The sequence below is a fragment of the Paenibacillus sp. FSL M7-0896 genome, assembly GCF_037975415.1.
GTDB classification, from domain to species: domain Bacteria; phylum Bacillota; class Bacilli; order Paenibacillales; family Paenibacillaceae; genus Paenibacillus_AQ; species Paenibacillus_AQ silagei.
Genome location: NZ_CP150250.1, coordinates 5,938,610 through 6,053,952, shown reverse-complemented (window position 1 = coordinate 6,053,952; position 115,343 = coordinate 5,938,610). Strand labels below are relative to the sequence as shown.

General features: G+C 53.6%; 103 protein-coding genes and 1 riboswitch (1 of these 104 cut by a window edge). Of the genes, 72 read left to right on the top strand and 31 right to left on the bottom strand.

From position 1 onward, the window contains the following. Nucleotides 1-86: 86 nt before the first annotated feature. The 3 genes from MKY12_RS26060 to MKY12_RS26050 all read right to left on the bottom strand — a co-directional run bounded on the left by MKY12_RS26060 (nt 87) and on the right by MKY12_RS26050 (nt 5,194). Nucleotides 87-2,144 carry a glycosyltransferase gene (locus tag MKY12_RS26060; RefSeq protein WP_339311494.1) on the bottom strand — a complete coding sequence of 686 codons (2,058 nt, stop codon included), beginning with the start codon at nt 2,142-2,144 and terminating at the stop codon, nt 87-89. Continuing rightward, nucleotides 2,144-4,213, bottom strand: coding sequence for a glycosyltransferase family 2 protein (locus tag MKY12_RS26055; protein ID WP_339311492.1), 2,070 nt, complete (start codon nt 4,211-4,213; stop codon nt 2,144-2,146). The genes MKY12_RS26060 and MKY12_RS26055 overlap by 1 nt, the downstream gene beginning before the upstream one ends. Nucleotides 4,214-4,375: 162 nt before the next feature. After that, on the bottom strand, nt 4,376-5,194 hold the full coding sequence (locus tag MKY12_RS26050) for a DUF6385 domain-containing protein (RefSeq protein ID WP_339311491.1): 819 nt from the start codon (nt 5,192-5,194) through the stop codon (nt 4,376-4,378). 475 nt (nt 5,195-5,669) lie between these two features. Here MKY12_RS26050 and MKY12_RS26045 point away from each other — a divergent pair, with 475 nt between their 5' ends. The 4 genes from MKY12_RS26045 (at nt 5,670) to MKY12_RS26030 (ending at nt 8,134) form a co-directional block, all read left to right on the top strand. After that, nucleotides 5,670-5,858, top strand: coding sequence for a hypothetical protein (locus tag MKY12_RS26045; protein ID WP_339311490.1), 189 nt, complete (start codon nt 5,670-5,672; stop codon nt 5,856-5,858). A gap of 292 nt (nt 5,859-6,150) precedes the next feature. Continuing rightward, the gene (locus MKY12_RS26040) at nt 6,151-6,687 is read left to right on the top strand and encodes a hypothetical protein (RefSeq protein WP_339250980.1); all 537 of its coding nucleotides are present in this window, start codon (nt 6,151-6,153) and stop codon (nt 6,685-6,687) included. Nucleotides 6,688-6,710: 23 nt separating this feature from the next. Continuing rightward, the gene (locus MKY12_RS26035; protein WP_339311488.1) at nt 6,711-7,289 is read left to right on the top strand and encodes a hypothetical protein; all 579 of its coding nucleotides are present in this window, start codon (nt 6,711-6,713) and stop codon (nt 7,287-7,289) included. Between the two features lie 173 nt (nt 7,290-7,462). Further along, on the top strand, nt 7,463-8,134 hold the full coding sequence (locus MKY12_RS26030) for an alpha/beta fold hydrolase (RefSeq protein WP_339311486.1): 672 nt from the start codon (nt 7,463-7,465) through the stop codon (nt 8,132-8,134). 170 nt (nt 8,135-8,304) lie between these two features. Here MKY12_RS26030 and MKY12_RS26025 read toward each other — a convergent pair whose 3' ends face one another. Next, nucleotides 8,305-9,333 carry a LacI family DNA-binding transcriptional regulator gene (locus tag MKY12_RS26025; RefSeq protein ID WP_339311484.1) on the bottom strand — a complete coding sequence of 343 codons (1,029 nt, stop codon included), beginning with the start codon at nt 9,331-9,333 and terminating at the stop codon, nt 8,305-8,307. Nucleotides 9,334-9,449: 116 nt separating this feature from the next. Here MKY12_RS26025 and MKY12_RS26020 point away from each other — a divergent pair, with 116 nt between their 5' ends. Next, the gene (locus MKY12_RS26020; protein ID WP_339311482.1) at nt 9,450-11,150 is read left to right on the top strand and encodes an alpha amylase N-terminal ig-like domain-containing protein; all 1,701 of its coding nucleotides are present in this window, start codon (nt 9,450-9,452) and stop codon (nt 11,148-11,150) included. Between the two features lie 60 nt (nt 11,151-11,210). Here the strand turns inward: MKY12_RS26020 and MKY12_RS26015 are convergent, their stop codons facing one another. Then, nucleotides 11,211-12,320: a M23 family metallopeptidase gene (locus tag MKY12_RS26015; RefSeq protein ID WP_036724874.1), complete on the bottom strand. Its 1,110-nt coding sequence runs from the start codon at nt 12,318-12,320 to the stop codon at nt 11,211-11,213. 233 nt (nt 12,321-12,553) lie between these two features. Here MKY12_RS26015 and lipA point away from each other — a divergent pair, with 233 nt between their 5' ends. Together lipA and MKY12_RS26005 are read left to right on the top strand one after the other, a co-directional pair. Further along, a complete protein-coding gene (lipA, locus tag MKY12_RS26010; protein WP_339311479.1) occupies nt 12,554-13,459 on the top strand; it encodes a lipoyl synthase in 906 nt (301 codons plus the stop codon). A gap of 460 nt (nt 13,460-13,919) precedes the next feature. Next, on the top strand, nt 13,920-14,597 hold the full coding sequence (locus MKY12_RS26005; protein ID WP_209875870.1) for a YutD family protein: 678 nt from the start codon (nt 13,920-13,922) through the stop codon (nt 14,595-14,597). A gap of 148 nt (nt 14,598-14,745) precedes the next feature. On the opposite strand, the gene MKY12_RS26000 is transcribed toward MKY12_RS26005, so the two are convergent. The 4 genes from MKY12_RS26000 to ylbJ form a co-directional block, all read right to left on the bottom strand. Then, the gene (locus MKY12_RS26000; protein WP_036722086.1) at nt 14,746-16,197 is read right to left on the bottom strand and encodes a S41 family peptidase; all 1,452 of its coding nucleotides are present in this window, start codon (nt 16,195-16,197) and stop codon (nt 14,746-14,748) included. 34 nt (nt 16,198-16,231) lie between these two features. Beyond that, complete coding sequence (locus MKY12_RS25995; RefSeq protein WP_339311477.1) at nt 16,232-17,410, bottom strand: stalk domain-containing protein; 1,179 nt, start codon at nt 17,408-17,410, stop codon at nt 16,232-16,234. Between the two features lie 172 nt (nt 17,411-17,582). Then, nucleotides 17,583-18,380, bottom strand: a complete 798-nt coding sequence (locus tag MKY12_RS25990; RefSeq protein WP_036722084.1) for an NAD kinase — start codon at nt 18,378-18,380, stop codon at nt 17,583-17,585. A gap of 132 nt (nt 18,381-18,512) precedes the next feature. After that, a complete protein-coding gene (gene ylbJ / locus MKY12_RS25985) occupies nt 18,513-19,784 on the bottom strand; it encodes a sporulation integral membrane protein YlbJ (RefSeq protein ID WP_339311475.1) in 1,272 nt (423 codons plus the stop codon). Between the two features lie 440 nt (nt 19,785-20,224). Here ylbJ and MKY12_RS25980 point away from each other — a divergent pair, with 440 nt between their 5' ends. Further along, on the top strand, nt 20,225-20,608 hold the full coding sequence (locus MKY12_RS25980) for a globin (RefSeq protein ID WP_036722077.1): 384 nt from the start codon (nt 20,225-20,227) through the stop codon (nt 20,606-20,608). A 29-nt stretch (nt 20,609-20,637) separates the two neighbouring features. Then, nucleotides 20,638-21,342, top strand: coding sequence for a DUF2225 domain-containing protein (locus tag MKY12_RS25975; protein ID WP_235191738.1), 705 nt, complete (start codon nt 20,638-20,640; stop codon nt 21,340-21,342). A gap of 120 nt (nt 21,343-21,462) precedes the next feature. On the opposite strand, the gene MKY12_RS25970 is transcribed toward MKY12_RS25975, so the two are convergent. Beyond that, the gene (locus MKY12_RS25970) at nt 21,463-21,693 is read right to left on the bottom strand and encodes a hypothetical protein (RefSeq protein ID WP_036722073.1); all 231 of its coding nucleotides are present in this window, start codon (nt 21,691-21,693) and stop codon (nt 21,463-21,465) included. Continuing rightward, complete coding sequence (locus tag MKY12_RS25965; protein WP_036722071.1) at nt 21,690-21,881, bottom strand: YycC family protein; 192 nt, start codon at nt 21,879-21,881, stop codon at nt 21,690-21,692. Before MKY12_RS25965 ends, MKY12_RS25970 begins: the two co-directional genes overlap by 4 nt. A 105-nt stretch (nt 21,882-21,986) precedes the next feature. On the opposite strand from MKY12_RS25965, the gene MKY12_RS25960 reads away from it, so the two are divergent. Further along, the gene (locus MKY12_RS25960; RefSeq protein WP_339311473.1) at nt 21,987-23,786 is read left to right on the top strand and encodes a M3 family oligoendopeptidase; all 1,800 of its coding nucleotides are present in this window, start codon (nt 21,987-21,989) and stop codon (nt 23,784-23,786) included. A 392-nt stretch (nt 23,787-24,178) separates the two neighbouring features. Beyond that, nucleotides 24,179-24,553 carry an O-methyltransferase gene (locus MKY12_RS25955; RefSeq protein WP_235191739.1) on the top strand — a complete coding sequence of 125 codons (375 nt, stop codon included), beginning with the start codon at nt 24,179-24,181 and terminating at the stop codon, nt 24,551-24,553. Nucleotides 24,554-24,667: 114 nt separating this feature from the next. Here the strand turns inward: MKY12_RS25955 and MKY12_RS25950 are convergent, their stop codons facing one another. Next, nucleotides 24,668-24,901, bottom strand: a complete 234-nt coding sequence (locus tag MKY12_RS25950) for an alpha/beta-type small acid-soluble spore protein (RefSeq protein ID WP_036701727.1) — start codon at nt 24,899-24,901, stop codon at nt 24,668-24,670. Between the two features lie 102 nt (nt 24,902-25,003). After that, on the bottom strand, nt 25,004-25,975 hold the full coding sequence (locus MKY12_RS25945; RefSeq protein WP_339250951.1) for an aldose 1-epimerase: 972 nt from the start codon (nt 25,973-25,975) through the stop codon (nt 25,004-25,006). A 447-nt stretch (nt 25,976-26,422) separates the two neighbouring features. Here MKY12_RS25945 and trpS point away from each other — a divergent pair, with 447 nt between their 5' ends. Then, nucleotides 26,423-27,412: a tryptophan--tRNA ligase gene (trpS, locus tag MKY12_RS25940; RefSeq protein ID WP_036722062.1), complete on the top strand. Its 990-nt coding sequence runs from the start codon at nt 26,423-26,425 to the stop codon at nt 27,410-27,412. A gap of 1 nt (nt 27,413) precedes the next feature. Here trpS and MKY12_RS25935 read toward each other — a convergent pair whose 3' ends face one another. Continuing rightward, nucleotides 27,414-27,605, bottom strand: a complete 192-nt coding sequence (locus tag MKY12_RS25935; protein WP_036701722.1) for a hypothetical protein — start codon at nt 27,603-27,605, stop codon at nt 27,414-27,416. Between the two features lie 611 nt (nt 27,606-28,216). Continuing rightward, nucleotides 28,217-29,221, bottom strand: a complete 1,005-nt coding sequence (locus MKY12_RS25930) for a metal-dependent hydrolase (RefSeq protein ID WP_339250948.1) — start codon at nt 29,219-29,221, stop codon at nt 28,217-28,219. Nucleotides 29,222-29,427: 206 nt separating this feature from the next. On the opposite strand from MKY12_RS25930, the gene cyoE reads away from it, so the two are divergent. Together cyoE and MKY12_RS25920 are read left to right on the top strand one after the other, a co-directional pair. Then, on the top strand, nt 29,428-30,360 hold the full coding sequence (cyoE, locus tag MKY12_RS25925) for a heme o synthase (RefSeq protein ID WP_036722057.1): 933 nt from the start codon (nt 29,428-29,430) through the stop codon (nt 30,358-30,360). 31 nt (nt 30,361-30,391) lie between these two features. Continuing rightward, a complete protein-coding gene (locus MKY12_RS25920; protein ID WP_036722056.1) occupies nt 30,392-31,009 on the top strand; it encodes an SCO family protein in 618 nt (205 codons plus the stop codon). 107 nt (nt 31,010-31,116) lie between these two features. Here MKY12_RS25920 and MKY12_RS25915 read toward each other — a convergent pair whose 3' ends face one another. Further along, entirely contained in the window at nt 31,117-31,476 is a 360-nt protein-coding gene (locus tag MKY12_RS25915; RefSeq protein WP_339311471.1) for a DNA primase, read from the bottom strand. Nucleotides 31,477-31,586: 110 nt separating this feature from the next. After that, nucleotides 31,587-32,765, bottom strand: coding sequence for an MFS transporter (locus tag MKY12_RS25910; RefSeq protein ID WP_339311470.1), 1,179 nt, complete (start codon nt 32,763-32,765; stop codon nt 31,587-31,589). 253 nt (nt 32,766-33,018) lie between these two features. On the opposite strand from MKY12_RS25910, the gene MKY12_RS25905 reads away from it, so the two are divergent. The 14 genes from MKY12_RS25905 to MKY12_RS25840 all read left to right on the top strand — a co-directional run bounded on the left by MKY12_RS25905 (nt 33,019) and on the right by MKY12_RS25840 (nt 49,072). Further along, nucleotides 33,019-33,462: a hypothetical protein gene (locus MKY12_RS25905; protein WP_339311468.1), complete on the top strand. Its 444-nt coding sequence runs from the start codon at nt 33,019-33,021 to the stop codon at nt 33,460-33,462. 51 nt (nt 33,463-33,513) lie between these two features. Continuing rightward, on the top strand, nt 33,514-34,653 hold the full coding sequence (locus MKY12_RS25900; protein ID WP_339311467.1) for a transglutaminase domain-containing protein: 1,140 nt from the start codon (nt 33,514-33,516) through the stop codon (nt 34,651-34,653). 150 nt (nt 34,654-34,803) lie between these two features. Then, nucleotides 34,804-36,870, top strand: a complete 2,067-nt coding sequence (locus tag MKY12_RS25895; protein ID WP_339250945.1) for a penicillin-binding protein 2 — start codon at nt 34,804-34,806, stop codon at nt 36,868-36,870. Nucleotides 36,871-36,903: 33 nt separating this feature from the next. Further along, complete coding sequence (locus tag MKY12_RS25890) at nt 36,904-39,018, top strand: penicillin-binding transpeptidase domain-containing protein (protein WP_209875887.1); 2,115 nt, start codon at nt 36,904-36,906, stop codon at nt 39,016-39,018. A gap of 93 nt (nt 39,019-39,111) precedes the next feature. Continuing rightward, nucleotides 39,112-39,891, top strand: a complete 780-nt coding sequence (locus MKY12_RS25885; RefSeq protein WP_339311463.1) for a Cof-type HAD-IIB family hydrolase — start codon at nt 39,112-39,114, stop codon at nt 39,889-39,891. A gap of 19 nt (nt 39,892-39,910) precedes the next feature. Continuing rightward, the gene (locus MKY12_RS25880) at nt 39,911-40,396 is read left to right on the top strand and encodes a DUF456 family protein (RefSeq protein ID WP_339250942.1); all 486 of its coding nucleotides are present in this window, start codon (nt 39,911-39,913) and stop codon (nt 40,394-40,396) included. 26 nt (nt 40,397-40,422) lie between these two features. Further along, nucleotides 40,423-42,051, top strand: a complete 1,629-nt coding sequence (locus tag MKY12_RS25875; RefSeq protein WP_209875896.1) for a polysaccharide biosynthesis protein — start codon at nt 40,423-40,425, stop codon at nt 42,049-42,051. 86 nt (nt 42,052-42,137) lie between these two features. Next, a complete protein-coding gene (locus MKY12_RS25870; protein ID WP_036722030.1) occupies nt 42,138-42,482 on the top strand; it encodes a thioredoxin family protein in 345 nt (114 codons plus the stop codon). Nucleotides 42,483-42,590: 108 nt separating this feature from the next. Then, a complete protein-coding gene (locus tag MKY12_RS25865; protein ID WP_339311461.1) occupies nt 42,591-43,526 on the top strand; it encodes a COX15/CtaA family protein in 936 nt (311 codons plus the stop codon). Between the two features lie 62 nt (nt 43,527-43,588). Next, nucleotides 43,589-45,361 (top strand): UbiD family decarboxylase, encoded by a 1,773-nt coding sequence (locus MKY12_RS25860; RefSeq protein WP_339311459.1) that lies wholly within the window; start codon nt 43,589-43,591, stop codon nt 45,359-45,361. A gap of 26 nt (nt 45,362-45,387) precedes the next feature. Continuing rightward, the gene (locus MKY12_RS25855) at nt 45,388-46,134 is read left to right on the top strand and encodes a Cthe_2314 family HEPN domain-containing protein (protein ID WP_036722024.1); all 747 of its coding nucleotides are present in this window, start codon (nt 45,388-45,390) and stop codon (nt 46,132-46,134) included. Nucleotides 46,135-46,226: 92 nt separating this feature from the next. Next, nucleotides 46,227-46,362, top strand: a riboswitch (SAM riboswitch). A 100-nt stretch (nt 46,363-46,462) separates the two neighbouring features. Beyond that, nucleotides 46,463-47,479 (top strand): methionine ABC transporter ATP-binding protein, encoded by a 1,017-nt coding sequence (locus MKY12_RS25850; RefSeq protein WP_209875902.1) that lies wholly within the window; start codon nt 46,463-46,465, stop codon nt 47,477-47,479. Then, nucleotides 47,479-48,138: a methionine ABC transporter permease gene (locus MKY12_RS25845; protein WP_339311457.1), complete on the top strand. Its 660-nt coding sequence runs from the start codon at nt 47,479-47,481 to the stop codon at nt 48,136-48,138. The genes MKY12_RS25850 and MKY12_RS25845 overlap by 1 nt, the downstream gene beginning before the upstream one ends. 58 nt (nt 48,139-48,196) lie before the next feature. Next, the gene (locus MKY12_RS25840; RefSeq protein WP_339311455.1) at nt 48,197-49,072 is read left to right on the top strand and encodes a MetQ/NlpA family ABC transporter substrate-binding protein; all 876 of its coding nucleotides are present in this window, start codon (nt 48,197-48,199) and stop codon (nt 49,070-49,072) included. Nucleotides 49,073-49,254: 182 nt separating this feature from the next. Here MKY12_RS25840 and MKY12_RS25835 read toward each other — a convergent pair whose 3' ends face one another. Then, nucleotides 49,255-49,503, bottom strand: a complete 249-nt coding sequence (locus MKY12_RS25835) for a NifU family protein (protein WP_036701687.1) — start codon at nt 49,501-49,503, stop codon at nt 49,255-49,257. Nucleotides 49,504-49,585: 82 nt separating this feature from the next. Here MKY12_RS25835 and MKY12_RS25830 point away from each other — a divergent pair, with 82 nt between their 5' ends. After that, a complete protein-coding gene (locus MKY12_RS25830) occupies nt 49,586-49,840 on the top strand; it encodes a YuzB family protein (protein ID WP_209875904.1) in 255 nt (84 codons plus the stop codon). A gap of 26 nt (nt 49,841-49,866) precedes the next feature. On the opposite strand, the gene MKY12_RS25825 is transcribed toward MKY12_RS25830, so the two are convergent. Both MKY12_RS25825 and mqnE read right to left on the bottom strand, forming a co-directional pair. Continuing rightward, nucleotides 49,867-50,928, bottom strand: a complete 1,062-nt coding sequence (locus tag MKY12_RS25825) for an NAD(P)/FAD-dependent oxidoreductase (protein ID WP_339311453.1) — start codon at nt 50,926-50,928, stop codon at nt 49,867-49,869. A gap of 78 nt (nt 50,929-51,006) precedes the next feature. Next, a complete protein-coding gene (mqnE, locus tag MKY12_RS25820; RefSeq protein WP_036722008.1) occupies nt 51,007-52,113 on the bottom strand; it encodes an aminofutalosine synthase MqnE in 1,107 nt (368 codons plus the stop codon). Between the two features lie 380 nt (nt 52,114-52,493). Here mqnE and MKY12_RS25815 point away from each other — a divergent pair, with 380 nt between their 5' ends. From MKY12_RS25815 to MKY12_RS25760, 12 genes are all read left to right on the top strand, one after another. Then, complete coding sequence (locus tag MKY12_RS25815; RefSeq protein WP_339311451.1) at nt 52,494-52,853, top strand: iron-sulfur cluster assembly accessory protein; 360 nt, start codon at nt 52,494-52,496, stop codon at nt 52,851-52,853. Nucleotides 52,854-53,025: 172 nt separating this feature from the next. Further along, a complete protein-coding gene (locus tag MKY12_RS25810) occupies nt 53,026-53,625 on the top strand; it encodes a hypothetical protein (protein ID WP_339311449.1) in 600 nt (199 codons plus the stop codon). Between the two features lie 260 nt (nt 53,626-53,885). Continuing rightward, nucleotides 53,886-54,548, top strand: a complete 663-nt coding sequence (locus MKY12_RS25805; protein ID WP_036722000.1) for a GntR family transcriptional regulator — start codon at nt 53,886-53,888, stop codon at nt 54,546-54,548. Nucleotides 54,549-54,569: 21 nt separating this feature from the next. After that, nucleotides 54,570-55,730, top strand: coding sequence for an amidohydrolase (locus MKY12_RS25800; protein ID WP_339311447.1), 1,161 nt, complete (start codon nt 54,570-54,572; stop codon nt 55,728-55,730). A 42-nt stretch (nt 55,731-55,772) separates the two neighbouring features. Beyond that, nucleotides 55,773-56,816 carry a methionine ABC transporter ATP-binding protein gene (locus tag MKY12_RS25795; RefSeq protein WP_339311445.1) on the top strand — a complete coding sequence of 348 codons (1,044 nt, stop codon included), beginning with the start codon at nt 55,773-55,775 and terminating at the stop codon, nt 56,814-56,816. Next, nucleotides 56,791-57,450 (top strand): methionine ABC transporter permease, encoded by a 660-nt coding sequence (locus MKY12_RS25790; protein ID WP_036721991.1) that lies wholly within the window; start codon nt 56,791-56,793, stop codon nt 57,448-57,450. The genes MKY12_RS25795 and MKY12_RS25790 overlap by 26 nt, the downstream gene beginning before the upstream one ends. Before the next feature lie 27 nt (nt 57,451-57,477). Continuing rightward, nucleotides 57,478-58,497 carry a uroporphyrinogen decarboxylase family protein gene (locus tag MKY12_RS25785; protein WP_036721988.1) on the top strand — a complete coding sequence of 340 codons (1,020 nt, stop codon included), beginning with the start codon at nt 57,478-57,480 and terminating at the stop codon, nt 58,495-58,497. 12 nt (nt 58,498-58,509) lie between these two features. Next, the gene (locus MKY12_RS25780) at nt 58,510-59,343 is read left to right on the top strand and encodes a MetQ/NlpA family ABC transporter substrate-binding protein (protein ID WP_036721985.1); all 834 of its coding nucleotides are present in this window, start codon (nt 58,510-58,512) and stop codon (nt 59,341-59,343) included. Between the two features lie 16 nt (nt 59,344-59,359). Next, nucleotides 59,360-60,175 (top strand): pyrroline-5-carboxylate reductase, encoded by an 816-nt coding sequence (gene proC / locus MKY12_RS25775; RefSeq protein WP_036721982.1) that lies wholly within the window; start codon nt 59,360-59,362, stop codon nt 60,173-60,175. Further along, nucleotides 60,175-60,948 (top strand): VOC family protein, encoded by a 774-nt coding sequence (locus MKY12_RS25770; RefSeq protein WP_036721979.1) that lies wholly within the window; start codon nt 60,175-60,177, stop codon nt 60,946-60,948. The genes proC and MKY12_RS25770 overlap by 1 nt, the downstream gene beginning before the upstream one ends. Before the next feature lie 122 nt (nt 60,949-61,070). Beyond that, entirely contained in the window at nt 61,071-61,550 is a 480-nt protein-coding gene (locus tag MKY12_RS25765; RefSeq protein WP_036721977.1) for a DinB family protein, read from the top strand. A 23-nt stretch (nt 61,551-61,573) separates the two neighbouring features. Then, nucleotides 61,574-62,125: a GNAT family N-acetyltransferase gene (locus tag MKY12_RS25760; RefSeq protein WP_036721974.1), complete on the top strand. Its 552-nt coding sequence runs from the start codon at nt 61,574-61,576 to the stop codon at nt 62,123-62,125. A gap of 439 nt (nt 62,126-62,564) precedes the next feature. On the opposite strand, the gene MKY12_RS25755 is transcribed toward MKY12_RS25760, so the two are convergent. Both MKY12_RS25755 and MKY12_RS25750 read right to left on the bottom strand, forming a co-directional pair. Next, on the bottom strand, nt 62,565-65,360 hold the full coding sequence (locus tag MKY12_RS25755; protein ID WP_339311441.1) for an O-antigen ligase family protein: 2,796 nt from the start codon (nt 65,358-65,360) through the stop codon (nt 62,565-62,567). A gap of 341 nt (nt 65,361-65,701) precedes the next feature. Further along, entirely contained in the window at nt 65,702-65,911 is a 210-nt protein-coding gene (locus MKY12_RS25750; RefSeq protein WP_036701644.1) for a hypothetical protein, read from the bottom strand. A gap of 199 nt (nt 65,912-66,110) precedes the next feature. On the opposite strand from MKY12_RS25750, the gene MKY12_RS25745 reads away from it, so the two are divergent. Together MKY12_RS25745 and sda are read left to right on the top strand one after the other, a co-directional pair. Next, the gene (locus MKY12_RS25745) at nt 66,111-66,773 is read left to right on the top strand and encodes a YheC/YheD family protein (RefSeq protein WP_036721970.1); all 663 of its coding nucleotides are present in this window, start codon (nt 66,111-66,113) and stop codon (nt 66,771-66,773) included. Between the two features lie 327 nt (nt 66,774-67,100). Beyond that, entirely contained in the window at nt 67,101-67,244 is a 144-nt protein-coding gene (sda, locus tag MKY12_RS25740) for a sporulation histidine kinase inhibitor Sda (protein WP_036721967.1), read from the top strand. Nucleotides 67,245-67,376: 132 nt separating this feature from the next. Here sda and MKY12_RS25735 read toward each other — a convergent pair whose 3' ends face one another. Further along, a complete protein-coding gene (locus tag MKY12_RS25735; protein ID WP_036721965.1) occupies nt 67,377-68,351 on the bottom strand; it encodes an NAD(P)/FAD-dependent oxidoreductase in 975 nt (324 codons plus the stop codon). Between the two features lie 325 nt (nt 68,352-68,676). On the opposite strand from MKY12_RS25735, the gene MKY12_RS25730 reads away from it, so the two are divergent. Both MKY12_RS25730 and MKY12_RS25725 read left to right on the top strand, forming a co-directional pair. Further along, the gene (locus MKY12_RS25730; protein WP_339311439.1) at nt 68,677-69,870 is read left to right on the top strand and encodes an NAD(P)/FAD-dependent oxidoreductase; all 1,194 of its coding nucleotides are present in this window, start codon (nt 68,677-68,679) and stop codon (nt 69,868-69,870) included. Nucleotide 69,871: 1 nt separating this feature from the next. Then, nucleotides 69,872-70,150 (top strand): hypothetical protein, encoded by a 279-nt coding sequence (locus MKY12_RS25725; RefSeq protein ID WP_209875925.1) that lies wholly within the window; start codon nt 69,872-69,874, stop codon nt 70,148-70,150. A gap of 158 nt (nt 70,151-70,308) precedes the next feature. On the opposite strand, the gene hemQ is transcribed toward MKY12_RS25725, so the two are convergent. Then, complete coding sequence (gene hemQ / locus MKY12_RS25720) at nt 70,309-71,067, bottom strand: hydrogen peroxide-dependent heme synthase (protein WP_036721960.1); 759 nt, start codon at nt 71,065-71,067, stop codon at nt 70,309-70,311. A 268-nt stretch (nt 71,068-71,335) separates the two neighbouring features. Here hemQ and MKY12_RS25715 point away from each other — a divergent pair, with 268 nt between their 5' ends. The 3 genes from MKY12_RS25715 (at nt 71,336) to dnaI (ending at nt 74,341) form a co-directional block, all read left to right on the top strand. Continuing rightward, the gene (locus MKY12_RS25715) at nt 71,336-71,632 is read left to right on the top strand and encodes a YuiB family protein (RefSeq protein ID WP_036721959.1); all 297 of its coding nucleotides are present in this window, start codon (nt 71,336-71,338) and stop codon (nt 71,630-71,632) included. Nucleotides 71,633-71,812: 180 nt separating this feature from the next. Next, entirely contained in the window at nt 71,813-73,363 is a 1,551-nt protein-coding gene (locus MKY12_RS25710) for a DnaD domain protein (RefSeq protein ID WP_076081645.1), read from the top strand. Between the two features lie 18 nt (nt 73,364-73,381). Continuing rightward, complete coding sequence (dnaI, locus tag MKY12_RS25705) at nt 73,382-74,341, top strand: primosomal protein DnaI (RefSeq protein WP_339311436.1); 960 nt, start codon at nt 73,382-73,384, stop codon at nt 74,339-74,341. 126 nt (nt 74,342-74,467) lie between these two features. Here dnaI and MKY12_RS25700 read toward each other — a convergent pair whose 3' ends face one another. Both MKY12_RS25700 and MKY12_RS25695 read right to left on the bottom strand, forming a co-directional pair. Beyond that, nucleotides 74,468-75,841 carry a glycoside hydrolase family 43 protein gene (locus MKY12_RS25700; RefSeq protein ID WP_339311434.1) on the bottom strand — a complete coding sequence of 458 codons (1,374 nt, stop codon included), beginning with the start codon at nt 75,839-75,841 and terminating at the stop codon, nt 74,468-74,470. Between the two features lie 208 nt (nt 75,842-76,049). Further along, nucleotides 76,050-76,211 (bottom strand): YqzM family protein, encoded by a 162-nt coding sequence (locus MKY12_RS25695; protein WP_155991192.1) that lies wholly within the window; start codon nt 76,209-76,211, stop codon nt 76,050-76,052. Nucleotides 76,212-76,350: 139 nt separating this feature from the next. On the opposite strand from MKY12_RS25695, the gene MKY12_RS25690 reads away from it, so the two are divergent. The 8 genes from MKY12_RS25690 (at nt 76,351) to MKY12_RS25655 (ending at nt 90,022) form a co-directional block, all read left to right on the top strand. Further along, on the top strand, nt 76,351-76,842 hold the full coding sequence (locus MKY12_RS25690) for a GNAT family N-acetyltransferase (RefSeq protein ID WP_339250892.1): 492 nt from the start codon (nt 76,351-76,353) through the stop codon (nt 76,840-76,842). Between the two features lie 240 nt (nt 76,843-77,082). Further along, the gene (trxA, locus tag MKY12_RS25685; RefSeq protein WP_036701616.1) at nt 77,083-77,400 is read left to right on the top strand and encodes a thioredoxin; all 318 of its coding nucleotides are present in this window, start codon (nt 77,083-77,085) and stop codon (nt 77,398-77,400) included. A 178-nt stretch (nt 77,401-77,578) separates the two neighbouring features. After that, on the top strand, nt 77,579-79,642 hold the full coding sequence (gene uvrC, locus MKY12_RS25680) for an excinuclease ABC subunit UvrC (protein WP_339250890.1): 2,064 nt from the start codon (nt 77,579-77,581) through the stop codon (nt 79,640-79,642). A 252-nt stretch (nt 79,643-79,894) separates the two neighbouring features. Further along, nucleotides 79,895-80,407 (top strand): hypothetical protein, encoded by a 513-nt coding sequence (locus MKY12_RS25675; protein WP_339311432.1) that lies wholly within the window; start codon nt 79,895-79,897, stop codon nt 80,405-80,407. Further along, nucleotides 80,386-84,960 (top strand): discoidin domain-containing protein, encoded by a 4,575-nt coding sequence (locus MKY12_RS25670; RefSeq protein ID WP_339311430.1) that lies wholly within the window; start codon nt 80,386-80,388, stop codon nt 84,958-84,960. The genes MKY12_RS25675 and MKY12_RS25670 overlap by 22 nt, the downstream gene beginning before the upstream one ends. Next, entirely contained in the window at nt 84,939-86,633 is a 1,695-nt protein-coding gene (locus MKY12_RS25665; protein WP_339311429.1) for an extracellular solute-binding protein, read from the top strand. Before MKY12_RS25670 ends, MKY12_RS25665 begins: the two co-directional genes overlap by 22 nt. Nucleotides 86,634-86,698: 65 nt before the next feature. Beyond that, nucleotides 86,699-88,255 (top strand): helix-turn-helix domain-containing protein, encoded by a 1,557-nt coding sequence (locus MKY12_RS25660; RefSeq protein ID WP_036721943.1) that lies wholly within the window; start codon nt 86,699-86,701, stop codon nt 88,253-88,255. 12 nt (nt 88,256-88,267) lie between these two features. Further along, on the top strand, nt 88,268-90,022 hold the full coding sequence (locus tag MKY12_RS25655) for a sensor histidine kinase (RefSeq protein WP_036722089.1): 1,755 nt from the start codon (nt 88,268-88,270) through the stop codon (nt 90,020-90,022). Between the two features lie 67 nt (nt 90,023-90,089). Here the strand turns inward: MKY12_RS25655 and MKY12_RS25650 are convergent, their stop codons facing one another. Further along, nucleotides 90,090-91,793, bottom strand: coding sequence for a CPBP family intramembrane glutamic endopeptidase (locus tag MKY12_RS25650; RefSeq protein ID WP_036721941.1), 1,704 nt, complete (start codon nt 91,791-91,793; stop codon nt 90,090-90,092). Between the two features lie 250 nt (nt 91,794-92,043). On the opposite strand from MKY12_RS25650, the gene MKY12_RS25645 reads away from it, so the two are divergent. The 3 genes from MKY12_RS25645 (at nt 92,044) to MKY12_RS25635 (ending at nt 96,598) form a co-directional block, all read left to right on the top strand. Further along, the gene (locus MKY12_RS25645) at nt 92,044-93,405 is read left to right on the top strand and encodes a TrkH family potassium uptake protein (RefSeq protein ID WP_235191735.1); all 1,362 of its coding nucleotides are present in this window, start codon (nt 92,044-92,046) and stop codon (nt 93,403-93,405) included. Between the two features lie 12 nt (nt 93,406-93,417). Continuing rightward, nucleotides 93,418-94,086 carry a TrkA family potassium uptake protein gene (locus MKY12_RS25640; protein WP_036721939.1) on the top strand — a complete coding sequence of 223 codons (669 nt, stop codon included), beginning with the start codon at nt 93,418-93,420 and terminating at the stop codon, nt 94,084-94,086. Between the two features lie 244 nt (nt 94,087-94,330). Then, on the top strand, nt 94,331-96,598 hold the full coding sequence (locus MKY12_RS25635; protein ID WP_339250875.1) for an AraC family transcriptional regulator: 2,268 nt from the start codon (nt 94,331-94,333) through the stop codon (nt 96,596-96,598). Nucleotides 96,599-97,421: 823 nt separating this feature from the next. On the opposite strand, the gene MKY12_RS25630 is transcribed toward MKY12_RS25635, so the two are convergent. Then, nucleotides 97,422-98,744: an IS4 family transposase gene (locus MKY12_RS25630; protein WP_339249709.1), complete on the bottom strand. Its 1,323-nt coding sequence runs from the start codon at nt 98,742-98,744 to the stop codon at nt 97,422-97,424. A gap of 672 nt (nt 98,745-99,416) precedes the next feature. Here MKY12_RS25630 and MKY12_RS25625 point away from each other — a divergent pair. The 3 genes from MKY12_RS25625 to MKY12_RS25615 all read left to right on the top strand — a co-directional run bounded on the left by MKY12_RS25625 (nt 99,417) and on the right by MKY12_RS25615 (nt 103,005). After that, nucleotides 99,417-100,376, top strand: coding sequence for an ABC transporter permease subunit (locus MKY12_RS25625; protein ID WP_209875949.1), 960 nt, complete (start codon nt 99,417-99,419; stop codon nt 100,374-100,376). A gap of 14 nt (nt 100,377-100,390) precedes the next feature. Then, nucleotides 100,391-101,290: a carbohydrate ABC transporter permease gene (locus MKY12_RS25620; protein WP_051478153.1), complete on the top strand. Its 900-nt coding sequence runs from the start codon at nt 100,391-100,393 to the stop codon at nt 101,288-101,290. Nucleotides 101,291-101,355: 65 nt separating this feature from the next. Continuing rightward, complete coding sequence (locus tag MKY12_RS25615) at nt 101,356-103,005, top strand: ABC transporter substrate-binding protein (RefSeq protein WP_339311428.1); 1,650 nt, start codon at nt 101,356-101,358, stop codon at nt 103,003-103,005. A gap of 115 nt (nt 103,006-103,120) precedes the next feature. Here the strand turns inward: MKY12_RS25615 and MKY12_RS25610 are convergent, their stop codons facing one another. Continuing rightward, complete coding sequence (locus MKY12_RS25610; protein ID WP_339311427.1) at nt 103,121-104,020, bottom strand: LysR family transcriptional regulator; 900 nt, start codon at nt 104,018-104,020, stop codon at nt 103,121-103,123. A gap of 417 nt (nt 104,021-104,437) precedes the next feature. Here MKY12_RS25610 and MKY12_RS25605 point away from each other — a divergent pair, with 417 nt between their 5' ends. The 8 genes from MKY12_RS25605 (at nt 104,438) to MKY12_RS25570 (ending at nt 112,479) form a co-directional block, all read left to right on the top strand. Further along, entirely contained in the window at nt 104,438-105,103 is a 666-nt protein-coding gene (locus tag MKY12_RS25605) for a succinate dehydrogenase cytochrome b558 subunit (RefSeq protein WP_036727089.1), read from the top strand. 42 nt (nt 105,104-105,145) lie between these two features. After that, nucleotides 105,146-106,888 (top strand): succinate dehydrogenase flavoprotein subunit, encoded by a 1,743-nt coding sequence (gene sdhA / locus MKY12_RS25600; protein ID WP_339250868.1) that lies wholly within the window; start codon nt 105,146-105,148, stop codon nt 106,886-106,888. A gap of 38 nt (nt 106,889-106,926) precedes the next feature. After that, nucleotides 106,927-107,691: a succinate dehydrogenase iron-sulfur subunit gene (sdhB, locus tag MKY12_RS25595; protein ID WP_036727090.1), complete on the top strand. Its 765-nt coding sequence runs from the start codon at nt 106,927-106,929 to the stop codon at nt 107,689-107,691. A gap of 275 nt (nt 107,692-107,966) precedes the next feature. Further along, nucleotides 107,967-108,800: a DUF3891 family protein gene (locus MKY12_RS25590; RefSeq protein ID WP_339250866.1), complete on the top strand. Its 834-nt coding sequence runs from the start codon at nt 107,967-107,969 to the stop codon at nt 108,798-108,800. A gap of 100 nt (nt 108,801-108,900) precedes the next feature. Further along, nucleotides 108,901-109,587 carry an ion channel gene (locus MKY12_RS25585; protein WP_339311426.1) on the top strand — a complete coding sequence of 229 codons (687 nt, stop codon included), beginning with the start codon at nt 108,901-108,903 and terminating at the stop codon, nt 109,585-109,587. 37 nt (nt 109,588-109,624) lie between these two features. Further along, nucleotides 109,625-110,557: a metallophosphoesterase gene (locus tag MKY12_RS25580; RefSeq protein ID WP_339311425.1), complete on the top strand. Its 933-nt coding sequence runs from the start codon at nt 109,625-109,627 to the stop codon at nt 110,555-110,557. Nucleotides 110,558-110,609: 52 nt separating this feature from the next. Continuing rightward, nucleotides 110,610-111,152: a GNAT family N-acetyltransferase gene (locus MKY12_RS25575; protein ID WP_339250861.1), complete on the top strand. Its 543-nt coding sequence runs from the start codon at nt 110,610-110,612 to the stop codon at nt 111,150-111,152. Between the two features lie 601 nt (nt 111,153-111,753). Continuing rightward, nucleotides 111,754-112,479 carry an NADPH-dependent oxidoreductase gene (locus MKY12_RS25570; protein ID WP_339311424.1) on the top strand — a complete coding sequence of 242 codons (726 nt, stop codon included), beginning with the start codon at nt 111,754-111,756 and terminating at the stop codon, nt 112,477-112,479. A 126-nt stretch (nt 112,480-112,605) separates the two neighbouring features. On the opposite strand, the gene MKY12_RS25565 is transcribed toward MKY12_RS25570, so the two are convergent. Next, the gene (locus tag MKY12_RS25565; protein ID WP_339311423.1) at nt 112,606-113,415 is read right to left on the bottom strand and encodes a histidinol-phosphatase; all 810 of its coding nucleotides are present in this window, start codon (nt 113,413-113,415) and stop codon (nt 112,606-112,608) included. Nucleotides 113,416-113,460: 45 nt separating this feature from the next. Next, complete coding sequence (locus MKY12_RS25560) at nt 113,461-114,363, bottom strand: LysR family transcriptional regulator (RefSeq protein ID WP_036701586.1); 903 nt, start codon at nt 114,361-114,363, stop codon at nt 113,461-113,463. Nucleotides 114,364-114,749: 386 nt separating this feature from the next. On the opposite strand from MKY12_RS25560, the gene MKY12_RS25555 reads away from it, so the two are divergent. Further along, nucleotides 114,750-115,205 carry a chemotaxis protein CheX gene (locus tag MKY12_RS25555; RefSeq protein WP_036727095.1) on the top strand — a complete coding sequence of 152 codons (456 nt, stop codon included), beginning with the start codon at nt 114,750-114,752 and terminating at the stop codon, nt 115,203-115,205. A 28-nt stretch (nt 115,206-115,233) separates the two neighbouring features. Then, nucleotides 115,234-115,343, top strand: partial view of an SDR family oxidoreductase gene (locus MKY12_RS25550; RefSeq protein WP_036727097.1) — the beginning only. Its footprint extends 667 nt past the window's final position; the window shows 110 of its 777 coding nt (coding positions 1-110); the start codon lies at nt 115,234-115,236; its stop codon lies beyond the right edge, outside the window.

The window sequence follows — 115,343 nt, the reverse complement described above, 5'->3', positions numbered from 1 at the left end:
AAACCGGAAATTGGCGAGCAATCAGGCGTTTTAGTTGTACCAAATACAATTAAGGCTTATCGCAACTCCGATCATCTGATGACATACTAATCGGTTGATCTGGGAAGCGGAAGTGTAAGACGGACTGCCGCAGCCGCTGGTGAATAGATTGCCGAGGTTGCGAGCGCAGCCAGAACCTTGTCAGCCAAAAGAATCAAGGGCTGCACAGCCGCAGCAATAGCAGATAAGGGGAGTGAGGTGTTCCCGTCCGCCGGGTTAACTGCAGGATGATTTAGCAGCCCGGTGATATCATCGTAGCTCAGCTCAGCTGCGGAAGCTGCTTCCGCCCGCTGCAACAGCTTCAACAAATCAGCGCTAGGCGGCACCTCAAGCGCTGCATCATCTACCGCTCCAGCACCTACCCCAGCATCGATCTCACCCGCACTCTGCGCCGCCGCATCCATCTCTCCCGCATCTTGCATCACGCCATCGATCTCACCCGCACTCTGCGCCGTAGCATCCACCACTCCCGAATCTTGCATCACGCCATCGATCTCACCCGCACTCTGCGCCGTAGCATCCACCGCTCCCGCATCTTGCATCACGCCATCGATCTCACCCGCACTCTGCGCCGTAGCATCCACCGCTCTCGCATCTTGCATCACGCCATCGATCTCACCCGCACTCTGCGCCGTAGCATCCACCACTCCCGCATCTTGCATCACGCTATCGATCTCACCCGCACTCTGCGCCGTAGCATTCACCGCTCCCGCATCTTGCAACACGCTATCGATCTCACCCGCACTCTGCGCCGCCGCATCCACCGCTCCCGCATCTTGCATCACGCCATCGATCTCATCCGCACTCTGTATCGCCGCATCCATCTCTCCCGCCGCCACACCAGACCCCACACCGCCCTCAAGCATATCAGCCGCCGCTGTGTAACAGCCATCCCTTACCAGCAGGCGCAGTAGCTCCTGGCGCTGCTCCGTCAGGATGCCGGGCAGCTGCCCGGCCAGCCAGCCGTGAAGCTCGGGCTCGCGGCCCGTGCATTTGAACAGGCGCGTGAGCCGGGGAATCAGCAGCCAGGGCTCCGGCTGGAGCTGGGCTGCCCTGGTGAAGCAGGCTGCCGCTTCATGGTCTTCGCCGATCTGCTGGCAGAGCTGCCCCAGTAGCGTGTGGGTGAGATATGTGCCTAACCCGGATTCTGTATGATAGAGGGGAGGGGAGGCTCCGATCTCCAGTGCCCGGCATAGCGCAGCCTTGGCTTCGGCTAAGGCTGCGACCTGCAGCAGCAGCGCACCTTTGAGATGGTGAAGATCGGGATAGTCCGGGAAGAGCGAGCTTCCCTGCCCGCAGGCTTCCAGCGCAGCCGGGTAATCACCGGTTACCGCCAGGCAGCGGACTTTGTATTTATAGAGCAGATGAATATAGCTAGTGCCCGGCTCGGCCAGGTTCAGCGAGGTGCCGATATGCTCCAGCGCCTGCCCGTAATCGCCAAGCCGCATATATTCAACCGCCAGATTGAAATGCTGAAAAGCATCTCCGGGACTCTCCTCCAGCTGCTGCTTCAGCAATCCGAGATTACGGCTGATTTTGTCTTTTCGCTCCACAACTCCGTCGGCATAGCCGTAGTGATGAACAATCACGGTGCTCATATGCATCGCGGCCGCCGGGGTCTCCTGCACAATGGAAGCCGCAATCTGCTCATGAATAATGCCGCTGAAGCGATACTTCGGGCGGTTCTTGAACATACGGAGGATCGGGTTAACCGTAAGGGTCTGCGAAGCGCGCTCCATCCCCTGATGATTATGAATCCGCACAAAAAAAGCCTCATACTCCGTATGCTTCGCGCACACCAGCAGCTCATCCCGGCTCCCAGGCTCCAGTTCCTCGTCTGCATCCAGCACCAGAATCCAGGTACCCTGTGCCAGGGCCAGCCCGGCATTGCGTGCGGCGGCAAAATCCCCGTTCCACGGGTAATCGATGATCCGGGCACCGAAGCTGCGGGCAATGGATCGGGTGGCGTCGGTGGAGCCGGTGTCCACAATGATGATTTCATCCGCAGCCCCGCGCGCACTCCGCAGACAGCGGGCCAGGTTGTCGGCTTCATTTTTGACAATCATGCATAAGGAAATCAGCGGTTGGTGTGGTTTCGTGGTCATTAGCTCAGACCTGCTCCTCTCTGCCGTTGGGTGTAATTCCACTTCGTATGCCAAGGGGTGCGGCGCAGCACCGCGATGGATTGAGCCACCGCTGCACTGTCCTCCTGAAGCGGACCATGAGGCGGTTGCCCCTTCCCCTGTAGTCGTTCTACAGCTTCTGCGAGACGCTGCTCCGCCAGATGAAGATAACAGAGCGCTAGTCCGGTGCTAACTGCATCGTCTGCAGGGGATTCCCCCAAGGCAAGCCGGTACCAGCTGGCAGCTTCCGCATAATGTCCTTTATCGATGAGCAGTTCTCCGAGATACCGTAGGGTTGCCCCTGAAGCTTCCTTGCTGCCTGCAAGGCCAATGAACAGTTCCCCCGCTTCTGCACGCCAGCCTTCCTCATAGAGCGCCTCTGCCAGAGTGCTTGTATGCGCTGGGAAGCGTTCAACGAGCCGCTTGCCCAGGGCGATGAACTGGTGCTTCACAGCAAGCCGGATGACCTCGGCAAGCAGAGGGGATTCCCCGAAGGCGGCGAACTCCGCTTGCTGCACGGCAGCATCGGACGACAACCTTGCATCGATCTCCAGCAATTCGGAACGCACTTCCGCAGGTGATTGCAGCCAGAGCTCCTCTTGCAGCTTCTCGCCCAGTTCCCATGTCACCATGGCTTCAAGGAGCCATAGCTGCCGCACCGTTTCTGTGTTCAATCCTCCGGCTGAGAGCTGTAGAGTGCCGGCCCGCAGCTTGTCGGCTGTCTTCCTGAACGAATGATATTTTCCGGTAATGATCCAGGAAGACAGCAGGAACAGCAAGGTGTCCTCCTCCAGCGGGCAGACCGCAGGCGGCAGCTCTGCAATTGCCTTATAAGCGCCCAGCCGATATAAAGTACCGATAATTGCGGTTCTGGCAGCACGCTGTGCTGTGCCGGTCAGCTGTATCAAGAGTGCGGCGATCTCTCCCTCCGGCACCTCCAGCTCCTGAAAAGCAGCAGCGATCCCCTCCAAAGCGGGGAGATACAGGGAGTGCTGCTGAAGCGCACGATGATACAACTGCGCGGCCTCCTTTTGCTTCCCGAGCTGCTGGAAAATGGCCCCCATCCGGTGCAGCGGGCGGAAGCTGTCCATGCCCTGTTCAGTGACGTATGCTCTGCGCGGAGTCGGGGCAGACGAGGTATCTATGGCGTGCTGGTAAGACTGGACGGCGCGCTCATAGAATCCTTGGTTCTCCCACGACTGGCCCTGCATGTAATGCAGGTCGGGATAATCTCCATAACGTGTCAGCTCGCGGGTCAGCAGGCTGTCGACCGCTTTCACATTACCGGCGGCCAGATCAATTTTGCACAGATCGCGAATGATCGAGGGACGGTAAGAAGCCTGAAGCGGAGCGAGGGTAAGACTCTGGCGCAGCAGTTCTCCGGCTTCCTCCAGCCGTCCGTCCTGACAGCAGGTGACTGCCAGATTATAACGGCTGAACACATCGTCAGGCTCTTCCGCAAGCGCAAGCCGCAGCAGGTGCTCGTTGCGGCTGATTTTATGCTTGGCGCTCATGACCGGGGGCAGGTAGCCGAAGTGAAGAATCTCTATTGGACTGGCCTCGATGGAGGCGGACCCATGTTTTGTGAGAATAGAGGACTCTACACTTTCGTGAATTCTCCCGCTGAAAAGATAGCCCTGCCCACCCCGGAACAGCCGCACAGGATGGTGATACAGACGATCCTCGGGCCTGCTTCCCAGCAGGTTCTCTATGCGCACCGTGTACGCTTCGGCTGTGCTGCCTCCGAGAATCTCCTTGATTGAATCTATGGAAGTCTGAAGGATTTCATCTGCATCCAGGACCAGTATCCAACTGCTGGCCGCATGGGAGAGACCGGTATTGCGTGCGTCTGAGAAATGGTGGTTCCACTGGGCTTCAATGACCGTTGCCCCGTATCTCCGGGCGATTTCCACGGACTGGTCCGTGGAGCCGGTATCGACCACGATGATTTCATCGGCGCCCTGCAGACTAGCTAGGCAACGTGGGAGCAGCTCGGCTTCATTGTTGACTATGAGCTGTACTCCTAGTGTAGGTTTGGCAGATTGATTCAAGATCGTTCCTCCTTCGCGGGCCTTAATTCCTCCGGGTATTTTGCAAAAATAAGAATGTATATGCGTTGCTGCCGTCTTATGTAGATGCGGAATAACGCACAGCCAAGAGTACATGGGTATCCATGCACTCTTGGCTCCTGCATCGTATGACGGAAATTATGCTTACGTTCCTTGTGCATCAAAAATAACATTAAGCGTAGAAGCCGCACCCGGCGTGGCGGATTGATAGGAGAGGCGGGTGTATTTCAGGAACCGGGCAGGCACAATAACGTCTACAGAACCTGCTGGCAGCGGATTGTCTCCGGTCGTATCGACGAAATAGTTGGTTCCGTCTGCACTGATCTCGACCCGTGTATTCACCGGATTGGCTCCGGTATTCACAATGAAGTAGGAATAGGTGCCAAGGACACTGGTATTGTTGGCCGGCAGCGGTGTATAGGTATCCGAGGTTGCAATTGCCGTTGTAGGCAGCTCAATGAAGCTGCGCTGGGAAATAGACGTTACGCTGCTCAGCGTACCAGCAGTGATAGTTGCGCCAAGCACGCTAGTAATCGTACCAGCGAGGATGTTCGTTATTGTACCAGCAGATGATAGAGTACCGGCAGTGATAGTCGCACCAAGCACGCTAGTAATCGTACCGTCTAAGAGGTTGGTCACTGTACCAGCAGATGTTAAAGTACCAGCAGTGATAGTCGCACCAAGCACGCTAGTAATCGTACCAGCGAGGATGTTGGTTACTGTACCAGCAGATGATAGAGTACCAGCAGTGATCGTCGCACCAAGCACGCTAGTAATCGTACCGTCTAAGAGGTTGGTCACCGTACCAGCAGATGATAGAGTACCGGCGGTGATAGTCGCGCCAAGCACGCTAGTAATCGTACCGTCTAAGAGGTTGGTCACCGTACCAGCGGATGTTAAAGTACCAGCAGTGATAGTCGCACCAAGCACGCTAGTAATCGTACCGTCTAAGAGGTTGGTCACCGTACCAGCGGATGTTAATGTACCAGCAGTGATAGTCGCACCAAGCACGCTAGTAATCGTACCGTCTAAGAGGTTGGTCACCGTACCAGCGGATGTTAATGTACCAGCAGTGATAGTTGCACCAAGCACGCTAGTAATCGTACCAGCGAGGATGTTCGTTACTGTACCAGCAGATGATAGAGTACCAGCAGTGATAGTTGCGCCAAGCACGCTAGTAATCGTACCGTCTAAGAGGTTGGTCACTGTACCAGCAGATGTTAAAGTACCAGCAGTGATAGTCGCGCCAAGCACGCTAGTAATCGTACCGTCTAAGAGGTTGGTCACCGTACCAGCGGATGTTAATGTACCAGCAGTGATAGTCGCGCCAAGCACGCTAGTAATCGTACCGTCTAAGAGGTTGGTTACTGTACCAGCGGATGTTAATGTACCAGCAGTGATCGTCGCACCAAGCACGCTAGTAATCGTACCGCCGAGGATGTTGGTTACTGTACCAGCCGATGTTAATGTACCGGCAGTGATCGTTGCGCCAAGTATACTAGAGATGGTGCCGTTCAAAATGACAGTGGTCAGGTTCCCGCTGGTATCCGTAGTTAGCGGCCGGTCGATCAGGGTCGAGGGGTCCCGGCCAAAAATAAGTGTGCGCAAATTATCCGGATTGGCCTGAAATGAACTGAAATTTGGCAAATGGAGTCATCCTTTCTGTGGGCGATTTCTGCCGTCAGCCTGCTCATGAAAAGACCCAAACCGTCGTCTGGGTCCATAAGCATGTATAAGCTGCCGGGTTAATAGAGAGAAGCATGAGTTGGACAGGACCATTCGAATGGTGTGATATTAGGATATGGAGCTTTTAAGAGAGTGACTGGGTTAGCCCTGCAAAAATACGCAGCCGCCAAACAACCTGCCGGACAGCTTCGCATACTATGAAAATATGCTAGACCGACAGAAGGAGTGAGAATATGCCGAATGAGACTGTATTTAATCAGAATAGCCAGCCGCTGTATACCGAGCAGGTTAACACCTATATTGCACCCGGGATCGATACTCTGCCTGAAGCGGGAGCCGCGATGTCAGGTTTATTGTTTGGGATTCCTTTTGCCTCCACGGTGGGTACTTCAACCCCGCTTGTCATGCAGATAGCTAATCCCGGCGGCAGCGGACGTACCTTGTATATCTCCCGCATCATCGCAAGCACGGGAACAGCGTCGGTCACCTTAACCTTGCTGCGTAATGCAACGGTGAGTGGATCAACGGTCACTCCGGTCAACTATAATTTCGGGAGCTCGGTCACAAGCGTCGGCACTGCCCGGACCGCAACGGCTGCGCCTACAGGTTCTCCGGCAACATTAATGTCGATGCTGCTGGCCATAGGTCCGGTCATCCTTAATATGGACGGCAGGATGATCCTGCCTCCCGGCAACTCTCTTACGATATCGGTAACCATTGCGTCAGGGAGTACTGCGGCAACAGGCAACATCAGCTGGTGGGAATTTTAGAACGGAAGAGGAGGAGAAGAACCATGCCCAACAACTATGTAATCAATGACAATGACCAGCCGGTCTATGTGGAAATGACGAACACCTTCCGTGCCCCGGATATCAGTGCCCCGCCAGAGATCAGCGCTTCGCAGGCCGCCGTATTATTCTCGGCGAATGCCTCGAATTCAGCAACGATCGTGCTGTCGCTTCTCTCGGCTGTTATTTCAGTCCGCATCAGTAATCCTGCGGGCAGCGGCCGGACCTTGTATCTGTCCCGGATCAGCGGCAGTATCGGCGGCACCTCGGTGCTGACCTCGATCTCTGGCAGCTTTACCATTGTCAAAGGAGGCACAATTTCTTCGCCGTCCACGGTGACGCCGGTAAATAATAATCTGGCCAGCGCGGCAGCAAGCAGCATGAGCGTCCAGTCCTCCACCGCAGCTATTTCCGGGGGTACTGTGCTGGCGAATGTTCAGATTGCGCCGGGAGTGTTCAACCCGGCTTTTACCGGCAGCATTATCGTCCCTCCGAACAATGTCATCAGCATCAGCGTAAGCTCCTCAAGCGCGGCAGTCGGGACGATTATATCTGCATTAAGTCTGAACTGGTGGGAGAGATAGCAGGCTGGTGCTTAAGCGCCTCTATAGATGTTTCAAGCTAGACATTATCCTTCTATCTCACTGAAACACTACCGCCGCTAAAAGGACGCCGACACCGTGCCTACTTGACTTCAGGGTGGCAAAGGTTTATTTTTCTATAAATGGATGAATTAGAGGATTGGGGAGGAGGAAGCATGGAGACTTGTCTGTTTATACACGGCTTCACCGGAGGTGAATACGAGATTTCTCCGCTTGCACAGTTTCTGGAGCGCAGTGGCTATGTGTCCAGAATGTTTACCCTGCATGGACATGGAGGCGGCAGAAGGGAACTGCTTGATTCAAGCCGGAGGGACTGGCAGCTAAGCGCCGAGGAGGAGCTGAAGCAGCTATTCTCAAGCTCCGACAAAGTACATCTGATCGGCTTCTCTACCGGAGCGCTGATTGCATCGCGGCTATCCGTTCAGTATGCTTCCAGGATTCAGTCGCTCACCTTGTTGTCAACCCCGGTGTATCCGCTCAACCCGGCCGAGATTCTGCGCACACTGGTCCGCCCGGAGATGCTCCGGAATTATCTCAGCAAATGGGGTTCTACACCCATGAGAGCCACGCGGGAGTTCCAGCGGCTGGTGCGTGAGAGCTTCGAGGTCTATCCGCAGCTGAAGGTGCCGACCTTGATTGTACAGGGCAGGCGGGATCATCTGGTGAAATTCAAAAGTGCGGACTATCTCCGGCAGACGATTCCCTCGGAACGCAGACAGGTGCTGATTATGGAGCAAAGCGGACATATGGTCTGCCATAGCGCGGAGAGTCCCGCCATGATGGATGAAGTGCTCCGGTTTATCCGCCGCGCCGGCGATTCCGGGTAGACGAAGAACCCTTCCAGGGCTGGAAAGGGTTCTTCGGTCTGCCGCTGCTTCTATGATTATACGTTGACATTGAGGAGGGGGCGTGGTATTTTCAGCTTAAGGAAACCGGTTTCCTATTGAAAAGGATGATTACCGTCCTCCGCTATTCTACTATTCCGTTATTTCGCTAGTTATTCTGCAGCAGCCCCGCCGCTTCGCTTGGAAGATAACCGGGGAATCAACTCCGGCTCCAGCAGTTGTCCGCTCACAGCAGCTTCTTTGTTATCCAGCTTGTCCATTAATAATCGTCCTGCGGATGCGCCGAGCTGGAAGGTATCCATATCGAGTGAAGTCAGCGGAGGAGTGGTGTAGGGGGACAAGGGATATTCATCGAACGTGGCAATGCCCAGCTGTGAAGGAATGGAGATATTCAATTCCCGGGCCGCCTGCAGCACGCCGTAAGCAGAGAAGTTACTCATGCAGACGATGGAGCCGGGGGGATTCGCACTTTGCAGGAGCTGCTTGGCTGCCTGATAGCCATCCTCCTCCACCGCCCGGCCATTGATGATCCAGCCGCTCTGCACAGCCATTCCCGCCTCGCTGAGTGCCCGCTGATAGCCGGCTGCACGGCGCAGGAAGAGCGGCTCATCCTTCTCGCCGCCGATGAAGGCCACAGACCGGTAGCCCTGGTCCAGCAGATGCCGGGTCAGCATGAATCCGCCCAGCTCATTGTCGCAATCGACCCAGATTCCCGGAGCGTTGATCTCACCGATGGAGATATAGGGGAACTCAAGCCGGTTCAGCTCCGCGCACAGCTCAGGAGTCAGCACCGAGGTGTTGGCAATAATGCCGTCCACCCGCTTATTCAGCACCAGCCTCTGCAGGAAATGCCCCTCCGCATGGTCATGCTGAATATTGGCAATGGTCAGCTCATATTTCAGAGGACCAATGATGCTCTCCACCCCGCCGATAATGTTATAAAAGAACTGATTGAGAAACTCGCTTTCCTTGGACATATCAATGAGGATAGCTATCGTATTGCTGCTCTGTCTGGCAAGTCCGGTGGCGATGCTGCTTGGGGTATAGTTCATCTGCTTGATGATGTCCCGGACCCGGGCCTTCGTTTCCTCGGATATTTTGGGAGAGTCGTTCATGACCTTGGATACAGTGGATTTGGCGACACCCGCTGCCTGGGCGATATCCTTAATAGTAACTTTCATAGCTTTCCCTCCCGTCCTTACGGTATGGTACGCCCTAATGGCGAACCTTGTTCTACCTGTCATAATAACACAGTTGCTGAGACTGCTCTATGCGGCATAAAAGGAGACTATACAGTATGCTTACCCGGTTATTCGTATATCACACAGCGGAGGACCCTTTTGCCTTCCCGGCAGGCCCCCGCCTGCTTAAACTCAGACTATTCGTGCAGAGCGGACAGTCCTTGTCCTGCACGGTTATCCACGCTGACCGTTATGATTCACCCGGCCATGAGCTTCCGCAAGAGATGGAGCGGATCGGCTGTGCCGGAGCGTATGACATTCATGAAGCCCTTATTCCTGCCGAGACTGGCAAATGCCGGTATCTGTTCCACATCGGGAATCCCGCAGGTGAATACCTATGGTATGGGGAGCGGGGAAGCTCGGAGAACAGGGACCAGGCGGGTGCCTTTCAATATGCCTATATTCACCGCCCGCAGGCTATTGCGCTGCCTGCCTGGAGTTCAGACACGGTGGTCTATCAGATTTACCCCGAGAGCTACCATCAGGGGACGCTTCAAGGCATTACAGACAAGCTTACATACTTGCAAGAGCTTGGCGTGACTGCTATTTATATGACGCCAATCTTTGAATCGCCTTCCGGGCATAAGTATAATACTTCCGATTACTATAAGGTAGACCCTGGATTCGGGACGCTTGAGGATCTGAAGATGCTGGTCGGGACTGCCCACCGGCTGGGAATGAAGGTTCTGCTGGATGCGGTCTTTAATCATTCCGGCGATACCTTTTTTGCCTTCCGGGATGTGCTGGAGCATGGGGAGGCTTCGCGCTACAAGGACTGGTTCTATATCCATTCCTTCCCGGTCAGCGGGGCGCCGGCTCCCGGCTATGAGACCTTCGCCAAGGCGGAGGCGAGTATGCCGAAGCTCAATATGGATCATCCCGAGGTAGCGGATTACATGATGGACGTAGCCAGGTATTGGGTGCGGGAAGCGGGGATCGACGGCTGGAGGCTGGATGTGGCCAACGAGGTGACTCCGGCCTTCTGGACAAGACTGCGGCGGGAGCTGAAGGCGGAATTCCCGGACCTTCTGCTGATCGGCGAGATTATGCATGCTTCCGGGCCCTGGCTGCGGGGAGACCAGTTCGACGGCGGGATGAATTACCTGCTGCGGGATGCGGTGCTGGAGTTTTTTGCAGCGCAGTCTGCGGGGCCGTCGCGGTTCATGGAGCAGCTGCTGCACCAGGAGGCCTTGTACAATGATCAGGCCAATTCGGCGATGTTCCAGCTGCTGGGCAGCCACGATACGCTGCGTTTCCTGACCGCCTGCAAGGAGGGGGGCCGGGGCTGGGACCGGGAAGCTACGGCAATGAGCCGGATGCGGCTGGCTGTCTTTTTCCAGATGACTTATATTGGGCTGCCGATGATCTATTACGGGGATGAGGTTGGAATGGAAGGCGCTACAGACCCGCATTGCCGACGGCCGATGCTCTGGGAGGAGCAGGCTCAGCATACCGGACTGCTGGACTGGTACAAGCGGCTGATCTCGCTGAGAACAGAGCATGAGGTGCTGCGCCGTGGGGCCTTCCGCCCCTGGTTCACAGATGAGACGCGGGGGATCCTTGGCTATGTCCGGCGCAGCGGGCAGGATCGGATGGGGCTAATTATCAATAACTCCCCCAACCGCTACCATCTGGAGCTGCCCGCCTACCGTTCGGACACCAAAGTGCTGACTGATCTGTTAAGCGGACTCACCCTCCGCAGCTCAAGCAAGCTTCTTGTGGAGATCGAGCCATTTGGCTGTCTGATGCTGCACTAACCTGTAACCTCTGTCCACGGTAAAAGAGTAACGGACTCTGAGGGGCGCAGCAAGCGGGTGTTATTTCTTCTTTTTGTTTTGTCTCAGCAGCCGGAATTCCTTGTTCTCCCATTGCTTGAGCAGCGGATAAGGATCGAAGGCCCACTCCGTAATGCCGCGGTCACGGTAGATGCCATAATGCAGGTGGGGCGGGAACTTGCCCTGTGTGCCCGGGCTGCCATAGCCGGAGCTGCCGACCCAGCCGATGGTCTGTCCCGGAGTGACAATATCCCCTCGCAGCAGGGACTTCTCATACCCCATCAGGTGGGCATAATAATGGTAGCGGTTCTCGATATCGCGGATACCGATGCGCCATCCGCCGTAGCGGTTCCAGCCCTTGGTCTCGACAATGCCGAAGCAGGTGCTGCGCACCGTCAAGCCATGCGGCGCGAACAGATCCGTGCCTTCGTGAATGCGCGCGCCGCCCCAGCTCCGCCCGGTGCCCCAGGTGCTGCGGTAGGCATAATTGGTCCCGATCGGCAGCGGAAATGCACTGCCGGACAGGTCCAGCCGTCCGAAATGCTCATATAGCTTGGCGAACTGGGAGACGCGCTGGGCGGCCCGCCCGTTATGATAGTACTCCCAGATTCCGATATTGAAGTCCGTAGCGGAATCCCCGTACTTGAGCAGGTGGCGGGCCATGCTGTAGAGCACATCGGCATCGCTCTCGGGATCGGCGATGCCGTCTCCTGAGCCGTCCACCCCGAAGCCGCCGAAGAAGCGGATGGAGTCCGGTTGCTTATCGTCCTGATCCGGGTTCAGCGGGCCGGACCATACAGGCGCCGGAATCATAATTCCGGTAAGCCTTGGCTTGGCCGCTGCAGAAGTGCTATCTGCGGCGGCTGTTTTTTTGCTTTTCCTGGCGATGGAACGTTCATACTGATCGATGGCAGCGAAGCGGTACCAGGGAATGCCCGTTGCCGCGCCCATCTGCTCAAAGAGCTGCTTGCGGTCAGCGGCGGCAGTCTCTTTGCTGTCTGCGGGAGCAGGACTGCCCGAGCTCAGTTCGGGAATTGTATGATAACGGGCAGCTTGGGTACTTTCGGCAGGACTACCGCTCCAGAGCAGGGCGGCGGCAGACATACACATCAAGGTTCTGCGGGTGTAGGGGCTCTTTATTAAGGCCAGCATGATCTCATCCTCCTGCGTTTGGGCGCATGAATTGCATATAGGTTTGCGGAAGCGGCACTCGGGCCAGGTGCTTTTCTTTAGATTGAAGCAAAAGGACTTTTTTTATCCATGACTGCTCCAAGGTTCACAAAAACAGGCAAAGGACTACTTCACATGCTATAATATGAGGCAGCAACTTTTGACTGTGAAATAAATTGACATGACATTCAGATCGAAAGCGGGGTCTCATCACTTTGACTAATCGAACAGCCAAACAGCCCAAGCCAGACTGGATCAAAATCAAGTTAACCACCGGTGAGGAATATCAGGAAATCAAGGGTATGATGCGCTCGAAGACGTTACATACCGTATGCGAGGAAGCACGCTGCCCGAATATTTATGAATGCTGGGCTAACCGCACGGCGACCTTCATGATTCTGGGGGATATCTGTACGCGCGCTTGCCGCTTCTGTGCGGTGAATACAGGCCTGCCGACCGAGCTGGACCTGCTGGAGCCGGAACGAGTGGCAGAGGCTGCCGAAGGCATGCAGCTTAAGCATTGTGTGGTTACGAGCGTGGCCCGCGATGATCTGGAGGATGGGGGTGCGGCGATTTTTGCCGAGACCGTGTCTGCGATCCGTAAGCGCCTTCCTCTATGCAGCATTGAAGTGCTGATTCCTGATTTCCTGGGGGACCGCGCGAGCCTGGAGACCGTGATGAACAGCAATCCGGATATCCTGAATCACAATATCGAGACTGTGGAGCGGATGTCGGACCGTGTCCGGGCCAGAGCCAAGTACCGTCGTTCCCTGGAGCTGCTGCGCCGGGCCAAGGAGATGAAGCCGGAGATTCCGACCAAATCGAGCATTATGCTTGGCGTCGGTGAGGAGTGGGATGAGATTCTGCAGGCGATGGATGACCTTAGAGCCGTAGATTGTGATATATTGACATTAGGACAATATCTTCAGCCTTCGCCGAAGCATCTGAATGTGGAGAAATACTATCCGCCGGAGGAGTTCGCGGTGCTGAAGGAAGAGGGCCTGAAGCGCGGCTTCAGCCATGTGGAGGCCGGCCCGCTGGTGCGCAGCTCTTATCGTGCCCATGAGCAGGTAAAGTCTGCTGCCGTGGCCCGTGAGGCGCGTTCCGTTTCACAGGCATAGGTATTTAGCGGCAACGCTGTATACGGTAACACTGTATTTCGTAGAGCAATTGATCTTTTGTTAGAATTTGCTGTGCAAATTCCCCCGCATGACGAAGTCACAGAATGTTTTTTGTTTTAGGTTTTTGTTTTTGAAGGTTTTTGCTTTTAAGCTTTAAGGTTCAAGCTTTAAGGTTTAAAGGCTTAGGTTTTAAAAGGGGTTTGAAAGGCTGAAAGAACCAATGCCGCAATTGCGGCGAGGTTCTTGGGTGGCGGTTGCACCCCCTTCGCGTTGATGGAGTCATGGAGAGAGATTTTGAAATTGTAGGAGCGTCAGCGTCCGCCTTTGTGGTCTGATTTCACCGCCCAGCGGTTAAATGGAAGAAATCAGACCACAACAGCGGCCGGAAATTCAAAATCCCGCGGAATGACGGCTTATCAACGCCCCCCCATTTCTCATTTGAAAGGCAGGCGACACACGCTTGATCGTTATAGGTGGAAAAGGTTACGAGCTGATGCTCGATCATAAGGATGGGTGGAACCCTGAGGCTTTTCGCGGAAGATACAGCGAAGTGCTGGACCGGTACGATTATATCATCGGTGACTGGGGCTACAGCCAATTGCGCCTCAAAGGCTTTTACCGGGATAATCACCCTAAAGTGAACCGGGACACGGCCATCTCAGGTATGGTGGATTATATTAACGAATACTGTAACTTTGGTTGTGCGTACTTTGTGCTGCATAAGCTGAAGGAGTCCCCGCAGGAGGGAAGCTTCAAGGATATTCTGATCAAGGAAATCCCGGAGCCGGAACTAGACGAGGATCTGGAGCAGGATGCTGAACAGGTGGTAACGGTAAAAGAACACCGGGAGCCGCAGACAAAGGGTGCAGTCCGGGAGCATGTTACCAAAGACAGACCGGTGCGTGAACACCAGAGCCGCAATCACCGCAACAAAGAAGGCCAGGGCAAGAAGAACCATAAAGAGTTCCAGGGCAGAGGCCAGCAAGGCCAACCGAATAATGCCCGGCAGAACAGAGAACACAAAGACAACCATTCCAACCGGTCTAACAAGCAGGCGAATCAGAATAAGCAGGATAGACCGGAGAAGCAGGACAACCAGAGCAGACAGGATAGTAACCAGAACAAGCAGGATAACTAGAACGATAGCCAAGGGGACAGCATGTCCCCCCGGTTTCTCAATGTAACTCAAAAAGCCTCTTCAGCACATTAGCTGAAGGGGCTTTTTCTAATTCTATGGGCGGGCGAGAGGGCACGGGCCAAAGGTATGCGAAAAACCTCTGACGATTCTATTTCACAGCTAATTTCAGCTGTTTCAGTGAAGCATTGTAGCTCCATACGAGCGCAGGGAACTTTTTCTTGAAGGCATTCAGCTCGATGAAGGACTCTCCGTCCTGGAACAGCGCCTCCTTGGAGGCCAGGGTGAACCCGAATACGTTACCGGCGCCGGTGGTCAGCATTACCTTTTTATTCTTGGCATCCCAGGAGACCTCATTCTCCACTAGTGCGGCGAGGACACGGGAGGCAGCATACACCTTATCGCCCTGCTTGATCAGACCTACATTTCCGGCAAAAGCAGTGCCGTTGATATCCAGGATATGATGGTCACCAGACGCGACAATCTCTTTCATGCCGGCAATTTGCAGAGCGGTAATCAACTGGGCAGTTTTGCCCTTGACCTCGATATCAGGCGCAAGCCCGATATGGTTGAAGTCCTCCTTGTTCGGAGTCAGATACTTCATGGTGGTCAGCTTCAGCTCGCCGCCGCCGGACATGGGAATCAGGCTCTGAATCCGGGCCTTCCCGTATGAGCGTGTGCCTACAACTGTAGCCAGCTTGTTGTCACGAAGTGCACCGGTTAAGGCTTCGGAGGCGCTGGCCGTATATTCATTGGTCAATACGACCACAGGCACGCCGATCTTGCTGCCGTTCGTAATTGCGACCGGCTTCAGTGTACCGGTCTGATCGGAGGTGTACATCATAATGCCGGAATCCATGAACTTTGAGACGATATTCTGGGCGCTGTCCATATATCCGCCCGTATTATCTCGCAGATCAAGAACCAGCGATTTCATGCCGCCTGAACGCATTTTGTCCAGCGCTGCGGAGAATTCCTCATCGGCAGTCTGGGTGAAGCCGTTGATGGAGATATAAGCAATTTTAGAGTTAAGCATCTTGCTGGTCACGGAGCTTGTAGCAATTTCACTGCGGGTTACCGTATAGGATTTGTTAGCTCCGTTTCTCTGAATCAGCAGAGAGACCTTCGTGCCCGCTTTGCCGCTCAGCTCATCGCCGTTCGTATCAGCCACCCGCACCCCGTTGATCTTGAGAATGGAGTCGCCGCGCTTTAGCCCCGCGGCCTCGGCCGGTGAACCGCTCATGACCTCTTCAATATATAGCTCTTTGGCCGTATACATCAGCCGGACACCGATGCCGACATACTCCAGATCGACCTGATGACCGAAGTCAGCAGCCTCCTCCTTCGTGAAGTATTGGCTATAAGGATCTTCCAATGTGCCTACCATACCGTCAATTGCACCGCGGATAAGTGTATCCTGGTCCACACCCTCAACGTTGTAATACTCCAGATATTGCATAATTTCATTGATGATCTCCGTCTTCGAGGCTTGCGCAGCTTCTGTAGAGGCAGCAGCATCTGCCGCTGAAGCAGCAGGGGCCCAGGCGATGGATAGTGCCAGACAGCCGCTTAAGAGTGCGGTAACGATTTTGGCTGATTTCATGAGTTCATTACATCCTTTAGATGAATTTTTGAATTTAGGACTGCGCGTCGAAGCCGATATGATAAGTAGTGTCGATCGTCCAGGCACCGCTCTCCGGCTTCGAGAGCAGGAGGATCAGAGACTGGGTATAGGTCTCCTTCGATTCACCGTCCGTAATCACCACTTCCGTATAGACTGCGGCTTCATAGTCAGTGTAATAGAAGACATTGGAGGAAGACACTGCATAGCTCAGATCGTAGGTTTTGAAATAATCACGCAGCTCCTCTTTGTAAGAGTCATCCTCTTCCTTATCGTACGAGGTCATCACGGCAAGGACTGCATCTGCATTGCGGGCATTCATACCCTGGTAGTATTTGCTCAGCGTATCCTTAATCCCGGTCTGATCGCCCTGTGGAAGCACAGCGGGCTTCATGCCTTGTTCGCGCGTCAGCAGCACAGAGGATTCCTGCAGCTCCATTTCGGAGATCTTCCACGCGCCGTCTTGACGGATCAGTGTATATAAATATTCGTACTGCTCATCCGGAGTATAATAACCGCCGGTTCGTACTGCTTTTTCGACAGTATAGACTGTAGCTTCATTACCTGTAACACTGAGGACTTTAAGACTCTCAATCGTGTTCTTGATGTCATATAGCTCGAACTGGGAATTCATATTGCTTACAGCTTCTGGTTTGTCTGCCCCTGCATCGACAAGCGAATAGAAGCTGCTGGCCTTCTCTTCATTATAATATTGGTTAGCTAATTGAATGATAGCCTTGATCTCCTGCTCACTGGAGGCGGAGGACGGCGATACGGTGATCTTCACGCTGCGGCTGGCTGCATCCCAGACCGCTGTGCCCCCGGTGGCTTCGGCAATGAAGCGTAAGGGTATGTAAGTGGTCCCGGCGTTCGATACAGGAGCGACTGTAAGCTGCTTGACGGTTCCATTGACGCTGGCCCGCTTGCTGCCTACCTTAAGGCTGATATCCAGCCCTGTTCCGGTGCCGGTTACCGTACCCGTCTTGGAGTCCCACAGCACCTGCAGGCCAAGCTTCTCAAAAACAACGCGGAAAGGCACGAGCACCGTATTATTCTTCAGATACGGAGTCCCTGCTGTGAAGGCAAGATTGCTGCCGTTAATATACACCTTAATGGGTTTGTCTGCGGCAAAAGCGGGAACCGCCAGCACAAGGGCCAGCAGGCTGATGCCTAGCAGGGATACTAATTTCTTCAATAGATTCGCTCCTTCAAATAGAAAACTTTGTAAAATAGAACCATTATACCATTTGGAAATTCCGTCTGTCTATTTATTCTACGGGATACTGTTAGGCTCAGTAGAGTTCCCGTCAGCCGGCATGATAAAGCCGGAGATAGGGGGCATCTCCGGCTTTATCGGCAAATACTAACTAGACCAAGAAGGCCTCCCGGACACGGTTCCAGAACGGGAAAGGGCGGTAACGGGCGAAGCTGATTTTTTTGTCAGCGACCTGAGCACGTACCGAAATCAGATCATCCACCGGAATATTATTATGGTCAATGGTCAGCAGCAGGCGCTGATCCTTGCGCGAGAAGATATCGCAGTGATGATGCTTAGGCAGCATTAGCGGCGAGCCCATGGTGCGGAATACCCGGTTATTAATGGAGGCAATTTCAGCAATCTGCAGCGCCTCGATCGAGGGGTGTACCATAGCGCCTCCCAGACTTTTGTTATAAGCGGTACTGCCGGAAGGTGTGGATACACACAGGCCGTCCCCGCGGAACATCTCAAAGGTCACATCATTAATATCCACCTGGATCACAACCGTCCCGTCCACGCCCTTAAGGGTGAATTCGTTCAGGGCAATGTGCTTGCTGGAGCCGGATTTCTTATGTATTTCCAGTTCGAGCAGCGGATACTGTACGATACGGGGTTTATGCGGCCCAACCTCTCCGCACATGTAATCAATTAAGGACGGCAGCTCTTCGGCCTGCCAGTCCGCATAGAAGCCCAAATGGCCGGTATGCACGCCAACAAATGCGAGGTTCGGGATCTGATCGATAAACGTATGAAAAGCGTGCAGCATCGTGCCGTCACCGCCAATCGAGATCACGATTTCCGGTGACTTGGCATCCAGCTCCAGATTCCGGCCTTGCGCCAGCTTGTGAAATTGCTCCGCTAGTTGGATGGATAATTCATCTCCGCGGTCCAGAACATAATATCTCAAGGTGTACAGGCTCCTTTGTGTAATTCAGTCATACACCGATCATAATCAATCTTGACCCGGAACACAATATTAGCGCTGTGAAAAGCCGGAATCCGCTTCAGTGCTGCATCAGCAGAGCCGTGACATATCGAATTAGCTGCGGTGCGCATAAGATTGCCGCCACAGCTTCCCGAGCACAAAGACTACCAGAGACAGGGCCAGCATGACTGCGAGCAGAAGGCAGAGCAGGCTGATGCTGCTGATTAGAGCGGCTTCTGGAGCGGCCAGCCCGGAGGCGGCGGGTAGTATGGACCACTGACCAGCCAGTCCCGAGCTGACTACCGGCTTCCAGAGCAGGAGAAGCAGAACCGCTGAGAGGAGGGCATGCACCAGGCGGGCGGCCATGAACGGGAGATAGCGCAGTCCGGTACCGTTCAGGATACTGGCGACCTGTGCATGAACCGACAAGCCGCCCCAGGAGAGGATGAACGCTGCCGCCGCAGCCTTGAATTGCAGCGGCACGCCTCCGGCAGCTTCACCAGCCGACCGGGCGCCGAGCGTCACCTCGAATAAGCCGCTGACCAAGGCGGCTGAGAGCTCAGGCGGGAAGCCGGCGAGCGACAGCAGTCGTCCGGTCATGCTGAACAGGGCGGACATTACGCCGGCACGCGCGAGCAGCTCCATCAGCACATTGAAGAAGACAACCAGGCCGCCGACAACAATAATAAGCTGGAGTGAGGAGGTAATGGCACTCTTCAGCAGCTCGCCGAGACTTCTGCCGTCTACCCGGCGCGCATTTTCCATCGCGTTCAGGGCAGTCCGCAGCCTGCCGGGGCCTTGTCCTTCCGGAGATGCAGAAGAGCTGCCTGAATGGGGGAGGGCGGTGTTCACAGCTGCTGCTTCCGGCCTGCCCCGGCCATGGAAGGACATCAGCAGACCTACGATGAGCCCTCCTCCGTAATGGGCAAGGGCAAGCACAAGCCCCAGAGAGGCATCGTGAAAGAATCCGACAGAGACCGCACCCAGCAGGAAAATCGGGTCCGAGGAGGTCGTGAAGGCGACGAGCCGCTCGCCTTCGATTCTGCTGATCATTCCCTGCTCGCGCAGCTTGGCGGTTAATTTCGCGCCGACAGGGTATCCTGATACATATCCCATTGCTAGGGCAAAGCCGCCGCTGCCGGGTATATTGAAGAGCGGGCGCATCAGCGGATCAAGCAGAGCGCCGAAGAGATGGACGATGCCGAAGCCTAGCATAATTTCAGAGATGACGAAGAACGGGAACAGCGAGGGAAACAGCACATCCCACCAGACGGCGAGCCCGCGCAGCGCCGCATCCAGGGAGCTGGCGGGATGGACCAGCATCAGCAGCATACAGCCCGCCAGCACGATCCCGAGCAGCGGGCTTGCGATTTTGTTCAGAGTCATCGGTTTCTCGCCTCCAGTTCTATGCTTAGTTGTATGCCGAAAGCTGGACAAACAGCACAAAAAAAACGAGGAAAACGGTTACATTTACCGGTGCTTTTTCATTGAAATTATGGTATTATAAACTTAATTAATGCACATCTTGTTGAGATAGATTTTCAGGGATGGAGTGATGGTGATGAGTGTAGTTGCCGGAGTGCTCGTTTGTGCTTTTGTATATGTGATCCGGGTCTCCCTTGTCCCGCCTGGTGATGAAGATTTTAGAACATACTGATTAGCTTACGAGCGCTGAACTCCGGTTTGGCGCCTTTTTTTGTTCAAATTTTTATTTTTATAGGCTTAGCGGGCATGTCTTAAGGCAGGGATAACTGTGCAGCCTGTTTTTTGGTATAATGATAAGCAACTGCTTATCAGATTAATATGGAAGAAGGCGAAACCTCCAAATGAATCCGAAAGAGAGCCTGTATGACAGCCTGGGAGGCGCTGAGGGAATTCACCGTCTGGTGACTGTGTTCTATGCCAAGGTGCAGCTTCACCCGCAGCTCAGCCCGTTATTCCCTGAAGATATTACTCCGGTGCTGGAGAAGCAATATCAGTTCTTGAGCCAATTCTTTGGAGGCCCTGCCCTGTTCTCCGAGCAGCACGGCCATCCCATGATGAGAGCCAGACATATGCATGTCCCCATCACTCCTGCTCTGGCGGAGGATTGGCTCGCCTGCATGAAGGCGGCGCTGGAGGAGATTGGTGTGGAGGAGTCCCTGCGTACGTTTGTCCTGAGCCGGCTGGCGGGTCCCGCCCATCATTTTGTCAATATGCCCCATGAATAAAGTGTAGTTGTGAAAGGATGAGGGCACCCGTGCCGGAATTAATACCGCTTTACTCGATCAAGGTTACCTGCTGTAACTGTGAACATGAATTTTCAACCTCAAGAGTACGTCCCAGCCTTAAGAAGGCCATCCGCCGCGATGCGGACTTCTGCTCCTATTACAAGGCGGAGAATCCCGATTATTATGTGGTTCGGGTCTGTCCAAAGTGCGGCTTTGCCTCCACGGAGAATTCTGCAGACAAGCTGGCTGACTGGCAGCGCAAGTCCTTCGATGCACAAGTAGGAAGACGGTGGCAAGCCCGCGACTTCGGAGAGAAGCGTAGCTGGGAGGAGGCGCTGGAGACGTACAAGCTGGCGCTGATCTGCGCGCAGAGCATTAAGGACAAGGAACGTATTATAGCCAGCCTGCTTCACCATATTGCCTGGCTGTACCGTTATCAAGGGGATTCGGTGCAGGAGCAGCGTTTCCTGGCCTATTCGCTGGATGAGTATGTGAAGGTGTTCGAGAATGATTCATCCGGTGGTAATGATGCGCGGCTGATGTATCTGATTGGTGAGTTGAACCGCCGGATCGGGGAGTTCGCCGCTGCTGTGCGGTGGTTCTCAAGGGTCATTAATGACCAGCGGATTACGGACGCGGCCATGATCCGGGCTTCGCGCGAGCAATGGGCCATTCTGCGTGAGCAGATGCGCGGGCTGGACGTTGATCCGGACGGGCTTCCCGCAGGTACATAGAAGGCGGAGTGAGGGTGTTAGAGTGTCTATCCGGTATACCGGAACGCAAAAAGGCGTAGAAGGGATGCCTCTTCTACGCCTCTGCCCGCTTAAACGGGGCGAACTGCCGGACAACCGCGTTTAGCGGACCGCCCGGTCAAACAACAGGTAGTCATTGTCATTATCAATGACGGTGGGACTTGCACTGCAGCAGGGAAAGACCAGCAGCTTTTTTTTGCCGTCACGCACGTGCTGCAGCTCCCGCGGCTTCATCGGCAGAAGCACATTCTCATGGTCGCAGAAGGGGCAGTATTGCACGTACATGTCGCCAAGAATAATGTCATAAGGCCAGGTATGGCTGAAGGGGATCATTGCTTGTCCTTCTCGTCAGAGGGAGCAGGCACGCTGCCTTCGGGGGTCTCGCTAGCAGCTTTCTTGGATAATTCAGCGATCTTTTGCAGCAGGATATGTTGGGGCATATGCATCAGGTGTTCCAGCGGAACGCCGAGTTGTTTCGATAAGGTGATGGCCGTCTCCGGCGATATTTGCAGTGGCTTCATCAGGATGCCCTCCTTACAATTAGTGGAGTATCATGATTCACTTTACCATGGCTGTACCGCAAATACAAAGAAAACTACTCTATAACGAAGGAATGGTGAGTATATATGAAACAACCGTTATCACTGACATGGGAGCTGGAATCGATTTTTCCGGGAGGCTCGGCCTCCCCGCAGTTTGAGAGCTTCCTGAGCCAGCTCGAATCCGATATTGAGCGCCTGCGCGCACAGGTGGCTGCCGCTGCCGCACCGGCTGATGCGGCTTCAACGAAGGGACTGGACCCGGTCATTGAGCTGCTGCAGAGCTGTGCCGGACGCCTTACACAGGCCTCGGAATTCGCCGGTTGTCTGGGTGCACAGAATCAGCTCGACAAAGGGGCGGTGAGACTGTCCTCCAAGGTAACGGGGCTGCGCGCCGGTTATGAGGGCATCAGCTCTGCTTTCGATAACGTGCTCCGGCAGACCTCTGACGCGGTATGGGCCGAGTGGATGGCCCGGCCGGAAATTGCCCCGCTGAACTTCGTGCTCAGTGAGAGCCGGAATCTGGCCCGTGAGAAGATGAGCCCGGAGCTGGAGAGCTTGGCACTTGAGCTTGCCGTTGACGGCTATCATGGCTGGAGCGAGCATTATGAGACGATTGTCGGACAGATCCAGATTCCTTATGAAGAAGACGGGGAAGAGAAGCTGCTCTCTGCCGGGCAAGCCTTCAACAAGCTGGCGGATGAGAATCCTGAGGTCCGCAGTACGATGTTCCGTAAATGGGAAGAAGCCTGGGGCGGCGCGGCCGACTATTGTGCAGATACCTTGAATCATCTGGCAGGCTTCCGCCTGAAGCTGTACAAGGGCCGCGGCTGGGAGGATGTGCTGAAGGAGCCACTGGGCATCAACCGTATGTCCCGTGAGACCCTGGATGTCATGTGGGATGTAATCACGAAGAGTAAGCCTGCCCTGGTATCTTATCTGAAGCGCAAGGCGGAGATTCTGGGTCTGGAGTCACTCGCCTGGGTCGATGTGGATGCGCCAGTCGGCAAGTCCTCCGGCAAAATTCCCTATGAACAGGCAGCCGCCGACATCGTGACCCAGTTCCGCAAATTCAGTCCGAAGCTGGCGGATTTCGCCGAACGCGCCTTCGACAAGGATTGGATCGAGGTCGAAGACCGGGCCGCGAAGCGTCCGGGGGGCTTCTGCGTCTCCTTCCCGGAGAGCAAGGAATCCCGCATCTTCATGACCTACAGCGGTACGCCGTCCAATGTATCCACACTTGCGCATGAGCTGGGCCATGCCTATCATTCCTTCCTGCTGGAGGACCAGCCGCTGTTCAACCAGAACTATGCGATGAACGTGGCGGAGACGGCTTCCACCTTCGCGGAGGTCATTGTGTCGGATGCGCAGGTGAAATCTGCGACGGACAGTGAGGAGAAGCTGGCGCTGCTTGAAGCGAAGATCCAGAACAGTGTGGCGTTCTTCATGAATATCCATGCCCGCTTCCTGTTCGAGACCCGCTTCTATGAGAAGCGCAAGGCAGGTCTGGTAAGCAGTGAGGAATTGTCCGCGCTGATGGAGGAAGCCCAGAAGGAAGCCTTCTGCGGGGTTCTTTCCGAATATCATCCTCATTTCTGGGCGTCCAAGCTTCATTTCTATATCACAGATGTGCCGTTCTACAACTTCCCGTATACGGTAGGGTATATGTTCAGCACCGGTCTATACCGGCTCGCGCTTGAGGAAGGGGCTTCCTTTGCCGGTAAATATGACAGCCTGCTGCAGGATACCGGAGTGATGACGCTGGAGGATCTGGTGTCGAAGCATCTGGGCGTTGATCTGTCCAAACCGGATTTCTGGCAGGGGGCTGCAGATTTAATCGTTGCCGATATTAATGAATTCCTGGAAATGACGGAACAACGCGGCTAAGAATTTGTCGAAAATGAGACGAATTGCTTTTTTACAGTAAAATGATGGCGGTTGAATATGGTGTGAATGTGCAAAGACCCCGGTTTAGGGGTCTTTTTATGCTGTTTATTTGTCGATAAATGGCGACAAAAGTTTGTATATTGCTATTAATACTAAATAATTTGCGCATTTATAGGGATTATAACCCAATTATGTTGAATAATGTTGTGCGTGTTTAATTAGTACCCTATAATGAGCCTAAAGCCTTATATAAGCGCTGCTAGACCCACGAAATTCAAACAACTGCTTACGAAGCAAGTGTTGTGTGAGGCAGAGCCATGAGGCTGCATCACCCACAAGACTTTTAGGAGGAAATGCATGTGAGGACGGAACAATTATCGCTTGCAAGACAGATGGATCTGGTATTTCATGAGCTGCAGGAGGAATTGTCAGGACTGAATTCAGGGACCGTATTTGTACAGATCAGGAATAATATCATCGGCAAGTTCGGGGTCCGCCACAATCCGCTCGCCGGACGCAGCGGAAGCTTCGCAGCCGGGCAGGAGGGGCTGACTTCAGGCCAGCAATCCTCATTCCGCGTCATGGCGCTGGAGAGCCTGAAATATAAGAAACGGTGGACACATGGAGAGATCAGCTATGAATTTGCTGTACGCCAGGGGATGGTGGTGGTGGATGCCACGCTGGAGTCCAATTACAATATGGCGAATCTGATGATCCGCTATCCGCGCAGCAGCCACGGCGATGTCTCGGATCAATCCTTCGGCTGATTCTATATACATATAGAAAAGCCCCCCTGCGCTTCGACGAGAAGCGCGGGAGGGCTGTGAAGCTGCTCGGTCTATGCCTCACGGCTTAGACGGTTTGTAAAGATAAGGTAGCGATTACGAACGACCGGACAGTTGTTGCTCTGCCAGTTGCACCAGACGTTTGGTGATATATCCTCCCAAAGAACCTGTTTCGCGGGAAGTATAGTTCCCATAATAACCGTCAGCCGGGATAGTTACTCCAAGCTCTTGTGCTGCTTCATATTTCAACTGCTGCAGCGCTGCATTCGCTTGAGGAACGACCAGGTTGTTAGAACGGCTACCACGACTTTGTTGACCTGCTTGACCCATGTGTGCTCACCTCCTTCGCCCGTTGTGAAGATAGTATGAGCGCGGGAGGGAGAATTCATGCACGGATGTTGAAGTTTTATAGGATGGTAATTATTATGAAATTTATCGTTCCGGGTAGATCATCTGCAGGGTGCCCCCCAGCACCAGCGTCTGTCCGGGTTCAAGCGTGATCAGCCCGGTAGCGGAGGCGTCCTGCTGGAGATTAGGTGCATCCGGGAGCCAGGTGAGCGGTTCAATGCACAGGAACTGGTCGGCCTCGCCTTTGGTATATAGAATCCAGTGGCGGAAGAAGTCAGTATCGGCTGAGTAACGCAGCCCGTATCCATCATCGCGCATCAGCACGGCCTCGGCAGGCTGGCCCTCTGCTATACGCAGGACGGTATCCAGGTCCGCACCTTGAAGATTCAGCCGGGTGTGCAGGCTCGTAAGCTCTCCGAGCGGCAATAGCTGTCCGGTAGGCAGGAGATCCTCACTCAGCTCGCAGACGGCTCCGGCAGGAAGGGTAACATTCCAGCGGGACGGGGTTCCGTCAAGCATGAACCAGGTATGGTAGCCTGCGCCAAAAGGAACACGCTTGCTGCCGAGATGAGTGACCTTGAGCGTCTGCTGCAGCCGGTCATCCTGAAGCCGGAAGGTCATTTCAAGCTTCAGCGGCTCAGGGAATTGTCTGATCCACTCCGGATCATCTGTGGTTATGAACTCAGTGGTGACCGCACAGCCGAACTCGTCCTCCTCAATATCACTGACACACCAAGCCTGGGTGCGGTGCAGCCCGTGAATATGATGTTCTCCCGCATTCCGGTCGAACTGGTAGCTTGTTCCGTCGAACAGGAAGCTTCCGCCGCGTATGCGGCCAGGCGGCACAAGAAGCGGAAGGCCGAAGTGATAAGGCTTCTGCATATATGATGCCAAGTCGCTTTCTTCAGGCTGACGGAGGATCTGCCGCTCCATGGTGCGGTCCCATAATGAAATTACGTTATTACCCAGCCTGGGCAGAAGCGTGACTTCCAGTTCCCGGCTATGCAAAATATACGTATCATAACCGTTCCATTGCCCTTTGGTCACCTGTTTCATAAGAGATATGCTCCTTTGATAAGCTGTAATCGGATTACATACACACGAATACCTTTATCATACCAGATTTATCCGGCGGAGGTTAGGGATTTGACAACTTCTCCGGGCCGATCTATGATGGAGGCATCAATTAACACAAGTAATGCGATGACAGGGACAAGTAAGCATGGACTGTACCTCCAGAAAGCCGGTGGCTGATGTGAACCGGTGGTGCACCTCTGACTGAATGGACCCTTGAGCGCCGCGCTCGAACAGGCTGCTGAAGCCCTAAGTAGACCGGCCGTCTCTTCCCCGTTAACGGAAGCCAAGGCTGTTTGCATAGATCCCTCCGGGGACTCCAGGCAGCGAATAAGGGTGGTACCACGGTCTCACGTCCCTTGCGGATGTGGGGCCTTTTTGCGTTCCTTGCACCAGCGGACAATCATAATGATGATGGAGGATAAGAGGATGGCTAAAAAAGTATTGTCGGGCATACAGCCCAGCGGTTCACTCACACTCGGTAATTATATCGGGGCAATCAAGAATTTCGTCAAGCTTCAAAAGGAATACGAATGTTACTTCATGGTGGTCGATCTGCATGCCATTACGGTAGCCCAGGACCCTGCAGCCCTGCGCGAGAATTCGGAATCGGTAGCCGCGCTGTATCTGGCAGCAGGCATTGATCCATCGATCGCGCATGTCTATATGCAGTCCCATGTGCCGCAGCATGCCGAGCTGGGCTGGATTCTGACTACGCTCACTGCCATGGGTGAGCTGGAACGGATGACACAGTTCAAGGATAAGTCGGCCGGCAAAGAATCCGTAGGCGCAGGTCTGTTCGTCTATCCGTCGCTGATGGCCGCCGACATTCTGGTCTACAATGCGGATCTGGTACCGGTAGGCGAAGACCAGAAGCAGCATCTGGAGCTGACACGTGACCTGGCGGGACGCTTCAATCACCGGTTCGGTGACTTCTTCACCGTACCTGAGCCTTACATTCCGGAGGTCGGGGCGCGGATCATGTCCCTGGATGACGGCACCAAGAAGATGAGCAAAAGCGATCCCAACCCCGGCAGCAGAATCGGACTCCTGGACCCGCCTGATGTAATTCGCAAAAAGATTAGCCGGGCCACAACGGATTCCGGCCGTGAGGTTATTTTCGACCCGGCGGCTAAGCCGGAGATCAGCAATCTGATGAGCATCTATGCCGAGTGCTCGGGAATGAGCCTGCAGCAGATTGCCGACAAATATGAAGGCCAAATGTACGGCGGCTTCAAAAAAGAGCTGGCTGAAGTGGTCGTAGCGCTGCTGGAGCCAATCCAGCAAAGATATCAGGACATCCGCAGCTCAGGGATGCTCAGCGATATTCTGGCTCAGGGTGCCGAAAGTGCACGTATAAGTGCCGCCCGTACCCTGGAGGGCGTGAAGGAACGGATGGGCTTCCTGCCTACCCGTTAAGTTAAGGGGTCGGCTGGTTGCTCTCCGCCTTGCGTCTCAGCCTGGCCTTGACGATGAAGCCCCAGCCGATGTTAAGCACGCACAGCGCGCCGAGCAGCAGCGCCAGCCAAATGTTATAGCTGATCGAGATGGAAGCTGCTGTGAGGAGTAGAATTGAAGAGCAGGCGAACCACAGTGACAGACCTTTACCCATATGTTCCAGCCTTCCTTTCTGCTTCAAATAATGTACAAGTGAATCCCGGTGTGCTCGCAGCATGCCGGGATTTCACGTAAAGTGAGCGTATAGGCTTTGAATTGTAACCGCTTTTGTTGTTGATTGTGCCTTATGCGGTCCCGTTACGTCAAGAGGGGGGCAAGAGAATAGATCCCCGTTAAATAAAGTCTATAACGTATTAGGTGAGCTGCATAATCCTGCACAAATTGCAACATCTCGATTAATAAATCGCTCCAAATCAAATAATGTTGCACAAAAGGCCACAATCTTCCTCCCCCAAACGGCGGAGCGGGGAAATTCCTGCATTTCATGCAACAATCCCTACAGCGACATCTTAATCCCTGTTCCAGAGTTGCAATATTTACAACATCTCGGCGTGAACTTTGACCGCACAGGTGGGCTTAACTCCATTCCCTGCAACAGCAGACTGTCCGTGATGAAGACACTTATATTACAAATAATTACTAAGTGTTGAAGGCTTGCTTGTCTGGAGCTGGTTGTAGTTTTAATTCGTTTATGCATTTTAGGTAGTTAATGTAATTAAAAAAGGCACCTGCCCCGGCAGATGCCACCTGTCTTCAAAAAACTTCCTACAGCTTGACGGTTCCCGGATCAACGGCGAAGCGCTCATCCAGCTTCTCGCTGCTCAGCCAGCCGACATAAGTATTCAGCGCTTTATACTCATGGTCCATTACCAGTACAGCCACGAACGGGAATTGCTTACGGTGTAAATAACGGACATCTCCCCAGCGTACAATATAACCAGAGGGCAGCTCCTCCACCTCCGCGACAGCGTACGAGGTGAAGTACAGGAAGGCCTGAATATCCGGATGGGATTTGGAACGCTCGACAGCGGGGTGAGTGGAGCACACCGCATGCTTGAACCATTCCAGCCGTCCGCTGTTCAGCAGCCCGACATTGTAGCTTCCGTCGGGCTTGGCTTTGACCAGATTCCACCGCGTTGGCGAAATGGTTGGGATCACATAGTAACGGTCGCCTGCATTATGGTGAACATCCTTGTTCTTGATGCTGCGGGTAATGCGGGCATGAACGAGGGTCCGCCAGATGTAGTACAAGACGATGCAGACATACAAGGTGATGAACAGGGGAGCGGGCGGCACCAGTCCGCTGATCCAGAGAATAATCGCCGCTGCATGGCTGCCGAAGATAAACGGATCGAAGATATGGATGATGTTCCAGGCGATCCATTTCTCGGTGAACGGGCGTGCGGCCTGAGTCCCGTAGGTGTTGAACAGATCGGAGAATACATGGACGGCAACGCCGATGAAGCTCCAGAGTGCGATATGGCTTAAGGTGCTCAGGTCCGTGAAGCCGAACAACGGCCCGATGACCACGGTGATCAATGCCGGCCACAGCAGTAAGAAGGGCAGGGAATGGGTGATCCCCCTGTGATTGCGGATGTATACCGCGTTATCCTTCAGACGCAGGGCGGTATCGGCATCCGGTGCCTGAGAAGCCAGTACAGTAGCTACCATCACCGCTCCGGCAAGCGTTCCATTCGAAGCGACGAGCGGATCGACGAAGGACAGACCTGCAAGTCCAAGTCCCATAACAAAATGTGTGGCAGTATCCATTAGTCAGATCTCCTTTGTACGGAAGTTCTCTATTAATAACTACCCATTATTGGGCTAAGTTATTTAAGGACGGGAAAATAAATATCGTCACGTAATTGTCGAATTAATGAACATCTTGGTCAATGATTGTCAAAGTCTTTCCCAGTTTGCTATGATAAAGTTAATAGCGGAGTGTAAGAAGTTCCCTAGAAGGAGGAACCCGATACGTGGACAATCAATTGAGATATCAAGCTTCTTCTGATTCCGCATCAATGTCTGCCAAGTCTCCACCGGAAGGTGCAAGCTGGCGCGACTTTATTACCGTTACGAAGCCCGGCATTATCCGCTCCAATCTGATTGCGGCATTCGCAGGCTACTGGGTGGCATCAGGCTGGGATGTACAGTATGGCCGTCTGATTTTGACTTTGCTCGGCACCATGCTGGTCATGGCTTCAGCCTGTGTCTTCAATAATTATTTTGACCGCGATTTGGATATGAAGATGGAACGGACCCGGGAACGCGGGCTGCCTACAGGAAGGCTGAAGCCGACAACGGTACTTATCTATGGCATTGGGCTCGGCATTGCCGGGCTGGGCGTGCTGTTCGCCTTCTGCGGCGTACTAGCCGGATTATTCGGCATAGTCGGCATGTTCGTATATGTTGTAGTGTACACCCTTTGGCTCAAAAGAACCTCCACCTGGAGCACCTCGGTAGGTGCGATCTCGGGAGCCATGCCTCCTGTCATCGGCTATGTGGCTGTTACAGGAACAGTGGATCTCGGCGCCTGGCTGCTGTTCGCAATGCTCTTTTTGTGGCAGCCGCCCCATTTCTGGGCCCTTGGCATCCGCCGCAAGGAGGAATACAGAGCAGCAGGATTTCCGCTCCTTCCGGTTGTGAAGGGGACGCGCCGCACCAAATTCCAGATGATTCCTTATGTGGCATTGCTGCTACCGGTGCCTGTGCTGATGTACGCCTATGATTATGCAGGTATATATTATCTGATTGTATCACTGGGACTGTCGGTGGCATGGCTCTACTTAACTCTAATCGGATTCAAGGCAAAGGATGATGAGGTATGGGCGAAGAAAAGCTTCCTCTTCTCCATTAATTATCTGACGTTAAGTCTGATTGCCCTGGTGTTGAATACCATTCACGTGTAAGTATTCTTAGGATAGAGGGGGAGGGCGTCCTGTGCAGACCTTGAAGCGCTACAAGTGGACCTGGCTGCTGCTGCTAATTGCAATAATTATGGCTGGCTATCTGGCAGTCCAGTCCTTTGGGTTCGGTGAGAAGAAGCTGCCTGTCATCGGTCAGGTACAGGACTTCTCTCTGGAGAATGTGGACGGGAAGCAGATCAGTCTGGCGGATACGGCAGGCACAGCAAGGCTGGTCTATTTCTTCTTCACGGTCTGTCCCGATGTATGTCCGATTACCACCTATATGCTGTCAGAGACGCAGGATATATTGGTTAAAGACGGCAGCTTCGGCAAAGACGTTGAATTCGTCTCGATATCTTTCGATCCGAAGAATGATACAAGGGAAGCGATCAAGGCCTTCGCCGACAAGTTCCATGCCGATTATAACGGCTGGTACTTCCTGCGGGGGGATCAGGAGCAGGTACGCAAGCTGGCAGCGGAGTCCTTCAAGGTGCTGATCTACGGCACGAGCAAGGATGATTTCGCCCACGCGAACCTTATTGGCCTGGTGGACAAGAACAACCGGCTCCGGGGATTGTACGATGCCGGGGATACGGAGAATGTAACGCCGGAGTTCCTGGCCAGAACGGTTAAGAAGCTGGCCCGTGAATAGCACAGGAACGCAATAAACGAGGGTGTCCGTGGAGCAGTGGAGCTGCTGCACAGGACACCCTCGTTTTGTGGTGAAAGGTTAAGAATGTATATGCTTCATGCGATGAATTATCCTTCTTTACCCTGCGGATACGGCTGGGGGTAAATAATGAAATCTTCAAGTCCGGCCTTCTCCAGCTGGGTGATGTTATATTCATCCGGAGTCCCTTCCACGCCGGCATAACCCTTGCGGGTATACATATGAATGGCATCGGGAAAGGCGTCACGCAGGACTGCACGGATTTTTTTGCCTGAGCTGTCATTGTCCATGTACAGGTAGACTTCCCCGTCCCGGATGGTATTCCGCAGGGATTCCAGCTTCAGGGTATTCAGCGTACCGAAGGTGCACAGAATGTCGACCTCTGGTTCAAGCAGCCGCCTCAGTCTGCTGCGGTCGTTCTTGCCTTCGACAATAATGGTGATGGACATATGCAATCAGCCCCCGGATCTTAGTTGTTATGACGATATTGTACCTAAGCTGCGCTATTTTTAACAGCTTGGCGGAACAATATGTATTCATTCCCCGGGAAATGTCGCATTCAGGCGGCCGGGCTGTTCCAGCCGGGAGCGTAGGAGGAGAGGCGGCCGGATCTGCCCGGAGGCAGCAGCAGGAGAGCTGTCATCAGCAGGACAAAGGCGATGAAGTAAGGGGAGATATACTCCCTTAGCTGCCCGGCAGCGACGGGTCCGGCGAAGGCTCCGAGGGACATGGCGATGGATTGCAGCGAGAAGGTCCGGCCCAGCCGTCCTGCGCCGCCCAGGCTGATGAAGAGGGAGGCCATAGCCGGGAACAACACGCCCTTGGCAGAGCCGAGCAGGAAGAGAACCACTCCGGCCGGGATGCTGCGGAAGGCAGCCAGGGTGAAGAAGCAGAGAGCCATCCCCAATAAGGCAGCGGCAATGCGGATACCCGGTGAGATACGGTTCAGGAAGAACAGGCAGAGGGTCGCCAGCGCTCCAAGGCTGAGCAGGGAGAGCAGAATTCCGGTAGAGACCATTCCGTCTTGTCCTTGTGACAGCGGAAGCTCGAAGAACAGTACGCCCTGGGAGCAGGATACGAAGAAGGGCAGCAGATAGTAACGCCTGGAGACTGCAGGCTGGGCGGTAGCGGCTGCCACAGGCTGCAGGTTCTCCTTTACCGGGAGTTCAGGCTTATGAAGTACCAGGGCCGGATTATGCTTCGGCACACTGAAGAAGGCCATCACACCGGTGAAGATCAGGAGCCAGCCTAAGGTGCTGAACGTGCCGGAGTAACCGGCTTTGGCGACGATGAAGGCTCCGGCGGCAGGGGAGACGACCGAAGCCAGCGTGTGAATAATTCCGTTGCCTGACATGTATTTACCCTGGGTCGCAGGGTCAGACGAGAGCGAGGCCAAGAGAGTCATACAGGCAGGGGAGAGGAACGCCAGGGCGAACCCGCTCGCTGCCCGCAGCAGGAGCAGATGCCAGGGCAGCTGGGCATGCGCCTGCAGAAGCAGGATCAGACCTGCTACAGTAAGGGCGAATACGATATAGCGGCGGCTGCCGTTGCGGTCTACAAGTACACCGGCCAGCAGATTGCCCGGGAGGTGGGTCAGGGAATACATCCCCATCATCCAGCCGATGAAGGCCGGGCCCGCTCCCAGGGACATGGCAAAGGGTGTCAGGATAGGGTACTGGGCATGTAAATCGAAGAACGCCAGGAACATGAAGAGGTACAGCCACATTGCAGTTTTCACGGATAACACCTCCAGATTAGCGGCCAGCCGCTGATGACGGAACGGATTCCAGCAGAGGGAACAGCCTACTTGTACTTTACGTGCGGCAGCGGGGGCTTATACCATTTTCTTGGCCAGCCCCTGTATGCAGTTCTGCATTCCGGCAACCATGAATTATAAGGGTCATTCATGTATAATAATTAATATTAATGAAATGTCTGACGGGACAGCGTCCCGGAGTGGCGAAATTTGCGATTGGGGTGTTGTGAAATTGATGAATCCGGAAGTGTGGTCACAGTTTATCAGAGAGAATTGGCTTGTTATCGTTATTGCGCTTGTCCTGCTGTTCGCAGTCGTTAACATCGTTAAGACTATGCTGAAATGGGCTATCGTCGTCGTTATTGTGGTGGGGTTATTCATTTATAGCGGGGTGACCATGGATCAGATTGGTAATGCCGTTAACAAAGTGGCGGACGGGACAGTCAGCACGCTGAAGAATGAGGCGCAGGAGGTTATGCTCAAAGAAGCGCAGGAGGCGGTCTATACCTCTGGCAGTGACGGCACCTTCACCATCACTACTCCTAATCTGGAGGTGAAGGGCTCCGCTGCAGAGGACAAGGTGGAAGTGGTCTTCCGCGGAGTCAGCCTCGGGAAGTGGAGCGTTACGGATACAACCAAGACCTTCATCGACGAAGCCCGGAAGCAGGCGGGCAAGTAATAGTGCAGCGGGCTCAGGGTTACCTGCAGCAGCAGAAGGAGGAGTGATTCATTGAATACCTGGATAGAAAGTCTTCGTGAAGCCAATATCATCTCCATTGTTCTGCTGCTGATCGTCCTCTTCTCTGCACTGCAGGGCTGGGGCCGGGGCTTCCGCAGAGCAGCCGGAGGGCTGTTCGGCATGCTCGGATCAGGAGTGCTTGCGGCAGCTTCGCTGGTGATGGCGATTCCCGCAGCCGTATACCTCTCGCCTGCTGCCGGGAACTGGGCTTCCGGCATTACTCCGCCGGAGGACAAGCTAAGCCAATGGCAGCAGCTATATTATACCGGTGCCTCAGTACTGGCGAATTCACCAGTAGTGCGGTTTCTGCTGCTGCTCTTGCTGTGCTATACCTTGATTCGTCTGCTGCTGGGTCTGCTGTTCCTGCTGCTGCCGTTCCGCCTGCCGCGCCAGTCCGGGAGGGGCTCAGGGCGGATCACAGGCGCCAGCCGGCTGTTCGGGGCAGTGCTTGGCACCGCCGCAGGGCTTACCCGGGCCATGGTGCTGGTCTTTGTCCTGTTCATCAGTGTCGCCCTGAACCCGGACAGCGGCTTCAGCCGCTATGTGCAATCATCACCAGTCTACAGCCAGAGTGCGGAAGCGGTATTTGAGCCACTGGCCGGTGAACAGGTCAGAGGAAAGCTTCCGGTACTGACCAAGGCGGTAGCCGCCGAGATGAGTGACATTCTCCGTCGTAAATATGAGGTGATTGACCATGATATTTCGGCGGATATTGCCGGTGCAGCCGAAGAAATCGCCGGACAAGCAAGCGGCGATGAAGAGAAGGCCAGGCTGCTCTATGACTGGGTAGGCTCGCGTATTGCCTACGACTATAACAAGGCGAAGAATTATGAAGAGAGACGGATCTGGCACGAGCAGACCCCGCAGGATACGATGGATACACGGCTTGGGGTATGCATTGATTACGCGCGGCTCTATGCTATGATGGCCCGCTCGCAAGGTCTTCAGGTGCGTGTCGTCACCGGCAAGGGCTATGACGGTCAAGGCGGTTATGGCCCGCATGCCTGGAATGAGGTCTATATCAGCAGCAGCGCAGCCTGGATTCCGCTCGATTCCACCTGGGCCAGCAGCGGCAACTGGTTCAATCCGGGGGATTTCGACTCCACGCATATCAAGGAAAACATCCTCTGAGAAGGAAGCGGACGCTCTTGTATCTATGGTACAATAACAGCGGGCAAGTGGAAACGGCTGTGCCGTCTTTTCAAAGGACGGTACTGTTAGCTCTTGCCCGTGATCTGACGGATAAGCAGTACTGCAAACCATACAAGGAGAGGACTTGCTGTGAGATGGTTCGGTAAGCCGGGCTCCGGCCCGGGTGATGGAGAGACCCGCAACTACCTGAGCTTACGCATAAATCTGTTTTTCTTTGGTACTTTTTTTATTTTTGTGATCATTATGATCCGGCTTGCGGGACTGCAGTTTGTAGAGAGTCCCGAGCTTAGCGAGGTGGAGGCCAGCCGGGAGACCAAGGATGTTCCGCTTGCGGCGATCCGGGGGACTATTCACGCGGCGGGCGGGGAAGACATCGCACATTCCACACCGATTCAGTCGCTATTCGTTACGTTAACCCAAGAATACACCGCGAAGGTCAAGAATAAGAACACCGGCTTATATGAACCCACTGCTGAAGCCAAGGCAAATACGAAGGCGCTGGTGGCGGGGCTGTCATCCGTTTTTGAACAGTATGGTGACCCTTCTGCGAAGAAGCTGCTTAAGGAGGATATCCTGCAACTGCTGGACCTTGATTACAAGAAGTCACTGGGGTATGTACCGCGCAAGATCAAGGCCGGTCTTACGATGAAGGAAGTCGCCCATCTGATGGAGAACAGGCAGCGTTATCCCGGGGTGTCAGTGGTGGAGGAGAGTATCCGCCATTATGACAAGGACACGGTGGCTGTCCAAACGGTTGGTTATATGAAGCAATTCCGTTCTACAGAAACAGGATATAATTTATACAAAAATATCCGCAGCGCCATGAAACAAACGGGTGCGGATCCGGGACTTAGCTACAGGGAAGATGAGTTCGTCGGCATCTATGGTCTTGAACAGCAATACCAGCGCGAGCTTAGAGGGAAGAACGGGTATCAGACGATCTCTGTCAATGCCCAGAATATGGCCGAAGAGGTTATCGCGTTGGTCCCGCCCGTCAAGGGTAACGATATCTGGATGACGATTAACAAGCAGGTGCAGATGAGAACAGAACAGGCGATTATGGATCAGCTCAACTGGCTGCACCGCAACCCTGTACAGGGGAAGCTTCATAAGGATGCGCTCACCGGCTATGCCGTTGCGATGGAAGTCGATACAGGCAATGTAGTGGCAATGGCGAATATGCCAGACTATGATACGAATGTCTGGAATGCCGAGAGGCTGCCGACAGAAGTGTGGGCCAAAATTGAGGACTATTATCAGAACGGAACGATTACCGATATTTCCTCCGGTATCTCCGGTAACGGGCTGAAGTCATTGATCTTCCTGGGTTCCACGATTAAGCCGTTAAGTGTCTTGATCGGTCTGGAAGAAGGCTTATTCACTACCGGGGATACTTACATGGATAAAGGGATTGGTTATTTCGGTAAGAATAACAGCTCCTCGGTCAGGAATTCCTCCGGCCATGTCCTGGGCCCGCTTAGTCCAGCGAAGGCTATTCAGGAGTCCTCGAATGCTTTTATGGTAGAGTGGGTCGGTAATGCCCTGTACAAGAAGTATCCGGGAGAAGGCATTGCCATATGGGACAAATATATGAAGGCATTCGGCCTTGGGGTGTCTACGCAAAGCGGGCTTCCGGGTGAAAGTGCCGGAGTTGCCGATTATCTTGATCCGAAGAAGGCAGGCTCTGCCCAATCAGCGCTGGTACTTGCCTCCTTCGGCCAGAAGGGGAAATACACCGCACTTCAGCTTGCTCAGTATACGGCAACACTTGCGAATGAAGGTGTACGGATTAAGCCCCAGCTCGTCAGTAAGATTACAGATCCCGATGGGAAGACGGTTAAGCAATTTGGACGGGAAGTCCTGGACAGCATCTCGTTTCACCCTTCTTACTGGAAGGAGATCAAGCGCGGGATGAATACTAAGGTTAAGGCGTTTGACGGATTCCCGTATGACTTCGCCCGCAAGACAGGAACCTCTGAGATGGAAGCCTTCGGGGCCACCCGAGACAACGGGGTATTCATTGCTTATGCTCCGCGTGAGCATCCTAAGCTTGCGGTGGCCGTGATTATTCCGGAAGGCGGCTTTGGAGCGAACAGTGCAGCACCCGTAGCCCGCCGGATCTTTGAAGCCTATGACCAGGAGTATGGACTGGATGGAGTCCCTAAGAAGAATGTGCCAGAGTCAAGGGTGGATTAAACGGTTTATTTTGATGTAGAGGAGTGAAAAACTGTGGGTGTTTTCCGAAAGCAGGCCTCCCCCCCGGAAGAGAAGGACAGCAAGAGCTCGCTTGGCCTGCGGCTTAACGTGTTTTTCTTCAGCACGTTTGTTATTTTTTGTGTCATTATTATTCGCCTCGCAGTTATTCAATTTGTGGAAGGACCGACGCTGACCGAGGTAGAGACCAGCCGGGATACCAAAAGTGTCCCGCTCGCCTCCATCCGCGGAGGCATCCGCGCAGCTGCAGGCGAGCAAATTGCCTACTCTACCTCCGTTCAAACGCTGTATGTTACGCTTACGAAGGAATATACAGCCAAGGCACTGGATAAGGAGACGGGTATCAGCTCGCTGAAGCCGGAGGCAAGAGCCAATGCGTATGCGCTGGCGAATAATCTGGTTGCGAAATTTAACGAATATGGCGACCCGAACGGCGAGAAGCTGACCGTTAATGAAGTGATTAATTCTCTGGATTTATATTTCAAGAAATATTCGGGCTATATGGCCCGCAAGATCAAATCCGGTCTGACCACCAAAGAAATCGCCTATTTCATGGAGCATAAAAGTGAGTTCCCCGGTCTGGAGATCGTAGAAGAAGGCGTGCGTCATTACGACAAGGATACCGTTGCCGTGCAGACAGTCGGCTATATCAAGCCCTTCAAATCCTCTAACACGCTCAACATCTACAAGAATATTCAGAGCGCGATGAAGAAGATCGGCGCAGATCCCGGCCTGAATTATAAAGACGATGAATTCGTCGGCTTCGACGGTCTGGAGCTGCAATATCAGCGGGAGCTGCGCGGCAAGAACGGCTATCAGGTCATCTCGGTGAATCCGCAGAACATGGCCGAGAAGGTGGAAGAGGTTGTGCCGCCTGTCAAGGGTAATGACATCTGGATGACGATTGACAAGAATGTTCAGCTTAAGACGGAGCAGGCCATCACCGAACAGATTAATTGGCTGCACCGCAACTCTGTACAGGGTAAGACTCATCCTGACGCCAAGACAGGCTACGCCGTGGCGATGGAGGTCGATACCGGCAATATCGTGGCCATGGCCAGTATGCCGGATTACGATACCAATGTCTGGACAGCGGAGAAGCTGGATTCAGATACATGGAACAAGATCATGGGCAATTACCAGAACGGGACAATCACCCCGTATTCTTCCGGCCTGTCCGGTCATGGATTCGGCTCCACTGTGCTGCTTGGTTCCACCATTAAGCCTCTGACGGTGCTGATTGGTCTGAATGAAGGCTTCTTCAGCACTTCCTATACGTACACAGATAGAGGCATTGCCTATTTCGGTAAGGATGATAAATCCTCTGTCCGCAATTCCTCCGGGCACGTATACGGACCCATGCGACCGGCTAAGGCAATTGAAGATTCCTCTAACGTGTTCATGGTGGATATGATCGGCAAGAAGCTCTATGAGAAATACAAGGGTGAGGGCATTAATATCTGGGATAAGTATATGAAGGAATTCGGCCTTGGCGTATCTACGCAGAGCGGTCTCCCTAATGAATACCTGGGACAGATCAACTACACAGATACTAAGGCAGCGGGCAGTGCGCAAGCCGCGCTGGTCTATGCCTCCTTCGGACAGCAGGGCCGTTATACGGTGCTGCAGCTAGCCCAGTATGCCTCGACGCTTGCGAATGAAGGGGTGCGGATTAAGCCGCAGCTTGTCAGCAAGATTACGGATTCATCGGGCAAGGTGGTCAAGAAGTTTGAGCGCGAGGTGCTGGATGAAGTGACGACCTTTGACAAGTCCTATTGGAGAGAGATTAAAAAGGGCATGAACAGTAAGGTCTCCGCATTCGCAGATTTCCCTTATGATTTTGCCCGTAAGACAGGGACCTCACAGCAGCTGGGAAAAGGGCAATTACGCGATAACGGGGTATTTATTGCCTTCGCCCCGCGTAATAATCCTAAGTTAGCGGTGGCTGTGGTCATTCCGGAAGGCGGCTTCGGCTCCAACAGTGCCGCTCCGGTTGCGCGTAAAATTTTCGATGCTTATGATTGGGAGTACGGACTGGACGGTGTGCCTAAGAAAAGCCTGAAAACAGCGAACTCAAATGACGGCGCTGCTTCCGGTGACAGTGCCGATAATACTCCTGCAACAAACTGATGATATTATAATCGAGTAGGAGATGGATCTGCGTAATACCAAATATACGGTTGCCTTCAAACGAAAGAGCAACCAAGAATGGAGGGGTGGCAAATGACTGCCAAATACCGCCTGCTAGCATTGGATATGGATGGAACCCTACTGAACGACGAACAGAAGATTACCCCGCTTACGGTGGAATGGATCAAAAAAGCGATGGAAGCCGGCGTACATGTCTGCCTGTCTACCGGACGCTCCTCGCGCAGTGCGATGCCGTATGCTGAACAGCTTGGCTTGAATACTCCGATGATCATGGTCAACGGAAGTGAAGTCTGGCGTGCGCCTCATGAGCTGTATCGCCGGTCCCTGATGGATGTTGAACTGGTCCGGGAGATGCACAAGATCGCTGAAGAATTCGATATCTGGTTCTGGGCCTACTCCGTAGATGAAGTGTACAACCGGGATAGCTGGGATGGGGAGATTGACAGCAGGGAATGGCTGAAATTCGGCTATTCCACCGAGGATAACGATATCCGTCATAAGCTGCTGATGCGCCTGCAGGAGCTGGGCGGGCTGGAGATCACCAACTCTTCGCCGTTCAACCTGGAGATTAATCCGCTTGGCGTCAATAAGGCTTCAGGCATCCTTGAAGTATGCAAGCTGCTCGGCATTAACATGTCCCAGGTTGTTGCCGTAGGCGACAGCCTCAACGACCTGGCAGCGATCCAGCAGTCCGGCTTTGGAGTGGCTATGGGTAACGCCCAGGAAGCTGTCAAGCAGGAAGCGGATGCGGTAGTAGCTACGAATAATGAAGACGGGATCGCAGAAGTGATTCAGAAGTACATCCTTACAGAGGCCGGAACCTCGGCCGGACGCATATCCAAGCGAGCTTAAGATTAAGGAGTTGAGGGAATTGACAATTCTGGGCTGGATTCTGATCATTGCTTTGTTCGCAATCGGGCTGGCGGGGGCGGTATATCCGATCCTGCCGGGGGCGCTTGCGATTTACCTGGCTTTCTTTGTATATGGCTGGTTCTTTTCCTTCGACTCCTTCGGTCCCTGGTTCTGGATTGCCCAGACCCTGATCGTTGTCGTTCTGTTCGTTGCCGACTACGTGGTCGGGGCCTGGGGCGTCAAGAAGTTCGGCGGCTCCCGCGCCTCGGTGATCGGCAGCACCATCGGTCTGATTGTCGGTCCGTTCCTGATTCCGGCGTTCGGCCTGCTGATTGGCCCCTTCCTGGGTGCCTTCATCGGCGAGCTGATTGCCGGCGAGAAGGCAGGTAAAGCGGTTAAGGTCAGCTTCGGCGCTCTGCTCGGGCTGTTCAGCAGCACAGTCGTCAAGATTATTCTGCAGATTGTGATGATCGTCCTCTTCTTTATCTGGATCGGACGTTACTAAATTTATTGTGAAGAAGGCGAAACAGCTTGTCCACCAAGAAAGAATCCTTTGTCAAAGGCACGCTTATTCTGGCGGCAGCCGCACTGGTGGCCCGTGTCCTCGGGCTTGCCCAGCGGGTGCCGCTGGAGCATTTATTCAATGAAGTCGGTAACGCTGCGTTTACACAAGCCAACAACGTGTATCTGCTGCTGCTGCCGCTGGCAACAGCGGGAATTCCCAGCACACTTAGTAAAATGGTGTCCGAGCGCTATGCGCTGAACCGCCCGCAGGAAGCACAGCAGGTGTACCGGGCGGCGCTGATTTTTGCGGCTGTGGTTGGTGTGCTTATGAGTGTGGCGCTCTACATAGCTGCTCCTTATTATGCGGAATCCAGCAAGGTTCCCGAGAGTACATTGGCCATACGGGCGATTGCCCCGGCGCTGCTGCTATTCCCCGCGATCGCGATGATGCGCGGGTATTTCCAAGGGCGTAACAATATGATGGCCGGCGGCATCTCACAGATTGTTGAGCAGATTGCTCGGGTATCCACGGCCATTCTGCTTGCCTTCATTCTGCTGCGCCAGGGCTACAGCAACACCTGGATGGCAGCAGGGGCATCCTTCGGGAGTGTGCTCGGCAGTATCGGCGCCTTTGGCGTGATGCTGTATTATGCCATGAAGCTGCGACGCAGCGAGGAGAAGGTTGCATTATATGAATCGAGTGAGGCCCGTATCCCGCTGCTGAAGATTTACAAGGATATTTTCAAGCTGTCCATACCGATTGTATTGTCTTCCGTTACGGTGCCTGTAGTGAACTTCATTGATACTACCTTTATTGTGCCGCTGCTTAGCGGACAAATCGGCTTGAAGGAAGCCACGTGGACACTGGGGATCTTCGGCAGCCGGGCACAGAGCGTGGCCGGGATTCCTCCGGTCTTGTCAATCGCCCTAAGTGCATCGCTGATTCCGATTATATCTGCCGCCTTCGCCCGCAAAGATGAACAGCACCTGCAGCGTCAGGTCACACTCGCCATGCGGGTGTCCATTCTGACCGGCACACCGGTTGTGCTCTCCCTGGTCGTGGCTGCTTATTCTGTGAATGGCCTCTTGTTCAAGACACTCGATGGAAGCGGCATTGTGGCGATGCTGACGCTGGGTACCATTTTCCAGATTACGATGATGACCACGAACTCGATCCTGCTTGGAATGGGCAAATCGCGGATATCGATGTATTATGTACTTGTTGGTATCCTCGTGAAGTTTGGCTCCAATTTCCTGTTCAGCCAGTGGTTCGGCATCTACGGCATTATCGGCTCTACGGCATTGTGCTTCATTGTCATTACACTGCTGAATCTGCGGATGCTCAAAAAAATCGTACCCTTCTCCATTCTCGGCAAACGCTGGGGAGGCTTCTCCATTGCGGTTCTGGCCTCGGCAGGCATCGGCTATGGTCTGAATGAAGCAGGCCTGTTGATGACTGATCTGATGCCGGCCCGTCTGGCCTTCCTGATCACCTGTCTGGTGGTTGGAGCGGCAGTCGTGATTGTGTATCTGGTTCTCCTGATTATTCTGGGTGTACTCAGCAGCCAGGAGATTGCCGGTTATCCCCGTCCGCTGCGCAAGCTGCTGGGTCCTTTAATGAAATTGCAGCCCGCCCGTGTTCGTGCCGGTGAATAATGATGTTTGACTTATTCCGTACATTTTGCTTCACTTAAAGAGCAAGCTTCTTGTGTAACTTTCTGATAGAAGGGAATGGTCAATAAATGGACAAAATCAGCTCGCCTGCCCAGTTCCAGGTGGCAATTCAGTCTCCGCGCCTGACGGTGGCAGTCTTCAAGGCAGATTGGTGTGTGGATTGCAAATTCATTGATCCGTTCATGCCGGATGTGGAACAGAAATATGCAGAGCGTCTTACCCTGGTCGAAGTGGATGTCGATGCCGTAGGCGATGTCAGCCAGGAACAGAATATTCTGGGCATTCCAAGCTTTGTCGCGTACACCGATGGACGGGAACTGGTCCGGTTTGTGAACAAGCTCCGGAAGTCCCGGGAGGAAATCGAGAAGTTTCTTGATACGGCGCTGGACGTTTATCTCAGCATTCACAAGTAATTACGCAGCACCGCTTTCGCCCTATCCGAGCAGAAGCGGTGCTTTTTTTCTAATAATATAAGCATTTATATGTTTCATACTCATTCCTATACAATACGGGTGATACTATTGACGACACTTCAATTAAAATGGCTAAGCTATCTGACCTGTCTCATTATGTTCATGGCGCTGTTTGGCGGGGTTGTGGTGACTAAGACCGGCTCGGGACTGGAATGCGGGAATGAGTGGCCGCTGTGCCACGGGAAGCTGATTCCGGCCTATACCATCGGCTCTCTGATTGAATATACCCACCGCTTGTTCAGCGGCCTGGCTGGCCTGCTGTCCCTGGCTTCCATGGTTGCCTTCTGGCGTTATGCCAGGCACCGCAGAGATCTGCTGGCCTATGCCCTGCTGACCCTGATCTTCGTCATCGTTCAAGGCGGGATGGGAGCGCTTGCAGTAGTGAAATCGCAGTCGGCTGCGGTCATGGCCCTGCATATGGGCTTCTCGCTGATTGCCTTCGCCGGTTCGCTGATGCTGGCGCTTGGGACCAGACGGACATTCGCTCCAGGAGCGGAATTCAGCACAGGAAGTCCCAAAGTCCGCCCAGCCTTCCGCAACTTAACCTGGGTTACTGCAGTATATTCATATATCGTGGTCTACATCGGGGCCTACGTAAGCCATACCAGCTCCCAAGGCGGGTGCTCCGGCTGGCCGCTGTGTAACGGACAATGGATTCCGGAGATGAGCGGCGGAGTAGGGATTGTATTCATTCACCGGATGGCGGCGGCGATTCTGTTCCTGCTGACCGCTATACTTGGGCATCTGGCCTTCTGGAAGCATAAGGAGCTGCCGGAGCTGAGGGCTCTGGGAGTAGCGGCGGTTCTGCTATGCCTGATGCAGGTATTCAGCGGAGCGGCTGTGGTATATACACTGAATAATGAAAGATTGTACATATTTGCTGCGTTGTCTCATATCGTGCTGATCTCCGGACTCTTCGGGGTTCTGTGCTACATGAGTGTAAGGGTCTGGCAGTTAAGCGGAGCCGGCAGGGGCAGCAAGTAATAAAGTAAACGGCAACGGTGGACGGGATAAGCATAAGGTCCTGTTTGAGGAGGAACGCTATAGTGCGATACGGTAATTTACGACAATGGATTGAGCAGCTCCGCAGGGATAAGGATCTGGCAGTGATAGATACCCCTGTTGATCCTTATCTGGAGCTTGCCGAAATTCACCGCCGGGTGGTGGAGGAGGAAGGCCCGGCACTGCTGTTCACGAACGTGCAAGGAACACCGTTCCCGGTCGCTACGAACCTGTTCGGTACAGTTCAGCGCGTCAACAAGGCCTTTGGGACAAGACCGGAGCAGCTGCTGAAGTCGCTGACAACGGCGATGGATCAGCTGATTCCGCCTTCAGGCGCCGGCTTATGGCGGGAGAAGACGGTGCTGCTGGAGCTGCTGAGGGCAGGAACCAAGAATATACCGCAAGGAGAGGCTCCGGTACTCGGCGTCTGCAGCAGCAGCGATCCGCTGAAGGAGCTGCCCCGGATTACGGCCTGGCCTAAGGACGGCGGGGCGTTCATCACGCTTCCTCTGGTCTATACGGAGAATATCACCAACCCCAAGGATCATAATCTCGGACTGTACCGGATTCAGATGTATGACGACAGCACCACAGGTATTCACTGGCAGATTCACAAGGGCGGCGGCTTCCATCACTCGCAGGCAGAGCTTCTCGGCGAGACCCTGCCGGTGTCTGTCTTCATCGGCGGGCCGCCGGCCCTGATTGCAGCGGCAGTGGCACCGGTGCCGGAACGGGTTCCGGAGCTGATGCTGGCTTCGCTGATGCTGGGCGGCAAGCTTCCCATGGTGCAGGACCCCTTGGGCGGGCACCGGATTCCGGCTGAGGCGGAATTCTCCATCCGGGGACGCGTGTCTCCGCTGGAGCGGAGAGAGGAAGGGCCTTACGGCAGCCAGTCCGGCTACTATTCGATGCAGCATGATTTCCCGGTCATGCATGTTCAGCGGATGTGGCACCGCAAGGATGCCATCTACCCGGCGACCATCACCGGCAAGCCGCGCCAGGAGGATTATTATCTGAAGGATTATTTGCAGCGGCTGCTCGCTCCAGCCTATCCTATGCTGATTCCTTCGGTCAAAGCGCTCTGGTCCTACTCCGAATCCGGTTCGCACTCATTGACCTCAGCGGTCGTTAGGGAGAGCTATCCCCGTGAGTATATGGTGTCAGCGTTTCGTATCTTAGGGGAAGGTCAGCTTTCCTTAACCAAATTCCTGCTGCTGACTAATGTGCAGGTGGAGCTAACGGATTTCCCCAAGCTGCTGGAAACGGTGCTTGAGCGCTTCGATCCACAATCGGATTTGACGATCTTTGCCAATACCTCCATGGATACACTGGATTATACCGGACGTAAGCTGAATCATGGCAGTAAGGCGGTGATGGCGGGCATTGGCAGCCCGGTCCGTGAGCTGCCAAGGACCTATACAGAGGGTCTGCTTCCATCAATCACCGCCGCTGTGCCTTATTGCGGAGGATGTTTAGCCGTTTCCGGTGCATCCTATGAAGAGTACCCGGAGCTGCCGGAGCGGCTGGTGGCTGCCTTCAAGGAGAGGGAGACCGCCTGGCCGCTGATTGTGCTGGTGGATCAGGCGGAAGAGGCGGTAAGCACGCAGACCTCCTTCCTGTGGACCGTATTCACCCGCTTCAATCCGGCGGATGATATCTATTCGGCGGCCGGGGTACACCGGGGCAGCGTCAGCTATACACTGCCGATCATTATAGATGCCCGGATGAAGCCGGGATACCCGGAGGAGCTGGCTCCGAGCGAGGATATTGCGAAGCGGGTAGACCGCAACTGGAACCGTTATTTTCCTCTGGCGTAGAAGTGAATTTTAAGGAGGGTCAAAATATGCTGCGGACGTTACTTGGAGAGCCGCCCCGCGTGAACAGCGGTGTGCTGGCTGAAGCTATGGAGTCCATGGCGAAGGCAGCCTCCATGCTGCGCAAGGAGATGGCGGCACATGAAGACCATGACCATGAATACCGCAAGCTGGAAATCTGGACACGCGGCCTGATCTCCTCTCTAGATGAGCTGGAGCAGAGCTGGTTCGCAGCCGCCTTTTTCCGGAAGTCAGTGATTGCCGGTTATATGGACGACATGTCGTCCACAGAGCAGGGGGAGTACGCCAGATATGTGTATTTCTACAAGGATGGCTTCATCCGTGTCTTCTCGCTGCTGGACAAGCTGGGCACGGTGCTGAATAATCTGTACAATCTCAATACAGGCAAGGTGAAGACGCATTTCTCTTATTTCACGGTGCTGAGGCAATTTCAGTTGCTTCACCCGCATCATCCGCTGGCGGAGAAGCTGGAGCGAATCAGGAATTCCTACCGGGAGCCGGTTGAGAATTTGCGCAAGCGGCGCAACGCTGAGATCCATTACATGAACGCGGAGATGACCGACGACCTCTGGCAGCGTCACCAGGGATTGCATGACAAGATTCGTCTGGAGGATCTCGACAGCCACCTGGAGGATTTGAAGCAGAGCCTGGAGATGGTATGCCAATCACTGGCCGCCGCATACAGCTACGGGAATGAACAATGGCACAAGAACAAAGCGGCCCCAGGCCCGAAATCCGGACAAGCTCGTCCGTAAAAACTTACCTTTGACAAAAATCTCGAAACTGAATTATACTTAGGCATACATTAACTTCTGACAGGATACGGAGTCTATAACTTCATACTATGATCTTATCGAGAGCGGCGGAGGGATAGGCCCGATGAAGCCCGGCAACCGGTTTGAATACAGCCTTACGCTGCATCCAAATGTCATGGTGCTAATTCCTACAATGCCGCCGGATTCGGGGGTTTTGGCAGATGAGAAGGCATTGTCATTATACACACAGGGCCTCTTGCGATCTGCATGGATCGTAGGGGGTCTTTTTTGCAATGATGGAAGCTAGAACAGAAGGGGGACGCAGCGGTTGATAGAATTGAAGGATATAACCAAGGTGTATGGCAAAGGCAGTAAGCAGGCAACTGCACTCTCTGCGCTGAGCCTGTCGATTAAGAAGGGGGAAATCTTCGGGGTGATCGGTCATTCCGGGGCCGGCAAAAGCACGCTGATCCGCTGCATTAATCTGCTGGAACGTCCGACTGCGGGCGAGGTGTGGGTGGACGGTGTCGAGCTGACAGCGCTCAGCCAGGGACAGCTGCAGGAGCAGCGGCGTAAGATTGGAATGATTTTTCAGCATTTCAATCTGCTCTCATCGGCTACAGTCTATGATAATATCGCGTTTCCACTGCGGCTGATTGGAGCCGGAAGGAACGAGATTGAACAAAAGGTCAAGGAACTGCTCGCCCTGGTTGGATTGGAGGAGCATTGGAATAAGTACCCGGCTCAGCTATCCGGCGGACAGAAGCAGCGTGTCGGAATCGCCCGGGCGCTGGCAAGTGATCCGGATGTTCTGTTATGCGATGAGGCGACCTCGGCGCTTGATCCGCAGACCACAGACTCCATTCTGCGCCTGCTGATGGATATCAACAGCAAATTCCATCTGACCATCGTGCTGATTACCCATGAGATGCATGTCATTCAGAGCATCTGCGACCGTGTTGCCGTGATCCATGGCGGCGGTATTGTGGAGCAGGGTGAAGTGGCCGAGGTCTTTCTGAAGCCGAAGCATGAGGTCACCAAGGAATTCATCCGCAGTGAGACCCAGTCGGACGGACCGCTCCGGCAAGCGATCGATGCTGTGCAGCCAGGTTACACGAAGTCGGTCAAAATCACTTTTCTCGGGCAAAAGACTTACGGGTCGACGCTCTCACAGGTGGTTCAGGGAACCGGGGTTCACTTCGCCATTCTTCATGGCACCATCTCTACGATCAAGGATGTTCCTTACGGCCAGCTGATCGTCCGGTTCGAAGGACCTGAGGGTGCGGTCGAAGCCACGCTCACTGAGCTCATAGCGCAAGGTCTTGATGTGGAGGTGATTTTGTAATGGATTTTAGCACAATCAATTGGGAAGAAATGCTGGAAGCTACGATTGCTACACTCAAAATGATCGCTATTTCAGGAATATTCACAATAATCCTTGGTTTACCGCTTGGAATTGTGTTATATTTATGGGGCAAGTCAAATAACGTTATTATCAGGGTGGTTTACTCGGTATTATCCTTCATTGTGAATATCCTGCGTTCGGTTCCTTTTATCATTCTGATGGTTGCCCTGATTCCGTTCAGCAAGGCCATTATGGGCACCTCGATCGGTGTGCTTGGAACGATTCCGGCACTGGTGATCGGTGCGGCGCCTTTCTTCGCCAGACTGGTGGAGACGGCACTGCGGGAGGTTGACCGGGGAATTATTGAAGCGGCGCAGGGCATGGGAGCGTCCACCGGGCAGATCGTTATGCGCGTGCTGCTGCCGGAGGCTCGTCCGGGTCTGCTTGCCGGTGTAACCATTACTGTTGTGACCCTTGTCTCGTATACCGCAATGTCCGGCATGATCGGCGGCGGCGGCCTGGGTGATCTGGCGATCCGCTACGGATATTACCGCTATGAGAAGGAAGTCATGCTTATCTCGGTAGCGCTGATGGTGATTCTGGTGCAGCTGCTGCAAATGGCCGGTGACCGGCTGGTAAGACATTTTACACGGAAATAAGGTACGTCCACATATAGCCTTATTCAATAAACCATATGGATTAGAGGGGGATTTACAGATGAAAAAAGTACTGCTTACATTCTTCAGCCTGACCTTGATATTGATGCTTGCCGCTTGCGGAAACAACAAGGCGAATAACACCACGAATTCTGCTGCGACAACGGCACCTACAGAAGCGGCTGCTGCAGAGCCGACTACAGAGCCTGCTGCGGACCCGGTAACCCTGGTGATTGGTGCTTCTCCTGTACCGCATGCGGAGATCCTCAAAGCGATTGCCCCACTGCTTGAAGCCCAAGGCATTAAGCTGGAGATCAAAGAATTCACAGATTATATTCTTCCCAATACACAGCTTGCCGAGAAGCAGCTCGATGCGAACTTCTTCCAGCACAAGCCTTACCTGGATGATCAGAACACTAAGAACGGCACAGATCTCGTATCTGTAACTGCTGTTCATGTAGAGCCATTTGGCGCCTATTCCAAAAAGATCAAATCGATCGATGAATTGGCAGAAGGTGCGAAGGTTGCGATTCCGAATGATGCAACGAACGGAGGCCGCGCCTTGATTCTGCTGGCGAAGAATGGTCTGATCAAGCTGAAGGATGACACCAATATTGCTTCCACCAAAGCGGATATCACCGAGAACCCTAAGAAGCTGGACATCATTGAGCTGGATGCAGCCATGCTGCCCCGTCAGCTGGATGAAGTGGACCTGGCGCTGATCAACACCAACTTCGCACTGGATGCCAAGCTGTCTCCTACGAAGGATGCGTTGTTCATCGAAGGCGGAGATTCCCCGTATGCTAACCTGCTGGTAGCCCGTCCTGACAATAAGGATTCCGATGCCATTCAGAAGCTGGCAGCAGCGCTGACTTCCCCGGAAGCGAAGGAATTCATCGAAAAGCAATATGACGGAGCAATTATCCCGGCATTCTAAGCTTAAGCCTAGGGAAGCGGAATAATCTAATGAGACCAGAAGTAGCCCGTAGCCAGAAATGGCTGGCGGAGCGGCTTCTGGTCTTTTTGAATCGCCGGGTGGTTGATCCTACAGACGAAATCCTCTATAATAAAAAAAATCCCGACCTCTTAGCGGAGGCCGGGATGGTTTATGAAACGGGATTAGAATACCTGAACGACTTCTTCCACGCCTTCTACTTCTTCAATCAGGGCGCGTTCGATCCCGGCTTTTAGCGTGATCGTGGAGCTTGGGCAACTGCCGCATGCACCCATAAGCTTCAGCTTAACGATGCCGTCTTCAACATCAATCAGTTCCACGTCACCGCCATCGCGCTGCAGGAACGGACGAAGTTTATCAAGGACTTCCAGTACTTCATCGTACATGGTTGCGCTTTGTACATTCTCACTCATTTCTCAATCACTCCTTTCGTATGTTTATTATAGTACAAAAAGTTAAAAAATAAAATGGTTAAGGCAGAATAGGGAGATCATCATGAGACCAATTATAGAATTCTGTGCCAGCAACATCGGCCACGGCACTGAACCGCTCAAGCTTAAGCTGGAGCAAAACCCTGAATATGATGTAGTGGAGTACGGCTGTCTGAACAACTGCGGAGAGTGTTATCTCCAGCCGTTCGCCATGGTTGACGGGGAAATCATTACGGCTGATTCCCCCGCTGCTCTGGAAGAGGCCATAGAAGCCGCTATACGAGAGGCAGAGGCCTGGGACAACCTGGAGATAGACTAAGCCGCCTGGATTCAAGCCGGGATTCTTTAGCCAAAATGGCGTTTGGACATCCACAGGACGCCGCTCTTCAGCAGGCGCGGGACCCGGCCCATGACGGAGCGGCGGCCCATCAGGCCGAAGCCGGCATTTTTACCGAGTGAACCAAGGGTTCCCTTCAGCTTAATCTTATGCAGCTTCGGGGTTTCTCCCCGCCATAGCGCCTGAATAATCTGGCCCACCTGTTCGCCCTGGGCACCCGCCGCCTGTGCACTGGGGGCGAAGGGCAGGCTGGCACAGTCCCCGATCACATAGACCTCCGGATATTCAGCGATATTGTAATACTCCCCCACAATGAGCCTGCCTCCGCGGTCCTTCGGAAGCTCAAGCTGCTGCACGACCTGCACCGGCTGAATGCCGGCAGTCCATACCGTCACATCCGCCGGAATGGCTTGGGTGCCATTGAAGATGGCATCCTTCTCGACATGAGAGACCGACACCCCGCCAATCGTCTCCACCTGATGCTCACTGAACCATTCCTCGACATATCTGGACAGCTTGGCCGGAAAAGAAGACAAAATACGTTCCCCCCGGTCCATCAGGGAGATATTCAGATCCGGCCGGCTCTCCCGCAGCTCCGAGGCAATCTCTACGCCGCTCAGTCCCCCGCCGACAATATTGACGGTTCCATAAGGCTTCACATCGTTCAGCCGGCGGTAAGTTTCCCGGGTTCCGGCGAAGCTCTGAATACTGCAGGTGTATTCCTCGGCACCCGGAATGTTATGGTAATTATCCGTACAGCCGAGGGCAATCGCCAGGATATCATAGGCTACCGGCTCCCCGGAATCGAGCAGGACCAGCCTGCTCTCCAGATCAATGGAACCCACCTGCCCGTAACGTACGGTCAGGCGGGGGTGCACCGGGAATTGAATCCGCAGATGGTAATCGGTGACGGTGCCTGCGGCCAGTGCATAATATTCGGTTTTGATCCCCTGATACGGCATCCGGTCCACCAGGATGATTTCCACATCAGGAGGGAGATGATTATCCAGCAGTTGCTGAATGAGGGCAAGACCGCCGTAGCCGCCGCCCAAGACAAGTAGGGTTCTCATGCCAACTGATCTTCCTTTCGGGTACATAATGGACAAGGCAGTTCTGCGTTCACTGGCTGAGGTAAGCTTGTTCTGTTCTTATTCGTATACCTTGATCTCGTTATAGAAGGTATCCCGTTCTACAGGAATCCGTCCTGCGCCCTTCACGAGCCAGATCAGCTCATCCCGGGTCAAGCCCTCCGGTGTCAGCGCGCCGGCAGCGTGGCTGATCCGTTCCTTCAGGATCGTTCCGTGCACATCGGAAGCGCCGAAGTTCAAGGCAACCTGGGTCAACTGGGGCCCGATATTAATGAAGTAGGCCTTGATATGATCGAAATTGTCCAGCATCAGGCGGCTGACGGCAATGGTCTTCAGATCCTCATTCGCGGAGTTGCGGCGCATAATGCCAGCATTCTTGTTCTTAGGCTGCATGGACAGCGGAATGAATACCATGAAACCGCCGGTCTCGTCTTGCAGGTCACGAATTTGCAGCATATGGCGGATGCGGTCTTCACGGGACTCAATCGACCCGTACAGCATCGTGGTATGGGTCTTCATGCCAAGGTGATGGGCGGTGCGGTGCACCTCGAGATATTCCTCGACATTGGCTTTGTCGACGCGCATTTTTTTGCGGTACTGGTCAGACAGAATCTCTGCCCCTCCTCCGGTAAGGGTCTTCAGTCCGGCGGCGCGCAGCTGCTCCAGCACTTCACGGATACTAAGTCCGCTGATGCGGGTGAAGAAGTCGATCTCTGCCGCTGTATAGGCCTTGAGAGTCACTTCGGGGAAATGCTCGTTCAGAGCCTGCAGCGAATCAACATAGTACTGGAAGGGCACATTATCATTATGCCCGCCTACAATATGGAACTCGCGCACGCCGGGATGAATATGCTGCTGCACATACTCCACCATCTCCTGGCCGGATAGGGTGTAGGCCCCTTCTTCGCCTTCATCCTTGCGGAAATTGCAGAAGGCACAGCGGGATTCGCAGACATTGGTGAAATATAGACTCATGTTCTCGATAAAATAGACTTTATTCCCGTTCTTTCGCAGATTGACCTCATTAGCCAGCTGTCCGATCGTTAAGAGATCGTTACTCTCATATAAATAAACGCCGTCTTCCAAATTCAATCGTTCTCCGCCGCGAACCTTCTCAATGATGTTCGCCATCCGGGCATCTGTGTGGGGTGTAATAAGGGTAGACATATAAGTTCCTCCTGAAGGTTGGCGAGGCAATTGCATCGCATAATCGTGTACCTGAGAATATCCGGCAACAGCCGGCATTATAAATAGAGGTTAACTGCAACCCCCGTGACAATTTTTCGAAAATTTATCGCTTTTCTCATTATAAACTTCTCCCGTAGGGTGAGCAACCGCCAGAAACTGCAGGTCTTCCGGGATAAATGGCTTACCTGCGCCCGGTTTACGACTTGAGGGCAGAAGAATAGTGGAGTATACTGATTGAAAGAGCCGATGAAAATGATATACATCATACTCATTCTTTTCCCGGCAAGGCATTGATTTCATTACGTACAGCCTGAAGGCTGCTTGATTCCAATACAATGAACCCTAAGGAGGTTGTTATTATGATTAACATAAGTGAGACAGCGGCAGGCCAGCTGAAGACCATGCTGGCAGAGCAGGAAGTGCCGGATATGTTTCTCCGTCTGGGCGTAACCGCCGGGGGCTGCAGCGGATTCTCGTACGCGATGGGCTTCGATGATACCGAGACTGAGCAGGACATCTACATGGACGTTGCAGGTCTGAAGGTGGTCGTCAGCAAAGACGATATCCGTTACCTCAACGGCCTGGAGATCGACTTCGAGGAATCCGGCATGACCGGCGGCTTCACCATCAATAATCCCAACGCCAGCGCTACCTGCGGCTGCGGCTCCTCGTTCCGTACGAAGGAAGAAGCAGGGAACCCGGCGGCGGAGCCTTGCTAAACCTGTGAATGCTGAATTATTGATAAAGTAAGCGTGGATTATGGCTTTCGAGACCTCTTAATTATGTATGGTGCAAACTGTACTTAATTAGGAGGTTTTTTATGTTGACTTAAACCATTATATGTTAAAATATGGTGATGAAATAATTAATGGAGCTGTGAGGAGGATAAAAATGATACGAATGCCATTTAAACGCCCAACAGAGCATTATGATGAACGGATTATGGATATCGATAAAGAAATTTGCTCTTTGATCAAGAAGAGAAAGGAGGTCTCGGATAATAATCCAGGATTTCCTCCATTGGAGTATATTACTAAATGGTCAGAAGCCTTTGAACTCTATGAAGATTTCCTAAACTCCTTATTCTCAAGTATGATGAATGAAAAACAATTTAAACCAATGATCGAACCAGCCGGATTTAGACAACACATTGCAATTCTGAAGTCAGTCGTGAACGGGGAGCGTTTCTATACTCTAACATCTATGAAACAATACACCAATGCAAGTGTATTAACACTAAATATTGATTGGGACAATGAGCAGGATATTGACTCCAACTCTCATCAACATAGGCATTACGAACTATATATTAATGACCAATATGATTGCCGAATGATTAATGGTGGAAGCAGATCAGATCATGCATCATATAAATATGTAGTCTCTCCACCCTTACCTGATGAGATTTCAGGAATTCAATTTAGGTTCAAAGAATACAGTCACCCGTTCAAGATGGGTGAGGCAAGTGATGAGATAGTATTTGAACTTTAGTAAGGTGAATAGCCCTCCACACCTATTAGGTGTAGGAGGGTTATTTATTTGTCCAATTAGTGTCGATTCGCAATTCCCCTATAAAACATACTTGACTAGTGGGATTAATAGGATTATAGTATGAAAAAAGCTTGATTGCACAGAGAGATTTTCAACCGATACTTTCATTTTATCTTGAATCTCTCTCCTCTTATTAATTGTATACAATTATACAGTTGATCGGGCGACCCGCAAATGAGTGGCGAGGAGCAATGAAATCTATGGAAATGCGTTCACGAAGATTGTCGAAGGATAATACCTACTATGCACTTAAGCAAAAAATAATAGATAGCGAGCTGGAGCCGGATCAGGCGGTTAACGAAGAGAGCCTGGCGGCACTTCTCGGGGTCAGCCGGACTCCGTTACGGGAAGCGATTCAGCGGCTGGAGAATGAGGATTTCCTGGTGCGCCAGCCTAACGGCAGGCTGCGGGTAGCCCCTTTAACGATTAAGGAGGTCGAAGAGATCTTCCAGATCCGCAGTATGCTTGAAGGCCATATCGCCAGAAGCGCTGCCAGAAACGCTACCATCAAGGATATTCAGCGGTTAACGCTGATTCTGGAGAAGCTGAAGCAATCCTTCCAGATGGGGGATCAGCAGGATGTTGTATCCTATGGCTTCGAATTCCATGATTACTTGTGGGAGATCAGCGCGCTGAAGACTTTTGAGAAGGTGCTGAACCAGCTAAGAGACCGTTCCCTCCGGTATTGCCGTTATGTCTCTCTGCACGGGGACTGGAATACGCAGGCGGATGAGGAGCATCTTGTGATTCTGCAGAGGATTGTAGCCAGGGATGAGGAGGGGGCGGAGCGGGCGATGCGGGAGCATATCTTAAGCAGCCTCGCGACTGCACTGGAGCGGATTAGAGGAATTGAACATACGTAATGAAGGGGGAAGAACAGGAATATGAGACCACAGCATGAGACGGAAGAAGCACTGGCAGCCCGGCTAACCGAAGTGCGGAGGAACCTGCACCGTGAACCGGAGCTTAGCAATCAGGAGTACAGAACCACGGAGAAGCTGCGTAAATGGCTGACGGAAGCGGGGATACGTGTGCTGGACCTTCCTCTGAAGACCGGGCTGATCGCAGAGGTGGGGAAAGGTGATGGCAGCATAGTAGCGATCCGTTGCGATATCGATGCCCTGCCGATTGAGGAGCAGACGGGCCTGCCGTTCGCATCAGAGATTCCGGGAGCCATGCATGCCTGCGGCCATGACTTCCACACCGCTGTGATCCTGGGCGCGGCCAGCCTGCTGAAGCAGCGTGAGCATGAACTGCCGGGCAAGGTCAGAATCCTGTTCCAGCCGGCTGAAGAGACGGGACACGGTGCAGAGGATGTACTGGCATCCGGCGGGCTAAGCGGGGTGGAGGCCATCTTCGGATTACATAATTCACCGGACCTGCCTAACGGGGCGTTCGGCACAAGAACGGGAGCTTTAACGGCTGGCGTGGACCGCTTTGAGATTACGGTGCAAGGGGTCGGCGCTCACGCAGCTACACCGGAGAAAGGGGTAGACACCATTGTGACTGCCGCGCAGATCATTACGATGCTGCAAACCGTAGTCAGCCGCCTGAATAACACGCAAGAGCCGGTCGTGCTCAGTGTGACCCGGATCAACGGGGGCTTCACCTGGAATGTCCTGCCGGAGAAGGTGGAGCTGGAAGGTACAGTACGTACCTATAACGAAGAGATCCGCAGCAGTATCCCGGCCCAAATGACGCGGATCATAGAAGGGATTGCAGCCGCAGCCGGAGCAGAGGCGAAGCTGCACTGGTATCCCGGCCCGCCCGCTACGGTCAATCACGGAGCATGGACAGACTTCACCAAAGAGGTCGCGGCACAATCAGGCTATGAGGTACATGATATTCCGCCGCAGATGGGCGGAGAGGATTTCGCCTATTATTTGCAGCAAATCCCGGGTGCTTTTGTGAACATCGGAACTGGCCCGAACCATGCGCTGCATCATCCCCGCTTCGATGTCGATGAGGCGGCCATCCTGCCAGCGGCTAAGTATTTCGCCCTGCTGGCAGAAGAGGCGCTTGCGAAGCTGAAGCAGCAGACTTAAATCCTGAATCCTAAATTTACCAGATGATTGAGGGGAACAACTATGATTGAACTACGGAATGTGTACAAGACGTTCACCCGCAAAGAGGTGAAGATAGAAGCGCTGAAGGGAATTAGCCTGAAGGTGGAGAAGGGCGATATCTTCGGGGTCATCGGCTACAGCGGAGCCGGAAAAAGCACGTTAATCCGCCTGGTCAATTACCTGGAACGGCCATCTGAGGGCCAGGTGCTGGTAGACGGGTACGATCTGGGCGCGTACAGCGACAAAGAGCTGCGGGCAGCCAAGAAAAACATCGGCATGATTTTTCAGCATTTTAATCTGCTGGAATCCAAAAAGGTGTTCGACAATGTGGCCATTCCACTCGTCCTGCTGAAAAAGAGCAAGGCGGAAATCCGCAAGCGGGTGGAGGAGCTGCTCGATTTCGTCGGGCTAAGCGACAAGGCTGGAAGCTATCCGAGCGAGCTGTCAGGGGGACAGAAGCAGCGGGTCGGGATTGCCCGGGCGCTTGCCTCGAACCCTTCGATACTATTGTGCGATGAAGCTACTTCCGCTCTGGACCCGCAGACGACACAGTCCATCCTGCAGCTGCTCAAGCGGATCAACGCGGAATACAACATCACAGTGATGATCATCACGCATGAGATGTCGGTGATTCAGGAGATCTGCAACAAGGTAGCCGTTATGGAAGAGGGACGGATTATCGAGCAGGGCAGCGTGCTGGATGTGTTCGGAGAACCGAAGCATCAGACGACGCAGAATTTCGTCAAAACAGTCATTCAGAACAGTATGACCTCAAGCGTCCGCAGAACTCTGAAGACAGAGCAGGGGAGCCGGGTGTATAAGCTGGATTTTGCCGGGGAGAGCGCTTCTGAGCCTGTGCTGTATGAGATCATCCGGTCTTATAGTGTTAAGGTTAACATCCTGTTTGCGAATACGACAGAGATTCAAGAGACGACGCTCGGTACGATTATCGTTCAACTGCAAGGTGATCCGGCACAGCTGGAAGCGGCCTTGAATTACATGAACCAGCATGAGGTCCGGGTAGAGGAGGTGAAGTCCTATGTTCTCGACATCGATCACAAGTGAGCAATTCCTGAAGGCAATTATTGAAACGATTCAGATGGTGGGCGTGTCGCTTTTTGTAGGTTCGCTTCTGGGGGTTCCCCTTGGCATCCTGCTTGTCATTACCCGCCCAGGGGGGGTACTGGAGAATAAGGCGCTCTATACGGTGCTCAATCCGCTGATCAACATTATCCGTTCGCTTCCGTTCATTATCTTACTTGTCGCTATCATTCCGGTAACACGGGCAATTGTTCATACTTCGATTGGGACCAGTGCCGCGATTGTTCCGCTGATTATCTACATCGCACCTTATATCGCACGGCTGGTGGAGAATTCTCTGCTGGAGGTCAATCCGGGTATTCTAGAGGCAGCGGAAGCAATGGGAGCTACGCCGTTACAAGTCATATGGTACTTCCTGCTGCCGGAAGCGATTGGCTCGCTGATCCTCTCCCTGACCACAGCGACCATCGGGCTTATCGGGGCAACCGCAATGGCCGGAACCGTAGGCGGCGGTGGGGTTGGTGATTTGGCTATCGTGTACGGATATCAGCGTTTTGACAAGGTGGTCATGGTTGCTACCGTTATTATTCTGATCATTCTGGTGCAGGGTATTCAGTCCCTGGGCAACACCTTGGCGCGCAAGATTCGCCGTTACTAGAGATTACGAGACAAAGGGGATAGGCAGATGAGTGTATGGAGCAAGCAGGAGCGTTTTCAGGCGATCTTATCCGGGGAACTTGCGGACCGGCCGATGATCAGCGGATGGCGCCACTTTATTGACAAGGAGCAGAACGCTGAGGACTTGGCGTCGTCTACGATTTCTTTTACGGAGAAATATGATTGGGACTGGGTGAAAATCAACCCGAGAGCGACCTATCTGGCGGAAGCCTGGGGAAATGAGTATAACTTCGCAGATTACCGGACGGTATTTCCGAGACAGCTGACTACGGCAGTTCCGGCAGCCGCGAATCTCTGGGATCTTGAGGTGAAAAAAGCCGCACAAACCCCTTCGCTGCTGGAGCATCTGGAGGCGGTAAGGAAGATCCGCCAGGGCTTGCCGGATACGCCGCTGATTCAGACGGTATTCTCACCGCTCACGGTATTGCTGTTCATAGTAGGACGTTCTGCTTATGTTACGGAGACCGTATTCGGGATTGAGCAGCCGGTGACGCTGGAATCGCTCTTCAAGGAACACCGTGCCGCTGCGCATCATGCCCTGCATGCGATTGCTTTAACCTTGGCCGATTATGTGCAGGAGCTGCGGCAGGCGGGATCAGATGGACTGTTCTATGCGGTGACAGGCACAGCCCACCCCGGCTTATTTGATGAAGCGATGTTCGATGAGCTGTCGAGACCGTATGATTCCATCGTGCTGGAGGCGGCGAGCTATGGCAAGAATATTTTACATACCTGCGGCGCTCATGCCCAGCCTGAGAAATTCAATGATTACCGGATTGACGGGATCAGCTGGGATACGGTAGCCGAAGGCAATCCCGGGCTGGACGCCGGTCTCAAGGCTACGAAGGTGGGCGGAGTGGATCACGGGCTGTTTGCCGGAAATCATCTGGAGCAGATTGAACAGCAGGCTAAGGAAGCCATGGCCAAGATGAAGGGGCAGCCGTTTATTCTGTCGCCCAACTGCGCCATTCCGCTGACGGTTACAGACGAGGCATTAGTGCATTTTAAAAACACAGTATTAGGATAGGGGATGAGAGTGATGAGAAAATTACTGGCGGTTCTACTGATTAGTTCGATGGCGGTGCTGGCGGCTTGCGGTAACAATAAGGAAGCGGCAAGCTCCGGGGACAAGAAGGAAATCACAGTCGGATTCGGCGTAGGTACGTATGAGGAGCAGTTCCGGCAATCCATTCTCCCGATCCTGGAAGGAAAAGGGTATACTGTAGATATCAAAACCTTCTCGCAGAATATGCAGGTCAACCCGGCCATGAAGGAAGGCTCGATTGACGCGAGTATCTTCCAGAGTACGGCCTATATGGATGCGATCAATAAGGAAATTGGCGCCGATATGGTAGGCATTGCTTATGTTCCAGGTGCACCGCAGGGGCTGTACTCGGTTAACCACACGACGCTTGACGATGTGAAGGACGGCACTACCGTCGCGATTCCGAACGACCCGGTTAATCAGGAGCGTGCGCTGCGGATTCTAGAGGAGCTGGGTTGGGTCAAGATCAAAGAGGGCGCCGGGGTAGCGGACTTCAATGTCAACAGCGTGGAGCCGGACAAGTTCAAGATTGACCTGAAAGTGCTGGACCCGGCACAGATTCTGGTCTCGCTGCAGGACGTTGATTATGGTGTAGTGAACGGGAATTATATCGCTAACGCTCCCGACCGCAAGATTACAGATGCGCTGAAGATTGAGAATACGCCTATGCAGCACAGAATCATCGTATCGGTGAACAAGAAGGACCAGGATACCCAGTGGGCCAAGGATCTGAAGGCTGCCTATGAATCCAAAGAGTTCGAGGAATATATCCTCGGACAAGAGAAATATGCCGGGTTCATTCTGCCGGAAGCCTGGGCTAACAACTAATCTAATCAGGGAGTGAATGGAAGTGTCAAAAGGCAAGATTCATTTCATTGGCGGCGGGCAGATGGCGGAAGCGATCATCCGGGCCTGCCTGGCAGGAGGCACGCTGGCTGCCGGACAGATCAGTGTGTCAGATATTAATGAGGGCCGGCTTGAGCTTCTAAAAACCAAATATAACGTATACACGGAGAGCACGCAGGAAGAGGGCCTCTCCGCCGCCGAACTGATCGTCATCGCTGTTCGCCCGCAGGATAATTTGGCTGCACTTGGAACTCTGATCCAGCAATCTGCCTCACCGTCTGCGGTCATTGTATCGATTGTAGCGGGGGTAACGATTGCCCAGCTTGGAGATTATTTCGGAGCAGAACGTCCTATTGTCCGGGTGATCCCGAATACCTTGACCGATACCGGTTATGGATACAGCGGTGTAGCTCTGAATGCTGCCGCTTCTCTGGAGCAGGTAGAAGCATTTCTGCTGGGCTTCGGCAAGGTGCAGGTTCTGGAGGAATCCTATATTGATATCTTCACAGGCTTCGGGGTAGCCGGACCGAACTACATCTATTATTTCATTGAGTCGTTCACGGATGCCGGAGTTCTTGCCGGACTGCCGCGGGAGCAAGCCTGGAAGGTGGCGCTGGAGAATATGCTGGGAGCGGTGGCTATGCTACAGCAGACCGGACTGCATCCAAGACAACTGCTGGACATCAACAACTCGCCTGGCGGCGTCGGTATGCACGGCTTGTATGAGCTGAACAACAGTGATTTCGCTGCCGGATTGCAGCGGAGTGTACTGGCCGCGGTGAAGCGGACCACGGAGCTGGGAGTGAAGAAGTAATGGCCGTACTGAAATGGGATCACCTTGTACATTATGTGAATGATCTGGACCAGCCGGTTCAGCTCTTCGCGGAGCATGGACTAACAGCCTTCCGGGGCGGATCGCATAAGGATTGGGGAACGTATAACGCCCTCAGTTATTTCGGGCTCACCTACCTGGAGTTCCTCGGCATCGAGAACCTGGAGCTGGCACGGGCGACCAAGCATAATGTGGTGGTGCGGGATGCCGTCACGCTTTTGCCGGAGCATGAAGTGCTTAGCCGGGTGGTGCTGCGCACGGATGATATTGAAGCTGTTGAGGCAACGCTGAGGCAAGCGGGGTTGTTATTGTCGCCGGTCATTGACGGCCGCCGTCTGGATGATCAGGGCCGGTGGATCGAGTGGCGGATGATGACCATTGACGGTGACTTCCAGGGACTGCCCTATCCGTTCATTATTCAGTGGAACGAGAGGGATGATCAGCGGCTGGCTAGTCTGAACAGTGCAGGAATCAACCGTCCTCACCCTGCAGGCCACGTGGAGGTCGTCAGTGCATGCTTCCGGGTCAGCGATCCGGCCGCTGCCGCCAGCCACTGGAGTGAACTGTTTGGTCTTCCGGTGAGCGCACCTGCGGATGGTTCGGATGGCAGCTACAGCCTTAAGGCCGGAGATCAGACGTTTGAATTCACGCCAGGGGAGGAGAACCGGCTCAGCCGGATCGTGTTCCGCACGGACTCCCCTCAGCTGAAGGGACAGACGCTGACTGTTGGCGAAGGCGAGTACGTGTTTGAATAAATGCAGGACAAGCTTAGGGGACAGGCTGTTGCCGCAATTAGCGGTAGCGGGCCTGTCCTGTTTTATGTTAAAGTGTGACACAAGAATGGAGTAAGGGAATATATGGAGAATGGAGGTGGCGGATGCAGAAGCTATTTGAGTATAACTGGAAAGTGCGCCAGGATTGGTTCAACTGGTGCAGCGGGGTGGACAGGGACGAATTGATGAAGCCGCGCACCGGGGGCTTAGGCTATATCCTGCCCACGTTGTATCACATTGTAGCGGTTGAATACGGCTGGATCTGCGGCGGCATTCAGGAGAGAGCCATTGAAATTCCAGCATTCGGGGAAATCGCCAGCCTGGAGCTTGTGCAGGATTTCTCCGCCCGCTGCCATGCGGAGCTGGCTCCGTTTGTCTACGGCTGGTCGGATGAGCTGGAAGACCGGATTATGGTTGATATTACGGATGAAGGGGAACGCGAGCCCCACCCCTACGGGGAAGTGATGCGGCATGTGATCGCCCATGAGATCCATCATATCGGCCAGCTTTCGGTATGGGCACGGGAGATTGGCAAGCCGCCGGTTACGGCTAACTTGATTGGCAGAGGGCTATTTGACAAATAAAAGAGTAAGGAGGCCGCAGAGATATGGAATTTGAGACCAGACGTCTGATCATCAGAGAGTTCACTCCAGAGGATATAGGGCAGGTACACGAGTATGCGTCCGATCCGGCTGTAGTGACACATTCGATATGGGGGCCCAATTCACTGGAGGATACCCGCGAATATATCCGCCATACGCTGGAATTGCAGCAGGAGGAGCCGCGCCAGGGCTTCGAGTACGCGGTAGTTCTGAAGGAGAACGGGCTGCTGATCGGCGGCTGCGGCCTGCATATTACCGGAACAGGGCAAGGGGAGATCGGCTATTGCTACAACAGGCTGTACTGGGGACAGGGATATGCTACTGAGGCTGCCGCTGCACTGCTGGACTTGGGCTTTCATAAGCTGGAGCTTCACCGGATCTATGCCACCTGCCGTCCCGGGAATATCGGTTCCGCGCGTGTGATGCAGAAGCTTGGCATGACATACGAAGGGCATCTTAGAGGACATATGTATCATAAAGAGAAGTGGATGGACTCCTACCAATATTCGATTCTGGAGGAGGAGTATAGGGGGCTGCACCCGCGTGCCGGGCTGTAGGGTTGAAAGGTGCAGCTGCAGGCTTAATTGCAATTCGTACAACTAAATCGTCCGATGTGCCGCCAAATCTCAGTTTAGATGTAGTTCGTGCAATTAAAATGCCCCTATACCTGGATTTTCGCCCATCCGGGCAAATTTAGTTGTACAGACTACAATTAGAAGAGGAAGTTCACCCGTTTCACTGTTTTTAGTTGCGCAGAATACACTTATCCCAGTTTTTTCGCTACGAACACGGCTTCATTCCTTACCACATTTATGGAATGAAATCACTTGTTTAATTCTGATGGACTACTAGCAAAATTAAGGAGGCACATGGGAGCGCAGTTGTCAGTTGCCAATGGGCATAACATAGCGGTTCAGCCCCCGTACACAGCAAAAAGCGCACTGCCGCAGGCAGGCGCTCTTTGCTGTTCTTGAAGTCACAAGTGATACTGTATGGTTACAGCGGCATTCCCGCCACTTCATTAATCCTCGCCGCTTCCTCAGGATCAGCAGCGATCAGCTTCTGATAGACCGCCTGATCCTGGGCGCTTTGCAGTCTCTGTTGAACGGCCAGCAGCCACCGGGCAAGCTCACGGTTGACAGGGTTGCTGTAGTCCCCACTGAGACCTTGCTTCAGTGTGGCTTCTGCGGCCTGCATGTCCTGCGACATGTACTGGATCTTCGCGGTGTTCAGCAGCAGTTCCGGCGTGACGGTGACATCCTGCTGCTTCGCATCCCGGTCTGCAATGGCGTAAGTATACGCATCCAGCCCAGTTTTGAAATACCGCTGCTTGTTAAGTGTCTCTTGGTCCTTGATCTCCAGCTTGCCCTCGGCCGCAGCTTCCTGCGACCGCTTCAGGGCTGCGGCTCCCAGCTCCTGCGACCGGGCAATCACTCCGCTGTACCAGGCGGTCGTCCACAGGCTTTCGCTGTCGGTCAGATCCTCGTATCCGCCCGTGAAGCCCTGCTTCACAGCTGCGGCAGCCGCGTCCTTGTCCCCGGACAGGAATTGTACTCTCCCTGCGCTTAGGCCAATTGTAGGTGTGACGAAGAATTCACGGCCCTGAAGCTGCTCAGGAGGGAGGCTTTTTAGATGCGCTATACCGTCCGTTACATGTCTGTAGGCAGCAAGTGCGGAAGCGAAATACGTCTGTTGCCCGGCTTCATCCTGCTTGGAATAAGCTTGCTGTCCAAGGAGTGAAGCCCGGCTGATGAACTGGGCATACCAGTTGATATCCCACATGAACTTGTCCGCGTTGTCCAGGTAGACCTGATAGGCCGCATCGCTCTCGCCCTTCAGGTCATAGTAGCCTGCGAGCTGGGTCAGCAGCTCTTTGTTGGACGGCTCATCCTTCAGCGCACGGGTCAATACCGCATAGGCCTCGTCCAGGAACTGCTCGTTCTTGGTCTGCTCATACACCTTCTGATCCAGCAAGGACAAGTACATAGCGGATTCGGGGTGGTAGGGGCGGATGTTGAGTGCTTTTACCAAAGGAGCCTTGATCTCCTCATAGGACTGGCTCACTTGGATCAGCTTCTTGGCGGCATAAGCCTCAGAGCTTGACCGGATGTACCCTAGAGACAGGAAGAGCAGGTAGCCTGTGCCGACTCCGAGTACTATGAAATAGCCAGCTCTGATCCACAGCTTGTTCCACGTAAAGCGGAGCGGCTTGCTCTCCATGGCCACAGCCATTCCCCCCAGAGAGAGGAAGACGAGCATACCCATGAACGCATAACTGAGGTTGAAATCCAGCAGGCTGTGAACGAGAATGGACAAGGCGATAATGAGATAGAAGAATCCGTTGTTATAGTCATCGGTCTCCCGTTTCAGATATCCTCTGCTGAACTTGTAGAAGATGAATAGAATGAAGCCCATGAACACCAGAAAGCCGACAATGCCGACTTCAATCAGATATTGCAGGAAAAAGTTATGCGCCTGGCGGCTCAGATAAGGGTTGTTCTGATAATGCTCATAGAGTGTAGCCCAGCCGCCGCCGCCCGCGCCCAGTACCGGGTAATCCTTGACGACCTTCATGGCATCCTCGTAAAAGGTAAAACGCTCCAGGACACTGTGCTGCCTGAAGTTGATATTCTCCAGCCGTGTTCCGATATTCGCCGGGAGAATATTACGCGCGCTGGTGCCGATGAACAGGAAGGCGATGATCGCGACGCCAGCCACAGAGACGGCTGGAATCCACAATCCGCTCATGCGGCGTGATTCTAGTCTGTCAAGCTTGCGGCTCAGATAAGGTGCCAGGTAACGCTGAACCACCAGACAGAGCACGCCTGCACAGGCAGATGCTCCCAGCAGATAGCCCCAGCCTTTAAGGGCAGAGGACGAGGTGAACTCCGTATTCAGCTCCAGGCCCAGCCGTGTGACCGGGCTGGTAATCAGCAGAGAGAATAGGCCGGCAATGGCGAGATGGACAATCCACAGAATCTGCTGCACAGGCTTCAGGAAGAGCAGCAGGAGGATGAATACTACCGGCAGCAGCACGAGTCCGCCACGGGATAAGGTAAGCAGCAGCGAGACGATGATTGGCACCAGCATGAAGCCGTGCAACAGCTGTCCGGCCCATTTGCGGGAGCGGATCAGCGCGAAGACGGCCACGAACAGAAACGCCATCAGGAAGGCTGCATATGTATTGGCATACTGAAAAATGGAAGTCAGGCGCAGGCCGTTCGAATCAGTCATAACGGCATCGTTATACCTGCCGTTAATTACGGTCTCTGAGAACCAGCCCACCAGGCTGCCAGCCAGCTTCCAGCTTCCGAGCCAGTTGAGCAGTCCGAAGCCTACGATCAGGTAAGCGAGGGTAAGCACGCTATGCTGGACGGCGGAATTGAGCCGCTTGTGCCGGAGCAGAAGGATGCTGATGATGAAGACTGCGGCATAGGTGAACTGGGTGAACAGCATGTTCATCGCCGAGTACCGGGAAGCTGCGCCGAATAGCGACAGGGCATAGGTTACGGGAAGCAGAATGGCAGCAGCAGTGAGCAGGTCACGCTGACTCTCCAGCTTGAAGGTTCTGAGATACAGGATCGCAGAGGCCAGCATCAGAAGCCCGCTCACCAATGCAGCTACATAGATAGGCTTCTCGAACTCCGCCCTCATTCCGTTGAACAATCCGATCTGAAAAGCGGCCCAGCCAAAAAACAGCAGGAACGCAACGCAAATCATCCAAGCTGCCCCTGAAGGCTTGTCCGTAGCTTTGACAGAAGCCGCCTGTTTTCCGTACACAGGTTTCGACACGATAGAATCTCCTTTTTCAAAATAGTAGGTCTTCCAATTTATTGCACATACATATTACGGATATAAAGTGAAAAAGTTGTTGTCTGAACGGAAATTTCAAAGATTGGATGTCTTGCGGGAGAGGGAGGGAACGAAAAAGTGGGGAATAGGCCGGAACCTGCTCAGCGAATGAAGCAGTCTGTCCGCACAGGCCAGCCTGACGCAGTTTTCATAGAATAAGGTAACGGAGCGAATCTATGATTCATGTAAGAATGGACGCTTAAGAGTTCCGCCCGAAGGCAGCAATGACGGCAGGGGAACGCGCAATCCGCATCCTGGGTCACTGCTGCCGGGAACAAGCTTCAGGCGGGGATAATAAATTTCAGGTTAATCATGAACACGATCAGGGCGGAGGCCCCCAGGGAAAAGGCGATGCAGCCGGCACCGAGCACTCTGCGCCGGTCCTTGATGAATTTGAAGCCAAGCGCACAGACGAGTATTGTCGTTCCTGCCAGTACAACAGACATGCCGATCATCGCAAACCAATACAGGATTTCAAAAAACTCAGCCATTAGGAAACCCTCCCTTTCAGGCAATAATACAACGAATTTTAATGATTTTCCAGTCAAATGAATCAGGGACATAAGGCCCCGCAGCCATATGCCCTTTTTTGCTGTGGCCTGCTATACCACGGACAATCATACAGGAGGGCACGGCCTTTCGTGAGTAATCTATAGGGTAGGCTGGGAATGCGAAAGGAGAGGGCAAATAATGGCGGGGAGAGAACTGGCAAGCAAGCTGCTGAAGACGGCGGCGCTGCTTAGCGATTCACGGGTTGCCGGTTACATTCCGAGAACGCGGGAATATAGTGCTGCCGGATTGTCCGCGATGCTTGGAAGATACGGCAATGTTGTCATCAAGCCGGTTGTAGGCGGAGGAGGATATGGTGTCATCAAGGTGTTCCGGGATCATAGGGGGTATGGCTTCACGTATATGCAGAGCACACGTATCTATGGAGACTTTACTTCCATGCGCCAGGCACTGGACAGATTCAAGGTGAAACGGAAATATTTGATCCAGCAGGGCATTTCCCTTGCACGGATCTCCGGGCGTCCGATTGATTACCGGGTCAAAGTAGTGAAGAACGGCGAGCACTGGGAGTTCCGATCTATGGTAGGGAGAGTCGCCCGGCCGGGATTGTTCGTTACGAATCTCTGCAAAGGAGGTACGATGCTCAGCTGCCGCCAGGGACTGCGAAGATCATTGCCAAGAGTGGGGACCTCATCCAAAAAGGCGGAAATGCGCAGGCTGACCCTAATCTGTACCGAGCTGCTGGAGCGGCATTTTCCGGGGATCGGTGAACTGGGCTTCGACTATGCTGTAGATCATCGGGGGAAGATTTGGATTCTGGAAGTAAATACAAGACCAAAATAATTAATAAAATTTTTATATTTGACGATAAATACAGTAATAGGATAATATTGCGTTTAGTTGTTTAGATTCAGAGGTAATACAACAAGAAATATCCCAGCCAATTATGAACATTCTAAAAAAGTTTTTGTGTGGAGATGTCAGGTTTCAGCCCTGTGCATAACTGTTATCCCCATAGTCCACTGCGCAATTGCTGACATTATAACCCTTACTCACATATTATACACAGGATTTCCACAGCAGCTTGTGGATAATGAGAACGCTTGTTCGAAAAATGATAGTTTGCTATGATAGATTCAGATCCAAATAAAGGAAAGGTAGGTGAACGTTATGGTTGAATTGTCGGATGAGATGCTGCTTGACTCTTATCACAGAGCGATAGAGCTGCATTTGGAGCATGATTTCATCGCCCTGCTTCTCGCTGAAATTCGCAAACGGAACTTACACTCTCCAGACCATGCGGTTCTGCATTAAAGATCAGAGCACATCCTGCAGCATTGGACTTCTTTAAACCGCAAGCATCAAGGAATAGGGTATCTTTTCAAGTTGAGGTGGAATCAACCTGAAAGGATACCCTTTTATTATGGCTATAAGGTTATAGACAACCTAGAGCTTAAGGTTACTGCTGTGTCCCGGAGACAGCTTCGCATCCGGATCAATATACACCTTGGCGTTATTGACTGCTGTTGGCGCTTCTCCGAATCCTACAGCGATCAGCTTCAGCTTGCCCGGATAAGTCGTGATATCGCCAGCGGCGAAGATTCCTGGAATGCTGGTCTCCATGCGGGAGTCAACTACAATAGAGTTGCCCTCAATGTCGATTCCCCACTCGGCAATCGGGCCCAGAGAGGAGACAAAGCCGAAATTGACAATAACGCTGTCTACTTCGATTTCTTGAGTTTCCTTGGTCTTGATATGGGACAAGGTGACCTTGGTAATGAATTCTTCACCGTGAAGCTCAGTGATCTCGGACGGCGTAATCACATTTACCTTAGAGGCCATCAGATTCTCTACACTATGCTCATGCGCACGGAATTTATCGCGGCGGTGAATCAGGGTTACCTGTTCAGCGATCGGCTCCAGCATCAGCGCCCAGTCCACAGCGGAATCGCCGCCGCCGCTGATCAGCACCTTTTTATCCTTATAAGCATTCAGATCATTTACGAAATAATGCAGGTTGGCTTTCTCGAAGCGCTGTGCATCCGGTACCTCCAGACGCCGCGGCTCAAATGCGCCTACGCCTCCCGTGATGATAACGGCTTTGCTGTGATATTCAGCCTTGTCGGTGGTGACGGTGAAATGGCGCTCACCCTGCTTCACAACCGATACGACCTTCTCCTCCAGACGGATATCGGACTGGAACAGCTCCATCTGCCGGGAGAGGTTGTCCACCAGCTCCTGTGCGGTAATTTTGGGGAAGCCGGCGACATCGTAAATATATTTCTCAGGATACAGAGCAGCAAGCTGCCCTCCGAGTTGGGGCATACTCTCAATAAGGGTTACTGAAGCCTGGCGCATACCGCCGTAAAATGCGGCAAACATACCGGCTGGTCCTCCGCCTATAATCAGCAGATCGCTCATAGGAACGGTTTGCTCTAATGTCACGTAATATTACACCTCCGAGTTGATAGTTTCAATTTGCCATACAAGCGTACCTACTCATTATAAACATAGTCTCACCTGCCTGCAAAGGCCTTGATTTCAAAGAAAAAGTGTGACATTTTGTTGTATGATTATATTTGATTAAAACGATACTAAGGTTTACAATGGATATGGTTATTTTAGAAATCCTTTAAGTTTTATTGGAAATTCTTCTGAATTTAAGTGTATAAATTCACAAAAGAAACCTGATTTTTTTACAAAAAATAACACATAGACAGATTCACCTGTTGGAAGGAGCCGGAACATGAGCAGTATTCCCAAAATCGTTATTCTAGGCGCGGGGTATGGAGGGATTTTGACCGCCCAGCGGCTGCAGAAAGCTTTGAATTATAATGAAGCCGATGTAACCCTGGTTAACCGCCATGAATATCACTATTTCACGACCCATCTGCATATGCCTGCAGCGGGCACGGACAGCATCGAGCATACACGCGTGTCTATCTCCAAATTAATCGATGAGTTCAAGATCGATCTTGTCAAATCCTCGGTGCAGGAGATCCGCACCCAGCAGAAGAAGGTTATTCTGGAGGACGGAACGCTCTCGTATGATTACCTCGTGATTGCCCTTGGCGGTGAGCCTGAAACGTTCGGGATTCCGGGACTCGACAAATATGCGCTGACCATCCGCAGCATCAACTCTGTGCGGCTGATCCGGGAGCATATCCAGTACCAGTTCGCCAAATATAAGAATGAGAATAATGCACAGGAGCATATCAACTTCGTCATTGGCGGCGCGGGCTTCAGCGGGATTGAATTTGTTGCGGAGCTGGCTGACCGGATTCCTGCACTATGCAAAGAATTTGATGTCGATCCAAGCATGGTCAACATCTATAATATAGAAGCTGCGCCTACGGCTCTGCCGGGGTTCGCGCCTGAGCTGGTGGAGCACGCCATGACCGTACTCACCAAGAAGGGGGTAACCTTCAAGATGGGCGTAGCGATCAAGGAATGCCTGCCTGGCGGCGTGATTCTGGCCACGGGTGAAGAGATCAAGGCATCCACCATTGTATGGACCGGCGGTATCCGCGGGAACCGTCTGATCGAGGCTGCCGGCTTCGAAGCGATGCGCGGACGGGTGAAGGTAGACGAATATCTGCGGGCTCCGGGACATGAGAACATCTTCATCATTGGTGACGGCTCCCTCATGATTAATCCGGAAGGGCGTCCTTACCCGCCGACGGCACAGATTGCAATGCAGCAGGGAGAATGCTGTGCGCATAATCTAGTAGCGGCCATCCGCAGCCAGCAGCCGAAGAAATTCGTCTTCAGCAACAAGGGGACCGTAGCTTCACTTGGTAAGGGCCAGGGAATTGCCGTAGTCGGCGAGAAGACGTACAAAGGCTGGAAGGCAGCGCAACTGAAGAAGGTTGTCGATATGCGCTACCTGCTCATCATCGGCGGCATCCCGCTTGTCCTCAAAAAAGGAAGATTCCTCTAAGATGCGCCACTGCAGCGTGCAAGTACGCGGACTGCTGACGCGCGAGGAGCTGGACCGCTATAATGCTCTGATTGAGGTAGGCTCTTATCTGGAGGATCAGACGCGGTACGATCTGGCCTACAATATCCAGAAGGAAATCGACATTCTCATTCTCCCGGCTATCGAACGCCTGAAGGATAAGGGCCGCGCGCGTGATCGGGCGACGGCTGAATATCTGGAGAGTCTGCGTGACGGGGACGAAGACGAAGACGAAGAGGACGATAAGGAACCTTCGGCATAAGTGGAGGTAGAAAAGACGTACAATGCAAAGAGAGCCGTGCTTGCAACACGGCTCTCGGGTGCAATAGCCGCTTTTAAGGGCGGCGGCTTTCGGAAAAGTAGTCAAGAAATAGACCGCATACCTTTGCTAGAGGGGGCGGTCTATTTGCGTTTATGCTGTTACAGCTTCAGCATCTCCTCAAACGATTCTTCGTTCAGCAGGTTGCCGACATAGAAGGGGCCGAACTCTCCGTAGCGGGCGCTGACTTCATCGAAGCGCATCTCGTAGACGAGCTTCTTGAACTGCAGGGCATCCTCGGCGAACAGAGTCACGCCCCACTCCCAGTCATCGAAGCCGACAGAGCCGGTGATGATCTGCTTCACCTTGCCGGCATAGCTGCGTCCGATCAGGCCGTGCGAATACATCAGCTCCCGGCGTTTCTCCATATCCAGCATGTACCAGTTGTCGGCAAGCTCACGCTTTTTGTTCATCGGGTAGAAGCAGATATGCTTCATTTGCGGCAGTACAGGCTTCAGCCGGGCAGCGACATGCGGGTTCAGCATCGGATCGCTGCCGTCACCGGCACTTCCTCCTGCGGCGTAGTTGCTGAGCTCAACGATGCTTACATAGGAATAAGCCTTCGTAGTGTATTGGGCAAAGGCGATTTTGTTAAAAGCGGTCTCCAGCGCATTCAGCGCCTCCAGACTCTCTCTCAGAAACATCATCACGAAATCTGCCTTCTGGCCCACGATGGAATAGACAGCAGTGCTGCCCTCCTTCGCTTCCTCGACAGGTCCCCACTCCTGCATGAAGGCATGCAGCTCCTCCAGGGCCACTGCCCGTTCCTCGTCATCGGCTGCCGTCCAGGCTGTCCAGTTCAGTGAGCGGAAGTCATGCAGCGCATACCAGCCTTCCAGTGTCAAAGCGGCTTCGTTCAAGTTGTTCACTCCTTATAGGTTATCGGTGGAATATCCTCGCGTAAAATCTTCTTGGTCCGCATACCTTAAATATGTATGAACATAGGTCGGGTGCTATTTGCATTGTAGCGCAGCGGGCGGCAGAGAGCAAACGCCAAGGCCCCCATTCACGCGAATTCCGGTATAGAGCGCGATAATGTTCATTGCTTCGCTACATTTTTTCTAGTAAACTTACTATTATATAAGCTTGGGTGTGCGGTTCTTTATAGAGAGAGGGGATGGCGGTACGATGGGCTTTATTCCGGTGTTTGTTCTGGCCGTTTTATTCTTTGTGATGATGTTCGGCATTGGCTTCATTCTTAACATGCTGATGAAGACTACCTGGTTCCCTGCCTATCTGTTCGTCATTGTCATTCTTCCGGTGGTGGTCTACTCCATCTGGGACCGGAGCGCGATGTCCTTATGGGAGCACCTCTCTACCTTCCACATTGTGGATTATCTTACCGGGGTAGCCGGTCTTGCCGGAGCGGTGCTGAGCGGCTGGACCATTCAGAAGCTGCGGCTGGGCGGATACAAGATGTTCTAAGCGCTGCCTGAAGGGCGGTACAACAAGAAACGGCTAATCTCCTGTAATGGGGGGAGCCGTTTTTTTCTTTTCTGCCAGAAGAGCCAAGGATTCATCTTTATTTTACATTTTCGGCCGGGTGTTTTGTGATAGAATAGAAATCTATATGAATTCGTATAGAAGAGGGGGAGGTATCCGCAGATGCGTATGAGCAACCTGCATCATTTCACTGAACATCACCGGTACTGCGTGTCCCGCGAATTCGGTCTAAGCCAGCTGGATGGACGTATGCTGGGCTCAGTCTATCAGCCAATGGTAGGCGCGTTCGCCATCAGCCTGTACAGATTGCTGTTCGAGCATATTCCGGCTGAATCTATCGGTTACTCCGGTGTGGAGCAGCAGCGCAGGCTCTTTATGACCCTGGGCGTTGAACCCAACGAGAAGGGCCGTAAATATATGGTAGACCAGGCTTCCCGGCTGGAGGCGGTGGGACTGCTGCAGACCTGCCGGCTGTATGCCGCGGAGAATGATGATTATATGTACGAATACGAGTTAATGCCGCCGCTGTCGCCGGCTGATTTCTTTGCAACCCAGCATCTGACGCTGCTGCTCCGGGATAAGATCGGCAAGTTCGCTGTGCTGTCGCTGCGTGAGCAGTTCTGGCACCGGGAACCGGAGGAATGGAGCGGGCGGTCGCTCGGGAAAGAGAATATTTCACTGCCCTTTTATGATATTTTTGAGCTGAATACCCATGTGATCGACTATGAGCTGGAGCAGGCGCTGGCCGAGGTAGCCTCCGTGCGTCAGCCCGGCACCACTCAGGCGGTTGAGCCGAATATAGCCTACAGCGATATTATCCTGCGCTTCCCGCGTGAATCGGTGAACCGTGCGCATGTTGAGAAGCTGCGTTTTGACCATAACCAGATGGGTGTCATTAATTATGTGGCCCGCAAATACGAGCTTGGCCCGCAGGATGTATGCCGTCTGCTGGATGAGGATGATGTCTTCACGCCGGACGGAGAGGTGATTCTGGATACGCTGCAGTACAAGGCAAGCCAGCATTTCCGTCAGGATAGGAAGCGTCAGGAGAAAAGAGAGATTGCTGCCGCCAAGGTAGTGTCGCTGCGCTCCGCCGCTGAGGAAGAGAGTGATCCCTCCGCAGTGCCGGTGGAGCAGGCTGTCGAAATGGAGTTCTATGTAGAAGTGCCTCCGCAATTTCTGTCCAAATGCGACATTCACCAATATAATATGATGCTGCGCAACGAGCCTTATACACGGCTGTTACAGACGTTCTTCCCGGGGGCAGTTCCGGGCCAGTTGATGGATATCTTCGAGAAGATTGATCTGAACTATAAGCTCAGCGGCGAAGTGATCAATGTCCTGATCCATTATCTGATGACGATGGTGGCCTCCGGCGGCGATCAGCGGATGAACCGCAACTTCGTGGAGGCGATTGCCTCCAATATGCTGGTGAAGCAGGTGAATACTTACGAGAAGGCCGTGCGCTATATCCGTGACCAGTCGAAGGTGAAGGGCAAGGGGGCGGCTTCCGCCTCCTCCGGCACAGGCACTGCGGGAGCCCGCCAGCGTTCGTATACGAAGAGCGGCGGGCGGTCCGGCAAGCAGGAGATTCCGATTGTGCTTGATGACGGCAGCGCCGGAACCGTATCGGAAGAGGAATTCGCGGCGATGATGAAGAAAGCGGCCGAGATCAAGGCCAGCAAGAAAAAAGGCGTTCTGAGAACGCCCTGAAGAAAGTGAGGTGCAGCGATGGAGTCCATGGGCGAAGTGCTGCGTTCGATGAACAACCCCGCTCTGCGCCAGCGCTCCCGTGACCTGGAGCAGACCCTGCTGAACCATCCCCTGGTCAAGGAGCTTCAGGCTGAGCATCCCGAGCTGGATGAGTCCCGGCTGCGGCTGCACTTGAGCCGGCTATACCAGTATGTCGAAGAGGACCGGCATTGCAAGAACTGCCCCGGCCTGGCGGCTTGCCCGAATGATTTCCAGGGGCATTACAGCAAGCTTACGGTAGAGACGGTTAATGGTGTAACGGATCTGTACGAACGCAAGACACCGTGCAAGCTGAAGATTGCACAGGATAATCAGGATAATGTCCGCAAGCGGATTCGCAGCTTCTATGTGGATGAGCGGGTGCTGAACGGCGGATATGATGAGATGGATATTATGGGCAAGGACCCCCGGCGGGCCTCAGCCGTGAACAAGATATTTGACTATATAGCAGCTGTGCGGGCAGAGGGCCTGACTTCGCGGGGGATCTATTTGCAGGGCAGCTTCGGGACCGGCAAAACCTTCCTGATGTGCTATCTGCTCCATGAGCTGGCTATCTCGGGCTACAGCGGCGTGATTGTCTATATGCCGGATTTCATCGAGGAACTGAAGCTGATCATGATGGACAACCAGAAGCTGAAGGAAATGGTCGATACGATGAAGAATTGTGATCTGCTCATCTTCGATGACATCGGCGCCGAGAATCTCAATCCCTGGGCGCGTGACCATGTGCTCGGAGCGATCCTGAACTACCGGATGAACCGCAAGCCGACCTTCTATACCTCGAATTATCCGCTGGACGGGCTGGAGAAGCATCTGAGTATCACCAGCAAGGACGGGGAAGAGCTCTACAAGGGTCAGCGGCTGATGGACCGGATTGCCCCGTTCGTAGAGGTGATCCCGCTGCATGGGGAGAACCAGCGTGGCAGGGCCAGAGACTGAATTTTTATTAATACAAGCGGAAACGGCTTCGGATAAGTTATCGGGTGAAACATATAAATTCTATATTTTAAAACAGGGGACCACGCCAGCATCTGGCCGGGGTCCCCTGTTTGTCTGCGCTTAGATTTAGCTGGCGCTGAATTTCCACCAGTTGATATTGAACAAGTATCCGCTGCCGCCTGTGAATTTCAGGTAAAGGTCATGAGTCCCGCTTGCTCCGCTGACCGTGCAGGTCTTGGTCACCCAGCTCTGCCAGCCCCCTGTATTCTGCACTGCACAGGTGCCGACCAGCGTTCCTGTCGGACTGTCCAGCCGCAGCTCAATATTACCGCCGCTGCCTGCTGACGCTACCCGGGCCTCGAAGGCTGCGGCTCCGGCGCCGAAGTTCACATTTTTGATTTTGAGATAATCGCCGTGATCTATGAAGCCGACATTCATTCCCCTGTCCGTATCTGAGGTGGTCTCGGTCTCTACCCCGGCCGCCCATGCACTGGTCTCGGCTTGTGTTCTGACATAGGGGTTAAGGGTGGCGATGGGCTGCGGCCCGGCGGTTGTCATGTTGATGACCGGGAAGCTTCCGTCCGCGTTGTAGGTGAATTGCTCTACCCCCACTGACCGGGTGAAGCCACCCCCTCCAGGCAAGGCACCATTATGGTAAAAGAAATAGGAGCGGCCTTTGAAGTCGATGATGCCTGGGTGATTCGTGAAACTCCCGCCTTGGGTGGGCATAATGACCCCTCTGTACTTCCACGGGCCGGTAGGCGAAGAGCTGGTGGAATAGGCGATATTCTCTGGAATGCCGCTTGCGGCGTAGACCATGTAGTATAAGCTGCCGCGCTTGTAGAACCAGGGTCCTTCTTCGTAGAGGGTCGGTCTGTCGGCATTGCCGTTTCGCACACCGAAGCTGTCTGTGGTCATAGGCACCTGGACAATACCCGTACTCTGGTTGTAGGAGATCATATCCGGGTTCAGCTTCACATATTTCAGTGTCGGATTCCCCCAGTAGAGATAGGCCTGGCCGTCACTGTCTACATATACCGTAGGATCGATGTCGCCCCAGCTGCTGGAGACGAGCGGCCCTCCGATAGCGTCCACGAACGGGCCGGTCGGGCTGCTGGAGACGGCGACGCCGATGGCGGGCCGTCCGAGCGAAGTGCTTTTTGCCGTGACATAAAAGTAGAATTTGCCGTTGCGCTCAATGACCTGGCTGGCCCAAGCTTCTCCGCTCGACCAGCTAAACGCCTTATAAGATAGCGGTGACCCGTGATCCGTCCAGTTCGCCATGTCCTTGGAAGAATAGACCCTCCAATCATTCATCGTATAGTAGGTCGAGTTGTCTTCGTCATGTCCGGTGTACAGGTAGACCGTATCATTGTATACAAGCGGGGCCGGGTCTGCCGTGTAGATGGTCTGTACAACAGGGTTGTCAGCGAACGATACCGGGGAATATAGCGCCGATGCCAACAAGCCTGCGACAGCAAGGCTGACAAGCTTTTTCATTCTTCCTTCCTCCTCAAAATAGGGTATAAGAGCGCTTTCGCATACAGAGTAACATGGCTCCTGTGAAACAAAAATGTGTTTTCTTTTTATTAAATTGTAAATTTATGTTATTGTTACTGAATCTCGATGGAGCACAAAATGAACGCAAAAAAAATCCGGCATCCCGCCCTGACCTGGGCAAAGAATACCGGACACTGCAGCTAAGCAGCTATTCGGACAAATACTTGATGATTACCATTCCGAAGAAGACCACGGTCATGAAGCCGGTCATTCCGAAGAAACCGGCCAGCAGATCACCGAGATCGTTGCGGGGCTCCTCATTGATATGCTCCCGCGGGTCACGGACCTGTGCGTTGACATTGACGTCCATTCGCTTCTTCCTCCTTGCTGTTGCATGACTGCATGAAGTGGGTTACAGTTATACATGTGAGAGAAGTCATTGACAATTAATGCGCTTTCTTCAAGTATACGAAGATGCAGGGGAGATGTAAAGATAGAAGGGTGATTTTATGATACATATAAGACCTATGGAACCGCAGGAGTATGATTTTCTACTGGATATGCATTATGAGTCCATTCATATTGAACAAGGTAAGCCGCCCAGAAGTGAGCTGCTGAATTCCCCGGGGATTGCGAAGTACAACGAACATTGGGGGAGACAAGGCGACAGGGCGATAATCGCACTGGTGGACAATCAGCCCGCAGGTGCTGCCTGGTACAGGCTGTTTGACGAGACGAACCAGGGCTACGGATTTGTGGATACCACAACCCCGGAATTAGGCGTTGCTATTCGGTCTGACTACAGGCAGCAGGGATTGGGAATCAGGCTAATGGAGGGCATCATACAGCAAGCCGTATCCGATGGATACCCGTCACTTTCGCTCAGTGTTGATCCGGAGAATCAGGCGGCCGTCCGGTTATATAACAAGCTCGGCTTCGAGTATGTCGGGACAGCTGGTACCTCGTGGACTATGAAGCTGAATCTCAGGGACAAAGTTTAAACCGTTAAAAGACAAATTAATTTTATGCAATATAATTTCTCGAAATATATAACAAATGCATTGTATTTATGTTATACTGTGGATGTGTCGGTAATTGATAATCTGGTTATCATATTACATGAAGCATTTTATCCCGCTATGATCTCGGAGTAAATTCTGCGGACTTGGCTCAGGCTATAGAAGCGGAAGTTATTTCGTACAGCTTAAGCTCAACAAAACTTTTTGAGGAGGAACAATATCATGGCTATCGTGAACGTGTCTGACCAATCCTTCGTGAATGAAGTGGAAGGTCAAGGTACTGTAGTAGTAGATTTCTGGGCACCTTGGTGCGGCCCTTGCAAAATGCTTGCCCCAATTCTCGAGGAATTGTCCACCGAGCTGGGTGACGATGTGAAGATCGCTAAATTGAATGTCGATGAGAATCCTGAGACAGCTTCCCGTTTTGGAGTAATGAGTATTCCTACTCTGATCTTCTTCAAAGACGGCCAGCCTGTCGACAAAGTCGTAGGACTGAACTCCAAGGACTCCCTTAAGAATATCGTAGCCAAGCATCAATAATGGGTTACAATCTGCTGTAATCTGGGCCTTGCGGCCCTTCAGACAAAGCGCCTTCGGATTACCGAAGGCGCTTTGTCTGTCCTATAGAAACGGATGTTCTATATTAAGGCTTGAATGTGTAGTACATTCTATTCTAAACTTACCTTATAACCGTGTAGTAACAGGTGGGGGAGAACTTATGGATTATATGGATAATATCCGCAACAAGCTTGCGTTGCTGCCTGATCTGCCCGGCTGCTATCTGATGAAGAATCAAGAGGGTACGATCATCTATGTCGGCAAGGCCAAGGTACTGAAGAACCGCGTGCGCTCTTATTTCACAGGCAGCCACAACGGGAAGACGCAGCGGCTGGTCGCCAATATTGTTGATTTTGAATATATCGTGACATCGAGCAATATGGAAGCACTCATTCTGGAGTGCAATCTGATCAAGAAGCATATGCCGCGTTACAACGTGCTGCTGAAGGATGACAAGACCTTTCCTTATCTAAAAATCACGAACGAAGCCCATCCGCGCCTGGAGGTTACCCGCCGGGTGCTGAAAGATAAAGCTAAATATTTCGGCCCGTATCCGAACAGCTACGCCGCCCAGCAGACCAAGAAGCTGCTCGACCGGATGTATCCGCTGCGCAAGTGCGGGGTGATGCCGAAGGAGGTCTGCCTGTACTATCACATGGGCCAGTGCCTCGCGCCGTGCGAGAAGGAAGTGCCGAAGTCTGCTTACGAAGAGATTATCCAGAACATCTCCTCGTTCCTCGGAGGCGGGCATGACGCGGTGAAGAAGGACCTGCAGAAGAAGATGCAGGAGGCGGCTGAGGAGCTGTATTTCGAGCGGGCCAAGGAGCTGCGCGACCAGATTCAACACATCGATGCCGTGATGGAGAAGCAGAAGATCAATACGGCCGACACCAAGGACCGCGACGTCTTCGGCTATGCGGTGGACAAGGGCTGGATGTGTGTGCAGATTCTGTATATGCGGCAAGGGAAAATGATCCAGCGCCATTCGTCGGCTTTCCCGTTCTACGGAGAGGCGTACAGTGACTTCATGTCTTATGTGACGCAGTATTACAGCGACAATCCCGCGCTGCCGCAGGAGATTCTGCTGCCGGATATGGCAAGTGCCGGCATGGTTCCGCCGGAAGCAGGCGGCACCCCCGGCCAGGGAAGCAGCGGGCTGGTAGCCGGTGGAATGCCGAGCGGCCAGGCGCTGATGGCGGCCTTGGGCGCAGAGGATGAGTCGGAGGCCGGAGAGGTGTCTCACGGAGCGGACGCTGGTGAGGTGCTTGCGGCTGATCCGTCCGGGGCAGCAGGGCCGGGCGCAGCGGCGGAAGCGGCGCGGGAGCAGACGGAGCAGGATGCAGCCGCCGAAGGAACCGTGGATGCGGCCGGAGGCGCCGCCGCCCTGCAGGAATGGCTGGGCATCAAAGTGCTGGTGCCGCAGCGCGGGCTGAAGAAGCAGATGATCGGCATGGCCTGCCAGAACAGCCGGGTCGCGCTGAATGAGAAGTTCCGCCTGATCGAGCGGGACGAGGAGCGCACCTCCGGGGCGGCCAGCAGTCTGGGGCAGAGCTTGGGGCTGGACTCGCTGAACCGGATCGAAGCGTTCGATAACTCGAATATCCAGGGGGCCAATCCGGTCTCGGCCATGGTGGTCTTCATCGACGGCAAGCCTGCCCGCAAGGAGTACCGTAAGTATAAGGTCCGCACCGTACAGGGGCCGGATGATTATGAGACGATGCGCGAGGTGATCCGGCGGCGTTATGAGCGGGTGCTGAAAGAGAATCTGCCGCAGCCGGATCTGATCGTAGTCGATGGAGGGAAGGGCCAGATCTCTTCGGCGATCGATATTCTGCAGAATGAGCTGGGGTTATTCATTCCCGTCTGCGGTCTGGTTAAGGATGACAAGCACAGAACCGCCCAGCTGCTGGTCGGCGACTCCGCCGAGCCGGTCTCGCTCGCCAGGGACAGCCAGGAGTTCTACCTGCTGCAGCGTATCCAGGATGAGGTTCACCGCTTCGCCATTACGTTCCACCGGGAGCAGCGCGGCAAGTCGATGGTCACCTCGAAGCTGGATTCGATTCCGGGCATCGGGGACAAACGCCGGAAGCTGCTGCTGAAGCATTTCGGGTCACTTAAGAAGATCAAGGAAGCCTCCATCGAGGATTTCAAGGTGCTGTCCATCGGCGAGAAGCTGGCCGGTCAGATTCTGGAGGCGCTGAAGGATGAGGAGCCGTCAATCTAAAATGGATTTGAACGGTAACGGAAAAGAAGCCGGCCCCATGTGGGCCGGCTTCTTTGGGTTTGGTTAGGAATGGATGGTATCTTCAGACATCCCGCTAGTCGTCTGGATGGCAGGCCAACGAGGGCTAAATGTAGTCGAAAAACCGACCACATTGGGCGGGCGCGAGTGTGTGGGCGAAATGTAGTCGAAAAACCGACTACATTTTGCAGGGATGAGGCGTGTGGATCAAATGTAGTCGAAAAACCGACCACAGTGGGCATGGTGGAGGCACGTGGATCAAATGTGATCGAAAAACCGACTACATTTTGCAGGGATGAGGCGTGTGGATCAAATGTAGTCGAAAAACCGACTACATTGGGCATGGTGAAGGCGCATGGATCAAATGTAGTCGAAAAACCGACCACAATGGGCATGGTGGAGGCACATGGAGTAAATGTAGTCGAAATACCGATCACAATGGGCGTGACGGAGGCGCATGGATCAAATGTAGTCGAAAAACCGACCACATTGGGCATGGTGGAGGCACGTGGAGTAAATGTAGTCGAAAAACCGACTACATTGCGTTGGGTGGCGCTGTGCGGGCCAAATGTACATAGTAGACTGAACACTATGAGCTGCTGCATAATTAGGTTAATCTTTACTTTCTGCATAAAATCGTTGATTTGTATAATTGCAACCGGTTTCGGTAAAGGGTACGCTTATCTTGAATCTATGAAAACGCTTATAAGAGGAGGATTAAAGAAATGGGATATTCAAAAACAGTAAGACGCAAAAAGGGGATCAATGGGACTGCTCTTTGTCTGAGCATCATCATGCTGCTGAGTCTCGTGCTGGCGCTTCCGCCAGGACCGGCGCATGCTGCGGACTCTTATCTGCTCTCCAAAGACCGGCCGGCGTATGCCTCGGGCACAGAGGGCAATAATACCCCGGATCTGGCGGTGGACGGCAATACGGGTTCAAGGTGGAGCAGCTCATGGGGGACGGACCCGAACTGGATCTATGTTGACCTCGGGGCAACTGCCGCCGTAGACCGCGTGGTGCTCCGCTGGGAAGGGGCTTACGCCAAGGCCTACAAAATCCAGGTATCCGCTGACGAATTGAACTGGAGTGATATCTATTCCACAACTACAGGAGATGGCGGTGTGGATGAGCTTACGCTCAGCGGCACAGGCCGTTATGTCCGGGTATTCGCCACGGAGCGGAACCTGACGCAATACGGCATCTCCCTCTATGAGTTCGAGGTATACGGCACCGGCGGCGTTAATCCTCCTCCGGTGGTTCTGGGGCCGAATGTGGCCTTGAACAAGCCTGTGACGGCTTCATCCTATCAGGTGGCCGATTATCTCCCGGTCGGCTCTACCCTGCCGGAACTGGCGGTGGACGGCAACCTGAACACACGCTGGTCCTCCAACGCTACCGATAATGAATGGCTGAGCGTTGATTTTGGCAGCGTACGTACGCTGGGCCGGGTGATCCTTAACTGGGAGGCAGCCGCCGGCCGGATCTATGATATTCAGGTCTCGAATAACGGAACCTCATGGACTACGATCTACCGGGAGCTTCACGGCGACGGAGGCACCCTTAATCTTCCCGTCTATGCCAGCGGCCGCTATCTCCGGATGAAAGGGATCAGCAGAGCAACCTCCTTCGGGTACTCGATCTTTGAATTCCAGGCCTATGATTATGTGGCAGGCGATCCTAAGCCGGTCTATAACATTCCGGCCCTGCCGGAGCTGACTACAGTGGCCGTGGGTCAAGGCAGTCATGCTGCGAATGACCTCTCGGTGCCCCAGCCCAAATATCCGCAGTATAAATCGGATGCGCTGACTGCACCGCTGCCTTCCAATGACTGGTGGCAGTCCATCATGATCAATCAGCTCGGCAACGGCATTATTACGCTTCCGCTCAAATCGAAATATACCAAGCAGGGCCTCAGCATTCTGAATCCGGGTGCAGGCTACTTAAGCGCCGACGGCAAGGCGCAGGAAGCCGCGGGAAGCCCGGACCTGTACCTGATGGCCGGCAATATTAATACCTCGGGGATGTCGAACCGGATTACCGGTTACGGCGACTGGTCGGCGACGGCCGTGTTAAGCGATGGCGCTGCGGAGAAGCTGAAGACAACGTTCGTCAAAGGCTCGCCTTATCTCTACTCGCAATTCAGTGATCCGTCCAGTCCTGAAGTGTATCTGCCGGCCGGGGCCCGCTTCTTCGACGGCAGCAATAATACGATTCTCGCTGCAGACGGCGCCACCGTTACAGCAGACCATATCGGCATTGCGGTCACCAATTCCAACGGGGCGCCAACGCCTGAAATGGTGACCAGACACTATGGGCTGTATGCGCCGGCCGGTACAACCTTCAAGCGGGTGGGCGCCAAGCTCAAAATTCAGCTGGGAGGAGGCCAGAATTACCTGTCCCTGTCGGCTCTTCCGGCACCGTCCAATCTGAATTATTTCTACCAGCACGGCTATGCCTTCGTGACGGACACGAAGGTGGCCTATACCTTCAACGAGACCACCTCCGATGTCACGACCACCTTCAATGCGGTGACAGAACTCAAGCGTTCGGGCTTCCCGAATACAACGCTGATGGCACAGCTTCCCCACCAGTGGAAGGTTACTACAACACCGCTGACTGCTGTCTCCTTCCCGTCCATCCGCGGAACGATGAAGGTGACAGAGGGCAATTCGTTCGCCACTACGGATAAATTCCACGGCATTGTGCCGCAGTTCACCGAGCCGGGCGATTCTACCTATTCCCGTCAGGATCTGCTGAATTACCTGGTGCTGCTGGATACGGACACCGCGACCAATCTGATGCAGGCCGATGCGTACTGGCAGGGCAAGAAGCTGCATCCGCTGGCCATGGGTGTGCTGATCGCCGATCAGATCGGCAATGAGAGCTACAAGAATCTGTTCCTTTCCCGGATGAAGACGGTGCTTACAGACTGGTATACGTACACCTCGGGGGAAACCGATTATTATTTCGACTACAACTCCGACTGGGGTACATTGAACTATAAAAACAGTGAGTTCGGTGCGAACTCTGGCATCACGGATCATCATTTCACGTATGGCTATTATGTCTTTGCATCTGCCGTGCTTGCCACCTACGATACCGACTTCAGAAATAAATTCAGCGGGATGGTCGATGAGCTGATCAGGGATTATGCTAATCCGTCGAAGACGGATCCGAAGTATCCTTACTTCCGCAACTTCGATCCGTATGAAGGCCATTCCTGGGCCGGCGGTTATGCCGACAATGACAGCGGAAATAACCAAGAAGCGGCCGGAGAGTCACTGTTCGGCTGGGTCGGCCAGTATATGTGGAGCACACTGACCGGCAATACGGCCTTCCGCGATGCGTCCATTATGGGCTTCACCACGGAGCTTAGAGCGGTACAGCAATACTGGTTCAACTACGACCAGGATAACTGGCTGCCCGGCTATACGCATAAAACGGTGGGGCAGATTTACGGAAGCTCGAATTTCTTCGGCACCTTTTTCAATGGGAATCCGGTGTATGTCTATGGCATTCACTGGCTGCCTACAGCAGAATATCTGACCAGCTACGGGTTCGATACGGCTAAGGCGGCCGGATTATACAGCGGCTTCGTGGCCGATAACGGCGGGCCGGAACCGGACTGGTACCATATTGTCTGGCCGATTCAGGCGCTGAGCGATCCGCAGGCTGTACTGAATAAATGGAATCCGGCACTGCCGCAGCAGAACGAATTGTTCAACACGTACTGGTTCGTGCACAATATGGCCACGCTTGGATCACGCACCAAGGACATTTGGGCGGAGAACGGCTACAGTGCAACGGTGTATAAAAAAGGTTCCGCCTACCGTGCGCTGGTCTGGAATCCGACGAATGCGGCAATTACCGTTACGTTCCGCAACAGCGGAGGAGTGACAGGCTCGGCTGTAGTCGAAGCCAAGAAGCTGGTGAAGGTGGACCCTACCAAGGTAACCACCGATACACTGCTTACTCCTCCTATCCTAGGAGCCGATACCACCCAGAACTCAGCCGGCCAACCGATTGAGCTGACGTTCACGGACAATGCGGCCTGGAGAAATGCAATCACTGCGGTGAAGGTGGATGGAGTGACAGCAGCGGCAGTGAATTATACTGTAGAAGCCGGTAAAATCACCCTGAACACCGCGCTGTTCCCCACGGCGAAGACTTACACGGTTACAGTAACAGCAGACGGATATAACGATACTTCGGTGCAGCAGGTCATTACCGGCGGAACACAGCCGTCCGGGAACCTTGCCCTCAATAAGGCAGTCACTGCTTCGGCGAATCCGAAGCAGCCCGCTGCCGGAGCTGTGGATGGAAATGCGGGCACCCGCTGGGAATCGGACTTCAGTGATCCGCAGTGGATTCAGGTGGATCTTGGCTCTGCCCAGACGGTCAGCCGTGTCCTGCTGAACTGGGAGGGGGCATATGCCAAAGCCTACACGATCGAGACATCGGCAGACGGCGCGAACTGGGCAACAGTCTATTCGACAACCACTGGAGACGGGGACATTGACGATGTCAGCTTCACCCCGGTCAACGCTCGGTATGTAAAAGTGAACGGGACTGAACGCGGGACGCCGTACGGGTATTCCTTGTGGGAACTGGAGGTGTACGGGAGCGGCAGCGCCGTGACACCGCAGGCTCCGCCTGTTCTGACAGCCGACACCACCCAGAATGCTGTGGGTCAGCCGATTGAGCTGACGTTCACGGAGAATGCGGCCTGGAGAACTGCAATCACTGCGGTGAGGGTGGATGGAGTGGCAGCAGCGGCAGCGAATTATACCGTGGAAGCCGGTAAAATTAAACTGAATACCGCGCTGTTCCCTAAAGGGAAGACGTATACGATTGCAGTAACAGCAGCGGGATATAACGATGCTTCGGTGCAGCAGGTGATTACCGGCGGCACACCGCCGCTTGTGAACCTTGCGCTGAATAAGGCGGTTACCGCTTCGGAGAATCCGAAGCAGCCCGCTGCCGGAGCTGTGGACGGAAACGAGGGCACCCGCTGGGAATCGGATTTCAGTGATCCGCAGTGGATTCAGGTGGATCTCGGCTCTACCCAGACTCTCAGCCGTGTCTTGCTGAACTGGGAAGGGGCGTACGCCAAAGCCTACACGATCGAGACGTCGGCAGACGGTACGAACTGGACCACGGCCTATTCCACAACAACCGGGGACGGCGGACTCGACGATGTCAGCTTCACCCCGGTCAGTGCGCGGTATGTGAAAGTGAACGGGACGGAGCGCGGCACCCAGTACGGCTATTCTTTATGGGAACTGTCAATCTATTAATGCCCAGGTCAGCGGCACTCCTGTTCTTGCTGGTTCTAAGCAGTCTTAGTGCCTGCTCGGACAGCGGCCGCTCCGAAATTACGCTGCCTGCGGGCCATCCTTCAGCCGTCCCCCTCTCGGAGCTGGCTGCCAAGGTGAAGCCGGTTCAGTTCACCGTCTTTGTGAACTATGACTGGTATACGGCGCCGGACTGGGAGGCCGGGCCGCATAGCCGGTGGATCACCGATCATCTGAAGGTGAAGCTTCTGCCGGTACCATCGAGCGGTGCTGCCGCCCAGAAGCTGAATGCGATGATTGTCTCGGACCAGCTTCCCGATGTGCTGGTTATGGATCGCGGCAAGGATGTGGAACGGCTGCAAAAGGCGGGCAAGCTGGTGGCGCTGGACTCTTATCTGGAGCAATATCCTGAATTCGCCCGGACGGTCGGTGAGAACACGCTGAACATGCTGCGCAGTGAAGACGGCAGGCTGTACCAGATTCCGAACTGGTATATTAACGGCAGCGGCGGCAGCGGCAACGCCGGTTTCCTGGTGGAGAAGAGAATATACCGCGAGCTCGGCTCCCCTAAGCTTGCGACATGGGATGATCTCGAAGCGTATCTGCAGCAAGTGCAGAGGAAATACCCGGATATTGTGCCGATCGACTTCGGGGAGACCCGGGACGGCTTGGAAATACAGATGATCGGCATGCTGTACAGCGGTGCGGTGGATAACCGGACGCCAAGCTTCATCTCTCCCGGTTCAGGCCAAATCTTCGGTGTGCCCTCCGGCATCCGGCTGACTTCTGTGTACCGGGACCCGGCATTCCTGGAGACGCTGCAGCTGGCGGCCCGGCTGGTCCGTCAGGGACTGACCTCTCCGGATCTGTTGACCGAGACACGGGATCAGGTGCTGGAGAAGCTGAAAAGCGGCCGGATCGCCGTATTCGGCGCTTATGACGCTGTCGTGGAAGGGATCGGCCGGGAAGCGAATAATCAGCTCTCGGCTAAGGACCCGCTGGACGGCTATGAGCTCATCTGGCCGTTGCACCACGAAGGCGTTGATCCCGGCAAGGTCTACCCCTCCGGGTACAATACGCTGGGCTGGAATGTCAATGTCATTACAACCGCTGCCCGGGACCCGGAGGCCATTTTCTCCTATATGAACTGGGCGACGAGTCCTGAGGGGCAGCGTATTCTTTTCTTCGGGCCGGAGGGATTGTTTTATGATAAAGTAGAGGATGGAGTTCCCATTCCAAATGATTCCTATATTGGACGTGACTTGAAATGGTATGATGATCTGAAGATCGGAGAATTCAACTGGTACGGTAATACTTCATACATTGATGCTGCCAAAGCACAGCGTGAGAAGCTGCTGCCCGCCGGAGCCCGGGACTGGACGACCCTTGGACAATCCAATATAACGTTCAAGACTTCGATGAACATCACCGAATTCTCTAATCTTGACCCGGCGCCTGCCTCGGAAGAGGGGCTTATTCTGCAAAAGCTGAGGGATCGATATGCGCAGGTGGTGCCCCGGATGATTTTTGCGGCAAGTGATGAAGAGCTCCGGGAGCTGCTTAAGGCAGCAGACAGGGAAGCATCGGACCTGGGCTATGACAGGCTGCTGGCCTGGAAGACCGGAGTGTGGCAGAGCAATCTGAAGAAGATCAAGGATTACACACCAGAACAATAAACGTTTGGAGAAGAAGAGGGATACGTTATGTACCCTCTTTTCCGCATGAAGGAGTGCTGGTTGCGATGTACAGAGCTGTCTTGGTAGATGATGAGAATTATGACCTGGAGGGGCTGCGCTGCCTGATTCCCTGGAGTGAGCTTGGGATTGAAGTGGTCTGCAGTGAGAGCAACCCGCTTGCCGCTCTCCAATATATCGAGAATCATGAGATTGATCTGCTGATTACAGACATCCGGATGCCGGCGGTTTCCGGTATGGAGCTGTCCCGCCTGGCGCTGGAGCTGAACCCGGGGCTCAAAATCGTGTTCATCAGCGGCTACCAGGAATTTCATTATGCGAAGCAGGCACTCGACTTGAAGGCCCATGCCTACGTTCTTAAGCCGGTTGATGATGAGGAGCTGATCGGTGTACTGCGCACGGCTACCGCCGAGCTAGAGCTGGAACGGAGCAGGGGCCCGGAGGACGGCGGGATGATCGCTTCCTTCGATTTCATCAAAAATGATGTGCTGCAGCATCTGCTGGAGGGCAGCATTGACGGGGCTACGCTGGGCGCCTTCCTGGACCGGTATCCGCTCGATTTGGCCTTCTCCAGCGCTTCTGCGGTGCTGATTGAGGCCGATGATGTTCTGATGCGGGTGCAGGAGCAGCCGGAGGATGTCTATGCCGGTCTGGACCGGCTGTTTCAATACATCGGGACAGAGATTGACGCCGCCGCTGCCGGGAAATGGTGCCGGTTGAACCGTTCACAGCTCGGTTTCGTCTATACCGGGCAGCGCTTGACGCTGGAAGAGCAGCTTCAGCAGCTGGTGCAGAAGGTCCGTGAGCACACGGAGTATACGATCACTGTAAGTTATGGAGCAGAGGTGGGGTCTCCGGAAGGACTGGCCTCCTCCTTTTCCCAGGCGAAGGCTTATATGAACGGCAAAATGTTCATCGGCAAGAACAGGGTGATTCCGCCGGTGATGAGCAAGCCGGGTATGGTTCAGGAGATCAAGGAGCTGAGCGTTGTCCTGGAGGGGATGTTCGGGGCCATGGCGGCCTACAGGCTGGCTGATATTTGCGACTGCCTCGACGAGCTGTTCGAGATGGCGGCGCTGTTCGAGCATCCGGTGAAGGTCTATCATTTCTCTATTCATATCGTTACCCGGCTGGAGGCTTACCTGGGGACACTCAACGAGACCTACGAGAGTCTGCAGCAGATGGACGTTATTCATCATCTGGAGACCGTTGACGATATCAAACGCTGGCTCCGGTGTACCTTGTTTGAGATTTCCGAGCTTCTGTTCATGAAGAAGCAGCACAAGAACCGCCGGCTGATGGAGCGGATTGAAGCCTATATCCGGGAGAGGCTGACAGAGAATCTTACCTTGCGGGCGGTAGCTGCCCATTTTGCCTATTCGCCGAATCATCTCGGGGTCCTGTTCAAAGAGCACACGGGGGAGAGCTTCAATGAGTATCTTGTGCGGCTCCGCATGGAGAAGGCGATTCTCCTGCTCGATCAGCCTCAATACAAAATTTACGAGGTGGCTGATAAGGTTGGCTACAAGAACATTGCTTATTTCAGCAGGCAATTCCGGGAGTTTTTCAATATGACCGCAGCCGATTACAGAAAGCAGAGCTGATCCGGCATGCAGATGAAGCGTGCGAAATCCTTATACATTCCCATAAGCTACAAGCTGCTTATTTCTTATCTGCTGCTGGTGCTGACACCGATCATCGCGATCGGCAGCTATGCCTACCTGTCGTCTGTGCGTTCCACCGAGCAGCATACCAGAAGCAATCTGGAGGTGGCTGTCAGGCAAATGGCCAGCAACGTGGATTTCCGGCTAAAGGATATGGTCCGCAGCACCGATGAGCTGTATGCAGACCAGACCCTGGCGCGTTATCTGGCAGGCTATCATTCCGGCTGGGAGAGATACAGCATTATGTCGCAGTATATCCTCCCCAGGCTGAAGAATGCGGCGAATCTGCCGGACCCGGAGGTCGAGCTCTCCGTCTATGTAAGCAATCCTGATGTCGGGGAATTCTATTACAACGATAGTGCAGCAGAAGATGTCCGGAAGTACTCTTTGTTTCATATGGAACGCATTGAGGATGAAGCGTGGTACAGAAGGCTCGATCTGCATTACGGCTCCAGTGCATGGCGGCAGACGGGCAATGACAAGGCGGATGGCAGCATCTCCTACCTGCGGCCCCTGATCAACTACGATACCCTGCAGCTGAATGGTCTGATCAAAATGACGGCGAATATGAAATACATCTTCTCTGATGCAGTCTCGGGGCAGCTGGGCGAGGACAGCATCCTGTTCATCGTGGATAACGCAGACCGCCTGCTGTTCACAAGCTCCCCGAACGGGGTTATCCCTGAGCCGCTGGCTTCAGCCGCTTCAGGTTATATTAAGCAGCCCGGTTCTTATATGCAGATCAAACAGCCGGTTACCAATATGCCGGCCAGTGTAGTAGCCTGGATTCCATATGCTTCGCTGCAGAAGAATTCACAGCAGGTCCGCAATGTGACCATCGGCATCTGTCTGGTTACCCTGGTGCTGCTCTTTCTGATCAGTCTGGCGATGTCCCAGTATTTCTCGCGGAGCTTCCAGAAGCTGGTGTCTTCCCTGAAATCTTTTCAGGAAGGGGACTTCCACAAGCGGATGCCGGTCCGGGGCAATGATGAGTTTGCGGAGATCGGCAGTGCTTTTAACGAGATGGCTTCAACCATTCAGCGGTTAATCGATGAGGTCTATGTCGTCAGTCTGGAGAAAAAGGAGACCGAGCTGCAGGTGCTGCATTCCCAGATGAACCCGCATTTCCTGTATAACACCTTCTCTTCCATCAGCCGGATGGCCAAGCTCGGGGAGATTGATAAGCTGCATGAGGTCATCCGTTCACTGGCCCGGTTCTACCGGCTGACGCTGCACCGGGGGGAGATGATTATTCCCGTGGAGCAGGAGCTGCAGATCGCGGAATCGTATCTCGACATTCAGCGGATCAAGAATGCGGACCGGATTCATGTCGCCTATGCTGTAGCGCCGGAGGTGCTGGAGAGCGAGAGCGTGAAATTTATTCTGCAGCCGTTTGTGGAGAATGCGCTGGAGCATGCCTGGTATGACGATGAAATCTCCCTGGTTATCCGTGCTTACATGGAAGAGGGTGATGTGGTCTTTGAAGTGGAGGATAACGGGCTGGGGATGAAGGAGGAGCTGATCGGACAGATTCTTGAGCCTGCGGGCCAGGGGATCGGCTATGGCATCCGTAATGTGGACCAGCGGATCAAGCTGCAGTACGGCAGACCGTATGGCGTAGCTATTCACAGCTCTCTGGGCGAAGGAACGCTGATCCGGCTCCGCTTTCCTTACCGTCCGTATCATTCTGTGCCGGAAGAGTCATGACAGCTATAGCTATACAGCAGCAGCGGCTGCGCTTTCCCTGATCAGGAGGCGCAGCCGCTGCTGGTGTTTATGGAGTAGAGAAAGGTTCTACCGGCTTCGGCTCCCGTGGAGGATTGAAGCGGTATACCAGATAACCGACGATGAACGGCAGGATGATGGTCACGATGCCTGCCCCTACATTCACCTTATCCTGCATGAAGATTAGCGTAGCCCCCATCAGGATGCTGTCGAATACCACATGGCTGAACATCACCGCGATGAACCCGTACCGGATGAAAATATAACTGAACAGGAGGCCGATGACCGTCAGCTCAATCGGCCGTGAGATGACGGGATAGATCGGGTAGAGCGTATGTCCGAGTGCCCAGATCAGGGTCGTGATCAGTGAAGCGATGAGCGTATTCTTAACCAGCTTCTTCAGCATTCGGATCCCGAACAGACGGTAGACCGCCTCTTCCGAGAGCCCGGCCAGCCAGGCGACAATCGGCAGGAGCCAGGCATACTTCATGTTGTAAGGCGACTGGCTGGCATCTGTGGTGGACCAGTTATCCAGCGTATAGGACAGAATAATGAACATGACGGTCTGTACGCCAAGCAGAATGAAGGCCCAGATATAACCAGCCTGGATACTCTTCAGTACATAGTGGCCGTAGCCGGGCTCGGAGGCCCGGGGCCAAGGATTCAGCTTCTCCTCAGAGCGCCACAAGCCGTCCCCTCCAACCAGGGAGAAGTAGAGCAGAAGCGACATCAGCAGACTGTACAGAACGTAGATGATGAACATGACTACGGCTGTAACTCTGGCTTCAGCGCTGCCGCTGCCGGATTCGGATACCACATTGTAGCTGCTGACCATCATGATCAGGAAATGGACGGAGCTCAGGAAAATTCCGCGTTTCCAGGAAGTATGCTTCCTGCGCAGAATGCCGTAGATCATCGCCAGGATACCGAGCAGCAGTGTAGGCAGGCCGTAGCCGAACAAGGTGAGCTTCTTGGCAAGCGAGGTCTGCCCGTCCACATAAGTATCATGCCAGGCGGGAGCCGAGAATCCGGCACGGAAGTACGAGACCTCGCCGTTCAGATAATTGAATTGGTACTTAAGCGGTAATTCACCTATGGTGACGGAGTTGTCGGAATAGACAAGCCCGTATCCATCAAGGTTAGCCTCAATCTTCAGCTTGGCAGGATTGGCCCCCCAGAGCTTCAGCCAGGGAAGGGCGAGCCTCTCTTTTGCCTCCAGGCTCAGATCCGGTATGCTGCTTACAGGATTGGCAGTATCGTTACGTTTGGTTGCCGCCGTGGGCCGCTCCCCGTAATTCAGCCCGGACGCAGCGTCGGCATCGGCGCCAACAGCAAAAGCCACAGGCTCGCCGGTATACATATTGAGATCGACTGCCAGCCGGGCTGCCGCCTCTCCGGACGTATAGAGCACCGCATGGTACACATCGAACGGATAACGCTGGTCCAGCTTATTCTTGGAATAGTCCGGAAGCAGCTTCTCACGGGACATATAGCCGTAGAAGGAAGAGTCCGTCTTGTATAGGATCACCCATTCATCTCCGGCTGCGGCTTCATAGCCGAGCTGCCCAGCAGCGAATGCGGCGGCCTTCTCCCGGATTTCGCTTTTGCTGAGAATGGCTGTATCCCCGTCTGAACTGGAGAGGAGCTGTGGAGCGATCTGGAACATGACAAATAGAATGAGTCCTAGAATTCCGGCTAGGATAAGTTTGGTAGTAAGGGGCCGCTGATGCAGGGGCTGGCCGACGGGATTCATGGAACGCCTCCTTGAAATAAAATGCTCTCATCCATCCATTATAGTATTACATGCCGGGCAGGTACAAAGAAATGCCTTATTATCCTTTTACGTGAAGAAGTCCCGGCTTATGCTTAAAGGCTTGTTATTTTTGTCTTCTTATCAAAATGAGTCTTTGTGAAGTTAGGCAATAACGTATATAATTTTGTATGCTTATCTGATACTGACCGATTCGTAATTTCTAATATGGAACCCTGAAAGGATGAGAAGTTTGGCGTCACCGTCTTCCAAGATCACCGGCTTCCGATTCCTGAAGCTGGCTCCTCCGCAAATCCTGGTGCTGAGCTTTGCTGCGGTCATCCTCATCGGCACGCTGCTGCTTATGCTTCCGGTATCCAGCGTACCCGGTCAGCCGCTCCGCTTCATGGACGCGCTGTTCACAGCCACCTCTGCCGCCTGTGTGACCGGACTGGCTGTAGTGGATACCGGTACCCATCTTACGGCCTTCGGACAAGCGGTCATTCTGGTGCTGATCCAGATTGGCGGGCTCGGGTTCATGACGATGGCCACGCTGTTTGCGCTGGTGTTCAGGCGCAGAATATCACTGCGTGACCGGCTGATTCTTCAGGAAGCCATGAATCAGAGCTCGATGGAAGGGATTGTGCGGCTGATCCGCAAGGTGCTGCTCTATTCCCTGGTCATTGAAGCTGCGGGAGCGCTTCTCCTGTCCATCCGCTGGGCGGTGGATATGCCGTTTGGCCGCGCGGTCTACTACGGGGTGTTCCACGCGGTGTCGATGTTCAATAACGCCGGATTCGATCTGTTCGGCGGGCATGATCATAGCTTAATCAGCTATGTCGGAGACCCGGTCATTAACCTGGTCGTTATGTTCCTGATCATCTCCGGGGGAATCGGATTCATCGTAATCTCCGATCTGGCCGACTTCCGCCGCACCCGGCGGCTGTCGCTGCACAGCAAGGTGGTGCTGTCGATGACAGCCGGACTGATTGTGACCGGAATGGTGGTCATCTTCATCTTCGAGTTCACCAATTCGCGGACCCTGGGACCGCTGAATCTCGGGAGCAAGCTATGGGCCTCCCTGTTTCAATCGGTGGCACCGCGTACAGCAGGTGCCAACACACTGGATATCACGGGACTGCGTCAGGCCACTCAGTTCTTCATCGTGATCCTGATGTTCATCGGCGCTTCCCCGGGCTCTACCGGCGGCGGCATTAAGACCACAACCTTCACGCTGATGATCGGAGCTGTAATCTCCATGCTGCGCGGCCGCGAAGACATCGTGCTCTTCCGTTACCGGCTGGCTCAGGAGCGCGTGTTCAAGGCACTAACCATTACGCTGCTGGCGCTGCTGCTGATCGTTACGGTATCGATGATGCTCTCGACTACAGAGGGGCTGCCTTATCTGATGATTCTGTTCGAGACAATCTCAGCGTTTGCCAATGTCGGACTGAGTCTGGGACTGACCCCGGAGCTGACGCAGGTCGGCAAGATTCTGATCTGCCTGACCATGTTCGCCGGACGGCTGGGACTGCTGACGCTAGCGTATGCGCTCGGTCCGAGACAGGGTAAACCATTATATAAATATCCGGAAGGCAAAATGATAATTGGATAGGGGAATCAAGTCATGAAACCACAGCAGTTTGTTGTAATCGGCCTGGGCCGCTTCGGCTCAAGTCTGGCACTGGAGCTGATGTCCATGGGCTACGAGGTGCTTGGCATTGACCACCAGGAGGAGCGGGTGGAGGAGATGACCGGACGGCTGACGCATGCAGTCATGGCAGATGCTACGGATGAAGGGATTATGCGTTCACTCGGGGTGCGTAATTTCGACTGCGGCATTGTGGCGATCGGCGATAATATGGAGCGGAGTATTCTGGCCGCGATTCTGCTGAAGGAGCTGGGCGTCAAGCAGGTGGTCGGCAAAGCCATCTCCATTCTGCATGGCCGCGCGCTGTCGAAGCTGGGGGTAGACCGGGTGATTTTCCCGGAGAGGGATATGGGTATCCGTGTGGCTCATCAGCTGGTGACGCCGAATCTGCTCGATTATATCGAGATCTCCAAGGATTACAAGGTCGTTGAGCTGACGGTGCCCGCTTGCATGAACGGCAAAAGCCTCTCTGAGCTGAACACCCGCGCCAAATACGGCTGCAGCATCATTGCCCTGAACCGCGAGGATGGCATCATCGTTGCCCCGACTGCGCATGATCATGTGCATCAGGGAGACATCATGGTGGTGATCGGCTCCAACGACAGTATTGAGGAGTTTGAGGATGAAGCGGTGAATGCGGAGTAAGGATTTCAGCCAGGCAGCCTATCCCGATAAAAGAAAGCTAAAAACGCCCGGATGGCAATGCATCCAGGCGTTTTTGCTGTTTCGGCGTAAGCCTGCAGCCGCACATTAGAACGCCTGTACACCAGCCTGTAACATGCCGCGCGGGGGTTGAAAAATTTTCCTATACACATATGTAAAATGTATCCTGAAATGATAAAATAAAATATTGTAAGCGGTAACATAGAAATCCTTAGGGGGATACGTGATGAAAAAAACACCGATGATCCTGCAGCTGGCGTTGATTCTATTCTGCATTATGGCTATTCCTACAGCAGTCCTGACCTGGTACAGCGGGTCGCAGATTATACAGAACTCTGAAGCGGCTATCGGGGAATCCACGCTGGCCGGGCTTAATGCCAACCGCAGGCTGAACGAGAACGCGCTGGCTAATCTGGCCCAGGATACGTCGCGTCTGGCGGCGACGAATATTTTTGACCGTATCCGCAGCTTCGAGACCTACGATGAGATTAACGCCAACTATAACAATGTAAGTCTGGCGTTGTCTGTCACCAAGGAATTGCTGAACCTGAACCGCCGGGTGGACGGTGTGTACTCTTCATTCTTTGTCCTGGAGGATTCGGATTATGTCTTCTCTACCGACAGCAGCATCACGACGCTTGCCCGCTATGAGCCTATCGGATGGATTACTGAAGCGCTTAAGGGACGCAGGGGGATCAGCGGGGTATGGGTGCCCCGTAAGCTTGCGTCGGGCGAGAACGTGGTGTCTTATGTGTACCCGCTCAACCGCCTGTCCACCACCACCAGGGGAGTGATTGTCGTCAACATGAAGGAGAGCCAGATCGGCAAATATCTGCATGCTACCGAGGTGGGTGACAGCAACTACCTGCTGCTGGACGCTGCGGGTACGGTGATCTCCTTCAATGACCGGTCCATGCTGCTCTCCGACAGCCGTAAGCTGCCGTTCTTACAGGAGATTCTGAATCAGGAAGCCAGTGAAGGCTACACCTTCCGCAAGCTGGAGGGCAAACGGACGGTGTATGCCTGGAGCCGTTCCTCCTTGTCCGGGTGGTGGAATGTCAGCTGGAGCTCCATGGATGAGCTGATGACCAAATCCAGAGAGATGCAGGGGAATATTATTCTGCTGACAGGGGCGATCATTGTACTGGGGACGCTGCTGGCCATCTTCCTTGCCACCTGGTTATCCAGGCCCCTGAGGCAATTGGTGCAGACGATGCGCTCGAAGATTGATGTTGGCGTAGTGAACAAGAATGAGCTGGCCTTCCTGGATCTGGCCTTCAAAAGGATGCAGGAGGAGGAAGAGAGCCTGTTCCAGCTGCTGCAGGAGCGCGAACAGGATACCCGCAGTCTGGCCGTACACCGTCTGCTGCGCGGTGAGATTCCGCCGCGGATCACGGAGGTTTTTCCGCATGCCTGTTATAGAGTGGTGGTGGTCTCCATCGACCAATATAGAAGATACGTGGGCCATACCAATGGGGAGACGCGCAGTTATCACCGGTATTTGCTGAGTGCCAAGTATGAGAATGTTTTCCCTGAGGGGCTGGTGGCCCGCTGTGTCTACCATAATGAGGGCTGTACAGTGATTGTACTGAACTTTGCTCCGGAGGAGGGGGAGGCGCATAGTACTCTGATTCATCAGGCGCTAGAGGAGATCCGCGATCAGTCTCTTGAGCTGCTGGAGCATTCGGTCACGATTGGGGTGAGTGAGCGGACGGATGCTCCGGAGAGGGTGGCGCTGCGGCTGTTCGAAGCGATGGAGGTGATTAAGCGCAGGATGATCAAGGGGGCCGGAAGCATCATGTACTGGCATGACGGGGAGGATAACAGCCGCAAGTATGTTGACTCTGAGAGCAGCGAGCGGCGAATTCTGAATTTCCTGGATGCCGGCGACCTGGTGGGAATCTTCAAGGAGCTGCAGAGCATCCGCAGCCAGATCTCCGCAGAGGATAATATCTCCTACGATAATATTATGTTCATCTATCATCAGCTGATGGGCGCGACGATCAAGCATCTCCGGGAGAACCACCTCGGAACCGGAAGGATGATTATGGGCCGGGGCAACGTGTATTCGATTCTCGCCGCGATGGATACGCTGGATGAGCTGGAGGAGTACCTGTATGATTTCTACTGTGAGATTGTACAGAGCCTGGATCGGAGCACCCATGAGACCAATTATGCGCAGCGGATCATGGAGTACCTGAAGCAGCACTACCGCGAAGAGATTGTCTTCGAGGACATGGCCAAGCAGATTGGCATCAGCTACTCCTACATGCGTAAGCTTGTCTATGAGCAGACCGGCAGCAGCATGATTGATTTCGTCAATCAGCTAAGGATCGAGCAGGCGAAGGAGCTGCTGCTGGATTCGGGGCTGACAATCAAGCAGATTGCCGCAGAGGTTGGTTATGCCAATGTGCAGAGCTTCAACCGCTTTTTCCGCAAGTATGAAGGCATGCCGCCAAGCGGCTACAAGTCAGCGAAGAGCAAGAGTTCCTAGAAGCTCACAGATGGCCATAGAAACCTATAGAAACCTATAAAAGCCCATAGAAACCCGTAGAAACCATTAGAAACCCATCCCCGGCGGACCGGTAACTCGTTTCAAGGATCTTGGTTTTTCGGCTTGTCGGTGGAAAGTGGGCAGGCGGTGGAAATGAGAGGGATAAATCCCTCTAATGGTGCTGAAAGTGGGTGGATGTGAATCCCGGGAAAGTTGGCTAAACGAGCGAATGAGGAGCACAAGTGCCCCTGAATCCCGGGAAAGTTGGCTAAACGAGTAAATGAAGAGCACAAGTGCCCTTGAATCCCGGGAAAGTTGGCTAAACGAGTAAATGAAGAGCACAAGTGCCCTTGAATCCCGGGAAAGTTGGCTAAACGAGTAAATGAAGAGCAGAAGTGCCCCTGAATTCCAGGAAAGTTGGCTGAACGAGTAAATGAAGAGCACAAGTGCCCCTGAATCCCGGAAAAGTTGGCTAAACGAGTAAATGAAGAGCACAAGTGCCCCTGAATCCCGGGAAAGTTGGCTAAACGAGTAAATGAAGAGCACAAGTGCCCCTGAATTCCAGGAAAGTTGGTTAAACGAGTAAATGAAGAGCACAAGTGCCCCTGAATCCCGGGAAAGTTGGCTAAACGAGTAAATGAAGAGCACAAGTGCCAATGTCATTAAGATAAGTTCAAAGATAAGTTTGGAATTAATAAAGAGAATCCAAAACGGTATGGGGAAACGTCCTATGCCGTTTGTTTTTGGTGTAAGGAAGGAAAAAAGCGCATAGCAAACAAAGCGGATGGAAGATCCACTTAAAAAAATGTTCATGCGAACCGAATTATGCTACTCTGTAGACGAAGCTAATGGCGGATTTGCTACGTATTCTGCGTGTATTCCTTTGCCCAGGACGGGTGAGACGAATCGGCAAAATATTTTTGCGAATCAAAGCTTCCACATCAGGCGGGGGTCCATCACCCTTGGAGCGCAGGAAATGTCTACAGACGTGAACGGCTACCGTGAAGTTGACTTGGTAGAGGTGCCGTTTATCCTTTTGGGAAATGACTACGTGCGAGGTAATCATTTCAGCGAAGTTGTAGAGGATCATTCTTGCGAATATCTCTTGGGTAATGGACTCTTGCTTTTTTGCGTGAAAATGGGTCAAACCAATGGTGTATTTCAAAGCCCGGAAAGAGGTCTCAATGCCCCATCGCAGATGATACAGATCCCGGAGTTCATCCGGTGAGAATTCAGCAGTAGACAGATTGGTAATGACGGTTTCATAATCGCCACTGGGCAGGAGGAAACGAACCACCCGAAAGGAAATGGGGTAAAACAAGTTCTCTTGCATGTCCAGAAAATCAAAGCTAGAGGTAGCCGGAAGAACTTTATAGATTTCGGGGCGATTCCTGAACTCTTTTGTTTGTTTTTTAGTCAGCGTCAGGTGAATCTCCTGATCAAACGCTCCGTCCAAGGTCAAGTGCAAACCCGAAAGAATACCATTCGAATGCAAATCCTTGACGCGTATGACGTAATTCCATCCTTTCCGTTCCAGATGTGCGAACGTATTATAGCTTTCAAATCCTCGATCCCCCGTCACAAGGACGTTACCCTGAATGGGGGAGCGATCCACCATTGTGGCCAGTGCCCTTCCTTCGTTGCGGAACTTTCGAGGTTGAACAATGGCATCCACATAAAGCCGGTTACAGAGGTCATAGGCTGCGTTCAAGTGCAGAAGGTTAAAGCCTTTCGAATGTGGCTGACTTTGAGAATAGGTCAACGGGTCCGCAGGATCTGTTGCAATATGCAGATCGGAACCGTCAATGGCCAATAATCGATAGCCTCGATAATCCTTGAATTCTGTATGGGACGCGGTAAAGGTGTGAAACAAAGATTCGACCGCAGACGGCAAAATTTTATTTCTTTGCTGAACAAAAGCAGAAGAAGTTGCGGTGTTAACGTCATAGCCCTGCGATTCCAACAGTTCCTTATAGAGGCTGTTGCCGCCCATAAAGATCAGGGTTTGCATAACCGTTTCAAACGGTAGTTTTTTCGTTCGGGTAAAATCCTTTCCCGGGTTTCTGACGTAAGGCGCGGGGGCAGCCGCCATCTCACGGATGAGAGATGTCAGTCTGTCTTTCAGCGAATTTGCATAAGCATTCATTGGCGTAACCTCCTCGTTTTTTCAAGGGGCTTCGCCACACGTTTTCTACGGATTGTCAAGATTTTTTTTGTGCAAAAAAAGAGCAGGCTATCTTTTCGATAACCTGCCTTTTTTTCTTGTTTTGGCTCTATATCTTAACTTAATGACATTGGCACAAGTGCCCCTGAATTCCAGAAAAGTTGGCTAAACGAGTAATTCAGGAGCACAAGTGCCCCTGAGTTCGTGGAAAGTAGGAGTGTTCAAATCTATATTAGTCAAAAGCGTGCGGGGCGAGCAACAGTAGCTCCCTAATCATTCCTGATAGCTCTCATAGCTCCCGAATCGCTCCCTGTTAGCTATCATTGCTCCTTGATCGCTCCCTCATCACTCCCTCATCGCCCCAATCACTCCAATCTCCCCTGGCCCCATCCCTCGCCATGCCTTTCTATCCGACTTGTACCTGCTCCCCTCCAAATTGAAAGCGCTTTATTAATTTTGGGAATGCCTATCAGTTTTGATTATTCTCCTGCGGCTGAGGCCAGGAGTGCCGGGCGGCAATCAATTGGCAATCAATTGTGATAGGTGATCATCAATACTCATGATATTCAAGACCCGGCAAAGGCGGTAGCATAGGAGCCAGGCCGGAGAATAATAGCCGGAAGCCGGCAAGAGAATTCAAGGCAGGAGGTGAATATGTTGAAAGCTGCAAGCGCTTCACAAACGAATCACAGTCCTTTATTAAGAAGGAAACAGGGATTCAGCTATTATTTACAGCGGGATTGGCAGCTCTATCTGCTGGTGATGCTTCCGCTGGCTTTTGTCATCGTATTCAAATATTTGCCCATGACCGGACTTGTAATCGCCTTCAAGGACTATAAGATCGCCAGAGGCTTCTGGGGCAGTGAATGGGCCGGACTGCAGGTCTTCCAGGACCTGTTCGCCAAGCCTGACTTCATCCGGGCCGTCCGCAACACCCTGCTGCTGAACGTGCTTGACCTGTGCTTCAGCTTCACGATGCCGATTGTGCTGGCTCTGCTGCTGAACGAGATCAAGAGTGTACGGTTCAAAAGAATCAATCAGACGGTGCTCTATTTGCCCCACTTCCTGTCCTGGGTCATTATCGGAGCCATCGCCTATCAGCTCCTTAGTGAAGGGGGCGGCGTTGTCAATAACCTCATAGAGCTGATGGGAGGCACCCGGATTCCGTTCCTGCAGCAGGATACGAATTGGCTCATTAGCTATCTCGTGATCGGGGTCTGGCAGAGCATGGGCTGGGGCACGATTATCTATCTGGCGGCGATGAGCGGGATCAACCCTGAGATGTATGAAGCGGCTACGGTGGACGGGGCAGGCCGCTGGAGAAAGGTATGGAATATCACCCTTCCATCGATCCGGGCAACGATTGTGACGCTCTTGATTATGGCGCTGGGCAAAGTAATGGACGGCTCCTTCGAGCGTATCTATGCGCTGCAGAATAAGGCCACCACGGAGTTCACCACCACCATACCGGTCCTGGTGTACCGCTGGGGGATTGAGAGCGGTAATTTCAGCCGGGCGACCGCCATCGGATTATTCCAGTCCGTCATCGGGATTATTCTGGTCATTTCCGCGGACCGCGTAGCCAAGAAGCTTGGCGAGGATGGGATTTTGTAGAAAGGAGAGGAACCATGAAAGCCATAGCCGGAGGCACTGCCGCACCCCATAAAGCACGTATCGATATCTGGGAAACGCTGATCCGCCTCGTCATTATTATCATCTCATTGATCTGCCTGCTGCCGTTCATTCATGTCGTATCGAAATCGCTGAGCTCTGACTCCTTCGTCATTGCCAACAAGGTCTTTCTGTGGCCGCAGGGTTTCACCATTGAAGCGTATAACAAAATCTTCGCGGATGCCAGTATCCTCCGTTCGCTGTACATCTCGGTCATCGTGACTGTGCTGTTCACCATTCTGGGCATGATCCTGACCATCTGCGCCGCCTATCCGCTGTCCAGAACCCAGTTCAAGGGGCGCAGGGTGATCACCTTTATCTTCCTATTCACCATGTACTTCAGCGGGGGCATTATCCCCGACTATATGAACATCAACAATCTGGGGCTGATGGATACCATCTGGTCGCTGGTACTGCCCCTCTCCTTCAGTGCCTTCAATCTGCTGATTATGAAAACCTCGCTGACCAGCGGCATTCCCGTCAGTCTGGAGGAATCTGCGCGGATCGACGGTGCCGGGCATTTCCGGATTCTGTTCAGCATTGTGCTGCCGTTATCCAAGCCGATTATGGCGACACTCGCTCTCTTCTATGCAGTGGGACGCTGGAATGCTTATCAGGACGCATTGTTCTATATCAAGCATGAGACCTCGCTCCGGCCGCTTCAGCTCAAGCTGTATTATCTGGTCATTCAGGCAAGTGAAAGCTTCCAGCTGGAGGCCAGCCAGGTGCAGCTCAGCAATCCCGAAGTCCTGAAGGCGTCAGTCGTTGTATTCGCTACCTTGCCTATCCTCTGTGTGTATCCGTTCGTCCAGAAATACTTCGTTCAAGGTGTTATGCTCGGAGCCGTCAAGGAGTAATCCTGCGTCCCTGGTATATAGTCATTCTTTGGAATTACGAAAATTCAAAAAATGGGGGAATTGCGATGAGTAAAAGAAGCGTGTATTCGTTAATGATGGCATCCGTCATGACGGCCGGCCTGCTGGCCGGGTGCTCCGGGGGAAATAACACCAAGGATACAGCCGAATCCAGCAGTAAGCCGGCCGAGACTGCCGCTGCTACGAACCAGACCGAAGGGGCCTATCCTGATTATTCCAAGGGCTTCGAGAAAAAAGTCTCACTCGACATTCCGGTCTATGAGCGTGCCTATGAAGGCTGGAACGTGTCCGATAACTACTATACCCGCTGGGTGCAGGCGGAGTTCGGCGACAAATATAATATAGAGGTTAACTATGTGCCGATCACCCGCTCCAAAGAAGTAACGGATTTCGAGCAGCTCCTGGCTTCGCACAAGGCTCCGGATATTATTTTCCACTATGATATGCCGCAAGCGCTTACTTATTATGGCGAGGATGTGATGCAGCCGCTCGACTATGCAGAGATCCAGAATTATGCGCCGACCTACTGGAAGAACATGGGTGAGACGATTGAACAGTATGGTACCGTGGACGATCAGAAGACCTTCTTCTTCGCTGCCCGCCCTGAAGCCGACAACTTCGTCAACATTATCCGCAAGGACTGGGTGGAAAAGGTAGGCATGAAGGTTGAGGATCTGACCTCGCTCGAGAAGTATAACGAGATGCTGGCCAAATGGAAGGAAGCCGGACTCGGCGTAAGCGGCGGCAATCTGCTGCAGAACTTCTTCAACTTCAACTATCCGTTCCGCAAATGGCCGGTGGATGCGAAATATCGTGCGCTGTATTCCGATCTCAGTGTGGCCGATCTGACTACGGAGGAGACTGAGGCTTACCTGCGGAACCTCAATTATCAGTATAACAATGGCCTGATTGATAAGGAATTCTATCTGCGCAACGATGAACCGAAGATTAAGGCTGAATTCGTGGCAGGCAAAACCGGCAACTTCGGTTTCTATCTGGCGAACAACACTGATGTTTTTGCGGCTACGCTGCAGAATAACCCGGATGCCGAATTTGCTGTGGTGCCTCCGTATGCGGGAGTTCCGGAAGGCAACAAGCCTCAGGGACGCGCTTACTGGCCGTTCGGCTTCATTATGGGAATTAACTATGAATCCACGCCGGAAGAACGCGCAGCCGTGTGGATGTATCTGGAATGGCTCAGCCAGCCGGAGAATCTGTTCAAGTTCCAGAACGGGATCGAAGGGGAGAACTATACGCTTGACGCAGACGGCATTGCGCTGAAGAACCCGGATTATAAGGGCGAAGCGGTGCTGGCACAGAACAATAACAAGGACTATTGGGGTCTGGTGACAGAAATTGCCCAGTACCCGGATGAAGCCAAGACCCGCAAGGCCAACCTGCGCAACTGGGCACCGGTCGGTTATGAGCCGCTGGCGGATGATCTGGTGAAGTATTATGACGAGGTTGCCGAATTCCGTACACCGGATGCCCTGTTCAATGTGGTGCTGGAGAAGGTGAACGAATACAAGGCGGATCTGAATACGCTGTTCCAGGAGCTGTACGTGAAGGTGGTGCTCGCTCCGGAGGCTGAATTCGATGCTACGTATGAAGCCGCCAAGAAGACGTATCTGGAGGCAGGCTACCAGGAGATTCTCGATGAGAAGCAGGCGGCAATTGATGCAGGCAAGTTCCGTTAATCTTGTGTAAGTCTGGCTTAGTATAGCAAAAAAAATTACCCGGCAGTATCCTCACCCGGCAGGCCGATCCGTAGCATTACGGAGGCTTGCCGGGTGATTGCTGTGTTCCCCGCCGCTACTCGCGGCTGTTCAGAAAGACATCCTCCGTCACCTGCACCAGGCAGCGCGCTGCCGTGCTGAGTCCGCCGCTGCTCTGGTAGATGAGGCAAGTGGTCCGCTGCGTCTGCTCCAGCTCCTTGATGTGCAGGGAGACCAGCCCCCCGCCGTTCAGCAGCTCCGGCCGCAGATACGAATTCGGCAGCAGGGCCGCAGCTTTGATGGTGGGCAGCAGACGGACGATAGCCTCGAAGGAATCGATCTCCATCCGTACATCGGGATCAACCCCGCAGCGCTGGAACAGATCATCTGTCGTCCGGCGGTACCAGGTTCCCTTGGAGAAAAGGATCATCGGCAGCCGGGAGAGATGATCCATGGTGAGCCGCGGCGTCAGGGTCAGCGGATGCTGCTCGGAGACGACCAGCCGGAGCTGGTCCTCGAAAAGCGGAATGCAGCGCAGCCCCGGCTCCTGGACCTGGGAGGCGATGATGGCCACATCGCATTTGCCTTCACTGACAGCGGTAACCATCTCATGGGTCTTCCCGGTGATAAGCTTGAGCTCGGCTGCCGGATATTTCTCTGTGTACGCTTTTACCAGGGGAGGCAGGGTTGTCTGCAGCGTGGTCAGGCTGGCCCCCAGCGTCACGAGCTGCGGCTCGCCCTCCTTGAACTTCGATAACGCTTCCAGGAACTTGGAACGCTGCTGCCGCTGCTCCAGCGCATAGGTGTAGGTAAGGCGGCCTACCTCTGTAAGCTCCAGCCGCTTGCCGAAGCGGTTGAACAGGGCGACGCCGAGCCGCTCCTCCAGCTTGGAGATTTTGCGGGAGAGGGCCGGCTGGGACAGGTTGAGCTGGCGCGAGGCCCGGTTCAGGCTGGAATGCTCCACCACCGCAGCAAAAGCATCTAAATCATCATACATTTCATAGTGCTCCTCTCTCTCCCAAATTCCCATTCAACTGTGATAAAAAGTATAGCAGATGAGCAGGGGTGCCCCTGATGCGCAGGAAGACAAGTCTGGATTGTATGTTATTAATGAAGCTAAATGAGAATTATTATCATATTAAAAATATTCTTATGCAATTATAGTATAACGATTAATAATTAGATTGCAATTCCCTTATAAGCGAAAAAAGAGTAACATGAAAAGTGACACAGGATATTCACATATTGTGAATTATTCAGCAAAGTCCGGGAAAACAATGGATAGTGGTGCAAACAGACTATTAGCCGGTAAATCAAGCCTGCCGCTGCCCTGTTTCAACTGTACTCCCGGCGGTGTATGCTCTTTAAAAAGACTTGTGAAAACGCTGTTTTATATGGAAAGGGGACACTTTGCATGAGAGGATTTTATTCCAGAAAGATTCATTCCTTGCTCGGCGTTATCCCGCTCGGGGCATTCTTCCTTGAGCACATGCTGACGAACTTCGCAGCAGTAGAGGGTGGCGCTTCTGGCTTCACAGACAGTGTGCTGTGGCTGAACAGCCTGCCGCTTGTCTTCTTCCTGGAATTGTTCGGCATCTGGCTGCCGCTGCTGTACCATGGAGTCTACGGCCTGTACATCGCGTACCAGTCGAAGCCGAACCTGAACCGCTACAATCTTGAGCGCAACTGGCGTTATACGCTGCAGCGGATTACCGGAGTCGTCACCTTCATCTTCATTGTCTGGCATCTGTGGGACACCCGCGTCCAGGTAGCGCTCGGCAAGGTGGAGCATGATCAGCTTGGCGGAGTGATGCATAACATTGTGACCCAGCCGCTGCTGATGACTCTCTATATTGTCGGAATCGTGGCTGCCTGCTTCCACTTCTCCAACGGTCTATGGTCGTTCCTGATCAGCTGGGGAATCACGGTGGGGCCGCGTTCACAGAGAGTATCGTCCGTACTTTGCCTAGGTATTTTCGTTATCGTTACTTTCATGTTCGTCCTGTCGCTGGTTACCTTCCGTAACGATGAATTCCAAACTGCCGCTACGGCGATGCAGTCAGTGCGCAGTTTTATTTAGTAATAGAAGAGAGAACTATTAACTTGTAGGAGGGGAACAATCATGGCATCAGCCGATATCATCATCGTGGGCGGCGGTCTGGCCGGCCTGATGGCTACCATTAAGGCCGCTGAATCCGGCGCGCATGTACATCTATTCTCACTGGTCCCTGTCAAAAGATCACATTCCGTCTGCGCGCAAGGCGGCATCAATGGCGCCGTGAATACCAAGGGCGAGGGCGACTCGCCCTGGGAGCATTTTGACGATACCGTCTACGGCGGCGACTTCCTGGCCAACCAGCCTCCGGTGAAGGCCATGTGCGAAGCGGCACCGGGCATTATTCACCTGATGGACCGGATGGGCGTAATGTTCAACCGTACCCCAGAGGGGCTGCTCGACTTCCGCCGGTTCGGCGGAACGAAGCGCCACCGCACAGCCTTTGCCGGGGCGACTACCGGCCAGCAGCTGCTCTATGCACTGGATGAGCAGGTGCGCCGCTGGGAAGCGGAAGGCCTGGTGACCAAGAGCGAGAACTGGGAATTCCTCTCGGTGATTCTGGATGATGAGCGGGTCTGCCGCGGCATCAGCGCCCAGAATCTGAAGACGATGGAGATTCAGACCTTCCCGGCGGACGCGGTCATTCTGGCCAGCGGCGGTCCGGGGATTATTTTCGGCAAAACCACGAATTCGGTCATCAACACAGGAACCGCCGCAAGCGCCGTGTATCAACAGGGTGTGCATTATGCGAACGGGGAATTCATTCAGATTCACCCGACGGCGATTCCCGGCGATGACAAGCTGCGGCTGATGTCGGAATCGGCGCGCGGTGAAGGCGGACGGATCTGGACCTATAAGGACGGTAAGCCGTGGTACTTCCTTGAAGAGAAATATCCTTCGTACGGTAACCTGGTGCCGCGCGATATTGCTACCCGTGAGATTTTCAATGTGTGTGTGGATCAGGGGCTGGGCATTAACGGCGAGAACATGGTCTACCTGGATCTGTCGCATAAGGACCCGAAGGAGCTTGACGTCAAGCTGGGCGGCATTATTGAGATCTACGAGAAGTTCATGGGGGATGATCCCCGCAAGATTCCGATGAAAATCTTCCCGGCTGTGCATTATTCGATGGGCGGCATGTGGGTCGACTATAATCAAATGACGAATATTCCCGGCTTGTTCGCGGCAGGGGAATGTGAATATCAATACCACGGGGCCAACCGTCTGGGCGCGAATTCCCTGGTCTCTGCCATTTATGGCGGGATGGTCTCCGGTCCGAAGGCTGTGGAATACATCAAGGGACTGAAGAAATCGGTGCAGGATATCTCCTCGACGGTGTTCGATAGCTTCCACAAGACGCAGACCGATAAATATGAGTCTCTCCTGGGGATGACTGGTACAGAGAATGCTTACGTGATCCATAAGGAGCTTGGCGAATGGATGACGGCGAACATGACCGTGGTGCGTGAGAACAAGAAGCTGGAAGCGACCATCGGCAAAATCAAAGAACTGAAGGAACGCTACAAGAATATCAATATGAGCGACACTTCGCGCTGGAGCAACCAGGGCGTGGCCTTCACCCGCCAGCTGTGGAACATGCTGGAGCTGTCGGAGGCGATGACGCTTGGAGCCCTCCTGCGCAATGAGAGCCGGGGCGCACATTACAAGCCGGAATTCCCGACGCGCAATGATGAGGAATTCCTCAAGACCACCAAAGCCGCCTGGACAGCAGACGGTCCGCATATCTCCTACGAGGAAGTCGATGTATCGCTGATTCCTCCGCGCGTACGGGATTACTCGAAGGACTGACAGGTTAGACTAACCAAACTTTCTAGGAGGTAACTGACATGGCGGAAACAGCAGCAGCTCCCAAAAATGTGAAATTTATTATTACCCGCCAGGATGAACCGGAGACCAGCCCCTATACGGAGGAGTTCGAGCTTGCCTACCGCCCGGGGATGAACGTGATCAGCGCGCTGATGGAGATTCAGCGTAATCCGGTGAACGCGAAAGGCGATAATACAGTTCCTGTATGCTGGGAATCCAACTGTCTGGAGGAGGTCTGCGGCGCCTGCTCCATGGTCATCAACGGCAAACCCCGTCAGGCCTGCGCAGCGCTCATCGACAATCTGGAGCAGCCGGTGCGCATTGAGCCGATGAAGACCTTCCCGGTCGTCCGCGACCTGGTGATTGACCGCAGCCGGATGTTCAATGCCCTGAAGCGGGTCAAGGCCTGGATTCCGATTGACGGTACGTATGATCTCGGTCCGGGACCTCGTATGCCGGAGAAGAAACGCCAGTGGGCGTATGAGCTGTCTAAATGCATGACTTGCGGCGTCTGTCTGGAGGCTTGCCCGAATGTCAATGAGAAGACTGACTTCATCGGGCCGGCAGCCATCTCCCAGGTGCGCCTGTTCAACGCTCACCCTACAGGAGAGATGAATGCTGAAGAGCGCCTGGATGCGCTCATGGATGACGGCGGTATCGACGGCTGCGGTAACTCGCAGAACTGTGTGCGGGCCTGCCCGAAGGGCATTCCGCTGACGACCTCCATTGCCGAGATCAACAAGCAGACAACGAAGCATATGTTCAAGCGCTGGCTGGGTGTCTGACAGCATCTTAGACCATTTCTCTATAGTCAGAATTGTAGCAGGCCATTCAGGTGTCAATCCTGGGTGGCCTGTTTGGCTGCGTCTGGCATAGTAACAGGTAAGGATGTTTCTGGCCGGCTGAAAAAAGGGTACATGTGTAGACAGCCTGTAATGAAGAGCCTGAAGTTGCATAGAATAGCCATACGTCCGCAGGTTCCGATAAATATAGGTGAATATGTTATAATCTACATAGCTGAAGATAACCGTCTGACAGCGGATAACGGGGAGGAATGACTGTGATTTGCCGTGAACAGGATGGAACGCTTGTAATGACGAAGCAGCATGAGCACGGGCTGCTGGCTGGAGAATTTGCTAAGTGGTTCAAGGAAGAGCATACGCCCGCGGAAGGCCGCCGGGCTGAGGTACTGTGGGCAGTAAGTAACCATGACCGGGGCTGGATTGATCTGGATGAGACACCGTTCTGGAATGATGCGGAGGGGCTGCCTTACAGCTTCCTCGATTTCCCGGTTGTGCCGAAGCTGACCTTTTATAGACGGGGAATCGATGAGGTGGAAGCGGAGACGCCATACGGGGCGCTGCTGTGCAGCTCGCATTTTGAACGGCTGATTGAGGTGTCGGGTGAGGAATGCCCGGAGCTGACGCAATATCTGGAGGATGAAGCGGACCGACGTGCCCGTATCCACCGGGCGCTGGAGCAGAGCAAGCCGCTTGAAGAAGGCGAGCTGTATTATGACGCCAGACTGCTGCAATTCTGCGATGATCTGTCGCTGTTCCTGGCGCTTAGTAGGCCGGGCAGCGCCGAATCGGAGAAGCACCCCTGGTTCGCAGACGGCTTCTCCGGCAGTGAGGAGTTCAGCTTCACCTCCGGCCGTGCCATTGAGGCGGAGTGGCAGGACAGTGCTACGCTGACCCTGACTCCGTTCCCGTTCACACAGGAGGTTGAAGTGAGCTTCAAGCAGCGGCGGGTCACCCGTGCGGACATTAAGGATAAGGGAATTGCCCGCGCCTACCGCGAGGCTCCTGAGGAAGAATGCCGGATCAGAGTCATAAGCGGACCGGAGGAAGATTCGCGGGTGAAGTCCGGAGCCGGTCAGCGCACTAAGGGGTAGTGTAAGTCCGGGGCAAGCCGCTGCTCTGCGAGTATCGGCAGGACCGGATAAGGACCTTCCCGGCGGGAAGCCGGGAGCATAGAACAGGAGCGTAAAAGCCATGGCATGGTGGATCTGGGCTTTTAATATCATTGTCATTGTATTCCTGGTAGTGAGGTTTGCCCGGTTGAAGCTGAACTGGATGGGCAGAGGCGTGTTGCTCGCTCCTATTCTGATCTATGCGCTGATCTCGGTGGAGGATCTGCTGAACCTGATCGATCTGGGGATGATTGTGCCCGGCAACCGGGGACTGCGCGGACTGATTCTGTTTTTTGTCCTGGCTTCAGTCCTGTTTTATATTCTGTTTATTTTCCATGAAATCAGGGATTCCAACAGTAAGGAAGTCAGAATGCAGCAGACGCTGGTCCGGATCAGCATCGCTGCGTTCACCTGCATTCTTTTTTTTACAGTCGTATATACATCGATATATAAGCTGTTTGGACAGTCCTCGTTCCAGGGAGAAGGCTTGGGCCAGGATCTGCTTAGCCAGTTGATTACGTTCCTCTATTTCAGCGTGGCTACTTTTACGACCGTCGGTTACGGAGATATAGCTCCCATAGACAATACCTCAAGGCTGGTTGTAGTTATGCAGATCTGCTTCAGCTTCATTACGGTCGCCTATGCCCTGTCCATGCTGGGCTTATTCCGCAAGATTCTTGGGGTAAATACCACAGAGGAAGAGATTGAGGCGGCCATTGAAGTAGATATTGATGACAAAGTGGATGAAGCTGTAGCCGATCGGCAATAACCCGATTAGAATTCAAGACAGAGAGGAGAATCTCCCTATGAAAAAATCGTTCGGAGGCTCTCCCGAGCGTACAATTCCTGCTGCTGCCGATGGCGCGGGAACAGGCCCCCCGAAGCCGGAAGGCCGAAGCGGCCGCAAGATGACCCGCCGCCAGTTCCTGGCCCGGGGGGCAGGAGCGGTGGTAGGGGCGGGTCTCCTCGCCGGCGGCTATGCCTGGCAGGGGGAGCCGAACTGGTTAGAGGTGACCCGCCGGGAGCTGCCGCTTGCGGAGCTGCCGTCCGCGTTCGCCGGGACCCGGCTGGTCCATTTCAGCGATGTGCATCTGGGCTTCAACAAGGATGCGAAGGATCTGGCCCGGCTGACGAAGCATATCAAGGAAGAGCAGCCGGATCTGATCTGCTTCACCGGGGATATCGTAGACAGCTATGCCGAGGATCTGACCGACTCAGTCCCCCTGCTGGCAGAGCTACAGGCTCCGCTTGGGAAGTATGCTATCCTCGGGAATCATGATTACAAGAATACGGAGCTGTTGACCCGTCTGCTGACGGAGGCCGGATTCCGCGTCCTGCGGAACGAGTCTTATCTGATCAAGCAAGGCGGAGCGACGATTGCCGTAGCAGGACTGGATGACATGCTGCACGGCAAGCCGGACCCGGAGGCAGCCATCCGGGATATTCCGGACGGCATCTTCACGGTGCTGCTGATGCATGAGCCGGATTACGCCGATGTGGCGGAAGCGTACCCGTTTCACCTTCAGCTCTCGGGGCATAGCCACGGCGGTCAGATTCGCCTGCCGCTGGTCGGCGCGCCGTTCACGCCCTACGGATCTCAGAAATACATAGACGGCTTGTATTATACAGAGAATAAGGCCATGCCAGTGTATGTGAACAGGGGTTTCGGCGAGACATTGATGCCGCTGCGCTTCCTGTGCCGCCCGGAGCTTACCGTGCTGACTCTGCGCCGGGGGTAGCCGGACTGCAAGAGAGGGACGCGATAGGCGGGAGAAGAAGAGGGAGAAGTTCATGAGCACTTATGAGATGATCATGGGGATGTCACTGCAAGGTTCTAAGGTAGAACTGAAGAATATGGCGTCCGGCGACGGAGCGCTGCTGAAGTCGCTGCTCTCCCACCCTGAGGTGCAGCCGCATATTCAGCTGCGCCATGGATCGACTTCCCGGCAGGGTGTGCTGGATAAGCTGGTGAACCGGATGCTGCACGGCTATGATCCCGGCGCGCTGCATGCAGGAATCTATATGTTAGGCCAGCCGGAGCTGATCGGTTCAGTCTCCCTGCAGAACTGGAACCGGCAGGAGGGCCAGGCGGTGCTGGGCTATATGCTGAATCCGTTATGGTGGGGTCGCGGGTATGCGACCGAGGCACTGGGATTGCTGCTGGCCTACGGTTTCAGGGAACTTGGCCTGAGGAAGGTCGAGGGGCGCTGCCGGGGGGATAATTACCGGTCCGCTCAGGTCATGCTGAGGAACGGCCTGACCCTGGAGCGGACCCTGCCGATGGCGGACGGCTCGGGCGATGTAATGAAAGTATTCACTTTGTCATACAAATGAAATAATGCCGTTATCAAACTCTAACAGTCAGCGGTTAAACTAAGTACATGACCCCCTTTTGAAAATATAACTGCTGTTGGGACCCGATGATTCGGGTCCATTTTTTTTGGCCATGTGCGGGCCTGGTCTCCCGATGAGAGGGATAAATCCCATTGGATCGGCCGGAAGTGGGCTAAGTGGCCGAATGAGGGGCATTAGTGCCCCTGAATTCGCAGATAGTCGGCTGGAATGCTGAATGTGGGGCATTAGTGCCCCTGAATTCGCAGATAGTTGGCTGGAATGCTGAATGAGGGGCATTAGTGCCCCTGAATTCGTAGATAGTCGGCTGAACGAGCGAATGAGGAGCACAAGTGCCCCTGAATTCGCAGATAGTCGGCTGGAATGCTGAATGAGGAGCATTAGTGCCCCTGAATTCGTAGATAGTTGGCTAAATGGCTGAATGGGGAGCATAGTTCTCCTGAATAAGTAACCTCTGCCCTTACGTATAAACATTGTGTGCTGGCAGTCTCCGAGTGGATTGGGCTATGATAGTGTAGAGGGTACATGGACAAGTATAGATGGGGGAGGAAATGAACCTTTGAATGATGTGATTAAATTACTTATGAACCACCGTTCATTCCGTAACTACAGCGGGCAGGCGGTAGAGCCTTGGAAGCTGAAGACGATTATTGAGGCAGCCCAGGCGGCGCCTTCCTGGGTGAATGGCCAGCAGGTATCGATGATTGCGGTACGCAGCGAGGAACGCAGGCAGCAGCTGTCGGCGCTGAGCGGTAACCAGAAGCATGTGGCGGAAGCACCGGTATTCCTGGTGTTCTGCATGGACTTTCACCGGGCCAAGCTTGCGTCAGAGCTGGAAGGCCAGCCGTTCGAAACGGCTGCGGATATAGATGCGCTGCTCGTTGGGGCTACGGATGTCGGCATTGCACTATCGAACGCAGTAGCTGCTGCCGAGTCGCTTGGGCTGGGGATTATCCCGATTGGGGGCGTACGCCGTAACACGGCAGGGGTAATTGAACTTTTGCAGCTGCCAGAGTATGTATTCCCGGTGGTCGGACTCTGCATCGGCTATCCGGCGGGAGAACAGCCGAAGGGTTCACGCCTGCCTATAGCAGCTGTGTACCATGAAGAGGTCTATAACCCGGATCAGCAACACTTGATCGAAGAATATAATGAGACTCACCGGGAGCTGCTCAAGTCCCAGGGGCTGACGGAGCGGAGCTGGACCAGCATGATTGCCCGCTTCTACGCTCTGAATCCGCAGTATGGGGACTCGCAGCGTACGCTGAAGCAGCAGGGCTTTACCTGTGAGAATCTGAATAAGGAATAAGCACAGTATTAGGTGCACAGCGCAAAAAAGCACCACAGCAGCAGGCAGCGTGACGGGGAGTGTCCCGTTACGCTGCCTGTTTGCGCGGTGCTGGTTGTACGCGGAGAATTCCCGCCCACTTACTGCCTACAACGCGACCTTAACCTTCTCGCGCCGCTTGTAATAGACCCAGTATTCGAATCCAATCTCCTTCAGCCGCGCAGCCACCTGATTGCGCTGGTCGGCAACGCGGGCAGGGAGATGGGCATCGGAGCCGAAGCTGACCTCCACGCCGAAGTGCAGGGCCCGCTCCAGAATCTCATCGGAAGGGTACCAGCCGCCGCACAGCTTGGTGCCGCCGGAGGTGTTGATCTCGATGGCCGGGCCGCATTCGCCTATTACGCGCAAGGCTTCGTCAATCTCCTTGGGGGCAGCGATCTCGGAGAACGGCGGATAGTTCCCCTTCATGGCATCGATATGGCCGAGAATCTGGAAGATGCCGCTGCGTGCGGATTCGGCAATCAGCCGGTAGTACTCGCTTTTGGAGGCAAGCCTCTGCGCGGGGTCAAGCCCCTTCCAGCGGCCCTGGTTGAAGATACTGATCTCCTCAACATGATGCACGGAGCCGATTATATAATCGAACGGGTATGCGGCGTAGGTCTTGCGGTACAGCTCCGCATGCTCCGGGAAAAAGTCGGATTCCATACCGAGCAGGACATCAATGCGGCCTTCGTATTCTTTTTGCAGCGACAATACTTCCTCTACATAGTGGACCAGCTCGGACTTGGCCATAGCAATGCGCGGAAAAGCCTGCTCGGACGGGCTTCCGAAGTAAGGCGAATGATCGGAAATACCGATGACATCCAGCCCCGCCGCTATTGCGGCTTCAATATAATCCCGGATCGTGCCGTCAGCATGGCCGCAGCGGAAATGATGGGTATGCAGGTCGAACTTCATAATCGGAACATCTCCTTAGGCCAATATGGCGAAATAGGGTGCAGGTTACTCTGAGCCGATGAACTGGGTCTCGGGCATTCCCTTAAGGTCGCTCAGGAACTGTCTCATCGCAGAGTTGACATACTTGCCCGACTTGGTAATGACACCTACAGGATGGGTAACCTCAAGCTCGATGATCGGGACGATCCGCAGGGTTCCGCTTCTGACCTCGGCAGTGACAGACTGCTTGGAGATGACCGCCGCTCCCAGATCAAGCTCGACCATCCGCTTCACTTCCTCACTGCTGGTCAGCTCCATAATCACCAGCGGCTGAATACCGTGCCTCGCCAGTACCTCATCGACAAATTTCCGGCCGACCGTATCCGGTGAGAGCAGGATGAGCGGGATGGTGCCCAGTGCCTCGATCCCGGCTGTTTTGACCTGGGCCAGCGGATGGCGGGGCGAAACCACCAGTTCAAAAGTATCATAATACAGGACCGAGGTCGTCATTCCCGGGTTGCGGCCGATCAGATAGCCGATGCCGACATCCACAATCCCGTTCTCGACTTGCTGGTAGATCTGGGAGGAGGACATGGATGAGATCGAGGTTTTGATATGAGGGAACTGATCCTGGAAGTAGGAGAGCACCCGGGGGAGAATCTGGATGGCGATAGAGGTGGTCGTACCGAGAATAATATGCCCTTGGGGATTCTCTTCGAGATCGGCAAGGCGCTGCTTAAGCTCATCTACGATTCCGACAATCTGTTCCGCGTGGGCGAGGAAGACCTTGCCCCTGTCCGTCAGCGTCACCGGCTGGTTCCGGTCAACAAGCTGCGTTTTGAACTCTTCCTCCAGGCTTTTGATCTGGGCCGAGACCGCCGGCTGCGTCAGGTTGAGCAGCTCTCCCGCCTTGCGGAAGCTCATGGTTTTGGAGATGGTGATCAATGTTTCGAGCTGGCTGATATTCATGGACTGTCCCCCTTATGGCTACCGGATGGTGCCGCCGTATATTTGTACAAACAGGGAAAGCCGCAGCTTTCCGGAGGGCGTATGCGCACATGCCGGCTTCCAGAATTAGAGTCTGCAAGCCGCGGATTCTGACAAAGCAGATAGGTACAAGGGTCGCTGTGAGTGCTGCACTCGGAGGGTGTGACGCCGCAGATCTTACGTTTATTGATTAAATTATAGGAGATTCCTCCCGGGAGGGCAATGTTGCGCTCCAAACTATCTTCAGAAATCATTCGACAAGACCATTAATTTTTGGTGAATAATGCCGATATATGAAGTATAATAAATTTTATTGCTTAGGACTTTTGGTATATGACTAAAGACTGGTCGAGGGGGACAGCACTTTCATGAAAGCAGAAGTAATCAATCCGTTTTTAGAGTCTGCGCGCATTGTAATTGAACAGGTGATCCAAGTCTCGCCGTCCACCGGTATGCTGGGGATTAAGGATATTGAACTGATCGATAATCATATATGGATCCAAGTAGGAATGACAGGTCAGCTCAGCGGGAATATTATCTTCGGGATTGCCGAACCGGTAGCACTTAAGATGGTGTCGGCCATGATGGGCGGTTATGTGATAACAGAGATGGATGAGATGGGCCAGAGCGCCATTTCCGAGCTGGGCAATATGATCAGCGGCAATGCCAGTACTATTCTCTCCAATCAAGGGGTGTCGGTAGACATTACTCCGCCGAAGCTGATGAAGTCCGAGGGGATGTCCATCCTGCCGCGCAAAGCATTGAGTATTCCTCTTCTGATGGAAGGCATCGGGGAGCTTGATATTCAGGTTATGATCTCTTAGGCAAATAATCGGGAGTTGAACCTATTCCATGGCAGTACAAGGCAAGATTGTGGTGATTACAGGAGCTTCCAGCGGGATTGGAGCGCTTACGGCACAGATGCTCAGCGAGCGTGGGGCGGTTCCCGTTCTGCTGGCCAG

Excerpts from the sequence above, each read along its gene's own strand:
- MKY12_RS26060 (WP_339311494.1), bottom strand. The coding sequence starts at position 2,144 with ATGACCACGAAACCACACCAACCGCTGATTTCCTTATGCATGATTGTC.
- MKY12_RS26045 (WP_339311490.1), top strand. The coding sequence starts at position 5,670 with ATGTTGGTTACTGTACCAGCCGATGTTAATGTACCGGCAGTGATCGTT.
- MKY12_RS26040 (WP_339250980.1), top strand. The coding sequence starts at position 6,151 with ATGCCGAATGAGACTGTATTTAATCAGAATAGCCAGCCGCTGTATACC.
- MKY12_RS26035 (WP_339311488.1), top strand. The coding sequence starts at position 6,711 with ATGCCCAACAACTATGTAATCAATGACAATGACCAGCCGGTCTATGTG.
- MKY12_RS26030 (WP_339311486.1), top strand. The coding sequence starts at position 7,463 with ATGGAGACTTGTCTGTTTATACACGGCTTCACCGGAGGTGAATACGAG.
- MKY12_RS26025 (WP_339311484.1), bottom strand. The coding sequence starts at position 9,333 with ATGAAAGTTACTATTAAGGATATCGCCCAGGCAGCGGGTGTCGCCAAA.
- MKY12_RS26020 (WP_339311482.1), top strand. The coding sequence starts at position 9,450 with ATGCTTACCCGGTTATTCGTATATCACACAGCGGAGGACCCTTTTGCC.
- MKY12_RS26015 (WP_036724874.1), bottom strand. The coding sequence starts at position 12,320 with ATGCTGGCCTTAATAAAGAGCCCCTACACCCGCAGAACCTTGATGTGT.
- MKY12_RS26000 (WP_036722086.1), bottom strand. The coding sequence starts at position 16,197 with ATGAAATCAGCCAAAATCGTTACCGCACTCTTAAGCGGCTGTCTGGCA.
- ylbJ (WP_339311475.1), bottom strand. The coding sequence starts at position 19,784 with ATGACTCTGAACAAAATCGCAAGCCCGCTGCTCGGGATCGTGCTGGCG.
- MKY12_RS25980 (WP_036722077.1), top strand. The coding sequence starts at position 20,225 with ATGAATCCGAAAGAGAGCCTGTATGACAGCCTGGGAGGCGCTGAGGGA.
- MKY12_RS25970 (WP_036722073.1), bottom strand. The coding sequence starts at position 21,693 with ATGATCCCCTTCAGCCATACCTGGCCTTATGACATTATTCTTGGCGAC.
- MKY12_RS25965 (WP_036722071.1), bottom strand. The coding sequence starts at position 21,881 with ATGAAGCCACTGCAAATATCGCCGGAGACGGCCATCACCTTATCGAAA.
- MKY12_RS25960 (WP_339311473.1), top strand. The coding sequence starts at position 21,987 with ATGAAACAACCGTTATCACTGACATGGGAGCTGGAATCGATTTTTCCG.
- MKY12_RS25955 (WP_235191739.1), top strand. The coding sequence starts at position 24,179 with ATGGATCTGGTATTTCATGAGCTGCAGGAGGAATTGTCAGGACTGAAT.
- MKY12_RS25950 (WP_036701727.1), bottom strand. The coding sequence starts at position 24,901 with ATGGGTCAAGCAGGTCAACAAAGTCGTGGTAGCCGTTCTAACAACCTG.
- MKY12_RS25945 (WP_339250951.1), bottom strand. The coding sequence starts at position 25,975 with ATGAAACAGGTGACCAAAGGGCAATGGAACGGTTATGATACGTATATT.
- trpS (WP_036722062.1), top strand. The coding sequence starts at position 26,423 with ATGGCTAAAAAAGTATTGTCGGGCATACAGCCCAGCGGTTCACTCACA.
- MKY12_RS25935 (WP_036701722.1), bottom strand. The coding sequence starts at position 27,605 with ATGGGTAAAGGTCTGTCACTGTGGTTCGCCTGCTCTTCAATTCTACTC.
- MKY12_RS25930 (WP_339250948.1), bottom strand. The coding sequence starts at position 29,221 with ATGGATACTGCCACACATTTTGTTATGGGACTTGGACTTGCAGGTCTG.
- MKY12_RS25915 (WP_339311471.1), bottom strand. The coding sequence starts at position 31,476 with ATGTCCATCACCATTATTGTCGAAGGCAAGAACGACCGCAGCAGACTG.
- MKY12_RS25905 (WP_339311468.1), top strand. The coding sequence starts at position 33,019 with ATGAATCCGGAAGTGTGGTCACAGTTTATCAGAGAGAATTGGCTTGTT.
- MKY12_RS25885 (WP_339311463.1), top strand. The coding sequence starts at position 39,112 with ATGACTGCCAAATACCGCCTGCTAGCATTGGATATGGATGGAACCCTA.
- MKY12_RS25870 (WP_036722030.1), top strand. The coding sequence starts at position 42,138 with ATGGACAAAATCAGCTCGCCTGCCCAGTTCCAGGTGGCAATTCAGTCT.
- MKY12_RS25855 (WP_036722024.1), top strand. The coding sequence starts at position 45,388 with ATGCTGCGGACGTTACTTGGAGAGCCGCCCCGCGTGAACAGCGGTGTG.
- MKY12_RS25845 (WP_339311457.1), top strand. The coding sequence starts at position 47,479 with ATGGATTTTAGCACAATCAATTGGGAAGAAATGCTGGAAGCTACGATT.
- MKY12_RS25840 (WP_339311455.1), top strand. The coding sequence starts at position 48,197 with ATGAAAAAAGTACTGCTTACATTCTTCAGCCTGACCTTGATATTGATG.
- MKY12_RS25835 (WP_036701687.1), bottom strand. The coding sequence starts at position 49,503 with ATGAGTGAGAATGTACAAAGCGCAACCATGTACGATGAAGTACTGGAA.
- MKY12_RS25830 (WP_209875904.1), top strand. The coding sequence starts at position 49,586 with ATGAGACCAATTATAGAATTCTGTGCCAGCAACATCGGCCACGGCACT.
- MKY12_RS25825 (WP_339311453.1), bottom strand. The coding sequence starts at position 50,928 with ATGAGAACCCTACTTGTCTTGGGCGGCGGCTACGGCGGTCTTGCCCTC.
- mqnE (WP_036722008.1), bottom strand. The coding sequence starts at position 52,113 with ATGTCTACCCTTATTACACCCCACACAGATGCCCGGATGGCGAACATC.
- MKY12_RS25815 (WP_339311451.1), top strand. The coding sequence starts at position 52,494 with ATGATTAACATAAGTGAGACAGCGGCAGGCCAGCTGAAGACCATGCTG.
- MKY12_RS25810 (WP_339311449.1), top strand. The coding sequence starts at position 53,026 with ATGATACGAATGCCATTTAAACGCCCAACAGAGCATTATGATGAACGG.
- MKY12_RS25805 (WP_036722000.1), top strand. The coding sequence starts at position 53,886 with ATGGAAATGCGTTCACGAAGATTGTCGAAGGATAATACCTACTATGCA.
- MKY12_RS25800 (WP_339311447.1), top strand. The coding sequence starts at position 54,570 with ATGAGACCACAGCATGAGACGGAAGAAGCACTGGCAGCCCGGCTAACC.
- MKY12_RS25795 (WP_339311445.1), top strand. The coding sequence starts at position 55,773 with ATGATTGAACTACGGAATGTGTACAAGACGTTCACCCGCAAAGAGGTG.
- MKY12_RS25790 (WP_036721991.1), top strand. The coding sequence starts at position 56,791 with ATGTTCTCGACATCGATCACAAGTGAGCAATTCCTGAAGGCAATTATT.
- MKY12_RS25785 (WP_036721988.1), top strand. The coding sequence starts at position 57,478 with ATGAGTGTATGGAGCAAGCAGGAGCGTTTTCAGGCGATCTTATCCGGG.
- MKY12_RS25780 (WP_036721985.1), top strand. The coding sequence starts at position 58,510 with ATGAGAAAATTACTGGCGGTTCTACTGATTAGTTCGATGGCGGTGCTG.
- proC (WP_036721982.1), top strand. The coding sequence starts at position 59,360 with ATGGAAGTGTCAAAAGGCAAGATTCATTTCATTGGCGGCGGGCAGATG.
- MKY12_RS25770 (WP_036721979.1), top strand. The coding sequence starts at position 60,175 with ATGGCCGTACTGAAATGGGATCACCTTGTACATTATGTGAATGATCTG.
- MKY12_RS25765 (WP_036721977.1), top strand. The coding sequence starts at position 61,071 with ATGCAGAAGCTATTTGAGTATAACTGGAAAGTGCGCCAGGATTGGTTC.
- MKY12_RS25760 (WP_036721974.1), top strand. The coding sequence starts at position 61,574 with ATGGAATTTGAGACCAGACGTCTGATCATCAGAGAGTTCACTCCAGAG.
- MKY12_RS25750 (WP_036701644.1), bottom strand. The coding sequence starts at position 65,911 with ATGGCTGAGTTTTTTGAAATCCTGTATTGGTTTGCGATGATCGGCATG.
- MKY12_RS25745 (WP_036721970.1), top strand. The coding sequence starts at position 66,111 with ATGGCGGGGAGAGAACTGGCAAGCAAGCTGCTGAAGACGGCGGCGCTG.
- sda (WP_036721967.1), top strand. The coding sequence starts at position 67,101 with ATGGTTGAATTGTCGGATGAGATGCTGCTTGACTCTTATCACAGAGCG.
- MKY12_RS25735 (WP_036721965.1), bottom strand. The coding sequence starts at position 68,351 with ATGAGCGATCTGCTGATTATAGGCGGAGGACCAGCCGGTATGTTTGCC.
- MKY12_RS25730 (WP_339311439.1), top strand. The coding sequence starts at position 68,677 with ATGAGCAGTATTCCCAAAATCGTTATTCTAGGCGCGGGGTATGGAGGG.
- MKY12_RS25725 (WP_209875925.1), top strand. The coding sequence starts at position 69,872 with ATGCGCCACTGCAGCGTGCAAGTACGCGGACTGCTGACGCGCGAGGAG.
- MKY12_RS25715 (WP_036721959.1), top strand. The coding sequence starts at position 71,336 with ATGGGCTTTATTCCGGTGTTTGTTCTGGCCGTTTTATTCTTTGTGATG.
- MKY12_RS25710 (WP_076081645.1), top strand. The coding sequence starts at position 71,813 with ATGCGTATGAGCAACCTGCATCATTTCACTGAACATCACCGGTACTGC.
- dnaI (WP_339311436.1), top strand. The coding sequence starts at position 73,382 with ATGGAGTCCATGGGCGAAGTGCTGCGTTCGATGAACAACCCCGCTCTG.
- MKY12_RS25700 (WP_339311434.1), bottom strand. The coding sequence starts at position 75,841 with ATGAAAAAGCTTGTCAGCCTTGCTGTCGCAGGCTTGTTGGCATCGGCG.
- MKY12_RS25695 (WP_155991192.1), bottom strand. The coding sequence starts at position 76,211 with ATGGACGTCAATGTCAACGCACAGGTCCGTGACCCGCGGGAGCATATC.
- MKY12_RS25690 (WP_339250892.1), top strand. The coding sequence starts at position 76,351 with ATGATACATATAAGACCTATGGAACCGCAGGAGTATGATTTTCTACTG.
- trxA (WP_036701616.1), top strand. The coding sequence starts at position 77,083 with ATGGCTATCGTGAACGTGTCTGACCAATCCTTCGTGAATGAAGTGGAA.
- uvrC (WP_339250890.1), top strand. The coding sequence starts at position 77,579 with ATGGATTATATGGATAATATCCGCAACAAGCTTGCGTTGCTGCCTGAT.
- MKY12_RS25670 (WP_339311430.1), top strand. The coding sequence starts at position 80,386 with ATGGGATATTCAAAAACAGTAAGACGCAAAAAGGGGATCAATGGGACT.
- MKY12_RS25665 (WP_339311429.1), top strand. The coding sequence starts at position 84,939 with ATGGGAACTGTCAATCTATTAATGCCCAGGTCAGCGGCACTCCTGTTC.
- MKY12_RS25660 (WP_036721943.1), top strand. The coding sequence starts at position 86,699 with ATGTACAGAGCTGTCTTGGTAGATGATGAGAATTATGACCTGGAGGGG.
- MKY12_RS25655 (WP_036722089.1), top strand. The coding sequence starts at position 88,268 with ATGAAGCGTGCGAAATCCTTATACATTCCCATAAGCTACAAGCTGCTT.
- MKY12_RS25650 (WP_036721941.1), bottom strand. The coding sequence starts at position 91,793 with ATGAATCCCGTCGGCCAGCCCCTGCATCAGCGGCCCCTTACTACCAAA.
- MKY12_RS25640 (WP_036721939.1), top strand. The coding sequence starts at position 93,418 with ATGAAACCACAGCAGTTTGTTGTAATCGGCCTGGGCCGCTTCGGCTCA.
- MKY12_RS25635 (WP_339250875.1), top strand. The coding sequence starts at position 94,331 with ATGAAAAAAACACCGATGATCCTGCAGCTGGCGTTGATTCTATTCTGC.
- MKY12_RS25630 (WP_339249709.1), bottom strand. The coding sequence starts at position 98,744 with ATGAATGCTTATGCAAATTCGCTGAAAGACAGACTGACATCTCTCATC.
- MKY12_RS25625 (WP_209875949.1), top strand. The coding sequence starts at position 99,417 with ATGTTGAAAGCTGCAAGCGCTTCACAAACGAATCACAGTCCTTTATTA.
- MKY12_RS25620 (WP_051478153.1), top strand. The coding sequence starts at position 100,391 with ATGAAAGCCATAGCCGGAGGCACTGCCGCACCCCATAAAGCACGTATC.
- MKY12_RS25615 (WP_339311428.1), top strand. The coding sequence starts at position 101,356 with ATGAGTAAAAGAAGCGTGTATTCGTTAATGATGGCATCCGTCATGACG.
- MKY12_RS25610 (WP_339311427.1), bottom strand. The coding sequence starts at position 104,020 with ATGTATGATGATTTAGATGCTTTTGCTGCGGTGGTGGAGCATTCCAGC.
- MKY12_RS25605 (WP_036727089.1), top strand. The coding sequence starts at position 104,438 with ATGAGAGGATTTTATTCCAGAAAGATTCATTCCTTGCTCGGCGTTATC.
- sdhA (WP_339250868.1), top strand. The coding sequence starts at position 105,146 with ATGGCATCAGCCGATATCATCATCGTGGGCGGCGGTCTGGCCGGCCTG.
- sdhB (WP_036727090.1), top strand. The coding sequence starts at position 106,927 with ATGGCGGAAACAGCAGCAGCTCCCAAAAATGTGAAATTTATTATTACC.
- MKY12_RS25585 (WP_339311426.1), top strand. The coding sequence starts at position 108,901 with ATGGCATGGTGGATCTGGGCTTTTAATATCATTGTCATTGTATTCCTG.
- MKY12_RS25580 (WP_339311425.1), top strand. The coding sequence starts at position 109,625 with ATGAAAAAATCGTTCGGAGGCTCTCCCGAGCGTACAATTCCTGCTGCT.
- MKY12_RS25575 (WP_339250861.1), top strand. The coding sequence starts at position 110,610 with ATGAGCACTTATGAGATGATCATGGGGATGTCACTGCAAGGTTCTAAG.
- MKY12_RS25570 (WP_339311424.1), top strand. The coding sequence starts at position 111,754 with ATGAACCACCGTTCATTCCGTAACTACAGCGGGCAGGCGGTAGAGCCT.
- MKY12_RS25565 (WP_339311423.1), bottom strand. The coding sequence starts at position 113,415 with ATGAAGTTCGACCTGCATACCCATCATTTCCGCTGCGGCCATGCTGAC.
- MKY12_RS25560 (WP_036701586.1), bottom strand. The coding sequence starts at position 114,363 with ATGAATATCAGCCAGCTCGAAACATTGATCACCATCTCCAAAACCATG.
- MKY12_RS25555 (WP_036727095.1), top strand. The coding sequence starts at position 114,750 with ATGAAAGCAGAAGTAATCAATCCGTTTTTAGAGTCTGCGCGCATTGTA.